Origin of the sequence: Tissierella sp. (assembly GCF_031460495.1) — a bacterium.
Taxonomy (GTDB): domain Bacteria; phylum Bacillota; class Clostridia; order Tissierellales; family Tissierellaceae; genus JAVKTS01.
Genome location: NZ_JAVKTS010000002.1, coordinates 401,912 through 517,254 on the forward strand (window position 1 = coordinate 401,912; position 115,343 = coordinate 517,254).

Annotated in this window: 131 protein-coding genes (1 of these 131 cut by a window edge); 87 read left to right on the top strand and 44 right to left on the bottom strand. The window is 29.7% G+C overall.

Going from position 1 to position 115,343, the window contains the following annotated elements; translation table 11 throughout:
- Positions 1-22: 22 nt before the first annotated feature.
- The 7 genes from RIN63_RS05855 to RIN63_RS05885 all read left to right on the top strand — a co-directional run bounded on the left by RIN63_RS05855 (position 23) and on the right by RIN63_RS05885 (position 2,986).
- Positions 23-271, top strand: coding sequence for a hypothetical protein (locus RIN63_RS05855; protein WP_310443765.1), 249 nt, complete (start codon positions 23-25; stop codon positions 269-271).
- A 14-nt stretch (positions 272-285) separates the two neighbouring features.
- A complete protein-coding gene (locus RIN63_RS05860; RefSeq protein ID WP_310443766.1) occupies positions 286-543 on the top strand; it encodes a hypothetical protein in 258 nt (85 codons plus the stop codon).
- 101 nt (positions 544-644) lie between these two features.
- The gene (locus RIN63_RS05865; protein ID WP_310443767.1) at positions 645-833 is read left to right on the top strand and encodes a hypothetical protein; all 189 of its coding nucleotides are present in this window, start codon (positions 645-647) and stop codon (positions 831-833) included.
- 26 nt (positions 834-859) lie between these two features.
- On the top strand, positions 860-1,030 hold the full coding sequence (locus tag RIN63_RS05870; protein ID WP_310443768.1) for a hypothetical protein: 171 nt from the start codon (positions 860-862) through the stop codon (positions 1,028-1,030).
- Positions 1,031-1,044: 14 nt separating this feature from the next.
- Positions 1,045-1,332 (top strand): hypothetical protein, encoded by a 288-nt coding sequence (locus RIN63_RS05875; protein ID WP_310443769.1) that lies wholly within the window; start codon positions 1,045-1,047, stop codon positions 1,330-1,332.
- Between the two features lie 116 nt (positions 1,333-1,448).
- A complete protein-coding gene (locus RIN63_RS05880) occupies positions 1,449-2,039 on the top strand; it encodes a tyrosine-type recombinase/integrase (RefSeq protein ID WP_310443770.1) in 591 nt (196 codons plus the stop codon).
- A 59-nt stretch (positions 2,040-2,098) separates the two neighbouring features.
- Positions 2,099-2,986 carry an FRG domain-containing protein gene (locus tag RIN63_RS05885; protein ID WP_310443771.1) on the top strand — a complete coding sequence of 296 codons (888 nt, stop codon included), beginning with the start codon at positions 2,099-2,101 and terminating at the stop codon, positions 2,984-2,986.
- Positions 2,987-3,024: 38 nt separating this feature from the next.
- Here the strand turns inward: RIN63_RS05885 and RIN63_RS15380 are convergent, their stop codons facing one another.
- The gene (locus RIN63_RS15380) at positions 3,025-3,273 is read right to left on the bottom strand and encodes a helix-turn-helix domain-containing protein (RefSeq protein WP_399324547.1); all 249 of its coding nucleotides are present in this window, start codon (positions 3,271-3,273) and stop codon (positions 3,025-3,027) included.
- Between the two features lie 9 nt (positions 3,274-3,282).
- Between RIN63_RS15380 and RIN63_RS05890 the strand changes: the two genes are divergently transcribed.
- The 79 genes from RIN63_RS05890 (at position 3,283) to RIN63_RS06280 (ending at position 72,211) form a co-directional block, all read left to right on the top strand.
- Positions 3,283-4,014, top strand: coding sequence for a GspE/PulE family protein (locus tag RIN63_RS05890; protein WP_310444103.1), 732 nt, complete (start codon positions 3,283-3,285; stop codon positions 4,012-4,014).
- A gap of 10 nt (positions 4,015-4,024) precedes the next feature.
- Entirely contained in the window at positions 4,025-5,077 is a 1,053-nt protein-coding gene (locus RIN63_RS05895) for a type IV pilus twitching motility protein PilT (protein ID WP_310443772.1), read from the top strand.
- A 14-nt stretch (positions 5,078-5,091) separates the two neighbouring features.
- The gene (locus RIN63_RS05900) at positions 5,092-6,291 is read left to right on the top strand and encodes a type II secretion system F family protein (RefSeq protein ID WP_310443773.1); all 1,200 of its coding nucleotides are present in this window, start codon (positions 5,092-5,094) and stop codon (positions 6,289-6,291) included.
- Positions 6,292-6,390: 99 nt separating this feature from the next.
- On the top strand, positions 6,391-6,780 hold the full coding sequence (locus tag RIN63_RS05905) for a type II secretion system protein (RefSeq protein WP_310443774.1): 390 nt from the start codon (positions 6,391-6,393) through the stop codon (positions 6,778-6,780).
- A gap of 50 nt (positions 6,781-6,830) precedes the next feature.
- Positions 6,831-7,586 carry a prepilin peptidase gene (locus RIN63_RS05910; RefSeq protein WP_310443775.1) on the top strand — a complete coding sequence of 252 codons (756 nt, stop codon included), beginning with the start codon at positions 6,831-6,833 and terminating at the stop codon, positions 7,584-7,586.
- A gap of 49 nt (positions 7,587-7,635) precedes the next feature.
- Complete coding sequence (gene pilM / locus RIN63_RS05915) at positions 7,636-8,706, top strand: type IV pilus assembly protein PilM (RefSeq protein ID WP_310443776.1); 1,071 nt, start codon at positions 7,636-7,638, stop codon at positions 8,704-8,706.
- Positions 8,703-9,287: a PilN domain-containing protein gene (locus RIN63_RS05920; protein WP_310443777.1), complete on the top strand. Its 585-nt coding sequence runs from the start codon at positions 8,703-8,705 to the stop codon at positions 9,285-9,287. Before pilM ends, RIN63_RS05920 begins: the two co-directional genes overlap by 4 nt.
- Complete coding sequence (locus RIN63_RS05925; RefSeq protein ID WP_310443778.1) at positions 9,253-10,647, top strand: LysM domain-containing protein; 1,395 nt, start codon at positions 9,253-9,255, stop codon at positions 10,645-10,647. Before RIN63_RS05920 ends, RIN63_RS05925 begins: the two co-directional genes overlap by 35 nt.
- 11 nt (positions 10,648-10,658) lie before the next feature.
- Positions 10,659-12,668, top strand: a complete 2,010-nt coding sequence (locus RIN63_RS05930) for an S-layer homology domain-containing protein (RefSeq protein ID WP_310443779.1) — start codon at positions 10,659-10,661, stop codon at positions 12,666-12,668.
- On the top strand, positions 12,656-13,117 hold the full coding sequence (locus RIN63_RS05935) for a GspH/FimT family pseudopilin (RefSeq protein ID WP_310443780.1): 462 nt from the start codon (positions 12,656-12,658) through the stop codon (positions 13,115-13,117). The genes RIN63_RS05930 and RIN63_RS05935 overlap by 13 nt, the downstream gene beginning before the upstream one ends.
- A 20-nt stretch (positions 13,118-13,137) precedes the next feature.
- On the top strand, positions 13,138-13,560 hold the full coding sequence (locus tag RIN63_RS05940) for a prepilin-type N-terminal cleavage/methylation domain-containing protein (protein ID WP_310443781.1): 423 nt from the start codon (positions 13,138-13,140) through the stop codon (positions 13,558-13,560).
- Positions 13,496-14,086, top strand: coding sequence for a prepilin-type N-terminal cleavage/methylation domain-containing protein (locus RIN63_RS05945; protein WP_310443782.1), 591 nt, complete (start codon positions 13,496-13,498; stop codon positions 14,084-14,086). Before RIN63_RS05940 ends, RIN63_RS05945 begins: the two co-directional genes overlap by 65 nt.
- Positions 14,087-14,098: 12 nt before the next feature.
- A complete protein-coding gene (locus RIN63_RS05950; RefSeq protein ID WP_310443783.1) occupies positions 14,099-15,124 on the top strand; it encodes a hypothetical protein in 1,026 nt (341 codons plus the stop codon).
- Between the two features lie 17 nt (positions 15,125-15,141).
- Positions 15,142-15,411, top strand: coding sequence for a late competence development ComFB family protein (locus RIN63_RS05955; RefSeq protein WP_310443784.1), 270 nt, complete (start codon positions 15,142-15,144; stop codon positions 15,409-15,411).
- A gap of 9 nt (positions 15,412-15,420) precedes the next feature.
- The gene (locus RIN63_RS05960) at positions 15,421-15,942 is read left to right on the top strand and encodes a shikimate kinase (protein ID WP_310443785.1); all 522 of its coding nucleotides are present in this window, start codon (positions 15,421-15,423) and stop codon (positions 15,940-15,942) included.
- Between the two features lie 52 nt (positions 15,943-15,994).
- Complete coding sequence (aroQ, locus tag RIN63_RS05965; RefSeq protein ID WP_310443786.1) at positions 15,995-16,429, top strand: type II 3-dehydroquinate dehydratase; 435 nt, start codon at positions 15,995-15,997, stop codon at positions 16,427-16,429.
- 19 nt (positions 16,430-16,448) lie between these two features.
- A complete protein-coding gene (efp, locus tag RIN63_RS05970; protein WP_310443787.1) occupies positions 16,449-17,006 on the top strand; it encodes an elongation factor P in 558 nt (185 codons plus the stop codon).
- A 38-nt stretch (positions 17,007-17,044) separates the two neighbouring features.
- Positions 17,045-17,380: a CD1247 N-terminal domain-containing protein gene (locus RIN63_RS05975; protein WP_310443788.1), complete on the top strand. Its 336-nt coding sequence runs from the start codon at positions 17,045-17,047 to the stop codon at positions 17,378-17,380.
- 205 nt (positions 17,381-17,585) lie between these two features.
- Entirely contained in the window at positions 17,586-18,572 is a 987-nt protein-coding gene (spoIIIAA, locus tag RIN63_RS05980) for a stage III sporulation protein AA (RefSeq protein WP_310443789.1), read from the top strand.
- Between the two features lies 1 nt (position 18,573).
- Positions 18,574-19,098 (top strand): stage III sporulation protein AB, encoded by a 525-nt coding sequence (locus RIN63_RS05985; protein WP_310443790.1) that lies wholly within the window; start codon positions 18,574-18,576, stop codon positions 19,096-19,098.
- Positions 19,099-19,110: 12 nt separating this feature from the next.
- Entirely contained in the window at positions 19,111-19,305 is a 195-nt protein-coding gene (gene spoIIIAC / locus RIN63_RS05990) for a stage III sporulation protein AC (protein WP_310443791.1), read from the top strand.
- Between the two features lie 15 nt (positions 19,306-19,320).
- Positions 19,321-19,707, top strand: a complete 387-nt coding sequence (spoIIIAD, locus tag RIN63_RS05995; RefSeq protein WP_310443792.1) for a stage III sporulation protein AD — start codon at positions 19,321-19,323, stop codon at positions 19,705-19,707.
- A gap of 11 nt (positions 19,708-19,718) precedes the next feature.
- The gene (spoIIIAE, locus tag RIN63_RS06000; RefSeq protein ID WP_310443793.1) at positions 19,719-20,876 is read left to right on the top strand and encodes a stage III sporulation protein AE; all 1,158 of its coding nucleotides are present in this window, start codon (positions 19,719-19,721) and stop codon (positions 20,874-20,876) included.
- A gap of 8 nt (positions 20,877-20,884) precedes the next feature.
- The gene (gene spoIIIAF / locus RIN63_RS06005) at positions 20,885-21,511 is read left to right on the top strand and encodes a stage III sporulation protein AF (RefSeq protein ID WP_310443794.1); all 627 of its coding nucleotides are present in this window, start codon (positions 20,885-20,887) and stop codon (positions 21,509-21,511) included.
- Positions 21,504-22,088 carry a sporulation stage III protein AG gene (locus RIN63_RS06010; protein WP_310443795.1) on the top strand — a complete coding sequence of 195 codons (585 nt, stop codon included), beginning with the start codon at positions 21,504-21,506 and terminating at the stop codon, positions 22,086-22,088. Before spoIIIAF ends, RIN63_RS06010 begins: the two co-directional genes overlap by 8 nt.
- A 12-nt stretch (positions 22,089-22,100) precedes the next feature.
- Entirely contained in the window at positions 22,101-22,745 is a 645-nt protein-coding gene (locus RIN63_RS06015) for a SpoIIIAH-like family protein (RefSeq protein WP_310443796.1), read from the top strand.
- A 72-nt stretch (positions 22,746-22,817) separates the two neighbouring features.
- Complete coding sequence (locus tag RIN63_RS06020) at positions 22,818-23,213, top strand: Asp23/Gls24 family envelope stress response protein (protein WP_310443797.1); 396 nt, start codon at positions 22,818-22,820, stop codon at positions 23,211-23,213.
- A 59-nt stretch (positions 23,214-23,272) separates the two neighbouring features.
- On the top strand, positions 23,273-23,818 hold the full coding sequence (gene amaP / locus RIN63_RS06025; protein WP_310443798.1) for an alkaline shock response membrane anchor protein AmaP: 546 nt from the start codon (positions 23,273-23,275) through the stop codon (positions 23,816-23,818).
- 45 nt (positions 23,819-23,863) lie between these two features.
- Positions 23,864-24,271, top strand: coding sequence for a transcription antitermination factor NusB (nusB, locus tag RIN63_RS06030; protein WP_310443799.1), 408 nt, complete (start codon positions 23,864-23,866; stop codon positions 24,269-24,271).
- 20 nt (positions 24,272-24,291) lie between these two features.
- Positions 24,292-25,515, top strand: a complete 1,224-nt coding sequence (xseA, locus tag RIN63_RS06035) for an exodeoxyribonuclease VII large subunit (RefSeq protein ID WP_310443800.1) — start codon at positions 24,292-24,294, stop codon at positions 25,513-25,515.
- A complete protein-coding gene (xseB, locus tag RIN63_RS06040) occupies positions 25,505-25,738 on the top strand; it encodes an exodeoxyribonuclease VII small subunit (protein ID WP_310443801.1) in 234 nt (77 codons plus the stop codon). Before xseA ends, xseB begins: the two co-directional genes overlap by 11 nt.
- Before the next feature lie 2 nt (positions 25,739-25,740).
- Positions 25,741-26,610: a polyprenyl synthetase family protein gene (locus tag RIN63_RS06045; protein ID WP_310443802.1), complete on the top strand. Its 870-nt coding sequence runs from the start codon at positions 25,741-25,743 to the stop codon at positions 26,608-26,610.
- A 34-nt stretch (positions 26,611-26,644) separates the two neighbouring features.
- Positions 26,645-27,442: a TlyA family RNA methyltransferase gene (locus RIN63_RS06050; protein WP_310443803.1), complete on the top strand. Its 798-nt coding sequence runs from the start codon at positions 26,645-26,647 to the stop codon at positions 27,440-27,442.
- A gap of 29 nt (positions 27,443-27,471) precedes the next feature.
- Complete coding sequence (gene recN / locus RIN63_RS06055) at positions 27,472-29,172, top strand: DNA repair protein RecN (protein WP_310443804.1); 1,701 nt, start codon at positions 27,472-27,474, stop codon at positions 29,170-29,172.
- Between the two features lie 171 nt (positions 29,173-29,343).
- Complete coding sequence (gene spoIVB, locus RIN63_RS06060) at positions 29,344-30,615, top strand: SpoIVB peptidase (protein ID WP_310443805.1); 1,272 nt, start codon at positions 29,344-29,346, stop codon at positions 30,613-30,615.
- Between the two features lie 114 nt (positions 30,616-30,729).
- Positions 30,730-31,581 carry a sporulation transcription factor Spo0A gene (gene spo0A / locus RIN63_RS06065; protein WP_310443806.1) on the top strand — a complete coding sequence of 284 codons (852 nt, stop codon included), beginning with the start codon at positions 30,730-30,732 and terminating at the stop codon, positions 31,579-31,581.
- A 123-nt stretch (positions 31,582-31,704) separates the two neighbouring features.
- On the top strand, positions 31,705-32,826 hold the full coding sequence (gene steA / locus RIN63_RS06070; protein ID WP_310443807.1) for a putative cytokinetic ring protein SteA: 1,122 nt from the start codon (positions 31,705-31,707) through the stop codon (positions 32,824-32,826).
- Positions 32,827-32,837: 11 nt separating this feature from the next.
- Entirely contained in the window at positions 32,838-33,716 is an 879-nt protein-coding gene (locus RIN63_RS06075; RefSeq protein WP_310443808.1) for a copper transporter, read from the top strand.
- A 15-nt stretch (positions 33,717-33,731) separates the two neighbouring features.
- Complete coding sequence (locus RIN63_RS06080) at positions 33,732-34,424, top strand: glycosyltransferase family 2 protein (RefSeq protein WP_310443809.1); 693 nt, start codon at positions 33,732-33,734, stop codon at positions 34,422-34,424.
- Between the two features lie 4 nt (positions 34,425-34,428).
- Positions 34,429-35,244 carry a phospho-N-acetylmuramoyl-pentapeptide-transferase gene (locus RIN63_RS06085; RefSeq protein ID WP_310443810.1) on the top strand — a complete coding sequence of 272 codons (816 nt, stop codon included), beginning with the start codon at positions 34,429-34,431 and terminating at the stop codon, positions 35,242-35,244.
- Between the two features lie 8 nt (positions 35,245-35,252).
- Positions 35,253-36,323, top strand: a complete 1,071-nt coding sequence (locus tag RIN63_RS06090) for a DUF3866 family protein (protein WP_310443811.1) — start codon at positions 35,253-35,255, stop codon at positions 36,321-36,323.
- 15 nt (positions 36,324-36,338) lie between these two features.
- Positions 36,339-36,881, top strand: coding sequence for an NUDIX hydrolase (locus RIN63_RS06095; protein WP_310443812.1), 543 nt, complete (start codon positions 36,339-36,341; stop codon positions 36,879-36,881).
- Positions 36,882-36,945: 64 nt separating this feature from the next.
- Positions 36,946-37,572 carry a stage II sporulation protein M gene (gene spoIIM, locus RIN63_RS06100; RefSeq protein ID WP_310443813.1) on the top strand — a complete coding sequence of 209 codons (627 nt, stop codon included), beginning with the start codon at positions 36,946-36,948 and terminating at the stop codon, positions 37,570-37,572.
- Positions 37,573-37,601: 29 nt separating this feature from the next.
- Complete coding sequence (gene xerD / locus RIN63_RS06105; protein WP_310443814.1) at positions 37,602-38,480, top strand: site-specific tyrosine recombinase XerD; 879 nt, start codon at positions 37,602-37,604, stop codon at positions 38,478-38,480.
- A 12-nt stretch (positions 38,481-38,492) separates the two neighbouring features.
- Complete coding sequence (locus tag RIN63_RS06110; protein ID WP_310443815.1) at positions 38,493-39,311, top strand: purine-nucleoside phosphorylase; 819 nt, start codon at positions 38,493-38,495, stop codon at positions 39,309-39,311.
- 14 nt (positions 39,312-39,325) lie between these two features.
- Positions 39,326-40,636 carry a pyrimidine-nucleoside phosphorylase gene (locus RIN63_RS06115; RefSeq protein ID WP_310443816.1) on the top strand — a complete coding sequence of 437 codons (1,311 nt, stop codon included), beginning with the start codon at positions 39,326-39,328 and terminating at the stop codon, positions 40,634-40,636.
- Positions 40,637-40,722: 86 nt separating this feature from the next.
- Positions 40,723-41,880 carry a D-alanyl-D-alanine carboxypeptidase family protein gene (locus tag RIN63_RS06120; protein WP_310443817.1) on the top strand — a complete coding sequence of 386 codons (1,158 nt, stop codon included), beginning with the start codon at positions 40,723-40,725 and terminating at the stop codon, positions 41,878-41,880.
- Between the two features lie 57 nt (positions 41,881-41,937).
- Positions 41,938-42,564 (top strand): site-2 protease family protein, encoded by a 627-nt coding sequence (locus tag RIN63_RS06125; protein WP_310443818.1) that lies wholly within the window; start codon positions 41,938-41,940, stop codon positions 42,562-42,564.
- 17 nt (positions 42,565-42,581) lie between these two features.
- A complete protein-coding gene (locus tag RIN63_RS06130) occupies positions 42,582-43,328 on the top strand; it encodes a segregation/condensation protein A (RefSeq protein WP_310443819.1) in 747 nt (248 codons plus the stop codon).
- Positions 43,329-43,331: 3 nt separating this feature from the next.
- Entirely contained in the window at positions 43,332-43,877 is a 546-nt protein-coding gene (scpB, locus tag RIN63_RS06135; protein WP_310443820.1) for an SMC-Scp complex subunit ScpB, read from the top strand.
- 69 nt (positions 43,878-43,946) lie between these two features.
- Positions 43,947-44,522, top strand: coding sequence for a DUF2953 domain-containing protein (locus RIN63_RS06140; RefSeq protein ID WP_310443821.1), 576 nt, complete (start codon positions 43,947-43,949; stop codon positions 44,520-44,522).
- Positions 44,476-44,907 (top strand): GerW family sporulation protein, encoded by a 432-nt coding sequence (ytfJ, locus tag RIN63_RS06145; RefSeq protein ID WP_310443822.1) that lies wholly within the window; start codon positions 44,476-44,478, stop codon positions 44,905-44,907. The genes RIN63_RS06140 and ytfJ overlap by 47 nt, the downstream gene beginning before the upstream one ends.
- 73 nt (positions 44,908-44,980) lie before the next feature.
- Positions 44,981-46,084 (top strand): D-alanyl-D-alanine carboxypeptidase family protein, encoded by a 1,104-nt coding sequence (locus RIN63_RS06150; protein WP_310443824.1) that lies wholly within the window; start codon positions 44,981-44,983, stop codon positions 46,082-46,084.
- A 77-nt stretch (positions 46,085-46,161) separates the two neighbouring features.
- Complete coding sequence (locus tag RIN63_RS06155) at positions 46,162-46,869, top strand: pseudouridine synthase (protein WP_310443825.1); 708 nt, start codon at positions 46,162-46,164, stop codon at positions 46,867-46,869.
- A 17-nt stretch (positions 46,870-46,886) separates the two neighbouring features.
- Positions 46,887-47,291, top strand: coding sequence for a GNAT family N-acetyltransferase (locus tag RIN63_RS06160; protein ID WP_310443826.1), 405 nt, complete (start codon positions 46,887-46,889; stop codon positions 47,289-47,291).
- The gene (locus RIN63_RS06165) at positions 47,281-47,862 is read left to right on the top strand and encodes a class I SAM-dependent methyltransferase (RefSeq protein WP_310443827.1); all 582 of its coding nucleotides are present in this window, start codon (positions 47,281-47,283) and stop codon (positions 47,860-47,862) included. The genes RIN63_RS06160 and RIN63_RS06165 overlap by 11 nt, the downstream gene beginning before the upstream one ends.
- A gap of 4 nt (positions 47,863-47,866) precedes the next feature.
- Complete coding sequence (locus tag RIN63_RS06170; RefSeq protein WP_310443828.1) at positions 47,867-49,267, top strand: oxaloacetate decarboxylase subunit alpha; 1,401 nt, start codon at positions 47,867-47,869, stop codon at positions 49,265-49,267.
- A gap of 149 nt (positions 49,268-49,416) precedes the next feature.
- Entirely contained in the window at positions 49,417-49,617 is a 201-nt protein-coding gene (locus RIN63_RS06175; RefSeq protein ID WP_310443830.1) for a 4Fe-4S binding protein, read from the top strand.
- Between the two features lies 1 nt (position 49,618).
- Positions 49,619-50,755 (top strand): 2-oxoacid:acceptor oxidoreductase subunit alpha, encoded by a 1,137-nt coding sequence (locus RIN63_RS06180; RefSeq protein ID WP_310443831.1) that lies wholly within the window; start codon positions 49,619-49,621, stop codon positions 50,753-50,755.
- A gap of 1 nt (position 50,756) precedes the next feature.
- Positions 50,757-51,578: a 2-oxoacid:ferredoxin oxidoreductase subunit beta gene (locus RIN63_RS06185; protein ID WP_310443832.1), complete on the top strand. Its 822-nt coding sequence runs from the start codon at positions 50,757-50,759 to the stop codon at positions 51,576-51,578.
- Between the two features lies 1 nt (position 51,579).
- Positions 51,580-52,143 (top strand): 2-oxoacid:acceptor oxidoreductase family protein, encoded by a 564-nt coding sequence (locus tag RIN63_RS06190; protein ID WP_310443833.1) that lies wholly within the window; start codon positions 51,580-51,582, stop codon positions 52,141-52,143.
- A complete protein-coding gene (locus tag RIN63_RS06195) occupies positions 52,127-52,993 on the top strand; it encodes a MurR/RpiR family transcriptional regulator (protein WP_310443834.1) in 867 nt (288 codons plus the stop codon). The genes RIN63_RS06190 and RIN63_RS06195 overlap by 17 nt, the downstream gene beginning before the upstream one ends.
- Positions 52,994-53,143: 150 nt before the next feature.
- The gene (locus RIN63_RS06200) at positions 53,144-53,755 is read left to right on the top strand and encodes a histidine phosphatase family protein (protein WP_310443835.1); all 612 of its coding nucleotides are present in this window, start codon (positions 53,144-53,146) and stop codon (positions 53,753-53,755) included.
- 2 nt (positions 53,756-53,757) lie between these two features.
- Positions 53,758-54,978, top strand: coding sequence for an NAD(P)/FAD-dependent oxidoreductase (locus RIN63_RS06205; RefSeq protein ID WP_310443836.1), 1,221 nt, complete (start codon positions 53,758-53,760; stop codon positions 54,976-54,978).
- Positions 54,979-55,065: 87 nt separating this feature from the next.
- Positions 55,066-55,452 carry a chorismate mutase gene (gene aroH, locus RIN63_RS06210; protein ID WP_310443837.1) on the top strand — a complete coding sequence of 129 codons (387 nt, stop codon included), beginning with the start codon at positions 55,066-55,068 and terminating at the stop codon, positions 55,450-55,452.
- A gap of 26 nt (positions 55,453-55,478) precedes the next feature.
- Positions 55,479-56,141: a (d)CMP kinase gene (cmk, locus tag RIN63_RS06215; protein WP_310443838.1), complete on the top strand. Its 663-nt coding sequence runs from the start codon at positions 55,479-55,481 to the stop codon at positions 56,139-56,141.
- Between the two features lie 4 nt (positions 56,142-56,145).
- Positions 56,146-56,742 (top strand): lysophospholipid acyltransferase family protein, encoded by a 597-nt coding sequence (locus RIN63_RS06220; RefSeq protein ID WP_310443839.1) that lies wholly within the window; start codon positions 56,146-56,148, stop codon positions 56,740-56,742.
- Positions 56,742-58,709 carry a bifunctional 4-hydroxy-3-methylbut-2-enyl diphosphate reductase/30S ribosomal protein S1 gene (locus RIN63_RS06225; protein ID WP_310443840.1) on the top strand — a complete coding sequence of 656 codons (1,968 nt, stop codon included), beginning with the start codon at positions 56,742-56,744 and terminating at the stop codon, positions 58,707-58,709. Before RIN63_RS06220 ends, RIN63_RS06225 begins: the two co-directional genes overlap by 1 nt.
- 88 nt (positions 58,710-58,797) lie before the next feature.
- On the top strand, positions 58,798-59,574 hold the full coding sequence (locus RIN63_RS06230; protein ID WP_310443841.1) for a protein-glutamate O-methyltransferase CheR: 777 nt from the start codon (positions 58,798-58,800) through the stop codon (positions 59,572-59,574).
- A gap of 231 nt (positions 59,575-59,805) precedes the next feature.
- Positions 59,806-60,861, top strand: coding sequence for a M42 family metallopeptidase (locus tag RIN63_RS06235; protein ID WP_310443842.1), 1,056 nt, complete (start codon positions 59,806-59,808; stop codon positions 60,859-60,861).
- Positions 60,852-61,871 carry a M42 family metallopeptidase gene (locus RIN63_RS06240; protein ID WP_310443843.1) on the top strand — a complete coding sequence of 340 codons (1,020 nt, stop codon included), beginning with the start codon at positions 60,852-60,854 and terminating at the stop codon, positions 61,869-61,871. The genes RIN63_RS06235 and RIN63_RS06240 overlap by 10 nt, the downstream gene beginning before the upstream one ends.
- On the top strand, positions 61,871-62,869 hold the full coding sequence (locus RIN63_RS06245) for a M42 family metallopeptidase (protein ID WP_310443844.1): 999 nt from the start codon (positions 61,871-61,873) through the stop codon (positions 62,867-62,869). The genes RIN63_RS06240 and RIN63_RS06245 overlap by 1 nt, the downstream gene beginning before the upstream one ends.
- A gap of 176 nt (positions 62,870-63,045) precedes the next feature.
- Positions 63,046-63,636 carry a MerR family transcriptional regulator gene (locus RIN63_RS06250; RefSeq protein WP_310443845.1) on the top strand — a complete coding sequence of 197 codons (591 nt, stop codon included), beginning with the start codon at positions 63,046-63,048 and terminating at the stop codon, positions 63,634-63,636.
- A 150-nt stretch (positions 63,637-63,786) separates the two neighbouring features.
- Positions 63,787-65,121 (top strand): tRNA (N6-isopentenyl adenosine(37)-C2)-methylthiotransferase MiaB, encoded by a 1,335-nt coding sequence (gene miaB, locus RIN63_RS06255; RefSeq protein WP_310443846.1) that lies wholly within the window; start codon positions 63,787-63,789, stop codon positions 65,119-65,121.
- 27 nt (positions 65,122-65,148) lie between these two features.
- Complete coding sequence (gene mutS / locus RIN63_RS06260) at positions 65,149-67,770, top strand: DNA mismatch repair protein MutS (protein WP_310443847.1); 2,622 nt, start codon at positions 65,149-65,151, stop codon at positions 67,768-67,770.
- Positions 67,763-69,625 carry a DNA mismatch repair endonuclease MutL gene (gene mutL / locus RIN63_RS06265; protein ID WP_310443848.1) on the top strand — a complete coding sequence of 621 codons (1,863 nt, stop codon included), beginning with the start codon at positions 67,763-67,765 and terminating at the stop codon, positions 69,623-69,625. The genes mutS and mutL overlap by 8 nt, the downstream gene beginning before the upstream one ends.
- Before the next feature lie 11 nt (positions 69,626-69,636).
- Entirely contained in the window at positions 69,637-70,578 is a 942-nt protein-coding gene (miaA, locus tag RIN63_RS06270; RefSeq protein ID WP_310443849.1) for a tRNA (adenosine(37)-N6)-dimethylallyltransferase MiaA, read from the top strand.
- 19 nt (positions 70,579-70,597) lie between these two features.
- Positions 70,598-70,819: an RNA chaperone Hfq gene (hfq, locus tag RIN63_RS06275; protein WP_310443850.1), complete on the top strand. Its 222-nt coding sequence runs from the start codon at positions 70,598-70,600 to the stop codon at positions 70,817-70,819.
- An 87-nt stretch (positions 70,820-70,906) separates the two neighbouring features.
- On the top strand, positions 70,907-72,211 hold the full coding sequence (locus RIN63_RS06280; protein ID WP_310443851.1) for a methionine gamma-lyase family protein: 1,305 nt from the start codon (positions 70,907-70,909) through the stop codon (positions 72,209-72,211).
- A gap of 36 nt (positions 72,212-72,247) precedes the next feature.
- On the opposite strand, the gene lexA is transcribed toward RIN63_RS06280, so the two are convergent.
- Positions 72,248-72,865: a transcriptional repressor LexA gene (lexA, locus tag RIN63_RS06285; RefSeq protein ID WP_310443852.1), complete on the bottom strand. Its 618-nt coding sequence runs from the start codon at positions 72,863-72,865 to the stop codon at positions 72,248-72,250.
- A 179-nt stretch (positions 72,866-73,044) separates the two neighbouring features.
- Between lexA and RIN63_RS06290 the strand changes: the two genes are divergently transcribed.
- The gene (locus RIN63_RS06290; protein WP_310443853.1) at positions 73,045-73,353 is read left to right on the top strand and encodes a LysM peptidoglycan-binding domain-containing protein; all 309 of its coding nucleotides are present in this window, start codon (positions 73,045-73,047) and stop codon (positions 73,351-73,353) included.
- A 14-nt stretch (positions 73,354-73,367) separates the two neighbouring features.
- Here the strand turns inward: RIN63_RS06290 and RIN63_RS06295 are convergent, their stop codons facing one another.
- The 42 genes from RIN63_RS06295 to RIN63_RS06500 all read right to left on the bottom strand — a co-directional run.
- Entirely contained in the window at positions 73,368-74,345 is a 978-nt protein-coding gene (locus RIN63_RS06295) for a tyrosine recombinase XerC (protein WP_310443854.1), read from the bottom strand.
- Positions 74,346-74,944: 599 nt separating this feature from the next.
- On the bottom strand, positions 74,945-76,138 hold the full coding sequence (locus RIN63_RS06300; RefSeq protein ID WP_310443855.1) for a pyridoxal phosphate-dependent aminotransferase: 1,194 nt from the start codon (positions 76,136-76,138) through the stop codon (positions 74,945-74,947).
- Positions 76,139-76,163: 25 nt separating this feature from the next.
- A complete protein-coding gene (locus tag RIN63_RS06305) occupies positions 76,164-76,547 on the bottom strand; it encodes a PadR family transcriptional regulator (RefSeq protein WP_310443856.1) in 384 nt (127 codons plus the stop codon).
- Positions 76,548-77,363: a PHP domain-containing protein gene (locus RIN63_RS06310; RefSeq protein ID WP_310443857.1), complete on the bottom strand. Its 816-nt coding sequence runs from the start codon at positions 77,361-77,363 to the stop codon at positions 76,548-76,550. It lies immediately after the preceding gene.
- A gap of 90 nt (positions 77,364-77,453) precedes the next feature.
- Entirely contained in the window at positions 77,454-77,714 is a 261-nt protein-coding gene (locus tag RIN63_RS06315) for a stage V sporulation protein S (RefSeq protein WP_310443858.1), read from the bottom strand.
- Between the two features lie 76 nt (positions 77,715-77,790).
- Complete coding sequence (rny, locus tag RIN63_RS06320) at positions 77,791-79,347, bottom strand: ribonuclease Y (protein WP_310444104.1); 1,557 nt, start codon at positions 79,345-79,347, stop codon at positions 77,791-77,793.
- A 140-nt stretch (positions 79,348-79,487) separates the two neighbouring features.
- Positions 79,488-80,141 carry an ATPase gene (locus RIN63_RS06325; protein WP_310443859.1) on the bottom strand — a complete coding sequence of 218 codons (654 nt, stop codon included), beginning with the start codon at positions 80,139-80,141 and terminating at the stop codon, positions 79,488-79,490.
- Positions 80,142-80,145: 4 nt separating this feature from the next.
- Entirely contained in the window at positions 80,146-80,394 is a 249-nt protein-coding gene (locus RIN63_RS06330; RefSeq protein WP_310443860.1) for a hypothetical protein, read from the bottom strand.
- Positions 80,395-80,405: 11 nt separating this feature from the next.
- A complete protein-coding gene (locus RIN63_RS06335; RefSeq protein WP_310444105.1) occupies positions 80,406-81,848 on the bottom strand; it encodes an AAA family ATPase in 1,443 nt (480 codons plus the stop codon).
- 1 nt (position 81,849) lies between these two features.
- Positions 81,850-82,842: a metallophosphoesterase gene (locus tag RIN63_RS06340; RefSeq protein ID WP_310443861.1), complete on the bottom strand. Its 993-nt coding sequence runs from the start codon at positions 82,840-82,842 to the stop codon at positions 81,850-81,852.
- Between the two features lie 39 nt (positions 82,843-82,881).
- Positions 82,882-83,931, bottom strand: coding sequence for a recombinase RecA (gene recA / locus RIN63_RS06345; protein ID WP_310443862.1), 1,050 nt, complete (start codon positions 83,929-83,931; stop codon positions 82,882-82,884).
- A gap of 88 nt (positions 83,932-84,019) precedes the next feature.
- Positions 84,020-84,490 carry a CinA family protein gene (locus tag RIN63_RS06350; RefSeq protein WP_310443863.1) on the bottom strand — a complete coding sequence of 157 codons (471 nt, stop codon included), beginning with the start codon at positions 84,488-84,490 and terminating at the stop codon, positions 84,020-84,022.
- Positions 84,491-84,504: 14 nt separating this feature from the next.
- Positions 84,505-85,050 (bottom strand): CDP-diacylglycerol--glycerol-3-phosphate 3-phosphatidyltransferase, encoded by a 546-nt coding sequence (gene pgsA, locus RIN63_RS06355; RefSeq protein WP_310443864.1) that lies wholly within the window; start codon positions 85,048-85,050, stop codon positions 84,505-84,507.
- Entirely contained in the window at positions 85,047-86,375 is a 1,329-nt protein-coding gene (rimO, locus tag RIN63_RS06360) for a 30S ribosomal protein S12 methylthiotransferase RimO (RefSeq protein WP_310443865.1), read from the bottom strand. The genes pgsA and rimO overlap by 4 nt, the downstream gene beginning before the upstream one ends.
- Before the next feature lies 1 nt (position 86,376).
- Complete coding sequence (locus RIN63_RS06365) at positions 86,377-88,560, bottom strand: DNA translocase FtsK (RefSeq protein ID WP_310443867.1); 2,184 nt, start codon at positions 88,558-88,560, stop codon at positions 86,377-86,379.
- Positions 88,561-88,699: 139 nt separating this feature from the next.
- Positions 88,700-89,428, bottom strand: a complete 729-nt coding sequence (locus RIN63_RS06370) for an ATP-dependent Clp protease proteolytic subunit (protein ID WP_310443868.1) — start codon at positions 89,426-89,428, stop codon at positions 88,700-88,702.
- 117 nt (positions 89,429-89,545) lie between these two features.
- On the bottom strand, positions 89,546-89,788 hold the full coding sequence (locus RIN63_RS06375; protein WP_310443869.1) for a YlmC/YmxH family sporulation protein: 243 nt from the start codon (positions 89,786-89,788) through the stop codon (positions 89,546-89,548).
- Between the two features lie 93 nt (positions 89,789-89,881).
- Positions 89,882-90,313, bottom strand: coding sequence for a dUTP diphosphatase (gene dut, locus RIN63_RS06380; protein ID WP_310443870.1), 432 nt, complete (start codon positions 90,311-90,313; stop codon positions 89,882-89,884).
- An 11-nt stretch (positions 90,314-90,324) separates the two neighbouring features.
- Complete coding sequence (locus RIN63_RS06385; protein WP_310443871.1) at positions 90,325-91,605, bottom strand: pitrilysin family protein; 1,281 nt, start codon at positions 91,603-91,605, stop codon at positions 90,325-90,327.
- A gap of 21 nt (positions 91,606-91,626) precedes the next feature.
- On the bottom strand, positions 91,627-92,340 hold the full coding sequence (locus tag RIN63_RS06390; RefSeq protein ID WP_310443872.1) for a polysaccharide deacetylase family protein: 714 nt from the start codon (positions 92,338-92,340) through the stop codon (positions 91,627-91,629).
- A gap of 109 nt (positions 92,341-92,449) precedes the next feature.
- Positions 92,450-94,546, bottom strand: coding sequence for a polyribonucleotide nucleotidyltransferase (locus RIN63_RS06395; protein ID WP_310443873.1), 2,097 nt, complete (start codon positions 94,544-94,546; stop codon positions 92,450-92,452).
- Positions 94,547-94,686: 140 nt separating this feature from the next.
- The gene (rpsO, locus tag RIN63_RS06400) at positions 94,687-94,953 is read right to left on the bottom strand and encodes a 30S ribosomal protein S15 (protein ID WP_310443874.1); all 267 of its coding nucleotides are present in this window, start codon (positions 94,951-94,953) and stop codon (positions 94,687-94,689) included.
- A gap of 127 nt (positions 94,954-95,080) precedes the next feature.
- Positions 95,081-95,995: a bifunctional riboflavin kinase/FAD synthetase gene (locus tag RIN63_RS06405; RefSeq protein WP_310443875.1), complete on the bottom strand. Its 915-nt coding sequence runs from the start codon at positions 95,993-95,995 to the stop codon at positions 95,081-95,083.
- A gap of 10 nt (positions 95,996-96,005) precedes the next feature.
- On the bottom strand, positions 96,006-96,896 hold the full coding sequence (gene truB / locus RIN63_RS06410; protein ID WP_310443876.1) for a tRNA pseudouridine(55) synthase TruB: 891 nt from the start codon (positions 96,894-96,896) through the stop codon (positions 96,006-96,008).
- A gap of 8 nt (positions 96,897-96,904) precedes the next feature.
- Entirely contained in the window at positions 96,905-97,876 is a 972-nt protein-coding gene (locus tag RIN63_RS06415; RefSeq protein ID WP_310443877.1) for a bifunctional oligoribonuclease/PAP phosphatase NrnA, read from the bottom strand.
- Entirely contained in the window at positions 97,869-98,246 is a 378-nt protein-coding gene (rbfA, locus tag RIN63_RS06420) for a 30S ribosome-binding factor RbfA (RefSeq protein ID WP_310443878.1), read from the bottom strand. Before rbfA ends, RIN63_RS06415 begins: the two co-directional genes overlap by 8 nt.
- Positions 98,247-98,256: 10 nt before the next feature.
- Positions 98,257-100,392, bottom strand: a complete 2,136-nt coding sequence (gene infB, locus RIN63_RS06425; protein ID WP_310443879.1) for a translation initiation factor IF-2 — start codon at positions 100,390-100,392, stop codon at positions 98,257-98,259.
- A gap of 36 nt (positions 100,393-100,428) precedes the next feature.
- Entirely contained in the window at positions 100,429-100,704 is a 276-nt protein-coding gene (gene rnpM, locus RIN63_RS06430) for an RNase P modulator RnpM (RefSeq protein ID WP_310443880.1), read from the bottom strand.
- Positions 100,705-100,719: 15 nt separating this feature from the next.
- Entirely contained in the window at positions 100,720-101,763 is a 1,044-nt protein-coding gene (gene nusA, locus RIN63_RS06435; protein ID WP_310443881.1) for a transcription termination factor NusA, read from the bottom strand.
- Between the two features lie 13 nt (positions 101,764-101,776).
- Positions 101,777-102,241 carry a ribosome maturation factor RimP gene (gene rimP / locus RIN63_RS06440; RefSeq protein ID WP_310443882.1) on the bottom strand — a complete coding sequence of 155 codons (465 nt, stop codon included), beginning with the start codon at positions 102,239-102,241 and terminating at the stop codon, positions 101,777-101,779.
- A gap of 140 nt (positions 102,242-102,381) precedes the next feature.
- Positions 102,382-106,644, bottom strand: a complete 4,263-nt coding sequence (locus RIN63_RS06445; RefSeq protein WP_310443883.1) for a PolC-type DNA polymerase III — start codon at positions 106,642-106,644, stop codon at positions 102,382-102,384.
- Positions 106,645-106,684: 40 nt separating this feature from the next.
- Entirely contained in the window at positions 106,685-107,734 is a 1,050-nt protein-coding gene (gene ispG / locus RIN63_RS06450) for a flavodoxin-dependent (E)-4-hydroxy-3-methylbut-2-enyl-diphosphate synthase (RefSeq protein WP_310443884.1), read from the bottom strand.
- Positions 107,735-107,745: 11 nt separating this feature from the next.
- Positions 107,746-108,750 carry an RIP metalloprotease RseP gene (gene rseP / locus RIN63_RS06455; protein WP_310443886.1) on the bottom strand — a complete coding sequence of 335 codons (1,005 nt, stop codon included), beginning with the start codon at positions 108,748-108,750 and terminating at the stop codon, positions 107,746-107,748.
- 18 nt (positions 108,751-108,768) lie between these two features.
- Positions 108,769-109,545: a phosphatidate cytidylyltransferase gene (locus RIN63_RS06460; protein WP_310443887.1), complete on the bottom strand. Its 777-nt coding sequence runs from the start codon at positions 109,543-109,545 to the stop codon at positions 108,769-108,771.
- Positions 109,546-110,295 (bottom strand): isoprenyl transferase, encoded by a 750-nt coding sequence (locus tag RIN63_RS06465; protein WP_310443888.1) that lies wholly within the window; start codon positions 110,293-110,295, stop codon positions 109,546-109,548.
- 48 nt (positions 110,296-110,343) lie between these two features.
- Entirely contained in the window at positions 110,344-110,901 is a 558-nt protein-coding gene (frr, locus tag RIN63_RS06470) for a ribosome recycling factor (protein ID WP_310443889.1), read from the bottom strand.
- 2 nt (positions 110,902-110,903) lie between these two features.
- Positions 110,904-111,617, bottom strand: a complete 714-nt coding sequence (gene pyrH, locus RIN63_RS06475; protein WP_310443890.1) for a UMP kinase — start codon at positions 111,615-111,617, stop codon at positions 110,904-110,906.
- Between the two features lie 68 nt (positions 111,618-111,685).
- The gene (gene tsf, locus RIN63_RS06480) at positions 111,686-112,333 is read right to left on the bottom strand and encodes a translation elongation factor Ts (RefSeq protein ID WP_310443891.1); all 648 of its coding nucleotides are present in this window, start codon (positions 112,331-112,333) and stop codon (positions 111,686-111,688) included.
- Between the two features lie 76 nt (positions 112,334-112,409).
- The gene (gene rpsB, locus RIN63_RS06485) at positions 112,410-113,117 is read right to left on the bottom strand and encodes a 30S ribosomal protein S2 (RefSeq protein WP_310443892.1); all 708 of its coding nucleotides are present in this window, start codon (positions 113,115-113,117) and stop codon (positions 112,410-112,412) included.
- Between the two features lie 130 nt (positions 113,118-113,247).
- Positions 113,248-113,715 carry a DUF6115 domain-containing protein gene (locus RIN63_RS06490; protein WP_310443893.1) on the bottom strand — a complete coding sequence of 156 codons (468 nt, stop codon included), beginning with the start codon at positions 113,713-113,715 and terminating at the stop codon, positions 113,248-113,250.
- Positions 113,716-113,727: 12 nt separating this feature from the next.
- Positions 113,728-114,039, bottom strand: a complete 312-nt coding sequence (locus RIN63_RS06495) for a hypothetical protein (protein ID WP_310443894.1) — start codon at positions 114,037-114,039, stop codon at positions 113,728-113,730.
- Between the two features lie 11 nt (positions 114,040-114,050).
- Positions 114,051-115,343, bottom strand: partial view of a FapA family protein gene (locus tag RIN63_RS06500; RefSeq protein WP_310443895.1) — the 3' portion only. It continues 84 nt past the right edge of the window; 1,293 of the gene's 1,377 nt are visible here — the last part of the coding sequence; its start codon lies beyond the right edge, outside the window — the gene reads right to left on this strand; the stop codon is at positions 114,051-114,053.

Here is a 115,343-nt window from a genome sequence, read left to right on the forward strand (position 1 = left end):
AAATAAATAAGGAGCTGGCGAAATGAAAAGAAAAGAAATCATCGAAACTAGAACAGGGCTACAACTTAAAGAACTATCCAAAGGAGCAAAACATGAAGTAGGTAAAACTTACTACTGCGGATACTGGAGACAGACATATGAGGTTATAGATCTAAAAAACAATACAGGCGATTGGAGAGATTTGTCGGTAACTTGTAAGTGGCAAGATGGACATACAAACTCACATTGTACGGCATTAGACATTAAGCAAGATTTTGAAGTAATCAGATAAAAGGAGGGATTAAGATGGGAGCGAGAAGCACACGAAACAGGCATAAAGATAATTGCTTTATGAGTAAGGACATCGAAACTACTATAAAGAAGGCAAAAACATACCATTCAGGAGAAAGAGAGTTTTATATATTTAGAATCAAATCTAGTAACGACAATGACACCTTCTATGCAGATGGCACTAAATTATTTAACAAAAACCCAATTAAACACTTCATAAACACATCAAAATATGGAGATCGATCAAAGTGGTTAGAGGTGGCAGTAGAATAGATGTAAAAGCAGGGCAAGGGTCAACGCTGGTGAAATCCCAGGGGAAGGGAAACCTTCCACCGCTCAACCTGAAAAGGTAATAAAAAATTGGAGGGGTCAAGATGATGGATAAAAAAATAAAAGCATATAACGATAATAGGCTAGTATCTGAAGGACTTCTAAGTGCATTTCTGAAAGATAATGAGGATTCAGATGAATATATACAAGATGAACTTAAAAAGTTTTACACTCAAGACACGGTCGAGTTTGAATGTTTTCATAGTGGAAATTGGAGAATTGAAACAGTATAAAAAATAAATCTAATAGAGGGGTTAAGATGTTGACTTTACAACTTGAAAATGGAATCACTTACAAATCAATAAATACACCAATCATTAAAAAGGTCATGGCATATGTAAACCTTGGCGGTGGTCAATCAGTTTGTAGTGGAGAGTATAACAAAGAAATCAATACATTTGCAGAAGAGAACGAAAAGAATTTTAATTAATGGGAGGGGTTAGAATGAAATATGAAATAGGACAAAAAATTTATAATAGGGGAGACATGGCAAATCGCTCAGGATGGTTCGAAATTGTAAGATATGATAGCAACTGGGGAACTTATGACCTAGAAGAAATTGGCGGAGATAGGAAAATTGGTGGATTATTTGAATGTAGTATATCAGAAGTTGACAAAGGACATAGCGGGACCAGATTTGTAACTGAAAAAGCCTACAAGGAATTAAGAGAAAAGCAGTTAAAGGTCTTAGAAGAATCATTTGCAAAATACAGGAAACCTCAAACAGTATAGGGCAGAAATGCCCTTCCCAATGCAATTACTTCTAGGTAGTGGTCCAAAGTCCGAATTAATGCAGATGGGGAAGAGGGTTTATTAGTTATAAAATTAATCTATAGGAGGGGCTATTAATGGCTAGAAAATTACCTAAGTTTATAAATACAAATCAAGCAGTGGCGATGCTCAACCAAATAAATCAAAGCTGTGCGACAGGAGCAAGAAATCATGCTATTTTGATGATTATGTATAGGGCAGGACTGAGAGTCTCAGAGGTAGCGAACTTGACTGTACCAGACATGAATTTTGAAACTGGATTAATCTATGTGCAAGATGGTAAGGGTGACAAGGACAGATATATTCCTATGGATAGTGACATAATTTTATCTTGTCAAAATTGGCTAAGATTTAGACCAGAATCGGAATTATTCTTCTGTACCCTTAAAGGTGGAATCTTAGATACTAGATATATTCGTGAAATGTGCTATAGGATTTCAGAGAAGGCCGGGGTATTCATACAAGATGGCCGTGAAAAGAAAAAAGTTAATCCCCATGCATTACGCCATGGATTTGCAACGGAAGCACTAAGGAATGATGAGTTCAATATAAGAGAGCTGCAGGAGTTGCTTGGACATAGTAGCGTATCAACTACACAGGTCTATACAAGTGTCGTCCTTGATGATTTGGCAAAAAAGTTTAAACAGAGGAAAAGTATCATGAAATAGAGGGGAACTATTCCCCTTTTTCTTTTTTTACTGGTATAATTGTATAAAGGGGTGGAGATATGGCTGAACAAAGAGAGATCAAAGGAAAAGAGATTCACGGTATTCAAGATTATATTTCAATTTTAGATAAATTAATTTATCAGTTTACTCGAACTAAAATGGGAGGGGAACTTTCATTTAGAGGTATAAGTAATAGCAATTATAAATTAATTCCTAATATTTATCGTAAAAAGATAGAGCAATTTAATGGAATTGAAAACAATGTTTATTGGGAGCCAGAAAATGAAATATTAAGTCATTTTATTAAAGAAGCTAGTTGCTATGTTAATGGTATAGATACAAAGGATTATTTGTCTTGGTTAGAATATGCTCAGCATTTTGGTGCTCCGACAAGACTACTAGATTTTACTTCTAATTCTTTAGTAGCGTTATACTTTTGTTGTAAAGAAAACCAAGAACTAGATGGAACTGTTTGGATATTACATGAATCAAATTATAGAAATTTTGTCAATAAAAATTCAAGATATTCAGTTAATAACGGACCATTGTCAAGAATACAAATATTAGATGATATAATAAAAAACATAGAAGATAGCAATCACTCGTGTATAGAGTATCCTTGTAGTTATATACCTCGTTACATAGACATTCGTATGTCAGCTCAAGAAAGCAGGTTTTTAATTTGGGGAAGTAAGACAGAGTCTTTAGAAGATTTAATAGAATCAAAGAATTTTATGACTGTAAACGAACAAGGGGGGATTGCTAAAGATGAAATGTTTATATATAAAATCAGAGTACCAAGTACTCATAAACCTAAAATAATTAAACAACTCAACCTTTGTGGAGTTAATGAAAAAAGACTATTTCCAGGATTAGATGGAGTGGGTAAATATATTTCTAATTATTATAGTATGAGTTATGATGATTATGTCCGAACTTTTAATTAAAAAACTAAGACTCTTGGATAATCCAGAGTCTTTTTTACTTAATTACTTTCAAAATAATTAGCATCTACGCCTAGTGAATTAATTATTCGATTTAATAAATCATTGCTAGGCTTGGCAATATTTGATTCATATGCATATATACTATTTTTTGCACATCCACATAGTTTCCCAAGTTCTTCTGCAGTATATCCTTTGATATTTCTTTGTTTCCTAATCTTTTCACCTAGATTATTTTCTGGATAATCAATATATTTATTACTAGTGTTTAACTTTTCATATAAAAGTATCCCATTACTATCCCGCTTGCAACAGGATCTGGAAAAACTACTACATTATATACTGTACTTCAAGAATTAAATAAAATTGAAAAAAATATCATAACCATAGAAGATCCAGTTGAATATAAATTAAATGGTATAAATCAAGTTCAAATAAATACAAAGGCAGGGTTTACTTTTGCATCTGGACTAAGGTCTATATTAAGGCAAGATCCTGATATAATAATGTTAGGAGAAATAAGAGATAATGAGACTGCAGAGATAGCCATAAGAGCAGCTATAACAGGGCACCTTGTGCTTTCAACACTCCATACAAATGACAGCCCGTCATCAGTGGCAAGACTTGTTGATATGGGAATAGAACCGTATCTTGTTTCTTCAGCAGTAATAGGAGTAGTGTCTCAGAGACTAGTAAAATTATTATGTCCAAAATGTAAGATGCAGTATGAAGCTAGTTTATTAGAAAAGAAAGTATTGGGAATTGATGTAGATGAAAAAATAATACTGAATAAGGCAGTCGGTTGCAGTTCTTGTAATAAAGGATACAAAGGAAGAACTGCAATTCATGAACTAATGACTATTAATGAAAATATTAGATTACTCATAGATAAAGGTGTTAATATTGATGAATTAAGAAAAAGGGCTATTGAAGATGGAATGATCACTTTACTTCAATCAGCTGCAGCTGTAGCGATTAATGGTGACACATCATATAATGAAGTCTTAAGAGTAGGATTTACTCTGGGATAGGAGGATATAAATGAAATTGTTGGAATTAATTAATGTAGCAACTTCAAGAAAAGCATCAGATATACATTTAACAGTTGGATTACCACCAGTGCTTCGAATAGATGGGCAACTAATAATCTTAGATAGTGAAAAATTAACGGCTAACGATACAAAAATGTTAGTATATGAATCCCTAAACGATAATTTAATCAATATACTTGAAAAAAAAGGGGAGGTTGACTCATCCTTTTCTAGCCCAAGAGTAGGTAGGTATAGAATTAATGCATATAAGCAAAGAGGCTCTTTTGGAATGGCGTTAAGGATAATTCCACTAGATATACCTACTGTGGAAGAACTAGGATTACCTTTAGTAGTAAGAGATTTAGCAAGATTACCAAGGGGACTTGTTCTAGTAACGGGACCTACTGGTAGTGGTAAATCCACTACATTAGCATCTATGATAAATCAAATTAACTCTGAAAGAACATGCCATATACTTACCTTGGAAGACCCAATTGAATATTTACATAAACATAACAAAAGTATAGTTAACCAAAGAGAAATAGGCACTGACTCCTTGTCTTTTGCCAATGGACTTAGATCAGCACTTCGGCAGGACCCAGATGTTATATTAGTCGGAGAGATGAGAGATTTAGAGACCATGTCAATAGCATTAACTGCTGCAGAAACTGGACACTTAGTATTCTCTACATTACATACCGTAGGAACTGCTAAGACTATTGATAGGGTAATAGATGTATTTCCGCCACATCAACAGCAACAGGTTCGTACTCAATTTGCTTCTGCAATACAAGCAATAGTATCTCAGCAACTTTTACCAAAGTCTAATGAATCTGGAAGAATAGCAGCATTTGAAATAATGATAGCAACAGCAGCTATTAGAAATTTAATTAGGGAAGAGAAAACACATCAAGTTGATACTGCAATCCAAACAGGCTCAAAATACCAAATGCAGACTATGGATAATTCAATACTAGAATTATATAAAAAAGGATTAATATCTAAAGAAACAGCATTGATGCAGGCAATAAATCAAGACAATATTAAAAAATATATTACTTAGGATGTGAGAAGCCTATGATATATAAATACAAAGCAATATCTCAAACAGGTGAAGTATTAGAAGGAGTTTTTGAAGGACAGGATGAATCAGATGTAATAACCATGTTAAAAGGAAACAAATATCTCCCAATTACTGTGGAAAAAGATCTTGGTGCTGAGGCTCAAATTGACATCTTTTCTTCCAAGGTAAAGAAAAAGGATCTTGCAGTCTTTTGTAGACAATTCTATACAATGTTAGATGTAGGTATTGATATAGTAGAATCTTTGGAAGTCATAGGAAAACAATCTGAGAATAAGACTTTAGTCAAAGCATTAGGTGCATTAAGTGAGAATGTTCAAAAGGGATTTACTTTATCTCAAGGGATGAAAAAACATCCTAAAGTATTTCCATCACTACTTATAAATATGGTGGAAGCCGGAGAAGTTAGTGGGAATTTAGATACTATAATAGAAAGAATGGCAGTGCATTTTGAAAAAGAATACAAGCTAGAGAACAAAGTAAAATCAGCTTTAATATATCCAATGATACTAGCAGTAGTATCAGTTGCAGTTATAATATTTATGCTTGTAGTAGTAATGCCAACATTTATAAGTATGTTTGAAAGTAGTGGACAAGCACTTCCAAATCTTACACAGTTTTTACTTAATCTAAGTAATTATTTGACCAAATACTGGTATATACATTTAGTTACATTGATTGGATTTGTCATTGGGTTTATGATATTCAAAAATAGTAATATTGGAATAATCATTATTGATACTTTAAAACTTAAGATTCCTATTGTTAAAGATACAAATGTGAAGATAATTACTGCAAGATTTTCAAGAACTCTATCCACCTTAATATCAAGTGGAATATCTCTCTTAGTCGCAATAGAAGTAGTAGGGAAGGTTGTGGGGAATAAAGTAATTCAAGAAAGGCTAGAATTATCCTCAGGAAATGTAAGAAAAGGTATCTCACTATCTATATCAATCAGCGAGGTAGGCGTATTTCCTCCTATGGTAGATTCAATGATAAAAATAGGTGAAGAATCTGGAGCATTAGATGAACTATTATCTAAGACAGCTGATTTTTATGATGAAGAAGTAGATGTAGCTCTACAAAAAATGACCAGTCTAATGGAACCTTTAATGTTGGTTGTTATGGCAGCAGTCATAGGTTTTATTGTAATAGCAATGGCTCTACCAATGTTTGACATGGTAAGTACAATTTAAAATCAATGATAGTCCATAGTAGAAGAGACCTATAGTTAGGAAAGTGGTTATTAGTAACATATGTAATTATATTTTTAGGTTAATTCAGGGGGGAAATTAATGTTAAAAGAGATTATAAAAAGAAGGAATAAAAAAGGATTTACATTAGTAGAGTTGTTAGCAGTTATTGCAATACTGGGTATTTTAGCAGCTATAGCTGTGCCAAAATTTAATGATGTTACCGATAATGCCAAAAAAACAGCAGCAGTGGCTGAGCATAAAGTAATTGTTTCTGCTTTTCAGATGTTTCAAGCTGCAAGCCCTAGCGGCTCCTTACCTGCAAAAAAGGCAGATTTAGTAGGTTATTTAGATATAGAAGATAGTACTGACACTGATGAGAATTTATATACAACAAAAAATGCTACTCATGAAATTAATTGGAGTAACGGAATGATAAAAACTAAATTAATTGGCAAAACAGATGTTTTAAAATCAAGTACACTGAAATAATTAATTACAGAGCTGATAAAATTTATTAACTCATACAAAGGAGCATAGATATGCAACTACTTGTTTTCCTATATGGATTACTAATAGGATCATTTTTAAATGTATGTATTTACAGAATACCAAAGAAGGAAAGTATAGTAATACCTTCCTCCTGTTGTAAAAATTGTGGTACAAGTCTCAAATGGTGTGACTTAATACCATTATTTAGCTTTATAGTCCAAGGGGGAAAATGTAGATATTGTAAGGGGGAAATCTCTCCACAGTATCCAATTATTGAACTATTAAATGCTACGATATATTTAATTATCTATTTACGATTTGGGTTTTCTTTAGAATTGTTTTTCTATTCAATTATTTTTTCATTACTTATTATAATTTCAGTTATAGATTTACAAAATATGATAATTCCTGATATTTTAGTTGTTATTATATTTGGAACAGCTATTTTGTATAAACTTGTTTCATACTTATTATATAACATTTCACCGGAAGTATTAAATAGTATAGGAGGACTAGTTTTCTCTTCTTTACTCTTCATCTTAATAATTATAATCTCCAAAGGAGCCATGGGTGATGGAGATGTAACTTTAATCGGAATATTAGGGTTTATTGTAGGTATCAAGAAGATATTTCTTACTATACTGGCGTCTTTTATATTAGGTGCAATTATTTCAATTTTCTTATTAATTAAAAAAATCAAAGGAAGGAAAGATCCAATACCCTTTGGACCATTTATTATATTAGGTTTTTTCATAACAATATTCTGGGGAGATGAATTGCTTAACTGGTATATAATGATGTTTTAAAAAAACTGTTATTCATGTTTTAAAAGAAGTATAGAAAGGTGGAATAACTTTGAAATTACCATTAATCAGCAAAAAAATCTTATCCCTTGACTTTGGTTCCCATGAAATAAAAGTAATAGAAGGACGAGTTTTAAAAGGGGAAAGTAATATTTCAAAAGCTTTCACTATACAGCTACCTAAAGGTGCGTATTTAGATGGTGAAATCTTCAATCAAACTATGATATCTACTACAATAAAAAATGCTTTAAAAGACAACAAAGTTTCAACAGATTTAGCCTATGGGGTAATAAACAGTTCTTCTATTATTACTAGAGAGATTGTTATTCCAAAGGTTATGGAAAAAGAAATATCATCTGTTATTAATTATCAATTAAATGATTATCTACCAATTAATCTAGATGATTATGTTATCAAGTATATTATCTTAGGAACCAGCATTGAAGGAAATAATGAAAAGCTTAATATATTATTAATCGGAATACTAAAAAAGATGGTAACTGAACATCTAAGTTTAATGAAAGATGCAGGGCTAAAGCCACAAATATTAGATTTTCAAGGGAATGCAATTGCTAAACTACTTCAATTCAATGCTTTAATAAACGAACAATATAATACTAGAGATGTAGTTATTGCTTCAGTAGATATAGGATATATAAATTCTAAGCTTACTGTAATAAGAAACGGAGTTATTGAAGTATCACGAGTTATAGAAGTGGGAGCAAAGGAATTATATGAAAACGTAGGATTGATATTTGATTGTTCTGTAGAGGATTGTGAAAGAAAGATATTTGAAGTGAGGAATCTAAATACTATTCAGGAAGATTTTACTGATTATTATAGACTAGTAAATGTTATAAAATCTATCTTAAATAATCTTTTGGAAAAAATTGAAATAGTATTTAAATATTACATTAGTAGGGGATCTAAAAGTGATATTAATTATATTTTGCTTCAAGGAGGTCTTTCAAATTTAAATGGTGTAGATAATATTTTTTCTAATTATTTCAATATACCGTCTGTTAAACTAATTTCTTTAGATAAAATTAAATTTGATGGTGATTTATCTCAGTATTCAAATGCTATTGGAGGGCTAATTCGGATGGATGAGGTGCAAAAATGAGAGATATAAACTTTTTTGAACCTTATATAGGTAAAAAGGGTTCAAAATTAGATAATAAAATTATTACTTTTACTTTATCTACTTTTATTATTTTACTTATCATTGCTTATATAGTTTACAATGCAGTTATAATTAAACAAGAGTCGGAAATAGTAGAAATTCTAAGAGAGATGTCCGAAAATCCAATGACAATGGAAAAAGTTGAATTTATTAAAACCAAAGAAACTAAGGTGTCTGAATTTAGAGATTATGTAGTAAAAATCAAACAACTAGATAGTATAATTGAGAGGAAAGATGTCGTAGATGAAAGCTTTTTAGATATAATTACATCTAAAGTTCCAAAGAATTTATTTCTCACTTCTATTAGTATAAAGGGTGGAGATATTCATTTAATAGGTATATCTAAGGATAAATGGGCAATTGCAGAATTACAAAAAGGATTAGAAGATTTAAGTCATATTGAGGAAATTTTCGTGTCAAATATTTCTTTCTCAGAGAATTATTATAATTTTAATGTCAATGTTAGATTAAAGGGTGTGGATACATATGGAGAAGAGTCTGCTGAAAAAGAAGAAAAATAAGTCTTTAGAATTTACAAGAAATGAAAAAGTTCTTTTGTATCTATTAGCTATTATTTTATTTTCTTGGTTAGTATATAAATTCATTATAAACCCTCAATCTGAGAAACTTCGGGCTCTAGCGATACAGAAGACAGAATATCTACAAAAGATTGGCGAAATTAATGATATACTCCGTAGAGAGGATCAAATCAATAAGGATTGGGATGTGTTGCATATAGGAAATAAAAAAATTGTGTCAAAATATTTTCCGAAATTAGATCAAGCGCAGATTATCTATTTACTTAATGGGTTGATTGAAAACGAAAATCTTTCCGTAGCGGATCTTAACTTCAATAGGCCAGTATACGAAGATATTGGGGATCTACAAGTAAAGAATATGGATATTTCTATACCTTATAGTGGAAGTTATTTTGGTGTTTTGGATATGATTAATGCTATAAAGAGCAGTCCAAGAAAGATATTAGTAGACAGCATGTCAATGGATATGGATACAGATGGAAAATTAAATGGGATTATGACATTAAAAGTCTATAGTTTAGATGGAATTGCAGAAGCTGATAGCAATATTATATATATTGACATTGCTAAAGAAGAAGACAAAAACACCCCTTTTATTCCCTATGAGGATTATAAATCTAGTGAAACAAACATTGTAGAAGAAATAGAAAAAGTAGTAGTGGTGAAACCTTATGTAGAAGAAACTCTATTAGATTTTGAAAATAAGAATTTCTATTTTCTACCCTCTCAGGAATTTGTAAAGGGTTATGTTAGTCAGTCTACTAAAGCTAAATCAAAGGATTATTCCTTAAGACTCGAGTATGATATCGTAGCTATAGAGGAAGAAAATCGTGGGTATATTGATATTTCTAAGAACAATATACAACTTAAATATCCTCCGAATACCGTTGGTCTTTGGATATATTCATATGATTATTCTCCTGCTACTGTTGGAATAGCTTTTCGAGGACAAATGGGAGAAGATATATGTATACCACTCACGGAAGGTATAGGCTGGACTGGATGGAAGTATGTTGAGGCTAATCCTCCAGATGATTTAATAATTTATCCACTTAATCTTGAAAAACTATATGTTGAAATTCCAAAGAATAGGGATAATTGTGGTGTGATTTTAATTGATAAGCTTGAGGCAGTTTATTCTAGAAATATTGATGAAAATGGAAAAGATGTAAGTATAGGTGATTGTATGTTTCATGTAGTTAATTCTGGAGATACTGCTGAAAAAATAAGTATGGAGTACTACGGTTCAAAAAAATATGTAAATGAGATATTAAAGCTTAATGAGATAAGTGGTTTAGATATAATTCCTGTTGGCAAAGTTCTTGTACTTAAAAAACGATAGAAGGTGATAAAATGAGAAGATGTAGGATATTTTCAATAGCTATTCTTGTAATATTATTACTAAATAATTCTATTGTACTTGCCAATACTGGTGACGAAATATACTTAATTGCTAAAAAAACTGCAGATACTCTAGGTTATTCTGAAGGTAAAATAGTAGGTTCACAGACTAGTTCAAAAGACAATATATCTACCCCATATGATTTAAGACCAAAATATAAAGATGTTATAAAAAAGTATTCTTATTATCTAACTAATAATGATAAGAATTTTGAAACTTACTTCATAACTGGATTCTATGAGGGATTTGACAGGGGATACTATGATGCTATATTTATAAGAACTGGAAATATCCTAGTGGAACCAAAATTTACTTATGCTGATGCATTTGGTCTTCTTTATGGAGAAATACACGCAGCACATGATTATCATAATGGATATGCTTCAAACTGGTCAAAAGCTATGCCCACGGATTCAACCATTACAGAATTATTTAGTTTAGGAATGGAAACCACTTCTTATAGGATTTATTTCTTAAAATTATTTAAAGAAAAGTTTAAGGAAGGTTATGTATCTGGATATGAAGTAAGTCTTCAAGAACCAAAGAATATTTCTTTGGAAACTGGTACTAGTGATGGAGAAGAACTAGGTTCTAAACTTGGTATAGTTTATGGTGCTAAGGATTATTATGATAAGAATTCAAATAATTATAATAGAAATATCCCATCAGATTCAGATATCCTAACATACTATTCTTTAAAGAAGGAATCTCCACTGTATAGGGAAGGATTTCTCATTGGATTTAAGAATAGTTATGAGGAAAGTTACAGTAAATCATTTAGAGAAGCAAATTTAAATTTAAAAATATTGGATGATGTTGATGGATTTGACAATGGTTACGATACTGGTTGGATAAAAGGAGAAATACAAGCTACTAAAGATTATACCTTAAAGAAAGCTAGCAATTGGAAAACTAATTCAATTACTAATTCAAATATAATTATAGAGCACTATTTGCTTCTTAAAACGGATAACTATAGGCAAGGATTTATTAGCGGCTATTGGAAAGGGTTTTCTGAATCTTATATAAATACTTATAATTTACTAAGGCAAAAAGACTCACTTACTAAGTCGACGATAGTAAACATATCTGCTATTGGTGGAAGGGGCTTCAGTGGAGATAATGGGTTGTTAGTTCAAGTAGACAAGGGAATATTCTATAATAATGTTGTATTAAACATCGATACTTTATCAGACAATAGCTATAAGTTAGAAAATAAATATATTAAAGCTTCTAACTATTACAGGATTGATATAACAAATGCTACTAATGATTATGATAATTCGATTCCTATTACTTTAGAATTTGAATATTTTGGAAAGCAAAATGGAGGAATATATAAATTAGTAAATGATAAATGGGCATATTTACCTTCTAGGATTAATGAAGGAAAGATCTCAGCCAATGTTGAGGCAAGAACGCTAAATTCTAAGAGCGGAACTTATGTAGTATTAGTGGATAATGAAGTTCCTATATTGTATGATATTAGAGGTCATTGGGCTAAGGAGGAGATAAATACATTTATTAGAAGAGGCATTGTCAATGGATATTCTGATAAGACTTTTAGACCAGACAGCAGTATTTCGAGAGTTGAGTTTTTAAGTATACTAAGCAGAGTTTATGAGTGGAAAATAACTAATGATACAGAAAACATAAAGATATTTAAAGATCTTGAAAAATTCCAGACTTATGAAAATGTTATTAGCTACGCATATCATAGAAAATATATAAATGGGTATAGTGATGGTACTTTTAGACCGGGTGATTATATTTCTTATAAAGAAGTTGAAATAATAATGCAAAGAGTTTTAGGCGATGAAAATTTCAACTGGTATAATATTGCTTCAAGAATATTAACTGATAAGATAATTCGTTGTTTCTCTTATGATAGCAATGAAAATAAAATAACTAGAGCAGAACTAATTTATATGCTCTATTCTCTAAACCAATGGAAGTATTAAAACTAAAACAAAATAAATATGGCTATACATTATTAGAGCTTATATTAGTATTAGCCTTATTTTCAATAATGTTATCATTAGTGATGCCAAGTTTAAGCAATATCTACAATACTAAGGAAAATAAAGAACTTATGGAATTTAAGAGGGACATTATTTTTGCTAGAAATAGTGCTGTTGTTGAAAATTGTATTTATGGAGTTTATATAGATTTAAGTAATAATAGTTATAAAATTGTTAAAGAAGATAAGATCACAACTATTATAAAAGATAAGCAATTTACACAGGGTATAACAATAAAAAGTAACAACTTTAAAAATTCTATTAATTTTTCTGCTACAGGAACTCCTAATCGCTCAGGTACAATCCTAGTTACAAATAGAAAAAATCAAAATATTGAAATTACTATTACTCCAGCTACTGGAAAAGTTAATCTTTATAACATAGAATAATGAAATGAGGTAAATTTATTATGAAAAAAGGCTTTACTTTAGTAGAAACACTAATAGGTCTATGTTTGTTAGGATTAATTGCAGTGACTGTATTGCCAATTATAAACTCATCTTTCTATAGGACAAGCATTCATAACACAAAAATTGAAATGATTTATTTAGGCGAGTTGGTAGTTGAGAAAATAAAAGCTTATGATATTGAAAAAGGTATAGATACATCTATATATGATACTAGAGTATTAGATATAATTAAGTTATTCCAAGTCAATGACAATGTTGAGATGATAATTCCGCAAAGTCAAATTAATGAGAAATACAATATTAAGATAATTAAAAAAGAAAAATCCGAAAGATTATGGGAGTTATCAGTTTTTGTATATGAAAACAAAGAAGGGAGCAAGGTTGATAATGTTCAATATAAAGCATATTTACCTTCAAAATAAGGGTTTTACTTTATTAGAAGTTTTGTTGACTCTAGGAATTAGCTCAATTATTATCCTATCATTATTTTGTATACTAGATTTTTCAATAGATGCTTGTACTTTAAGTGATGAGAAAGATGAGCTAATATTAAATGGTAGATATGCTATTGAATATATCAAGGATGATATTAAATCTGCGGATAAAATTATATCTTCAGATAAGATAGTAGGTCTAAATACTAAATTTCCAACCAATATAGGATTTGTAATGATAATAGATGAAGAAAATGGGAGTTATAGATATATCACCTACCATCTAAACAGCAATAAAATTGTAAGAATGGCATGCACTAGATTCAATGAAGAATACCCTTCTTCATATTATTTTGATGGATATAATGATTTATGTGAATATGTAGATGATATTTCAGATACAAAATTCATGACTGAATTAAATATAGTTTACTTGGATTTTAAGTTTAAGAAGAACAATTCTGAATTAAATTTAAAATCTAATGTTTTTATTAGATGTCCAATTGATTATTAATTTGGAGGCATTATGGAAAATAGAAAAGGTTATATCTCTGTTATTGCATTAATTATAATGTCTGTTTTGATGATTATGTCTTTATATTTGGGATATATCATCAAATTAGAACATTTCATACTAGAATCAACTACTGATAATATCCAAGCTTATTACTATTCAGAAGGTAAAATTCTTATGTCTCTACTAGAAGGAAAATACTATGATAATCAACTATGTCCTATGTTAGAAGAACATTTTAGGTCATTGCCATTTCCTACATTTACAAAAGATATAGTTATTGATGAAGAAGATTTAGAGCAAGGGGATGATATGAAAAAAGTGAAGGTTGTTATTACTGAGAAAGATGGTAAAAAAGTATTAAAGCTGATTTCCGATAGTAACATGAAAGGACTAAAGGCTAAAGTTACTTCTACTGTATCTCTTTTCAATGAACTTGTTGATAATGGAAAATCTCCTCTTTTGCCAAATTTAGTATTGGATTTTCAGAAAAAAGATTTTAATTTATTGTTGAATAAGATCATTAAAGATATTGATATTCATAATTGTAATAGGCCTAGTAATATTTATGGTATGGAATCCTCTATGTATAGTAGGATTGATTTATATAAAAAAGGTAGCAAATTTGTAATAGCAGCTTCTAGAGATAATATGCAAGAGCCATATATTGAAGAGTTCGCTGGAAAGGCTATGTTTTTAGTAGCAAAAAAATATGATGAAACTCCTGTTAATTTTTTTGTTGGTGACAGTAGCAACTTAGAGGTAGATATTTCAGGTGTATTATTTGTTGAAGGAAATTTAATTATAACTAGTAAATTCAAATTTAATGGTATAATAGTAGTAGTTAATGGGGGCATAATAATTGATACTTTAGAAAGACCTAGTATCAAAGGACTATTAATCTCTGATGAGTTATTAGATCATAATTATTTAAGCGAAAAAGCCGATATTGCTTATGATAGGTTTAGCATTTATAAATATGGAACTTTAGTGCCTGGATTTCTTGAACCAAAGATTAATTTAATGAAAAGTGACTAGCTTAAGGGGGGAATTTAATGGGTCTTCATAATTTAATAGAAGATGAAGTGTCAAAAGTATTACATAAGGTCCTACCACAAATGGATGTAAAATGTACTTGTGAAAAATGTCAAATGGATATTGCAGCAGTAGCATTGAATAATCTAACACCAAACTATGTGGTTACAGAACAAGGATATGCATATGCTAAGGCAAATAATTTGAATCAACAATTTAATGCTGATGTTTTGGCTGCTGTTACAAAAGCAATTGAGATTGTAGGGAATAACCCTAAACATGAACAATAGGTGGATGTGATGAAAAACATTGTATTAATTGGTATGAGTGGTGCAGGCAAGACCACTGTGGGAATGGAACTATCAAGAATTTTAAATAGAGAATTTTTTGATACTGATTATTTAATTGAAAAAGAGGAAAATTTGAGTATCGAAGATATATTTTCTACCTATGGAGAAAGTTGTTTTAGAAAATTAGAGTGTACCATTATTGATAAATTATCCCAATATGAAGATGTAATAATATCTACAGGTGGAGGTATAGTAGTAGATAATAAGAATATCTCAAATCTAAAAGAAAAAGGTATTATAGTGCTCTTAGAATCATCTGTAGATAATATAGTTAATAATTTAAAGAATTCACAAATTAAGAGACCTTTATTAGGTAGTGGGGAAGATATTTTTGCTAAGGTAAATTCTATGTATAATTCTAGAAAGGATATTTATATTGCAGCCTCCGATTTTACAATTTTAGTGGATAATAAATCAATTGAAGAAATTATCTATGAAATTTTGGAAAGATGTGTTAAAATAAACTCTTGAGGTAAATAATAGAGACTGATATAATAAATTGGAAAGGTAAGGGCATTTGCTAATGAAGATACTGATTATTCATGGTCCAAACTTAAATCTTTTAGAAAAGAGACACCAATCTATATATGGTGGAAAGTCTCTAAATGAAATTAATGAGCAACTAAAAACTAAGTCTACTGAATTAAACATTGATATTGAAATTTTTCAATCAAATCATGAAGGACAGATTGTGGACAAAATTCATAAATCCATAGAGTCGAATTATTCTGGGTTGATAATAAATCCTGCTGCATTTACTCATTATAGCATTGCTATTAGAGATGCTATTGAAATTCTTGATATACCAACGATTGAAGTTCACTTATCAAATATTTATGGAAGGGAAGATTTTAGGACAAAATCTGTTATAGCTCCTGTTTGTACAGGACAAATATGTGGATTAGGATCAAATAGCTATTTAATTGCTATGGAAGCCTTAAAACTACTGAATAAGTAAAGTTTAGGAGGGTAATAATATGATATCTGCTAATGAGTTTAGAAAAGGTTTGACATTTGAAATGGATGGAGATGTATATGTAGTAATCGATTTTCAACATGTAAAGCCAGGGAAAGGGGCAGCTTTTGTTAGAACAAAGATCAAATCAGTTATGTCTGGTGGTACTAAAGATATTACATTTAATCCAAGTGAAAAGTTTGAAAAGGCTGTTATTGAAACAAGAGAAATGCAGTACTTATACAATGATGGAGAATTGTTTTACTTTATGGACCCAGAGTCATATGAGCAACTTCCTCTTGATAAATCTTCAGTAGAGGAAGCTATAGTCTATCTAAAGGAAAATGATAGTGCGACTATTAAATTTTATCGTGGTAAGGCTTTTGAAGTATTGCCACCTAATTTTGTTGAACTAGAGGTTACAGCTACTGAACCAGGAATAAAAGGAGATACATCTTCTGGTGCTACTAAACCAGCAACTGTAGAAACAGGAGCAACTCTGAATGTTCCTTTGTTCGTAAATATGGGAGATATAATTAGGATTGACACAAGGACTGGGGAATATATGTCAAGAGTATAGGTAATAATGTTTTAAAATATAAATTTGGAGGGATAATGATGGAATATTTAATGCAAAAAGTATCTTATTTAAAGGGTTTAGCTGATGGCTTAGGTGTTGACGAAAGCACTAAAGAAGGCAAATTACTTCTTCATATAGTAGACATATTAGAAGAATTTGCTGATGTATTGGATGAAACTATCGACAATCAAGTAGAGTTAGAAGAGTATGTAAACTTCATCGATGAAGATTTGGCTGATGTTGAAGATGAGCTATATGGTACTGACGATGATTATGATGATGACGATGATTTTGACTTTGATGATTTTGATGATTGTTGTGATGATGAAGATTGTTGCTGTCATTGTGGAGACGATGATGAGGACGAGGAATAGACTTATAATATAAGACAAAAAAGCAATTGACTCCGATAGAATATCGGAGTCAATTGCTTTTTTGTCTTATACATAGCTCCTCTTAAGGTAGAAAAAATTTTAAATAGTCTACCTTAAGGGGAGCAAATTATTTTCTTATGGATTTTATATTTTTGGAATAAATGTATAGTAAAATCATAGAATTAATGTAAAGGAGGGACATGTTGTGGTAAGAGACTCTAGAATTTTTGATTTACTATTAGAAAACATATCTGAAGAGTTAAGAAGAATAATGATTCAAATTCCTTATAGCTTTAAAGAAAAATCTGAAGAAATTAGGCTTCGGAATGGTAAACCTTTATCCATTTCATGTGAAGGTGTAGATTATTTTATTACATTAGATGGTAGAGTAAAATCTAGTTCTTCAGGAGCAATTATTATTAATGAAGAGCATATCCAATCTACATTTCAAATAATCAGTAATTATTCAGTATATGCATATATGGAGGAAATTAGAAATGGATATATTACCATTAAGGGTGGTCATAGAGTAGGAATAGGTGGAAAAGTAGTTTACGGACCGAATGGAATTGAAACAATTAGAAATATTTCATCTTTAAATATTCGGATAGGAAGAGAAAAGATAGGAATATCTGAATTTATTACTCCTTATCTATTGGAAGATACAGGAATATTCTATAGTACTCTAATTATATCCCCTCCCCAATGTGGAAAAACAACTTTACTTCGGGATATTATAAGAAACTTAAGTGATGGTAATATATCATTAAATAGGAAGGGATTTAAGATAAGTGTAGTAGATGAAAGGTCGGAGATAGCAGGAGTATATAATAATATTCCACAGAACGAGGTAGGAATTAGGACAGATATTTTGGACGGCTGCCTAAAATCTGATGGTATCATGATGGCAATTAGATCCATGTCCCCAGATATTATAGCAGTGGATGAAATTGGTGGAAAAAAAGATATTGAAGCTATAAATGAGGCTTTGAGAGCGGGCATTAAGTTAATTGCAACTGTGCATGGTAGTAGTTTAAAAGAAGTAATGGAGAAGCGGAGCATGGATGAATTGTTTAAGGAAAATGTATTTGAAAGGTTCATAATACTTGATAGATCAAAAGGTGTAGGTACAATAAAAGAGTTAATAGATGGCTATAATTTTAAATCTATTGATTTAAAGAAGAGGGATTAAGATGGCATTAATCAAATTGCTTTTAGTATCATCAATATTCTTTACCTGCTCTATAATTGGCTACATTTATAGTAGAAAATTTTCATTAAGATTAGAAAACTTAATGTATTTGGAGCAATGTATTAAAATCTTGGAAACTGAGATTGTTTATGGAGCAACACCTTTACCAGAAGCATTATCAAATGTATACAATAAAGGGAATTCCAGAGTTTCCTTTATATTTAATGAGATAAAAGAGGATTTGCTTACTAATAAAAGGGGTCAAGTACATAATAGTTTTTTGTCCATAGAAGATAATTTATATAATAATCTTTATTTAAGGAAGGAGGATGTTGAAACATTTCTTTCTTTGGGCAGAGTTTTAGGAACATCAGATAGAATGGATCAACAGAAAAACTTTTTATTAATCTATAATCAAATAGCTGCTCTTATTTTAGAAGCGAAATTTGAAAGAAATAAAAATGAAAAACTATATAAGAGTTTAGGAATCATAACAGGGATAGGGATAATAATTATACTGATATAGGAGAGGAATAGTATGGAGATAGACTTAATTTTTAAAATAGCTGGATTGGGGATGCTTGTAGCAATCATACACACTTTATTAGATAAATCTGGAAAAGAAGAATATGGATTTATTGTAACTTTAGTGGGGCTAGTTATTGCCTTTGGAGTTGTAATTAGTTTAGTTAGTAAGCTATTTGAGAATATAAAAGTTCTATTTAGGCTTTAAAGAGGGGAATGTTATATGGAAATCATAAAAATAATTGGTATTGGAATGGTTGCCACCGTTCTTAGTGTCATTTTAAAGAGGACAAGACCAGAATTTGCTTTATTAATAAGTATATTAACTGGAATAATAATTTTTACAATGATTCTAGGAGAACTATCCTATGTAATTGAAACTCTGAATGACCTTTCTAGACGGGTTAATATTGAATTCACATATTTTTCTACTATCCTTAAGATAATTGGAATAGCATATTTAATTGAGTTCGGTGCTCAGGTTTCAAGGGATGCTGATGAAGATGGTATAGCAATGAAAATAGAACTGGGTGGTAAAGTTATTATTATAGTACTAGCTATTCCAATTTTGTTAGCTCTGATAGAATTAATAATAAAAATACTTCCTTAAAGGGGAAACTTATGAAAAAAATTTATATCATTATGTTTATGTATATTTTATTAGCTAGCAGTTTCGTTTATGCCGAAGATGAAAGCTTATCCATAATAGATAAGCAAATAAATTCTTTAAACATTCATGAGGTAGAGAAAATATTAGATGATACTATCAATGAAAGTGAAACCTTGTTAAAAATAGATACAAAGAATCTATTGCTTAACTTAATAAAAGGTGAGATTTCTTTAAGTTTTACTGATGTTTTGAAATCTATAAGCATGATATTTCTAAAAGAATTAAATGCATCACTAATATTACTGGCCAAGATTCTCGTAATTACTCTTATATCTTCAATACTAACAAATTTACAATCAACCTTTGAGAATGGATCTATTGCAGAACTGGGTAATTATATATCCTATGCGCTAATTGCATTATTAGTTATAAGCAGCTTTAATCAAGCTATGGAATTAGCTAAAGGAGCAATAGACAAAATGGTCGGATTTATGCAAGCAATTCTCCCAATTTTGCTTACTTTGCTTACAGCTGCATCTGGCCCGAATACTAGAATGTTATTTCACCCTATGATACTTATGACAGTAAATCTAATTGGATTTTTAGCAAAAACGATAATTATACCATTAATATATTTCTCTTTCATTATTAGCATAGTTTCAAATATATCTAATAGGTTAGAGTTTAGCAAATTATCCGAACTAGGCAGGCAATTAATTACTTTCATAATAACGGGAGCCCTAACATTATTTATCGGAATAATAACCATATACGGTTTAGGATCAAAAATAGACGGTCTTACAATTAGAACTGCAAAGTTTGCGGTAGACAAATTCATACCCATTGTAGGTGGATTCCTTTCTGATGCAGTTGAGGCCGTGGTTGGATGTTCTGCAATATTGAAGAATGGTCTTGGATTTATTGGATTACTGACTTTATTATTTATTTGCATTTTACCTGTTATCAAAATTCTCGTAATACTTTTAATGTATAAGGTAATTGCTGTTGTAATACAACCTATTGGATCAAGCAATTTAGTGGAATTCTTTAACCAAGTGGGAAAATCATTACTCCTTATACTTATTAGCCTTATTTCAACAGCGACAATGTTTTTTATCACTATAACTATAATTGTAGAAGCAGGAAACAATTTACTAATGCTAAGGTAGGTGAGTTTATGTCAATTATATCTTTTATTAGCTCTTGGCTAAAGGATATAGTGGTATTATTTATACTAATTTCCATTGTAGAACTTATTATGCCTAAAGGAAATATGAAAAGGTATATAAATCTTGTAATAGGACTACTGATTGTATATACAATAATAAATCCCTTTACTAAACTGTTGAAATTAGATTTTAGTCTAGATCAAGAAGTATTTAATTATTTTCAAGAAGAAGAGATATTAAGTAGTCATAATTTCTCTATACAACAAGATGAACTCATAGAAAATCTATATAAAGATAAGATAATCAAAGAACTAACAGAAGTAGTTGAAGATAATACAAATTATAGCATTATAGATATTTCAATAGGAATAAAAAACAGTAAAGAAGAATATGGAGAAATTGACTTCTTTAATCTTATAGTTAGTAAAAAGGATAAAAAAGATAATAATGATAAGAAAATTGCTATAAAGAAAATAGTACCTGTAGATGCAGGAAATAATTCGGAAATACAAAGTAAAGTAGAGAGTAATGAAGTTAATGAGCTAAAAGACTTTATATCAAGTAAGTATTCAATTGAGAAAGAAAAGATAGCTATAAGTTACTATGAAAAGGAGAAGAGTGATACAAATGAATGAAATATTGGAAAAAATAAAGAAATATCTTGATAAAGTAAATAATAAAAAATTTATTAACAATTTACTCATAATACTTATGGTATCAATCATACTTTTAATTGTAGCTAATAATTTAATGAGTTCTGAAAAAGAAAGTGATAAAGAGAATAGTGGTGATTATAGAATAGACTATAGTTATGATACGGAAAAGGACTATAGTAGTTATTTAGAAAAGAAATTGGTAGACATTCTAGAGAAATTTCAAGGGGTAAGTAAAGTAAGTGTTATGATTACCTTAGAAAATACCGAAGAGAAGATTACTGCTAACAATACGACTAAAACTACTGAAAATACAATTGAAAAAGATTCGGAAGGAGGTACTAGAGAAACTATTAGAGAAGATGTAAATATTCAAGTATTAACTAAAGGCAATGATGAAGAGCTTATGGTAATAAAAGAGATTAAGCCAAAAGTACAGGGAGTTATTGTCGTTGCAACAGGTGTAGACGATCCAGAAATAAAAGAAATGTTGTATGAAGCAGTTAAGACTGTATTGGGAATAAAGGGTAACAAGGTTCAAGTATATTCAAGTAAATAAGGGGGTATAATCATGTTTAAAATCAAAAGACCGGCAATTATTGGTATACTAGTGGTATTGTTAGTATTTACAGGATATTTGCAACATCAATTGACTCAACAGGCCCAACTAAAGTCCTCAAAGGACTATCAAAATCATGAAATGTTAGAATTGGTTAACAACGATAATGAATCAGATGATTTAGTGGAAGATACTGCTAAAGATAATCCTGTTGTTGATTCTGAGGAAATGATAGATATAATAGATTCAGCAAAGACTGATGAAACTCAGGCATTAGAAGCTATGCATACAGAAGCAAGTATGAGTACAAAAAATTACTTTGTAGAATATAGATTATCAAGAGACAAACTAAGAGCGTCTTTAGTTGATAGATTAGATGAGATTGTAAATAATGCGAATACTACAGAAGTAATTAGAACAGATGCCCAAAAGGAAATAATGAAAATTGGAAATAATTCTGAAGTAGAGCTTCAAATAGAAGGTTTAATAAAAGCTAAAGGATACGATGATGCAATAGTATTTCTTACAGATAAAGACATTAAAATTGTTGTATCTGCATTAGAACTTGGTGAACAAGATATGGTTAAGATCCTTGATATTGTTAAATCAGAGACTGAGTATAATACTAACAATATTAAAATAATGAAAAAACAATAGAAATGTTTGTAAATGATATTAGGCTTTGATATAATACACTTAAGAACTTACTGATGTATGGAGGTGTTTAATATGGATGAAATAATAAATAATGAAAATATGGAAAATGGAACAGTAAAGATTTCAAATGATGTAATTGCCATAATTGCAGGAGTTGCTGCTACTGAGATAACTGGAGTTGCAAGTATGAGTGGTGGCATTACAGGTGGCATTACAGAAAAGTTAGGTATGAAAAACTTATCAAAAGGTGTTAAGGTTGAGCTTCTAGAAGATGAAGCAACTATAGATTTATTTATTATTGTTGAATATGGTTCTAAAATTTCAGAACTAGGTGAAGAAATCCAAAAAAATGTTAAAAATACTATTGAAACTATGACAGGTTTAAAAGTAGCAGGAGTTAATGTCAATATTCAAGGTGTTAGTATTCAAAAGGAAAGCAAGACAGATACAGAAACAAGAGCAAAGTAAAAGCTTTACCCTCTGAGAATCAGAGGGTAATTTTAAATATAAAGAAAGGGGATATACCTGTGAAGATAATTCATAGACTAATTTTGACCTTATTTTCTTTGTTTTTTGCAGTATTTTCTTTATTTTTAGCATTAATTCCATTTAATTTTATTGGGATTTTTTCTGTCAACAATACTATGGCTTTAGTTGAGAATATGGAAAACAATTATTACTACACCTTGTTGGGAATAATTGTTTTTATAGCTAGTATCATTTTGTTACTTTATAGCTTAACTGGCAGTAAGAAAAATTTAGAAGGATCTTTTTTGGCTATGAGAAATGAATATGGAGAAATAATTATTTATTCTCATACCATTGTTGGGATTGTTCAAAATGTAGTAGATAAATTTTCAGGTATAAGTAATATTAAGACTTCTGTGACTTTAACTGAGGGAAAAATCATAGTGGAAATGAAAGGTGATGTTTCTGCAGAAATCAATATTCCAGAAGTCTCTAAGGAATTACAAGCTTTAGTAAAAGACCATATTGAAAAGGCCACTGGAGCAACTGTTAAGGAATTGAATATAAATATATACAATGTTACACCTATTAGAGCATTAAGATAAGAGTTAAGAACTATATTAACGCTTTAGAATTTTAGGGAGGAAAAAATGGGAAGAAAACAAGCAAGAGAAGGAACAATGAAATTACTTTACCAAATGGAAATTACTGAGGATTATTCAGAGGAAGCTATAGTTACTTATTTAGAGAACTTTTCTTTTGAAGATTTAGAAAAGGAATATTTATTAGATGCATTATCCAGAATAAAAGACAATCTTAAAGTTATTGATAATCATATCGAAGCAAATTTAGAAGGCTGGAATATAGGTAGGCTTGCAAAAGTAGATTTATCTGTTTTACGTATTGCTATTTATGAAATCCTATTCAGAGAAGATATTCCTGTAGAGGTATCGATTAATGAAGCCATTGAGACTGTGAAAAAATATAGTTCAGAGGATTCTTTTAAATTCATCAATGGTGTATTAGGAGGATTCGTTAGAACTCTTGATATTTTATAGATGTAATGAGGAGGTGACCTATGGATATTAGAGCTTTAAAGGTTAGTGAGTTGAACAATTATATAAAAAGAGTATTTTTAACAGATATGATTCTTTCAAATATAAGTGTTGAAGGTGAGGTATCTAACTTTAAATATCATTACAGCGGACATATGTATTTTAACTTAAAGGATGAAAAAGGTAAAATTAAAGCTGTTATGTTTAAAGGTGATGCAGAATCTTTAAATTTTAATATGGAGAATGGAAAGAAAGTTATAGCCACTGGGTATGTTTCAGTGTATGAAAAGGAAGGGGATTATCAGCTTTATGTTAGATATCTAAAGGAAAGTGGAATAGGTGACCTCTATAAGGCCTTTGAGCAATTGAAAAATAAGTTAGAAGAAGAAGGCTTATTTCTTGAATCTATTAAAAAGCCTATCCCTTATATGCCAAAGAAAATAGGGGTTGTAACTTCATCTACTGGAGCTGCAATTAAAGATATAATTACAGTTTTACATAGAAGATTTCCCCCATGCGATATACTCATATATCCCTCTCTTGTACAAGGAGAACAGGCACCGAAAGAGATTTGTCAGGGGCTTAGATATCTTGATAATAGAGAAGATGTAGAATTAATAATATTTGGGAGAGGTGGCGGTTCTATAGAAGAACTATATGCCTTCAATGATGAGGAAGTAGCTAGGACAATTTATGGATTAAATACTCCCGTGATTTCAGCAGTCGGTCATGAAACTGATTTTACTATTGCAGATTTTGTTGCTGATCTTAGGGCACCAACACCCTCAGCAGCAGCAGAGCTTGCTGTACCTGATATTAATCATTTAAGAAATGAAATTGAAAACAAGTATAATAGACTGGTTGAACTAATTAATAAAAATATGAAAGATTATAATATGAGATTAAAATATTTAAGTTCCAATCTAAAGTTCTATAATCCAATTAATCAAATTAAGGATAAAAAACAAGAAATGGATTCCATATTAAAAGAAGTAATTTATTATTTTGAAAGATATGTAGGTGATAATAAGTCTAAACTCATGGAGTTAAAAAACAGGCTAAACTTATTAAATCCATTAATTGGGTTGGACAATGGCCATTGTTTAATAATTAATGATGAAGGAAATCTTATCAAATCTGTCAACGAAGTAAAACTGGATGAAAAAATAAGTTTATTATTAAAAGATGGGAAAATAGTATCTTCAATAAATAAAATAGAGAAAGGGGAACTTATAAGTGGAGACTAATAGTTTAACATATGAGGAAGCTGTTTCTAAGCTTGAAAGTATATTAAAAGAATTAGAATCTGGAAATTGTTCAATTAATGATACAATAGAAAAGTTCAAAAATGGTGTTGAGTTATATAATTATAGTAATGATCTCCTTTTAAAAGCAGAAGGGGAAATTAAAATATTGTTAAAGGATGATGGAAGAAGCATGAAAGAAGTGTTATTCCCTACGGAGGGATAGAGATGGATTTTACTAGTGAATTAAATTCTTTAGGAATTGAAATTGATCATGGATTCAAACAAATCTTTTTGAATAAAAATAGTTTTCAATCCAGAGTATTTGAAGCCATTGATTATAGTCTATTCACAGGAGGGAAAAGGCTAAGACCAATAATTACTTTAAAATCTTGTGAGTTGTTTAATGGTGGCTACATGGATGCAATGCCTTATGCAATGGGGATTGAAATGATACACACATATTCTCTTATACACGATGATCTTCCAGCTATGGATGATGATGACCTCAGAAGAGGTAAGCCAACTAATCATAAAGTATTTGGTGAGGCAATGGCTATTCTATCTGGTGATGGACTATTAAATCATGCTTTTGAAACTATTATTAAAAATATAGTGGAGTCTTCTGATACAATTGATGATTATAAAAGAAAAACTAGAGCTCTTGAAGAGATTAGCAAATACTCTGGTGTATATGGCATGATCGGGGGTCAAGTGGTTGACTTGTTTTCTAGTCATGACTCTATGACAGAAGAAAAGCTATTATTTATGTACAAGACTAAAACTGCTGCTTTAATCCAAGCTTCTTTAGTTGCAGGTGCTATTATTGGAGGAGCTAATGATATAGAGATTGAAACAATGAGAGAGTTTGGATTAAATCTTGGATTGGCATATCAGATTAGGGATGATATATTGGATATGGAAGAAGATAATAGTATAAAGAAATTGACATACTTAACATTTCATGATATTGAAAAAGCAAAAAACGACCTGGTTGAATATAGCAGTAAGGCAATAGATAAACTTAAATCCTTAAATGGAAGAGATATTGATTTTTTTGTATGGCTTACTGAGAAACTAATTAAGCGTCATAGTTAAGAAAATATAAGTGTAAATTAATGGAGAGATAAGAGTGAAAAAAAGAGCAGATGTAATTTTATTTGAAAGAGGGTTAGTAGATTCACGGGAGAAAGGGAAGAGGGTTATAATGGAGGGTTCTGTTTTCATTGGGAATCTTCGAGTAGATAAACCAGGAGATAAATTAGATGAAGATGTGAATATTGTAATTAAGGAAAACCCTAATATTTATGTAAGTCGAGGAGGCTTTAAATTAGAAAAAGCTATAAATTATTTTGATTTATTGTTAGAAGATAAAACCTGTATGGATATAGGTGCTTCTACAGGTGGGTTTACAGACTGTATGTTAAGAAATGGAGCTTCTAAGGTTTTTGCTGTAGATGTTGGTTATGGGCAGTTAGACTGGAAATTGAGAAATGATCCAAGAGTCATTGTCATGGAAAGAACCAATATTAGAAATGTAAAATCTGAAGATATAGGGGAGAAAGTTGATTTTATATCTATAGATGTTTCATTTATTTCATTAAAATTAGTATTGCCAGTGGCAAAAAGTTTATTATCTGAGAATGGTCAAATTCTTGCTTTAATTAAGCCTCAGTTTGAAGCTGGAAAGAATAAGGTAGGTAAGAAAGGTATTGTCAAGGATAAGGATATTCATTTTGAAGTAAATAGAAATATATCTAACTTTTGTAATGAAATAGGTATAGGTATAAGTGGTCTAACTTATTCGCCTATAACTGGAGCTACTGGTAATATCGAATTTTTAATTTGCCTAAAAAACAATGTGATGGATACTATTAATGATGATTTCATTATTTCTATCGTTGAGGAAGCCCATAGCACTCTTAGTTAATATAATTTTACTAATTCGGGGGGGTTTATATGCTTATTGAGTTAAATATAAAAAACTTTGCTATTATTGAGAATTTAAAAGTAAATTTTACCGAAGGTTTAAATATTATTACGGGAGAAACTGGTGCTGGAAAATCTATTTTAATTGAAGCAATTGGCATAATTTTGGGATCTAGGTCTAATAGAGAGCTTATTCAATCAGGATATGAAAAAGCATATTTAGAGGGAATTTTTTACATAGAGGATGCAAAAAGTATAATGCCTTTATTAAAAGAGTATTCTATTGAGTTAGATGATGATAATATATTGATTATTAATAAAGAAATATATTTAAATGGTCCAAGCCTATCTAAGATTAATGGAAAGACCATTACTTTAAATATGTTAAAAGATATCACAAAAAAACTTGTAGATATATTTGGACAACATGAACATCAATCATTATTAGATTCATCAAATCATCAGATTATAATAGATTCTTTTGGAGATAGTGAATTATTTAAGTTGAAATCAAGTATAAAAAGTGATTATGAAGACTTAATGAAAGACAAACGATTATTGAAAAATCTAAATATAGATACTAAAGATAGAGAAAGAGAAATGGACATATTAAGATTTCATATTGAAGAAATCGATGATGCAAGACTTACTGAAGAGGATGAAATTGATATTGAAAATGAGTACAAGAAGCTTTCTAATGTAAATAGTATATCTCAATATATTACAGAGTCATTAAGTTATGTAAGCAATGAGGACTTTGGTTCTTCAAATATTATAGATTTAGTGGATAAAAGCACTTCACTTATTAATAATGCTAAAAAATTTGATGAGAATCTATTAGATATTCATAGCAGATTTGAAAGTATGGCATATGAATTAAGAGACTTAAATAGAGATTTGTTGAATTATTTGGATAGTATTGAAATTGACGAAGAAAGGTTAAACTTTCTTAATGATAGAATTAACTTAGTGCATAAATTAAAAAAGAAATATGGAGATACTATAATTAAAATAAACAATTTTAGAGATGAAGCAGAATATAAGCTTAATGAGTTAGTTAATTTCGAAACACAAATAGAGAATGTAAACAGAAGAATATCAAAATTAGAAGAAAGACTAAGTGTTAATTCTGAATCATTATCATCTAGGAGAAAAGAAATATCTAAAAACATTGAAAAGAACTTAAAATCTGAATTAATGGATCTAAATATGCCTCATGTAGATTTTAAAGTGAATTTTGAGAGAAATATGGAATTTACTGTTGAAGGTAAGGATAAAATAGAATTTCTTATATCAACTAATTATGGTGAAGATTTGAAACCGCTTTCAAAAATTGTATCAGGTGGAGAAATATCAAGAATTATGTTGGCATTTAAAAGCATTTTAGCTTTTTTTGATCAAATTCCAACTATGATATTTGATGAAATTGATACAGGAATATCCGGAAGAACAGCACAAATAGTAGGTGAAAAAATACAGCAAATTTCACAAGGACATCAAGTTATCTGTATCTCTCATTTACCTCAAATTGCTGCTTTAGCAGATAGTCATTATGTTATAAATAAAGTTATTACTAGTGATAGAACAAAGACAATAGTTACTAGATTATCAGATAAAGATAGGGTCGCAGAGTTGGCGCGTTTACTTGGTGGAGTGAATTTAACTGATACTACTTTACGACATGCTTCTGAAATGATTGAAATGTCAAAAAAATTAAAGACTAATATATAAATAAAAGAGTGTTTTGATATATCAAAACACTTTTTTTATTGGAAAAACTTAATTATATTTACAATTTAATTATTTTTTATGTAGAATAATAAAGCTATAATAGGGCTAAATTATATATGAATTCTTATTAGGAGGTGAGCATGACAAAGCTAATTAGGAGAGTGATAATACTTGGGTAAATTAAAATTTAGTGGCAAAATTTTAATTTTGTTTTCAATATTAATTGTATTAAGTTTATCTTTAGTTACCAATAAAGTTTTATTTTATCCTTCGAGTATCAATATTGTAAAAGGAGAGAATAAGAATTTAGATATATCATTCCCTTTTTTCCTGGATGTAAACGAAAAAGAGAATGTAATAGAGGCAAGTTATAATGATGAGGTTAACACAAAATTTAAAAAATCATATAACTTGAGTGGTTTAGATGCTGGTGAAGCAGAATTACAACTAAAATTATTAGGTTTAATTCCTATAAAAAACTATAATATAAATGTAATTAATAGACCAGAATTAATTCCTGGTGGAAATGCTATAGGAGTTAAATTAAATACTAAAGGTGTTTTAGTAGTAGCTGTTACAGATGTAATAGATATTAATGGACAAAGATCTAGTCCTGCTAAAGAAGCTGGTTTAAAAGTTGGAGATAGCATAATAGAAATTAATGGAATAAAGATATTAGATGCAGCACATGTTGTGAGTATCCTAAATGATATTAAAGAAACTAATATAAAAATTGTAGTACTAAGGAATAAAGCAGAATTCACTACTGAGGCTATTCCTGTAAAAAGTATTCAAGATAATTATTATAGACTTGGGATTTGGGTTAGAGATAAAACCTCAGGTATTGGAACATTAACTTATTTAGATCATATCAACAGCAGATTTGGAGCATTAGGTCACGGAATTGTTGATATAGATACTGGAGAGTTGTTAAATGTAGAGAAAGGTAAGATAATGCATGCGAAAGTCTCAAAGGTAGAACAAGGTAAGAAAGGTTCTCCTGGTGAAATAAGAGGAGTATTTTATGAAACTAATAGCGTACTAGGAGATATAGAATTTAACAGTTCTTATGGCATCTACGGAACTTTCAATATGGATGACATTAACTATCTAAATATTAAACCTATACCTATTGGTTTTAAAGAAGAAATAAAAGAAGGAAAAGCCTATATTTTAACAACAATAGAAGATAATAAAGTAGAAAAATTTGAAATCGAAATAATAAAAGTTCAACAACAATTAAAAGCAGATCAAAAAAGCATGGTAATAAGTGTAACAGATAAAAGATTATTAGACAAAACTGGTGGAATAGTACAGGGAATGAGTGGTAGTCCAATAATACAGGATAATAAGCTAATTGGTGCTATAACTCATGTTTTTGTAAATGATCCAACAAAGGGTTATGGTATATATATAGAATGGATGTTAAATCAAAAAAGGTAAGTCTTCGGACTTATCTTTTTAAATATTTTAAAAAAAAGAAGGAGTTTTCATTTATTTGTCGAATTTATATTATGTGAGCTGATAACAAATTTTAACAAAACAGGGGGATATCTGATGAAAAAAACAAGAGTAGTTATTGCAGATGATAATCGAGAGTTTTGTGATATTTTATCTCGATTTATAGTATCTTATGAAGAGTTTGAAGTTGTAGGAGTAGCAAGAGATGGTATTGAGGCATTAGAGATTGTAGGAGTAGCAAGAGATGGTATTGAGGCATTAGAGATTGTAGAAAGAGAAAAGCCTGACATATTGATACTTGACATTATTATGCCTCATCTTGATGGATTAGAGGTATTGGAAAGAATAAATAGTTTTAGTGAACAACTATTCACTAAGATAATTATTTTATCAGCTGTAGGGCAAGATGGAATTACTCAAAGGGCTATTGAATTAGGTGCTCATTACTTTGTATTGAAACCCTTTGATTTTCAAGTTTTTATGAAGAGATTACAACAAATTAGTGGAATCCAAATAGTTACTAATAGGGTAAGAGAACATGCTGAAGTCTATACACCAAAAAAAGCAATTTCTAATGAGAAAAACTTAGAGTCGAAAATTACAAAGATTATTCATGAAATAGGAATTCCTGCACATATAAAGGGTTACTTATATCTAAGGGAAGGAATTACTTTGGTTATTCAAGATATGGATTTCTTAGGAGCTATTACAAAAGAGTTGTATCCACATATAGCAATTAAATTTAATACAACTCCAAGCAGGGTGGAAAGAGCCATAAGACACGCTATAGAAGTTGCTTGGACTAGGGGAAAAGTTGATACTATAAACCAATTATTTGGATATACTGTAAGTAATAATAAAGGTAAGCCAACAAATAGTGAGTTTATTGCTCTAGTAGCGGATAAGTTGAGACTTGAACAGGATGAGCTAGTGGCTAAAAGTTCATAAGAAATATCCTCCCTTTGTATTGGGAGGATATTTAATTTTAAATCTTAGAAATTTTAAGTAGATTATATGATATAATATATAATATTTAGTTAATAATAAAACTATATAAGGTGGAGGTTGTTTGTGTATATCAAGGGTGTTGTTAAAAGAGATAAAAAAACAAAAAATTTGATAAATAGATTAGAGCAGAAAGATATAGCTATTATTTCACATAAAGACTTAGATGAAATTGCAGCAAGATCTTTGGTTGAAAAAAAAGTTTCATGTGTAATTAACACTGAATATACTATAAGTGGTAGATATCCAAATCTAGGGCCATCCATATTAATGGAAAATAATATACCTATTTTTGAAGTAAGGGATGTTCAAAGACTTGATAGCCTTATGGATGGAGATGTTATTGAAATTATTGATACTAATATAATGGCTAATGGTAAAAAGATAGCTGATTGTATTTACATTGATAATAGTATGATTGAGGAATTGTTAAAATTAGGTTATGATAATATAGAGAATCAGTTAGATATATTTATAGAAAATACTTTAGAATACGCAAGAAAAGAGAAGGGGTTAGTTACTGGGAAAATTACTATACCTACTATTGATACTGAAATATCAGGAAAACATGTACTTGTGGTTGTTAGAGGAAGTGATTATAAAAGGGATTTAATTACTATTAAATCTTATATTGATGAAGTCAAACCAATATTAATAGGTGTAGATGGTGGTGGTGATGCTTTATTGGAATTTGGATATGTACCTGATATTGTAATTGGTGATATGGACAGTGTTTCAGATAACTGTCTGTCAATCTCAAAGGAAGTAATTGTCCACGCCTATTCAGATGGTAGGGCACCAGGCTTAGAGAAAGTTAATAATCTAGGGATAAAGGCAAAAATTTTCCCATCACCTGGCACCAGTGAAGATGTAGCACTATTGCTAGCATTTGAAAAAGATGCCGATTTAATTGTTGCAGTTGGTAGTCATTCAAACATGATTGATTTCTTGGAAAAAGGAAGAGCAGGTATGTCAAGCACTTTTTTAGTAAGATTAAAAGTTGGTAGTAAGCTTGTAGATGCCAAGGGTGTAAATAAACTTTATAGCTCTTCATTTAAACCTAAGCATTTAGGTATAATTCTTGCAGCTGCATTTATTCCCATGATTATTTTAATTATTATAAATCCACTAACAAAGAATTTATTAACACTATTAAAAATAAAGATTAGACTACTATTTAGATTTTAAGGAGAAAAACTATGTTACCTAGTATGAGATTTTACATAATTTCAATTGTTTCAATTTTTGCAGCATTAGGAATTGGAATTTTTATTGGTTTTACCCTAAATACTCAGAGTTTTATTATTGAGCAAAATGATACTATCACTCAGGTTTTTGAATCCCAATTTGAAGTTATTATGGATGAAAATAAAAGTTTAAAAGCAAATGAAAAATTATTAGAACAAGAGAATAGTAATAAAGACGAATATATAGAATCTAGCTATAATTTTATTATTAACAATAGATTAAATGGACTAAATGTTGGAATAATTGAAACTACAGATGATTATATTACTTCTAGTATAGGTAGGGACTTGGAACTAGCAGGTGCTAAAGTTATCAATGTAACTACAATAAATAGTTCTATGACAAATAAGGAAGGATTAAGCAAGTTATATGAAGAGCTAAATATGGAAATTCCTCTAGATATTGTAGAAAATTCTGTTTCTTCTATTACAAAATCCATATTAACAGGGATACATGATCCCTTCTTAGAGGAGTTATACAAAAAAGGTTATATCAAGACTTCTGGAAATTATAATGAGAGCATTGATTATTTGATTATATGTGGAGGCAGCTTTACTGAATCAATAAGAAGGATTAATCTTGTAGATAAGCCAATAGTTGAAGTAGCAAAAGAATATAATATTCCTATACTAGGAGTTGAAAAATCAAATGTTAATTTTTCTTATATACCAAGATATAGGGATTTTGATATTTCAACTGTAGATAACATTGATATGATTATAGGAAAAGTATCAATGATATTATCAATGGAAGGGAACCCAGGAAATTATGGAATTAAAGATACTGCTGATGATGTAACACCTAATTTTCGTGGAATTATTCAAGACTAGATTGGGAGAGATATTATGAAAAATATGCAAAAAGTTGTATGTGTTGTACCAGTTTTTAATGAAGCTGATATAATAGTGGACACAATAGAAAATCTAAAGAAAATAAAGTATATAGATGAAATCGTAGTAGTTAACGATGGATCAAGCGATAACACTCTAGATGTAGTAAATAAATTAAATGTCAAAGTAATTGATCTAGGTAAGAATTTTGGAAAAGGCTTTGCAATGAAAACAGCTATAGATAATTTAGACTATGATATTATTATGTTTATCGATGGTGACTTAGGAGAGAGTAGTATTCAGGCTGAAAGTTTAATATTACCTATAATAAATGGTGATGCTGATGTATCCATTGCAAAATTTTCTAAGAGAAGTGACATGACAAATACAAAGGGTGGCTTTGGCATAGTAACGAAATTCTCTAAAAAGGGGGTCTATTTCTTTACAAAACAAGAAATAGATAGTTCTTTATCAGGTCAAAGAGTATATAAAAGAGAAGTAATTGATAAAATAAACTATATACCGGATAAGTTTGGTATTGAAGTTGCTATGACTATTCAAACATTAAATAATGGGTTTTCAATTATAGAGGTACCTGTTAGTATGAATCATAGATATAGTCAGAGAAATTTAAAAGGGTGGATACATAGAGGAAAGCAATTTTATGATATACTAAAGACATTCGTGATTATGTATTTTGGAAGGTGAAACCATGGACTATATAGGGCTGATATGTTTTTTTATTTCCTTAGTATTATCATATATTTGTTTACCTATGATAAAGGAAATGCTATTAAAATCTAATATTGTATGTGAGAACTTTAGAGATATTAAAATCCCTACATCCTTGGGATTAGTATTTGTTTTTGTGCAAGTTATAACTTTAGGTAGTGTAGAAATTATGTTTAATTTTAGTGATAACTTTAATTTAATATATCTATTAGGTTTTTCTTTCATCGGAATGTTAGGAATACTTGATGACTTAATAGGTGAAAAAAGAGTTAAGGGGCTTAGAGGGCATATTAAGGCTTTGTTTAGTGGAGTTCTGACAACTGGAGGCATAAAGGCTATTTTAGGTTTGTTCATATCAATTATTGTTAGCAATTATATATCTGTTACTTTCAAGGATTTTATTATTAACTCTTTGATTATAGGATTGTTTACTAATTTGATTAATATGTTTGATTTAAGGCCAGGTAGAGCTACTAAAGTTTTTGCTATTTTTGCACTACTATTTATACTAAGTGGTTTCATTAGAGAAAAATCATATATAATATATTCCTTGTTTGGCATACTAATTCCATATATAAGGTTAGATTTAAAGGCCATGGCTATGATGGGAGATGTAGGCTCAAATGTATTAGGATTTACTTTAGGGATATTAGCTGCTATAAGTTTTACTTTTGAATTTAGAATTATAATTTTAATTTTATTGATAGTATTTCATGTATTAGCTGAAAGAATTTCTTTCTCTAATATAATTGATAACAACAAAGTTCTAAAATATTTTGACAGTTTAGGAAGGTAGGGAAATCTATGATTAGTTATAGGAGTGGAATTGTATCTTCGATAGTGAATGAAAAAGGACATATTACTTGGATAGAAGTTAATATAAATGGACATATTTCTAAAGCAGTTAATTATAAGGATATTTCTGGTAATATATGCATAAATGATAAGGTAATCTTAAACACTACTGGAGTTGATTTAAATTTGGGAACTGGTGGATATCATTTTGTGATGTTTAATTTTTCTAATGAATCAAGAAACCTAGAAGGTCCAGGACACATAATGAAATTAAGATATACTCCATATCAAATGAAATGCTTAGTAGCTGAAGAAGAGGTAAGCCCTTATCATGAAGTATTTAATGAATTTAAGTCTTTGGAAAATCACATTTGTATTGTAGCTACACTACATAGCATGTTAGCACCAATTAGTGCCATGATTAAATATTTAAACTCCAATATTAATATAAATTATATTATGACCGATGGTGGAGCCTTACCTTTACATTTTAGTAATACGGTATCAGAACTAAAAGAAAAAGGTATTATCAACAATACAATTACCATTGGCCATGCATTTGGAGGAGATTTAGAATGTATTAATATTTATACAGGACTAATCGCAGCTAAAGAAATTTTAAAAGGTAATGTGACCATAATATCAATGGGACCAGGAATAGTAGGTTCAGGAACTAAATATGGCTTTACAGGTGTTGAACAAGGATCTATAATTGATGCTATAAATAATCTTGGTGGTAGAGCAGTTGCAGTGCCTAGAATTAGCTTTAGCGATAATAGGCATAGGCATAGAGGTATCAGTCATCATACAATGACAATATTATCTGAGATGACAAATACCAAGGCATACTGTGTATTTCCTTATTTAGAAGAGGCTAAGGTAAAGTTTATTACTGACCAAATTGAGTTATCAAATATAGGACAAAAACATAGTGTTGTATTCCAAGATGGGGAAGAAATCTTAGACGCTATGAATAAATATAACTTAAAAACTACCTCTATGGGTAGGACTATAGAAGATGATAAAGAATATTTTACTGCTTTAGGTGCAGTAGGAAAATTTGTAGTTAGTTTATTATAGAATGGAGGAGTAAAAATGATATTTGAAGAAAAAACTATGAAATCCGATAAATTATATGAGGGTAAAATACTTAATCTAAGGATTGACACAGTTGAGCTTCCAGATAAAAAGTATTCTAAGAGGGAGATAATTGAGCATCCTGGAGGAGTTGCGGTTGTACCCATAACGGATGATAATTGTATTATATTGGTTAAGCAATATAGAAAAGCAGTTGAACGATTTTTATTAGAGATACCTGCAGGTAAATTGGAATTGAATGAAGAGCCAAGAGAAACTGGAATTAGAGAATTAAAAGAAGAAACTGGTTTTTCTGCTGATAAGATGGAATACTTACTAGAATTCTATACTTCTCCAGGTTTTAGTAATGAAAAGATATATTTATTTCTAGCTACAGGTTTAATTGATGGAGAGGCTACTCCAGATTTAGGTGAATTTATACAAAGGGAAAAGTATAATATTGATGACTTAATAAAAATGATAGAACGTGGTGAAATCACTGATAGCAAGACCATTATAGGAATTAGCATGGCAAAAAAATATTTAGATAAAAATCAATAAAGTGATAATATCCTCCTTTTTAGCATAGTATTTTTTATAACTTGTTTACAAAGGGGGAAAAAAGTTGGTATCAAGAAAACTAAGTAATGCAACTAAAAGACATCTTCATAATAACTTTATACTATATTTTGCTTTGGCTGTGATTTTTATTACTGGAATAATAATCGGGTCTATAATATCAAGTAAACTAAATTTGGAACAAAGTATAAATATTAGTAATAGATTTAATTGGATATTTGGGTACATGAAAGATCAAGATATGAAATCTGTGGATGTGTTTTTATCTTCTTTACTGCCTAATATGACAATAATATTTATTATTTGGATATTAGGATTAGTAAGTATTGGTATTCCCGTAATACCTTTGCTGTTATGTTGGAAAGGTGTTAGAGTTGGTTTTACTGTTGGATTGTTAGTTGAATTATTTGGACTGAAGGGTTTTACATTTTCTTTATTAAGTTTATTACCACATTATCTAATTGAAATTCCTTGTTATTTGGGTATAGCTGCAGTGGGAACATCAAATTCTATTAACCTTTGGAGAAAAAGAAAAAGTAGAGTGAGTAACAGTAGTAATAGTGACTATTCAATGCTAATGCTATTATTATCTATTATCATTACTATAACTTGTTTACTTGATAGTATTTTAACTTCCTATATTCTCAAAATTACAGGATTGAATTTATTATAAATTAAATCTATCACAAAGGAGAAGTAATTATGACAATTATGATGAAATATTTGGATTACATGAAAAACGAAAAAAAATTGACAGAAAATACCCTTGAAGCATATATTCGGGATATACAACAATTTAAAGAATACTTAATCGAACATAAAATTAAAGACTACAATAATACAAACAAAACTGTCATTATTACATATTTAATGGATTTGCAGAGGAATGGCAAGGCTACTTCAACTATTTCAAGAAACCTAGCATCTCTTCGTTGCTTTTTTCAATATTTATTAAATAATAATTTTGTCAAAGAAGATCCAACATTAAATTTAAAATCACCTAAATCAGAAAAAAAAATTCCGGAAATTTTAACTGAAGATGAAGTAAATATTTTGTTGTCACAGCCATGTGCCAATGACTTTAAAGGCTCTAGGGACAAGGCTATGCTTGAATTATTATATGCAACGGGACTTAAGGTATCTGAAATAATATCCTTAGATATTGAGGCTATTGATTTAGATTTGGGTATACTTAAAGTGGCATCAAATGATAATAATTATAGAATTATACCTATTGGATCTGCTGCAATAAACGCTTTAGAAAATTATATTGCTACATATAGACCTGAGACTGATAAAAAAGAAGCTCTTTTTATTAATTACAGTGGGTGCAGATTAACTAGACAGGGATTTTGGAAGATTATTAAGCAATATACAAAAAAATCAAATATTAATAAGACTATAACCCCACATACTCTCAGACACTCATTCGCAGTTCATTTAATAGAGAATGGAGCAGATATAAAAACTGTTCAGGAAATGTTGGGGCATTCTGATGTATCGACTACACAAATTTATTCATTTGCATCAAAAGATAAAGAATTAAGAGATGTGTATTTTAGAGCACATCCAAGAGCATAGGGGGAGAAAATAATGAATTATATGATGAAAATTAGAGAGGCAGTTGATTATATTATTTCTAAGACAAATTATTTGCCTAAGATTGGTTTAATATTGGGATCAGGCTTAGGGAGTCTAGCTGAAAGGATTGAGGATCCAATTATTATTAAATATGTTGATATACCAAGCTTTCCAAAATCTACAGTTGAGGGACATGCTGGCCAATTAGTTATTGGTAAATTAGGCGGTAAAGTTGTTGTGGCAATGCAAGGAAGATTCCATTTTTATGAAGGTTATTCATTAAAAGATGTTACTTTTCCTATTAGAGTTATGATTGGCCTTGGTATAGAGAGTCTTATAGTAACTAATGCAGCTGGGGGAGCTAATACTCAATTTGTTCCTGGTGATTTGATGATTATATCTGATCACATTAATTTTACAGGCCAAAATCCTTTAATTGGGGAGAATCTAAATGAGCTAGGTCCAAGATTTGTAGATATGTCGAAGCCGTATAATAGAGATTTTATTCATTTGGCGAGGAAAACTGGAGAAAGGCTAGGCTTGAATTTAAAAGAAGGAATTTATATGTGGCTAACCGGTCCTACTTATGAAACACCAGCCGAAGTAAGATTGGCAAGGACTCTTGGGGCTGATGCAGTGGGTATGTCTACAGTTCCTGAAGTAATAGTGGCTAATCATCAAGGTATTAAAGTACTAGGAATTTCTTGTATAACGAATATGGCATCAGGAATTCTTGATCAACCACTTAATCATGAAGAGGTAATTGAAACATCCCTGAGAGTAAAGGATGACTTTGAAAGACTACTAGTAGAAATACTATATAATATTTAATAGGAGTGTAAGATATGAGAATGTATGATATTATCAAGAAAAAAAGAGATGGACATCCTCTTACATCGGAGGAAATTAACTACTTTATAAAGAATTATACTAAGGGAAGTATTCCAGACTATCAAGCATCAGCATTGTTGATGGCAATATATTTTAATAAAATGGATAAGAGAGAAACCCTAGATTTGACTAAAGCTATGATAAATTCTGGAGATCGTTTTGATTTATCAGATATTAACGGGATAAAAGTAGACAAACATTCAACTGGTGGTGTAGGTGATAGCGTAACTTTAATTTTAGGCCCAATGGTAGCTGCGTGCGGCGTACCTTTTGTTAAGATGTCTGGTAGGGGATTAGGTCATACTGGTGGCACTCTGGACAAATTAGAGTCTATTAAGGGGTTTAGAGTTGAATTAAGCAATGATGAGTTTGTGACAAATACAAATGATATTAATATTTGTATTTGTAGCCAAACAGGAAATATTACACCGGCAGATAAAAAACTATATTCATTAAGGGATGTAACTGCAACTGTAGAAAATACATCTTTGATTGCAGGTAGTATTATGAGCAAGAAACTAGCTATTGAATCAGATGCTATAATTTTAGATGTAAAAGTTGGTTCAGGAGCTTTTATGAAAAATATAGATGATGCTATTGCTTTAGCTAATGAAATGGTTTCTATTGGCAATTCATATGGTAGAAAAACTATTGCAGTTGTAAGCAATATGGATGAACCTTTAGGTAATGCAATTGGAAATACTTTAGAGGTAAAGGAAGCAATTGATACTTTAAAAGGTAGTGGACCAGAAGATTTGTTTCAATTATGTTTAGTGCTTGGTTCTAAGCTACTTGTACTAGCAAATAGGACAAAATCTGAATTAGAAGCAAGAGAATTGTTAATTGATGTTGTTAATTCGGGAAAGGCATTTGGAAAATTTCTTGAAATGGTAAAACATCAAGGTGGTGATATTTCTTATGTTGAAAATCCACACCTTTTCCCTAAAGCTAAATATATTGTTGAAGTAAAATCTCTAGATAATGGATATGTACAATCCATTAATGCTGAAGAAGTTGGTAAAGTAGCTTTATCTTTAGGAGCTGGAAGAGAAACCATGGAATCAGTTTTAGATTTATCTGTTGGTATTGTTTTAAATAAAAAGGTAGATGATAAAGTTGAGAAAGGCGAAATACTTGCATATATACATGCTAATGATATTGAGAAAGCAAAAATAGCAGAAAAATCTTTACCTCAGGTTTTTCTAATTGGTTCTAAGAATGCCACAAACAAGCAACTAATCTATAAAGAGATAGATCATATATAACCAATTATTGTAAAATTATTTTAGATTGCATAACTCAGGATTTTGTGGATAATATAAAAGCAAATACATGAAATGGAGGTATTAAGTTGAAAAGAAAACTTTTATCCATTATATTATTACTTTTGATTATTTTTCCAATATCCACAGAAGCTTATGCTGTTGAAGATTTAAAGATCAATGCTAAATCTGCTTTACTTATGGATGTTAATACTGGTGAGATTATCTATAGTTTAAACGAAAATGATAGATTGGCTCCTGCAAGTATTACTAAAATAATGACTTTATTATTAGCTATTGAAGCCGTGGATTCTGGTAGAATTTCCTTAAAGGATGAGGTAGTTATTAGCAAGCATGCCTCTGGAATGGGAGGGTCACAAGTATATCTAGAAGCTGGTGAAATTCAAATTGTAGAAGATTTATTCAAGGCTACCTCTATTAGGTCTGCTAATGATGCTGCAGTAGCATTAGCGGAATTTATAGCAGGATCTGAAGAAATTTTTGTAAATAAAATGAATGATAGAGCAAAGTCTTTAGGAATGAAAAACACATATTTTGTAAATGCTAGTGGATTGCCTAATGAAAACCATTATACATCTGCTTATGATGTAGCACTAATGTCTAGGGAGCTTTTGAAACATGATAAAGTTCATGATTGGCTCACTATTTATATGTATGATTTGGCTGTAGGTAAAACTAAATCTGGGATTCAAACAATGGTGAATACTAACAGGATGATTAAAGAATACGAGGGTACTACAGGTATTAAAACAGGTTCAACAAATGAAGCAGGTTACTGCTTATCATCTTCCGCTAAACGTGGCAATTTAGAGTTAATATCAGTAGTAATGGGGGCAGACAATTCTAAAAATAGATTTAACGAAGCAAAGAAAATGTTAGATTACGGTTTTGCAAACTACGACTCTGTATCTATTGGAAAAAAAGGAGATACCATCGCTACTTTACCCGTTGAAAAGGGAAAATTACAGGAAGTAGAGATTATATTGGAAAAAGATATCTATGTCTTATTACCAAAGGGAGAACAAGGAAACATTGAAAAAGAGATTATTTTACCAGATCAACTAGACGCTCCAATTATAGTAGGTGATGAAGCCGGAACCCTTGTACTTTTATTAAATGGCAAGGAAGTAGATAGGATAAAACTAGTTTCTAAATCTACCATTGAGAAGGCGAATTTAATTAATATTTTAGGAAGAACCATTAATGGTTACTTGAATGGTAGATAAATAAAATATAATCTAAAGTTTTTAATAACCTCGACTTTAAATTGTCGAGGTTGTATAATGTTATGTATAGGTTATTTTGAAAGAAGGTTGTTAGAAATGGATGTTATTTATAGATTACCAGGACTTTTTATTGCTATTGTATTTCATGAGCTTGCTCATGGTTTTACTGCATACAAGTTAGGTGATAATACAGCTAAAGATGCTGGAAGACTGACATTGAACCCTTTGAAACATATAGATTTAACTGGTTTTTTATTCTTGCTTTTATTTAAATTTGGGTGGGCCAAGCCTGTTCCAATAAATTCTTTTAATTTTAAAAATAGAAAAACCGGTATGATTTTGGTGTCAGTAGCAGGACCTTTAACTAATTTTATTTTGGCTATAATTTTCGGAAGCATTTTAACTTCAAACTTGATTACTAATGAAATATTATTTAATATAATATTAACTACAATGTGGTATAATATTATGCTAGGGGTGTTCAATTTACTACCATTTCCCCCATTAGATGGGTCGAAGATATTTGCATCTCTATTACCAAAGAAATTAGAATTTTACTTTTATATGTATGAGAAGTACTTATATATTATCTTAATTATCCTTATAGCTACCAATTCAATAGATAAAATAATGGGACCAATTATAGAAGCTGTATTAAACTTATTAATATTAATAATAGTATAGGTATGGGAGTTTTGTAAATGGATTATAAAATAATGATAGATGAATTTGAAGGGCCGATGGATTTGCTACTTCATTTAATTGATAAAGCAGAAATTGATATTTATGATATACCTATAAGTCACATAGCTGAACAATTTCTTGAATATATTCGTCATATGGATGATATTAATCTAGGTGTAACAGCAGATTTTCTTGTAATGGCAGCTACTTTATTAGAAATTAAATCAAAAATGTTACTTCCAAATAATAGCACCTCTGATGATTTACAAATGGAAATGGAAGAGATAGACCCTAGAGCAGAATTGGTTAGAAGATTAGTGGAGTATAAGAAATATAAAAAAGCTGCAGAAGAATTACGTTTGTTTGAAATATTACAATCTAAAGTTTATTATAAACCAAAAGAGGATTTAATAGATTATGAAGACTTTGAGATGGAACTTGAAGGATTGAATATAGAAGTTTTACTTAAATCCCTTAGTAATATTATTGTTAAAAGATCAAAAAGAGATAAAGTCTTAGATATTAGTGAAATACAAAGAGAAGAATATACATTAGAACAATGCATGGAAGATATTAAGTATAAACTGGGACTTTATAATAACATTAAATTTAGCGATTTACTTGATGAAGAAAGCACAAAAAAAGAGATAATTACTTTTTTTCTTTCTATCTTAGAATTGATTAGGATGAAATATATTAATGTAGAGCAAGAAAAAGATTTTTCTGATTTAATTATTATCAGAAAAATAAATGAGGAGAATTAGTTTATGGATATAAGAGAAATCAAATCTATTGTTGAAGCCCTATTATTTACATGGGGAGACCCCCTAGGAATTAAAGATATAGCTTCAATTCTAGAGATTGATGAAAAGGAGTTATCAAAAATAATTCATGAGATGATAGATGAATTTGATTTTAACATGAGAGGTCTTAGAATAATTAAAACTAATGATTCTTATCAGCTAGGCACAAGACCTGAACTTTTTGAGTGGATTAAGAAATTATCAACTACAAAAATTGCACGAAATCTATCAAATGCTGCATTGGAAACTTTATCTATAATCGCCTATAGGCAACCTATTATAAAATCGGATGTAGAAGCTATAAGAGGTGTTAGATGTGACAAATCAATTGAGACATTGATGGATCGGGGTTTGATTATAGAGCTTGGTCGTATGGACAGAGTGGGTAGACCAATATTATATGGAACTACGGATGTGTTTTTAAGAACTTTTGGGATAGAGAGTTTGGAAAAACTACCTCCATTAAAAGAGATAATTGATGATATGGAGAATGATGATATAGAGAAATAATACAAGTTATAGTATTATTTCTCTTTTTTTTGGAAATATATAGATATTGTTCATTTAGGGAGTGAGAGGATGATATATATCTATATATTTTTGCTAGTATGCCTAATACTAGTTTTTATACCTTTTAAAATTCAAACTTATTATGAATTTACTGAAATATCCAGGTATAAGATAACTATTACCTATTTGTTTGGATTACTAAAAAAAGAGTTTGAATCAGATAATAAAGAAATAACTATAGATAATAATAAAAATAACAAGCATCGGAAATACAAGATAAATTACTTAGATTTTACTCAGTATTTTATTGACAAAGGAAATATAAGTAAATTGTACTTTAGAACTAATATAGGATTTAAAGACCCAAATATACTTGGTATATCTATAGGAATTATTTGGTCATTAATAAATATTGTATTTGGATATTTCCTTAGGAACAATGATATAGATAAGATTAAGGAGAAGGATATTCAAGTAATACCATTGTTTAATCAAGATATTTTTGAAATATTTTTTTTATGCATAATAAAAGTAAATTTGGTTTATATTATTAAGGCATACATTAGGATTTCAAAGATAAGAAAAGGTGGTGATAGTATTGCCAGAACATCCAATAGAAGGATTAATGAAAACTACAATGAATAATCTAAAAGAAATGGTAGATGTAAATACTATTGTTGGTGACGCTGTTCATACGGCAGATGGATCAGTTATAATTCCAGTTTCCAAGATATCATTTGGATTTGCATCAGGGGGTAGTGAATTTAATAAAGTAAGAGATAAAAAAGATGGATTGACTGAAGAAAAATTTCCCTTTGGTGGGGGTAGTGGAGCTGGTGTTTCAGTATCTCCAGTTGGCTTTATTGTAGTTGGAAATGATCAGATAAAATTACTGACAGTTGATGAAGGGAGTAATGCATTGACAAATTTATTTGGATTTGTTGAAAAAATGGCAGATAACTTACAGCAATCATTTAGCAATAAAAATAGCAATTCAACTGAGAAAATGGATTATAATCAAATGCAATAGAATATTGAAGTTAACATCAAGATAGAAGCAGGATATTAATCTTGCTTCTTTTAAATTAATTTTGGAGGTAATTATGAAAAGGAAAATAATTATAATCTTATTATTGATAATAATGTTACTAAGTTATAGTATTGTTTATGGTGAAGACCTTAATTTATATGGTGAATCATATATCTTATTAGATAGTAATACAGGTAGAGTTTTATATGAGAAAAATGCGCATCAGAAAATGCCAATGGCAAGTACAACTAAGATTATGACAGCATTATTAGCATTGGAAAATGGAAAATTAGATGATAAAATTGTGATAAAAGATGAATCTGTTGGAATTGAGGGATCTAGTATTTATTTACGTGAGGGGGAAGTTATTAGCTTAAAAGATATGTTATATGGCTTGATGCTAAGATCAGGTAATGATTCAGCTGTTGCTATTGCTTTACATATTGGAAAATCTACAGATGAATTTGTAAATATGATGAATCAGAAAGCTAAATCAATTGGTGCTGAAAATACAAATTTTATCAACCCTCATGGGTTGCACGATGATTTGCACTATTCAACTGCATATGATATGGCCATTATTACAAAGGAAGCATTCAAATATAAAGAGTTTGCAAATATTGTGGGTTCTAAGTCATATACAGCAAACAGGGAAATCAATAATTATTATTACAATAAAAACAAAACTCTTTGGGAATATGAGGGAGGTGACGGAGTAAAAACAGGATATACGATGAAATCTGGGAGATGCTTAGTTTCTTCTGCAAATAAAAATGGGATGAGACTTATTGCAGTTTCCTTAAATGCTAGAGACTGGTTTAATGATAATTACAAATTACTTGATTATGGATTTGAGAATTATAAATCTACTCTGATATATTCTAGTGATCAATTTTTGAAAAAGACTAGTGTTATTAATGGAGATAAGGAATATGTAAATTTAGTAACAGAAAAATCTTATTTTTATCCTTTAAAAGAAGGTGAAAGAGAAAATATAAAAATTAGTTTTGAGATTCCTGATACTATTGAAGCGCCTATAGAGAAAGGTACTAAAATAGGATATATTTATACTTATTTAAATGGACAGTTAATTGACAAAAGTAATATAATTGCAAAGACTAATATAAAAGAAACTACAATTATAGAAAGAATGTTAAATAAATTGAGGAATAATTAAGATATCTTCACAATTTAATTTACATTCACAAAGAAACAGGGTAATATAGTAATACAAGATGTGAAAGGGGCTTTTATATGAGATTACAAAAGTATATAGCATTATGTGGTGTAGCGTCTAGAAGAAAGGCAGAAGAGTTAATATTAGAAGGTGTAGTAAAAGTCAACAACAAAGTTATTCAAGAACTAGGCGTCACTATAGACCCAGTTAAAGATATTGTAAAGGTAAATGATAAGCGTATTGTAGCAGAAAATAGAAAGGTTTACATTATGTTAAATAAACCAATAGGATTTGTAACTACTTTAAAAGATGAAAAAGATCGTAAAATAGTAACTGATTTGATTGAAGGAGTAAAAGAAAGAATTTATCCTGCGGGAAGGTTAGATGCTGACACTACTGGTTTATTAATTTTAACTAATGATGGAGATTTGGCTTATAAACTTACTCATCCAAGTAAAGAAGTAATGAAAAGATATATAGCTATTGTTGAAGGAGTACCTAACAAATGGGAACTAGAAAAGTTTAGACGTGGGCTTATTATAGATGGAAAGCCTACAGCTGAAGCTTTTATTAAGATAGCTAAAAGGTATGATGATGAATCAGTTCTTGATATTGCAATACATGAAGGTAGAAATAGGCAGGTCAAGAAGATGTGTGAGTCTATAAATCATCCTGTTAAAAAGTTAAAGAGGATATCAATTGGAGATTTAGAGCTTGGTGGATTGAATATAGGCAATTGGAGATATCTTGAGGAAGAGGAAATTCAATATTTAAAGAAATTATAATTGATGCGGAGGAAACCATGTTTATATTGCATGAGCATAATGAAGAAGACTCTAAAGAAATTAATCAGATATTAGTTGAAGAAAACATTGAAGATTTATCTGATGAAGGTCTAGTATATACCATAATAGAGGATGATAATATATGTGGGATAGCTAAAGCAGAGATAATAAATGAAGATTGGACTTTGAAGTATTTAGTTATTAAAAAAGCCAGTAGAGGAGAAAATCTAGGGGATGCTCTACTTAGGGCCTTGCTGAGCAAACTAGATAATCAAGGCATAAAAAAGATATTATATAAAGAAGCTAATTCCTATTTAGCTAAAAAAGGATTTGAGCTAAATAAGAATAATCGACTAGAACTTCATATTCCTGACATATTTAAAAAAGGCTGTAATAGTTGTGGAGGATGTAATGACTTATAATGAGATAGTTAATACTATAAAGATATCTAAAGATATTATTAATAAACATGTAAAAGAAGGACAAACAGTTTTAGATTGTACTGTGGGTAATGGCAATGATACATTACTTCTTGCACAATTAGTAGGAAATACAGGTAAAGTAATTGGTTTTGATATTCAAAAAGAAGCATTAGATATAACTTGGAAAAATTTAACTTGTGAAAATATAGACAATAGGGTAGAATTAATAGAAGACAGTCATGAAAATGTAGATTTATATATCAAAGAAAAAATAGATTTTGCTATTTACAATCTTGGGTACCTACCTAAAGGAAATAAAAATATCAAAACAACTAAAGAAACTACTCTTATAAGTTTAAAAAAAGTGATTGGACTTCTAAATGAAAATGCAATTATTCTGATTATCTGTTATATAGGCCATGATGGTGGACTTGATGAGAAGAATGGGGTTGAAGAATTTTTGAAAGATTTAGATCAGAAGGAATTCAATGCAATTAAATACGATTTTATTAACCAAAAGAATTTCCCGCCTATTTTATTTGGCGTAGAAAAATCTAAAACTAGGAGGTAGTATAATGACAGGTGTAAAGTTTACAGATACTATTTTAAGAGATGCTCATCAATCTTTGATAGCAACTAGAATGAAGCTTGAAGACATGCTTCCTATAGCAGAAAAACTTGATAATGTTGGATTTTATGCATTAGAAGTATGGGGAGGAGCTACATTTGATTCTTGCTTAAGATTTTTAAATGAAGATCCATGGGAAAGACTTAGATCTCTTCGTAGTGCTTTTAAAAAGACAAAGCTTCAAATGTTATTAAGAGGCCAAAACATATTAGGATATAGGCATTATCCAGATGATGTTTTAGAGGAATTTGTTAAGAAATCGATTGAAAATGGAATAGATATTATTAGAATATTTGATGCTTTAAATGATCTTAGAAATATTGAAAAATCAATAGAATTTACAAAGAAATATGGAGGACATGCTCAGGCTGCTATTTCATATACAACGAGTCCAATTCATAATACCAAATATTTCGTTGATTTAGCTAGAGATATGGAAAAGATTGGAGCTGATTCAATCTGTATAAAGGATATGTCTGGTATATTATTACCTTACCCTGCTGAAGAATTGGTTAAGGAAATGAAAAAGGTTATTTCTATTCCAATAGAAATACATTCGCATTTTACTAGTGGTATAGCTAATCAAACTTATATGAAAGCTATAGAAGCAGGAGCAGACATTATTGATACTGCAATTTCTCCTTTAGGGAATGGTACTTCTCAACCAGCTACTGAACCTATGATAGCGTCTCTTGAAGGATCACCTCATTATCCATCCGATATTAATATGGAATTGTTACTTGAGGTATCTGATTATTTTAAAGTATTAAGAGATAGGTATTTGGAAGAAGGATTACTTAATACTAAAGTATTAAATGTGGATGTAAATACATTAATATATCAAGTACCTGGTGGAATGCTTTCGAATTTAGTATCTCAATTAAGTAGTCAAGGTGCAGAAGACAAATTTGATGAAGTTTTAAAAGAAGTTCCTAGAGTAAGAGAAGACTTTGGATATCCACCTTTAGTAACCCCAATGAGTCAAATGGTTGGAACTCAAGCTGTATTTAATGTTGTATTAGGTGAGAGGTATAAAATGGTACCAAATGAGGCGAAAAATTATGTAAAGGGTCTATATGGTAAACCAACATTGCCGATTCCCGATGATATTAAAAAGAAGATTATTGGTGATGAAGAGGTATTTACTGGAAGACCAGCAGATTTAATGGAGCCTCAATTAAATCAATTTAGGGAAGAAATCAAACAATATATAGAACAGGATGAAGATGTTTTATCTTATGCATTGTTTCCTCAAATTGCATTAACTTTCTTTAAGCAAAGACAAGCAGAAAAATATAAGATTGATAGTGAATTATATAATGAAGAATTCAAAACATATCCAGTTTAAAACAAGCCATAATGGCTTGTTTTTTTAAGGGATATGAAACAAAACTTGCATAAATCAAATAATTTACAAAATAATGAAATAAATCTTGCAAATAGTATATTACTTTGCTATTATTGAATTAACAAATATTACATAAGGGGGAAATTGAATTGCCAACAAAGACAGAAAAATCTCTTACAGTTGATAAAAAATGGTGTAAAGGTTGTGGGATCTGTGTTGCATTTTGTCCTAAAAATGTACTTGAAATAAAAGATGGGAAGGTTAATATTAAAGATTTAGATGCATGCATTCAATGTGGACAATGTGAACTTAGATGTCCTGATTTTGCAATTTATTTAGGGGGTAAATAAGATGTCTGAAAAAACAATTAGATTGATGCAAGGGAATGAAGCCTGTGTTGAGGGTGCACTAGCTGCAGGTATGAAGTTTTATGCAGGATATCCTATTACACCATCTACTGAAATTGCAGAGATTTCGGCAGAGAGGTTACCAAAAATTGGTGGTAAGTTTATTCAAATGGAAGATGAAATCGCAGGTATTTCTGCAATTATTGGTGCTGCTTTATCTGGAGAAAAGGCTATGACTGCTACTAGTGGACCTGGTTTTTCTCTTAAACAAGAAGGAATTGGATACGCTATTATAACTGAAACACCATGTGTGATTGTAAATGTTCAAAGAGGTGGTCCGAGTACTGGGTTACCAACTGCACCTGCTCAGGGTGAAATAATGCAGGCTAGATGGGGAACTCATGGGGATCATTCAATTATTGCACTATATCCTTGGTCAGTAAAGGAAATTTATACTACAACAATTAAAGCATTTAATTTAGCAGAAAAGTATAGAACTCCTGTTATTCTTTTAATGGATGAAGTTATTGGACATATGAGAGAGAAAATTGATTTTTCAGAAGTAAATGATATTGAAATTGTAAATAGAAAGAAGCCAACATGTGCTCCGGAAGAATACAAAGCTTATAAAGTGCAAGAAGGAGATATAGTTCCAGAAATGGCTGGTTTTGGTGAAGGATATAGATTCCATGTAACTGGGTTAGTCCATGGAGAATCAGGATTTCCATCTGGAAATGAAAAAATTGCTGAATCATTAATAAATAGATTGATCGATAAAATTGAAGATAATGTAGATGATATAGTAGAAGTACAGGAATACTTAATAGATGATGCTGATGTTGCTATAGTAGCCTTTGGTTCGACGGCTCGATCTTCTAAATCAGCAGTAGATACTTTAAGATCAGAAGGTATTAAAGCTGGTTTATTTAGACCTATTACTATTTGGCCTTTAGCTGAAAAGCAGTTAATTAACTTATCTAAAAAAGTCAAACGCATAGTAGTTGTAGAAATGAATATGGGTCAGTACTTTTTAGAAGTAGATAGAGTTGCAGGTAAATACACTAAGGTAGAGAAATATAATCGTGTTAATGGAGAACTTATAACACCTGAAGAAATTATTTCTTTTGTTAAGGAGGTTTAATATGCCTAGTCAATTAGTTAATGAATATTTCAGAACGGCAAATCTACCACATATATGGTGTCCTGGTTGTGGTAATGGTATTGTTACAAGGGCTATAGTAAAGGCTATTGATAATTTAGGATTAAACAAAGATGATTGTTGTATAGTATCAGGTATCGGGTGTTCCTCAAGAGCTTCAGGATACTTAGATTTTAATACATTACACACTACTCACGGTAGAGCTCTGGCTTTTGCTACAGGTATTAAACTTGCTAATCCAAAGTTAAATGTAATTGTAATAACTGGAGATGGTGATTGCTCTGCTATCGGAGGAAATCATTTAATTCATGCTGCTAGGAGAAATATAGATATTACTACTATCGTATTTAATAATAATACTTACGGTATGACTGGTGGTCAATATTCGCCTACAACTCCAACAGGTGACAAAGGAACAACAGCACCTTATGGTAATATTGATATGAATTTTGACCTTTGTGAACTTGCAAAGGCTGCTGGTGCTACTTATGTAAGTAGAGGTACTATTTTTACAGCTAATATGTTAATTAAGCAAGTTGAAGAAGGCATTAAAAGCAAAGGATTCTCTTTCATTGAAGCTATGACAATATGTCCTACTTATTATGGAAGAAAAAACAAAAAAGGCGAAGCTGTAGATATGATGACTTATTTGAAAGAAAATGCTATTAATATAGCAGCTTATGATAAATTAACAGATGAACAAAGAGCGGGTAAATTTGTTGTTGGAGAGTTATATAAGAATACTAGACCAGAATACACAGAAGAATACCAAAAGATTATAGATTCTTTTTCAAAGGAGAGATAATATGTCACGTCAAGAATTAAGATTAACAGGTTCTGGAGGTCAAGGACTTATATTAGCCGGAATTATATTAGCTGAAGCAGCATTATATGATGGATTGAATGTAGTTCAGTCTCAATCCTATGGTCCTGAAGCTAGAGGAGGAGCTAGTAAAGCAGAAGTAATAATAAGTAAAGATAAAATTAATTACCCAAAAGTCAATGAATGTGATATTATGCTTGCACTTACACAAGATGCATGTGGCAAATATATAAATTCATTGAAATCAGGTGGCATATTAATAATTGATAAATCATTAGCTGAAAAACCTAAAAGAGATGATATTAAAATATTTTCTGTGCCAATTATTGAGACTGCTATGGATAAGTTAGGAAAACCAATGGTTGCGAATATTGTAGCTTTGGGAAGTATATATGAGCTTACGAAAGTAGTTAGCAAGGAATCCCTTGAGAAAGCAGTGTGTGATAGAGTTCCAAGAGGTACTGAAGAGCTTAATAAAAAAGCACTAGAGGAAGGATTTATGTTAATTAAAAACCATAAGGAAGATTGTTATGGAGATGTATGTTGATTTAATAAAGAACATTCAAAATAACTTTAATTCTTTAAGTAAAGGGCAGAAGCAAATTGCAGAATTTATCATAAATCACTATGATAAAGCAGCATTTATGACTGCATCTATCCTCGGTCAAACTGTTGATGTTAGCGAATCTACTGTTGTTAGATTCGCTAATACTTTAGGATATGATGGTTATAGGGATCTTCAAAAAGAATTACATGAGCTAGTAAAAAATAAACTTACAACTGTGCAAAGGCTTTCTATGTCTAGCGAGTATACAAATAAGGGAAATGCTTTGAAGAAAGCAATGAGAAAAGATGTTGAGAACATAGAGAAAACCATAAATGAAATTGATCTTAACACATTTCAAGAATCTATAAATTTAATATTGAAAGCTGAGAATGTATATATTTTAGGGTTAAGATCATCATCATTTTTAGCAGGTTACCTAGGTTTTTATCTTAGCTTTATATTAAAAAATGTAAAGGTTATTATTTCAGGGCCAAATGATGTATTCGAGCAACTATTCAGAGCAGATTCTAAGGACTTAATTATTGGAATATCTTATCCTAGGTATTCCAAGAGAACTTTAGAAGCATTAGATTTTTGCCGTGAAAAAGGATGTAAAATTATTAGTATAACAGACAGTTTAATATCTCCAGCATCAAAGGATTCAGATATTTCTTTAATCGCAAGTAGTGATATGCTTTCCTTTGTAGATTCCTTAGTTGCACCTATGAGTTTAATCAACGCTTTAATCGTATCTATAGGTATGGAGAAAAAGGAGGATATTACCTCTTCCTTTGAAGATTTAGAGTATATTTGGAATAAATATAATGTATATGACGAAAATAGTAAGTAACAAATAAATCGATATTATAATAAATATCGATTTATTTGTCTACATTTATATCATAATAAATGTTATCATAAATGATAATGTTTGTTATATGATTTTTCTGTTATAATATAATTAAATATAATTTTAAAAATGCATATGGAGGTATTTGAATTGACGAAAATATATTTAATTAGACACGGTCAATCTGAATGGAATAAATTAAACAAAATTCAAGGGCAAAGAGACACACTTTTAACTGAATTAGGCAAGAATCAAGCTTTACTCTTAGGAGATAGACTCGCTAATGAAAATATTGATATGATTTATACTAGTGATTTAACTAGGGCTTATGATACTGCAAAAGCAATCTCAAATAGAATAAATAAACCTTTATTTGTCAGTGATTCAATTAGAGAAATTAATTTTAATTTATGGGAAGGCTTAACTAATGAAGAAGTACAAGAAAAATACAAAGATGAATACTCGATTTGGTTAAGAGAACCACACAAATTGAATATTCAAGGAGTGGAAACTTTGAATTCCTTGCAAGAGAGAGCAATGAAATATATAAATAAAATTATAAAAGAAAATAATAATAAAAGTATCGCTATTGTATCCCATGGCGCAATTCTAAAAACAATAATCTTAGGACTATTAGATATTGAAATCTCTCATTATAAAAATATTTCATTATCGAATGTTTCCTTAAGTATAATCGAATGTAGAGATTTTAATAATGTATTAAAATTATTAAATGATACATCTCATTTAAAGGAGCTGTAAATATGAGTGAAAAAATATGTGTTGTTGGTGCTGGACCATCTGGAATGATGGCAGCCGGTATAGCTGGATCTAAGGGAAAAGATGTAACATTAATTGAAAAAAATGAAAGGATTGGGAAGAAGCTATTCATTACTGGTAAAGGAAGATGTAATATAACTAATAATGCTCCAATAGAAGATTTTTTTGACAATGTTATGAGAAACAAGAACTTTCTTTATAGTAGTTTTTATACATTTAACAATTTAGACATTATAAATTTACTCGAATCTTATGGCTTAAAGACTAAGGTAGAGAGAGGAAACAGAGTATTCCCTCATAGTGATAAATCATCTGATGTTATTAAAGCTTTTGAAAAGTTTCTTTTGTCCAATAATGTTAAGTTATTGTTAAATAATAATGTTGAATCAATTGATGTAAAGGAAGGAAAATTTATTTTAAAAACAAAAAATGGTGAAATGACATTTGATAAATTAATAATATCAACAGGAGGAAAATCATATCCTTCTACAGGATCCACTGGTGATGGATATAAATTTGCTTATAAATTGGGACATGAAATTGTTGAAATTAAACCTTCGTTGGTACCTATAGAAATTAAAGAGAATTGGATTAAGGACTTACAAGGACTATCTTTAAAAAATGTTTCATTATCTGCTAGCTCTAGAAAAAAGATTATATATGAAGAATTTGGTGAGATGATTTTTACGCACTATGGTATTTCAGGACCTATAGTACTTTCAATGAGTAACTATTTACATAGTAAATCCAATGATAATATTAATTTATTTATTGATTTCAAGCCAGCATTAGATGATCATAAACTAGATACTAGAATATTAAGAGATTTTGAATTATATAATAATAAACAAATTAAAAATTCATTGAATGATTTATTACCTCAAAAATTGATACCAGTTATAATCAATTTATCTGAAATAGACCCAGATAAAACAGTTAATCAGATTACAAAAGAAGAAAGAAGCAGGTTACAAAACACTATAAAGAAATTTCCAATTACTTTTAAATCTTTTAGACCTATAGAGGAAGCAATAGTAACATCAGGAGGGATTTCTATAAAGAACATTAATCCTTCAACAATGGAATCAAAGATACTGCCTAATTTATATTTTACAGGTGAGATAATAGATGTGGACGCTTTAACTGGTGGTTTTAATTTGCAAATTGCTTATTCTACAGGATATTTAGCTGGAATTAGTGTTTAATATTTGGTTATAAATATTAGTTACAATAAGAACAAATAGCTTGTTTACTAAAAGAATTTAATATATAATTAGTAAGGGAGTGTTACTATGAGTATTTTAAGCATAAGGGGAGCTACAACTGTTCCCGAAAATTCGGTTTCTGCCATTCTAGATAGTACTAAGGAATTATTAATTGAAATTGAGAAAGCAAATAATATAAATAAAGATAAAGTTATTAGTATTATCTTTTCATGTACTTCAGATTTGGATAAGGTTTATCCTGCTAAAGCTGCACGAGAATTAGGTTATATACATGCTGGATTAATGTGCTTTAATGAAATGTTTGTTGAAAATAGTCTCAATATGTGTATTAGAATAATGATCCTTTGTGATTTAAATATTGAACAAAAAGACATTGAACATATTTATTTAAAAGAGGCAATGATATTAAGGCCTGATCTAATAAATAAAAATTTTAAATATAATTTATTGTAAGAACTGTTTTATTAGGAGGAAATAATGTGATTAGTAAAAATATTGCCTTAGCAATTGATGGTCCTGCAGGAGCAGGGAAAAGCACTATTGCAAAGAAAACAGCAGAAATACTATCGTTGGAATATATTGATACTGGTGCTATGTATAGAGCGTTAACACTTAAGATTTTAAAAGAAAATTTAGACCCTCAGTCTGAAGATGATGTTGTAAATATCATGAAACATACTTCTATTGATTTTATAAATAATCATATTTATTTAGATGGGATTCAAGTAGATAAGGAAATTAGAAATAATATTATAAATAGGAATGTTTCTTATATTGCTAGATTTGAGGAAGTAAGAAGCGGTATGGTTGAAATTCAGAGAAAGCTAGCATTAACAAAATCAGTTATTATGGATGGCAGAGATATAACAACGGTGGTTCTTCCTAATGCCGATTATAAGTTTTTTGTTACAGCTAGCGTAGATGAGAGAGCTAGAAGAAGATATAAGGAATTATTGGAAAAAGGTGAAAAGCAAATATCCTTTGAACAAATAAAAGAAGAAATTATAAATAGAGATAAACTAGATAGTACTAGAGAAATTTCTCCATTGAGACAAAGTGAAGACTCCTATGTATTAGATACTACTAATAAAACTATAGATGAATGTGTTGATGAAATAATTTCTATAGTAAATGGGAGGTAGTCTTATGCACCTATATTTTTTCATAAAAAGGGTAGCTAATGTTTTGTTTAGGCTAATATTTAGGATTGAAGTTTTTGGAAAGGATAATATTACAAAAGAAGGAAGAGTAATATTATGTTCAAATCACATAAATAATTTAGATCCTTTTTTATTATCTATTATTTTTCCTAGACAAATTTTTTGGATGGCAAAGCGACAGCTTTTTAAATTTAAATTAATTGCTTATCTTTTAAATAAATTGGGAGTATTTCCAGTGGACCGAGATGAAGCTGACTTATCTGCAATTAAAAATTCTTTAAAAGTTCTTAAGAAAGAAAATGTTTTAGGAATTTTCCCTGAAGGAACAAGGGTAAAAGAAATTAATTTAGAAAATGCTAAACCAGGTATAGCACTAATAAGTATAAAAGCTCAGGCGCCTATTTTGCCTGTATATATAGATGGAAATTATAGACTATTTAGTAAAATTAGAGTTTATATTGGTGAATCAATTGATTTTTCTAATAGCTATGGTAAAAAATTAACTACAGAAGATTACAAGTCATATAGCAAAGATATATTAAAGGCTATATATTCTATTAAATATAAAGAGGGTGAAGTATAGTGAAAATAATTATAGCTGATAATGCTGGATTTTGTTTTGGCGTGAAAAGGGCTGTGGATATGACAACTAGTGAACTTTCGAACTCTACTAATGATGTTTACTCCTTAGGACCTTTAATCCATAATGCTCAAGCAGTTAAGAGATTTGAAGAAAATGGTCTTAAAACAGTTGAAGATATAGAAGGGATTAAAGATAGTAAAATTATTATTAGATCTCATGGAGTCACTAAATCTACCATAGACAAAATAAATGATATGAAATTAGATATAGTAGATAGTACTTGTCCATATGTTAAATCGGTACATAAGAGGGTTGAAGATTTTTATAATAGGGGGTATAATATTGTAATAATCGGAGATGCTACTCATCCAGAAGTCATGGGAGTAAATGGCTGGTGCAATGATGAGGCATTTATTGTTAGCTCTACTGATGAAGCAATAAATTTACCTAAAATGGATAAGATTTGTGTAGTTTCTCAAACTACTAATACTCAAGATAAATTTCATGATTTATCAAGTATTATTAAAGAAAAAGGTAATGAAGTTGATATATTTAACACAATTTGTAATGCTACAAACCAACGTCAAGAATCATGTAGAGAAGTAGCTAGTAAGGTTGATGCGATGGTTGTAATAGGCGGATTTCATAGCTCAAACACAAACAAGCTGGTAGAAATAAGCAGAAGATATTGTAGCAATGTTTTTCATATTGAAACTGTAAAAGAATTACCTTTACAAATAATATCAAAATTTAATACAATAGGAATAACCGCAGGTGCTTCCACACCTGATTGGATAATTAAGGAGGTAGTTGAAACAATGGACAATATAAATCATAATGAAATGATGGAGGCAATTGAAAATTCTTTTACTAGAATCCATAGAGGAGATATACTAAAGGGTGAAGTAATTTTTGTTACTAACAATGAAGTAATGGTTAACATTAATTATAAATCTGATGGTATTGTTAATAGAGAAGAGTTATCTAATGATCCTGATGTTAAACCAAGAGACCTATATAAACAAGGAGATGCAATTGAAGTTTATGTAGTTAAATTGGATGATGGTGAAGGCAATGTGGTTCTTTCTGCAAAAAGGGCAGACGACAATAAAAATTGGGATATTGTTGAAAAAGCTTTCATTGAAAAAGAAAGAGTAGAATGTAAAGTAATTAATAGTGTAAAAGGCGGATTAACTGTTTTGGTATATGGAATAAGCGCTTTTATGCCTGCATCTCAAGTATCTATTAACTATGTTACTGATTTAAATGTATATAAAGGAAAGACTTTAATCGCTAAGATTATTGATTTTGATAAAGAAAAAAGAAGAGTAATCTTATCTAGAAAAGAAATAGAAAGAGAAGAACTAAATAACAAGCGAAAAGAGTTATGGACTAATATTGAAGTAGATCAAATAGTGGAAGGAACTGTACAAAGATTAACTGATTTTGGAGCATTTGTTGACATTGGAGGACTTGACGGGTTAGTTCATATATCTGATTTATCTTGGAATAGGGTTAAAAATCCTTCTGAGATAGTAAAAGTTGGGCAAAGTGTTAAGGTTAGGATATTAGGACTAGATAAAGATAAGAATAGAATTTCATTAGGATTAAAGCAAACTATTGAAGAACCTTGGAAGGCTTTTTCTAATAATGTTAATATAGGTGATGTAGTAGAAGGAACTGTAGTTAACTTAATGGATTTTGGTGCCTTTGTTAGACTTAATGAAGGAGTAGATGGGTTATTACATGTTTCACAAATATCGAAAGAACATGTTAACAAACCATCAGATGTCTTGAAAATAGGTAACAAGATAAATGTAAAAATTATAGATATAAATGGAGAAGATAAAAAAATTAGTCTATCTTTAAAGGATGCTATAGAACCAAATGAAACAGAAACAGACTATGAAACTCATACAAAAGAAGATACAGATTTGACTATTGGAGATATTATTGATAACAATTAATGTAATTCAATCATTAAGGGTTTTGATGTAAATGAATTACATCGAAACCCTGTATTGTATTTTTGAATAGTCATATTAGGAGGTAATAATGGACAAGTATGAAATATTTAAAAAAGATATTAATGGTTTAATTAATGTGGATTTAAATTATTATAAAGAAAAACAAATGAGGAGGAGGATTTCATCACTATTGTCAAGAAATAATTATAAAGATTTTGATGATTATTTTATTGGATTAAAAAGCAATAAGGATCTCCTCGAACAATTTATAAATTATTTAACTATAAATGTATCTGAATTCTATAGAAATCCTTCACAATGGGAAGTACTAGAAAAAGATATAATCCCCATTATAATGGAAAACAATAAAGGACCATTAAAAATATGGAGTTCAGCTTGTTCTACAGGCGAAGAGCCATACTCTTTAGTTATGATGTTGTCAAAGTTTTTTCCTCTAAAGGATATAAAAGTACTTGCATCTGATATAGATGAGGAAGCTATGCATAAAGCCAAACTTGGTCTATATAGTGAAAAATCATTAGCAAATTTACCCAAAGGATTTAAGGAAAAGTTTTTTAGTAAAATTCAAAATTCATATAATATATCTACCGATATAAAACAATGTGTAGAATTTAAGAAAATGGATTTATTAAAGGATAAATTTCCTACAAATGTGGACTTAGTGACATGCCGCAATGTAATGATCTATTTTACTGAAGAAGCAAAAGAACTTTTATACTCTAAGTTTTATAATTCATTAAGTACTAATGGAGTATTATTCGTTGGAAGTACTGAGCAAATTATAATGCCTGAAAAACATAAACTTAAGCCTGCTAGAACCTTTTTTTATAAGAAGAGCGTCTAAAGAACCGTTAAGGTAGCTCTTCTTGAAACTCATATAGATTAAAACAAGTTCTATATATAAAAAGATCAAAAGAGTAGAACTTTCCTATTCGTTATAATAAAAGTAAATAACTGAGCATTAGAAAAAGCTTTTTTGTGAGCTTGTTGATATCAATTCTTTAATTAAAAGATATTGAAGTCGAGTTTTTTATTAGCAATATAAAATTTATTTTCAAAAAAGGAGGGTATAAAATTGGAGACAAAAGTTCTTTTAGAATTATTATGTAATAGCCAAGGTATATCTGGCAATGAATATCCCTTAAATGACATAATAATATCAGCCTTTAAGGAATATACTGATGATATTATTATTGATAATCTAGGTAATATTATTGCTTTCAAAAAGGGATTATCAATTAATAATAATGTTAAAATAATGATAGCTGCCCACATGGATGAAATAGGTTTAATGGTGAAAGATATTGAAGATAATGGTTTCCTTAGATTTACAAATATAGGCGGATTTGATCCAAGAACTATATTAGGTCAAGAAGTAATTGTCCATGGGAAAAAGGATTTATTTGGTGTAATAGGTTCTAAACCACCTCACCTTCAAGACGAATCTGAACATGATAAGGCAATTAAAATGGAGGACATGACCATTGATATTGGATACTCTAAAGATGAAGTTGAAAAGCTAGTGAGTATTGGTGATGTAATTACTATTAGAAGGACATTGATGAACTTACAAGGTAGTAGGATTGCTGCAAAAGCATTAGATGATAGGGCTGGTATTGCAGTTGTCTACGAGTGCGTTAAAGAATTAAACAAGCTAAACCACGAAGCTGATGTGTATTTCGTGTCTACGGTTCAAGAAGAGGTAAGTATGTCTGGAGCATTAGTTAGTACATATAAAATTAATCCAGATATAGGTATTGCAGTAGATGTTGGATTTGGCACAACTCCAGAGATTTCTAAGTCTAATTCAATTGAGCTAGGTAAAGGACCAGGAATTACTTTAGGTGGTAATATTCATCCCGGTTTGAGAAAAAAACTTACTGAAATTGCAGGAGAATATAATATACCTTACCAAATGGAGATATCTCCAGGACCAACTGGTACTGATGCGAGAGCTATGCAAATAACAAGAGAAGGAATTCCTTCCCTTGTACTATCTGTACCCTTAAGATATATGCATACATCTGTTGAAGTTATTGATATTGTTGATATAAAGCATACTGCTAAAATATTAGCATTCTTTATTGCTTCTATTTCTAATGAGAATTTGGAGGGATTATTATGCTATTAAAACAACTCACAGAAGCATCAGGAATATCTGGTAACGAAAAGGAAGTTAGAGATTTAATAATTTCAGAGATAAAGTCCTATGTCGATACTATCAAGGTGGATAGAATAGGAAATATAATTGCATATAAGAAAGGTAAAGATACAAGTAAAAGGTTGATGATTACAGCCCATATGGATGAAGTGGGGTTATTAGTTAAAGAAATTGATACAATGGGGTTACTTAAATTCACGACAGTAGGTGGAGTAGATAAAAGGATCTTAGTTTCAAAACCTGTCTTAATTGGAAAAGATAAAATTCCAGGTGTAATAGGGGCAAAACCAATTCACCTTCAAAAAAGAGCAGAATGGACAAGAGCTTTGAACTTAGATGAACTGTATATTGATATTGGTGCAAGTTCAAAGGAAGAAGCTGAAAAAATTGTTAATATAGGTGATTATGTAACTTTTGCATCAGATTATGTAGAATTTGGCGATGATTTAATAAAGGGGAAAGCATTGGATAATAGAGTAGGGTGTTCTCTTTTGATTGAATTAGTAAAGGAGATAAAAGATATAAGTTTTTATGCAGTTTTTACTGTAATGGAAGAAATTGGTTTAGTAGGATCAGGTCCAGCTGCATATGAAGTAAATCCTGATATTTCCTTAGTTTTGGAAGGAACACTATGTTATGATATGCCTAAACTTGATACACATTTAGTTCCTACTTATCTTAATAGGGGGCCAGCTATTTCTTTAATAGATAGATCTACTATCTATAGTCCTACATTTAGAGAAAAGATTGCTAAAATTGCAGAAAAGAACAATATACCTTATCAATATAGAAAAACTGCTATGGGAGGGAATGACTCTGGGAAGATTCATACTTCAAGGGAAGGTTCTATCACTACTACAATATCAGTACCATGCAGATATATACATTCACCAGCGTCTGTAATGAGCAAAAATGACTATAAGAATACTTATGCACTACTTAAAGCAATCTTATCTGAGTTTGAAAGGGAGGAATTATAATGAATATAAACTTTGACCTATTAAAAGACTTAGTTGGAATTTATGGTCCAACAAGCAATGAAGGAATTGTAAGAGAATATATTTCTAAAGAGATTAAAGATTTTGTAGATGAAATTGAGGTAGATGCATTAGGTAATTTAATAGCTAGAAAAAAAGGTAATGGAAAGAAAGTTATGATTTCTGCGCATATGGATCAGATAGGACTAATGGTAATAGATATCGATGAAAAGGGATTTTTAAGGTTTACAAATGTTGGAGGAATATCTCCTTTTATTTCTATTAGCCAGCAAGTTGTATTTGAAAATGGTACAAGAGGAGTTGTATATTCAGAGCCAATAGATGATATATCTAAGTTGAAATTAGAAAACATGTATATAGATATAGGTGTTTTTAGCAAAGAAGAAGCGGAGAAAAAGGTAAGCATAGGAGACATCTGCATTTATATATCAGAATATGGTGATAATGAAAATGTTGTATTTACTAGATATTTAGATGATCGTGTAGGATGTTTTATTGCAATAGAAGCTATAAAATCAATTCAGAATCCAATAAATGACTTATATTTCGTATTCTCAGTTCAAGAAGAAGTAGGGTTAAGAGGAGCTAAAACAGCAGCATATAGAGTTGACCCAGACATTGGTATTGCTTTAGATGTAACGAGCAATGGTGACACTCCCAAGGCCAAGAGGTTTGCTATTGGATTGAATAAAGGTGCAGCAATAAAAGTAAAAGATAATTCTATCATCAGTCATCCTAAGATAAGAGAATTACTAGTTAGATTAGCTAAAGAAAACAAAATTCCTTATCAAATGGAAGTATTGGAGTTTGGTGGCACAGATTCAGGTGCTATTCATGTTAACAAAGAAGGGGTTCCTTCAGGGGTAATTTCTATCCCTACTAGATATGTTCACTCAACTATAGAAATGGCTTCAAAAGAGGATATTATTAACTGTACAAAACTATTAATAAGGTTTTTAGAAGACAACTTAGATATTTAATTTCGCAAAGAGCTGATAATTCAGCTCTTTATTTATATTTTTGCATCTCAATAAAAATGCTAAAAAAATGAAATATTTTGGAGTAATTTGTATGAAATTATTTTTTAAAAATTGAAGGATTTATGATTTCTTTGGAGAATTATATAATAGTAGATTGTATTTGAGGAGGAATTAAGATGTTGGATTTAAATCATGAATATACTATATCGGAAGTATCAGAAATTACTGGATATGCGGCACATGTTCTTAGATACTATGAAAAGGAGTTTGAAATTGATGTTCCTAGAAATAACTCTAATCATAGATATTTTACATATAAGGAAGTGGAACTAATACAATATATTAAAACCCTTCAAGATAAGGGTTTTAGCAACAAGCAGATTAAACTCATTATAGCTTCTCCGGAAGTTTTAATGAATGTACATGAAGATGCAGGATTAGTTGCAGTAAATGATAATGGATATTTTGATACTTATCAGATAGCTAAAGAGATTAGTGTAACTTTAGAAGAGGAATTCTTTGATAAATTACTGAATTCTATTAACCTAGGTACAGAAAATAATACCAAAATTATTGAAGAGTTAAAGGATGAGGTAATTAGTCTGAGGAATGAAATTAATTCTAAAGAAAGAGATGTATTGATTTGTGAGAATGCAAAGCTTAAAATGAAAATAAAAGAAAAAACTTTTGAAAATATCGAACTAAAAGATAAGTTGAAAAAATTTCAAGAAAAAAATGTTGGATTTTTAAAGAAAATTTTTAAATAATACTATAATGAATAGGGGTGGGAATTCCATCCTATTTTTTATTACTTAGTCCTGGTTAAGTTTTAAGGTTACCTATTTGTTTAATTGATTTTAAATAATATATAATTATGATATAATATATTAAATATGAAAAAACAACGAGGTGTAAAAATGAACGATAACAAAGGAAAAAAGACCTATTATATCAAAACTTATGGATGTCAGATGAACGAACATGATTCCGAGAAAATTTCTTGGGTTCTAGAAACTATGAATTATACTGAGACAAAAGATATAAAAACAGCTGATTTTATTATATATAACACCTGCCTAGTTAGGGAGAATGCTGAATTAAAAGTATATGGAAAATTAGGATCATTAAAAGAATTGAAAAGAGAGAAGCCAGATTTAATGATTGCTGTTTGTGGATGTATGATGCAAAGAGAAGATGTTAGAAAAGTTATTACATCAAAGCATAAGCATGTAGATATAATATTTGGTACTAATAATATTCATAAGCTGCCGCAATTAATAAATAGCAATTTACAAACAGGTAATACTGTTATAGATATTGTTGAAGATAATAGAGAAATAATTGAAAATATTAATTCAAATAGGACTTATTCCTATAAAGCTTATATAAATATTATGAATGGATGTAATAATTTTTGTACCTATTGTATAGTTCCTTATACAAGGGGTAGAGAGATAAGTAGAGAGCCTGAGAATATAATTAAGGAAATAGAAGAATTAGCTAAAGATGGATGTAAAGAAATAACTTTATTAGGTCAGAATGTGAATTCTTATGGAAAGACTTTAGAATATGATTATAGTTTTTCTACTCTATTAAAGAATATAAATAAAATAAATGGAATAGAAAGAATTAGATTTATGACATCTCATCCAAAGGACTTATCTGATGATTTGATAGAGTGTTATGCTACATTAGACAAATTATGTAAGCACTTGCATTTACCTGTGCAATCAGGTAGTAATAAGGTCTTAAAAGAAATGAATCGAAAATATACAAGAGAAGACTATCTTTCAATTATATATAAGTTAAAAAAACTTGTACCTGATATTTCATTTACTACTGATATAATCGTAGGATTTCCAGGGGAGACAGAAGAGGATTTTAATGAAACCTTGGAATTAATTAAAGAAGTTAGATTTGATTCAGCATATACTTTCCTATATTCCATTAGAGAGGGTACATTAGCTGCAAAGATGGATAATCAAATTGATTATAAGGTAAAACATAATCGATTCCAAAGATTATCTGATGCTTTAAATGAAATTTCGCTAGAGAAAAATCAGAAATTACTTGGAAAAACAGAAGAAGTATTAGTGGAAGAAGTAAGTAAGAACAATCCAGACATTTTAACAGGTAGAACAAGGAGTAGTAAACTAGTACATTTCAAAGGAAGTACAGAACTTATAGGGTCGCTGGTAGATATTAAGATTGAAAATGTTAAGACATTTTCATTAGAAGGAAGTTTAGTATAATTTTCCTTACTTAAAGGAGGATAAATTTTGGAAAATTTAACACCTATGATGAAACAATATGTAAGTATAAAAAGGCAATATGAGGATTGTATTCTTTTTTTTAGATTAGGAGATTTTTATGAAATCTTTTTTGATGATGCTATAACTGCATCAAAGGAATTAGAAATTACTCTAACTCAACGTGATTGTGGAATGAAAGAAAAAGCTCCTATGTGTGGGGTTCCTCATCATGTTGTTGATGGGTATATATCTAGATTAGTTGAAAAAGGATATAAGGTTGCTATATGTGATCAAGTAGAGGATCCTGCTGAAGCAAAAGGAATTGTAAAAAGAGAAGTAATTAGAGTTGTTACACCTGGCACTATTATGGATCAAGCAGTATTAGATGAAAAATCCAATAATTATTTAGCTTCGATATACTTGGATAATATTGGTGTTGGACTTGCATATGTTGATAATTCAACAGGAGAAATGTATACAACTGAGTTTATTGGTGAGAAAGATGAAATTAGTTCATTCATAATAGATGAATTTGGTAAGATATTTCCTTCTGAAATTATATGCAACGAAGGATTTATCTTAAATAATAAACTAATAAAGATTATAAGAAATACGATAAACCCATATATTAATAATTACAAAGATACAGATGTTGAAATTACTAACTTGCAATCTATAATTACAGATCATTTTAGTTCTTTATCTTTAAAGCAATTGGATCTAGACAATAAAGTATACTCGATTATAGCATCTGGAAAACTCCTTGAATATTTGTATACAACACAGAAATCTTCTCTTGAACATATTAATAATGTATATTATTATAAACCTAATAATTATATGGTATTAGATATAAATACAAGAGCAAACTTAGAAATTCATGAAACTATTATTAAAAGGGAAAGAAAAGGTGCGCTAATTGGACTTTTAGATAAAACATCTACATCTATGGGAGGAAGACTCCTAAAAAAATGGTTAGAACAGCCTTTATTAAATATTGATGAAATTAATAACCGCAATAATGCTGTAGAATATTTCGTCAATAATATTGTAACTATGGATGATGTAAAATCAATATTAAAAGGGATATATGATATAGAGCGTTTATCTTCTAAATTATCCAATGGTAATTGTAATGCTAGAGATTTAATATCTATAAAAAACTCTATAACTATGTTACCACAATTTAAGGAAATATTGGTTAAGTCAGACAATGATATGTTAAATAATTTGGGAGTTGATTTTGATACATTAGATGACCTCTATTTGTTGCTTGAGAAGTCAATTAATGATAATCCGCCTATTACATTAAAGGATGGTGGATTGATAAAGGAAGGCTATAATAAAGACTTAGATGAAATTAAAGAGATTTGTCTTAGTGGGAAAGAATGGCTAGCTTCTTTAGAGGCATCGGAAAAGCAAAAAACAGGTATAAGGAATTTAAAGATTGGTTTCAATAGAATATATGGTTACTATTTTGAAGTTACCAAGTCAAATCTTCCATTAGTTCCAGATTATTATATTAGGAAGCAAACATTAACAAATGCAGAAAGATATTATACTTCTGAGTTAAAAAACATGGAAGATAAAATAATTGGTGCTGAAGAAAAATCATTAGATATTGAGTATAAAGTTTTTGATGAAATAAGGAATGAGATAAAGAAGAATATTGATAGAATTCAAAGATCATCAAAGATAATTTCAATAGTTGATGTTTTGAATTCATTTGGACAAGTAGCTTATAAATTAAATTTTGTTAAACCTAAATTTAATAATAATGGTATAATTCATATTGTTGATGGTAGACATCCAGTAGTTGAAAATAATATTGAAAATAATTTATTCATACCTAATGATACTTATTTAGATACTAAAGCTAATATGGTGCAAATTATTACTGGCCCTAATATGGCTGGTAAGTCCACTTATATGCGTCAAGTAGCTATTATTACCCTCTTGGCACATATTGGTTCTTTTGTACCTGCTAGTAGTGCGGATATATCTTTAGTTGATCAGATTTTCACTAGAATAGGTGCTTCTGATAATCTTTCTCAAGGTGAAAGTACATTTATGGTTGAAATGAATGAGGTATCTAATATTATGAGATCTGCTACTAAAAATAGTTTAATTATACTAGATGAAGTAGGTAGAGGTACTAGTACTTATGATGGTTTGAGTATTGCTTGGGCAGTAGTTGAACATATTTTAAATAATATTAAAGCAAAGACTTTGTTTGCTACACACTATCATGAATTAACCCAATTGCAAGAGAACAATAAGGGGATTAAAAACTTAACAATTGTTGTTGAAGAAAAATCTGATCAAATTGTATTCTTGAGAAAAATAATAGAGGGTAGTACTAATAAGTCCTATGGAATAGAAGTAGCAAAATTAGCTGGAATTGAAAAGGATATTACAGATAGAGCTAATGAAATATTGTTATCAATTGAAAATAATCACCAAATAAATTTAAATGCAAAACCTAAGAAGGAAGTCAAACAATTAAATCTATTAGATTATAAAAAAGATTATTATATTGAAAAAATACTTAATATAAATTTAGATGAAGTAACTCCTAGGGAGTCCTTGGAAATACTTTACAATTTAATTGATGATGCCAAAAGCTTAAGGAGAAATGATAATGGGTAAAATTATATTATTAGATAATAATACCATACAAAAAATAGCTGCTGGCGAAGTAGTAGAAAGGCCAGCATCTATAATAAAGGAATTAGTTGAAAATTCTCTTGATGCTAATTCGACTAATATTACTATAGAAATTAAAAATGGTGGAAAATCCTATATTAGAGTTACTGATGATGGAGATGGTATAGCTAGTGAAGATTTAGACTTGGCTTTTGAAAGACATTCAACTTCTAAAATATTGACTGTAGAGGACTTACATAAGATAAGGTCTTTAGGGTTTAGAGGGGAAGCTTTAGCTAGTATTTCACATGTAGCTAAGGTAGAAGTGATGACAAAAACAGAAAATGTTTTGGCTGGTATTCATGGAATTGTTGAGGAAGGAAAGGTTATATCTAAGGAAACAGTCGGATGTCCTAAAGGAACTACAATGATAATAAAGGAATTATTTTATAATGTTCCTGTAAGAAGAGAATTCTTGAAGTCTGATTTGATTGAATCAAATCAAATATCTGATATAGTATATAGAATTGCAATTGGAAATTTAAAAACCTCTTTTAAGTTCATTAAAGATGATAAAATTATCTTAAAAACATCTAAAAATAATGATATGAAATCACATATATACAGCATTTTAGGGAAGGAATTCTCAAATAATTTAACTGAAGTAGACCTTGAAGAAGATGGTGTAAAAATTAAGGGATATATTTCTAACAACAATCTTTATAGAAGTAATAGAAATCATCAATATATTTTTATTAATGGTAGATATATAAATAGTAACAGTATTGCTAATATTATTGAGTCCCATTATAAATCTATAATTCCATTAAATAGATTTCCTATTTTTATTATTTTTATTGAAGTTGACCCAGCTACAATTGATGTAAACATTCATCCTACAAAGCAGGAAATAAAGTTTTCAAATCAATCTAGTATATTATCTTTAATTGAAAAAATTATTAAAGATACTCTTTTTCCTTCATTATTGATACCTAAGGTAAGCTTTAATAAGAAAAATGAGAATTCAATGGAAGATAAGTTACCACTGTTATTTAATTCATCACATAAAGATATAGCAGAAAATATTATCATTAAAGATTTTACTAATGAATCTCCATATATTAAGCACAATAAGGATTTGGGCATTCAAAATAATATACAAATGAATGATAAATTGCTTAAAAATGAAACTATGGAATATGTAGGTAATCAAAGTTACTCTTCTAATGATATATTAATTGATGATAGGGATAATACTAAAGATGCTATAGATATTCTTTCTACTATTGAACCTTTGGGTGTAATTTTTAATACTTATATTTTAGCGGAGGATAGAGTAAATGAAAGGATTTATTTCATTGATCAGCATGCTGCACATGAAAGAGTGATGTATGAAAAATACTTAAAAGAATACAAATCTGAAAATGTTATATCTCAACAGTTAATAGCTCCAGAAATTTATGAATTAACGAATTTTGAGATGAGTAATTTATTGGAGAATATAAAGGTTTTTAGAGGTTTAGGCTTTGATATTGAAGAGTTTGGTAACAATAGTGTAGCGATAAGGGCTGTGCCTTTAATATTTGGTATCCCTAATATACGAGACCTTTTTTATGATTTATTAGATAATATTAATAAAAATATTAAAAATAGTTATGAAACTAAGCTTGAAAAGGTAATGAAATTAGCGTGTGTAAAGGCAGTGAAAAGTGGCGATCATATGAGTAAGATTGAAATAGCTAGTTTGTTAGAACAATTGAAGAAATGTAATAATCCACATAGCTGTCCTCATGGAAGACCTACTATTTTAGAAATGAGTAAAAATGATATTGAAAAAGCATTTTTAAGAATTACTTAAAGGATGATGAGATGAAAGATAATTTATTTATATTAATAGGCCCTACAGCTATTGGGAAAACAGCCTTATCTATTAAATTAGCAGAAAAACTGAATGGTGAAATAATTTCAGCTGATTCAATGCAAATATATAAGCATATGGATATAGGGTCAGCTAAGATAACTAAAGCAGAAATGAAACAAGTAGCGCATTATTTAATTGATATAGTAGCACCAGATCAAGAGTTTACTGTGGCTAATTTTAGAGATAATGCAAAAATCTTAATTAAAGATATCAATAATAGAGGAAAGTTGCCAATTATTGCTGGAGGGACAGGGTTGTATATTAATTCCTTAGTTTATGATTTGAAATTTACTGAAGTATCCCCAGATGAAAATATCAGGGAAAGATTAGAGTCTCTAGCAAATAAATATGGAAATGAATACTTACATCAAGAATTGGAAAAGATAGATGTCCCTAGCGCTGAGAAAATTAGTATCAACGATAGGAAAAGGCTAATCAGAGCTATTGAGATATATGAAGTAACTAATAAGCCAATGTCAGAGCATAATAAAAATTTTAGAAATCCTATCGAAGATTATAATTTAGTAATGATTGGATTAAATATGGATAGAGCTGAGTTATATAATAGAATTAATCAGAGGGTTGATATTATGATTAATGAGGGATTAATTGGAGAAGTTGAAAAGCTTATATCAGTAGGATATAATAAAGACCTTGTATCTATGCAAGGAATTGGGTATAAAGAGATTATTATGTACTTAGAAGGAAACATATCACTTGATAAAGCAATAGAACTAATTAAGCAGGGTACTAGAAATTATGCAAAAAGACAATTGACATGGTTTAAAAAAGATAATAGAATTAAATGGTTTAATATAGATAATTATCTTGATTTAAATAATTTAAGCCAGGATATAATTAATTATTCTAAAAAACAGATTACAATTTAATTATAAGGGAGGACTAGAGATGAGACAAAATATAAATCTGCAAGATGTTTTTTTAAACAGAGCACGAAAAGATAATATTGGAATAACGGTTTTTTTGGTTAATGGATATCAGATAAAAGGTATAGTTAAAGGATTTGATAATTATACAATTGTTTTAGAAAGTGATGAGAAACAACAATTGATTTATAAACATGCAATTTCCACAATAATACCTATGAAGCAAATAGATTTAGATAACTAATGAATAATTTAAAGATTTATTTTTATAAATGTCTCTGAATTTAACAGAGACATTTATATTTAGATAATAGTAGAAAGGTGATAGAAAATGAATGAGTTAACAGTAAAAGCATTATGTAAACAATTTAATCTAAATAATGAAATTATAAGTTTTGTTAATAACAAAGAAGAAATTATTTTAAATAAGTTTGGTAGAATAAATGAAATTAAAGAATATAACCAATATAAAGTTATTAATGCAATGCAAGAAAACAGATTGTCATCAACAGATTTTAATTGGTCAACTGGATATGGATATGGAGATATAGGTAGAGATAAAGTAGAAAAAATATATGCCCATGTATTTAATACTGAGGATGCCTTAGTTAGACCATCTATTGCGTCAGGAACCCATGCTATTTCTTTAACTCTCTCTGGTATCTTAAGACCTGGAGATGAGCTTATAGCCATAACAGGCGCCCCCTATGATACATTACAAAAGGTAATAGGTGTAAAGGATAATTTACCTGGAACTTTAATTGATTATGGAGTTAAGTATAAAGAAATCCCATTATTAGAAAATACTATAAATACCAACAAAGTTATTAGTAGCATTAGTAAAGAGACTAAAATGTTAATGATTCAAAGATCTACAGGATATAGTGATAGGAGAGCATTAACAATTAGTGAAATTGAGGAAGCAATTAAGTCTATTAGAGAATATAATAAGGATATTATAATTATGGTTGATAACTGTTATGGTGAGTTTCTAGAATATAATGAACCAACAGATGTGGGTGCTGATATTATGGCGGGATCTTTAATAAAAAATCCTGGTGGTGGAATAGCTTTATCTGGCGGATATGTAGTAGGAAAGTCGTATTTAGTTGACCAAGTAGCAAATAGACTAACTGCACCGGGGCTTGGAAAGGACTGCGGACTTACATTTGGAACGACACGGAGTACATTGCAAGGATTATTTCTTGCACCTCATATCGTATCAGAAGCAGTTAAAGGAGCATTACTAGTGGCAATTGCATATAAAGAATTAGGCTTTAATGTAATTCCTGATGTTGATGATAATAGGTCAGACATAATTCAAGCAGTGCAATTAAATAGTCCTGAGAGGGTAGTTGAATTTTGTAGAGGAATACAAGCAGCATCTGCAGTAGACTCATATGTAATTCCTGAGGCTTGGGATATGCCAGGATACGAGGATAAGGTTATAATGGCAGCAGGTGGGTTTATTGAAGGATCATCTATTGAATTAAGTGCTGATGGGCCAATAAGGGAACCTTATTTTGCATATTATCAAGGAGGATTAACTTATGAGCATTGTAAATTAGGAGTTATGAAATCCCTAGATAATCTTTATAAGGCTAATCTTATAGACAATAATAAAATAAAAATATAAATATAAAGATAGCAGGATATATTAATCCTGCTATCTTTATATTTTTCTATACAATCCAATAACTTTACCTAATATAGATATGTTATTAGGGTAGATTGGATCCATAAATTGATTTTCGGGTTGTAACCTAATTCTATCTTTTTCTTTAAAGAATCTTTTTACAGTTGCTTCTTCCTCTAATAAGGCTACTACAATATCACCATTTGTTGCATTTTTTTGCTCCTGAACTAAAACTAAATCCCCATCTAAAATCCCAGCATCAATCATGCTTTCGCCTTGAATTTTTAACATAAAAACATCATGACCTTCAACAAGTTCTACTGGAACAGGATAAGTATCTTCAATATTTTCTACTGCTAAAATTGGGGCTCCTGCAGTTACTCTACCAAGAATAGGTATATCAACTGTCTTTTTTTGAGTTAAAAGAAAATCGTCATTTTTGTCTAGAATTTCTATAGCTCTTGGTTTGGTAGGATCTTTTCTTATATAACCTTTAGATTCTAATTTTTCTAAATGACTATGAACAGTGGAAGTAGACTTTAAATTAACACCCTTGCATATTTCACGGACAGCTGGCGGATATCCCTGTCTTTGAACCTCAGACTTTATATATAATAATATTTCTATCTGCTTCTGATTTAAGTCTTCGTACATGTTATACACCTCTCATATAATGATAAATTTATAAATCTTTATTTTAATTCATTATATCATAATAAAATTATAAATTCAAACAAAGGTTCGATTTTATTAAAAATACTGTTGACAAAGAACCTATGTTTGTGTAGAATGAATATAGAACTATTGTTCAGAACTAATGTGCGAGGTGCTATATGAAAAGAAGATTTAGAATAGTAAATAAAAAAAGATTCTACTTATTTATTACATCTTTATTTGCAGTCATAGCTATAATAGTATTATCTTTATTTACAGATAATATGGTTCACAGCTCAGTATATGAGGTTAAGTACGAAGAAGTGAAGGTAGTTGAAGGGGATACACTATGGAATATCACTAGTAAATATCTTTCTGAAGACACTGATATTAGAAAAATGATCTACGACATAAAAAAATTCAATAACATGGATACTAGCTATATTTATCCTGGAGATATAATAAAAATTCCTATATTAAATAAGTAAAATAACAAAAAGAGCTAATAGCTCTTTTTGTTATTTCTAGTTGATAAAGGATTGCTTTTTACAGCTTCTCTAAGTCTTTCATTATCAATATGGGTATATATTTGAGTCGTTGATACTGAAGTATGTCCTAGAATCTCCTGTAAGGCCCTGATATCTACATTACCATATTTATACATAAGCGTTGCTGCGGTATGTCTTAATTTATGAGTAGAATAGATTGAAGTATCAAGTCCAGCTTTTTCCAAAGATCTATCAATCATGTGTTGTATTGCACGATTACTCATCCTGTTTTTTCTTTTACTGATAAACATTGCTTTTGTATCCGATGTATTCTTAGGCCTAACAGTTAAGTAGTCCTTAATTGCTAAGATACATGCATCATTTATAAATATGGTTCTTTCTTTATTTCCCTTACCAATTACTGATAAAACATCATTATCCTTTATACTATCTATATCTATACTAGACAATTCAGATAATCTCAGACCACAATTTAAAAACAACATTATTATAGCGTAATCTCTTTTTCTATATTCATCACTAGGATTTTCTAATACGGTATCTAGTAATAATTGAGACTGATCTAGGGTCAAATATACTGGATGTCTGTTTTCTTTCTTGGGGAATTCTAAAGCTTCAGCAGGGTTTTTTTCAATTAAATTAACTTTTAAGTATAAGTACTCAAAAAACGATCTGAGGGAGGCTACTTTCCTAGATTTTGTAAAATTATTATTATCTCTTTTTTTATCTGCGTAAGAAATATATGCGTGCAAATCCTGAATTGTTAATTTTTTTATTAATTCTAAATTTACATCAGAAATATCTATTTCCTCAAAGATTGAAGCATCTTTTACGAGCTTATATCTAAGCTTAATAAATCTAAAAAAAGTTCTTAGGTCAAATAGATATTCTTTTACAGTATTAGAGGAGGATCCTTTTATTGTTTCCATATAATTTAAGTAATCTTCAAGAATAATTGGTATGCCTTTCATTATATCCCTCTTTCCTTAGTTATTAGTCACAAAATACTTATTTTGTGACTAATAATAGTATAGCATATAAGTTATACTAAGACAAGATACTTATGTAATTAGTTTTAGGATTCATATAATTTGTATATTTCGTATGTTTTAAATGTTTTATATTTTTTCATGTTTTATATGATTTTTATGTTTTCTATAATCTTAATATTTTTAGACTTTAACTTTGTTATTGAAAAAATAGAAAAACTCATGAATTGTTTCTTTCTTCTTACAAAAGAACAAAACATCTAAAAAAATGGATATTTTAGCTCTGAAATAGTTCTAAGATAACAGAACTGCTCATCTAAAGTCCCTACCCCTCCAATTAAGCTAAAGGAAGGATTGTGCAATATTTAATATGGCTAATCCATGTTTCAAAGCTTAAAATCGAAAATACAGCTCCAAAGTTTCTTCAACAAATGAAAACCTTTCTATGAAAACACAAAAGTAGACATAATGATATTATGTCTACTTTTGTTCTAAATCTAGTTACATATAAATAAAGAGTCTACATAATATTGTTATGTAGACTCTTTATAAAATTTTAAATTATAATGTTCGGAAATATTTTATTCTTCTACTATTTGTTTTATTCTATCTAGACCTTTTTTAATATTATCCAAGGAAGTTGCATATGATAATCTTATATATTTATCATCACCAAAAGCAATCCCCGGAACAACTGCTACATTTCCTTCTTCTAGTAATAAACTTGCAAAATCTAATGATGAATTAATAACTCTACCTCTAATTGTTTTACCAAGTAGTTTAGTAAAGTTTACCATTATATAAAAAGCTCCTTGCGGCTTTCTACAGCTTAAACCCTTAATTGAGTTTATGGTTTCTTCCATATAGTTCCTTCTCTCTATAAAATGCTTTTTCATTTCTTGGACACTACTTTGATCACCAATTAGTCCTTCTACGCTGGCATATTGAGAAATTGAACAAGGATTAGAAGTAGCATGACTTTGAATATTACTCATGACTTTTATTATATCTTCATGAGCAGCAGCATATCCTATTCTCCATCCAGTCATAGCATATGCTTTTGACATTCCATTAACAACTATACTGAGATTTTTAATATCATCATTAAAGGAAGCGATACTAATATGTTTATGACCATCGTATACCAACTCTTCATAAATCTCATCAGAAATAACAAATATATTATTTTTTACAGCCCAATTAGCAATTGCTTTTAATTCTTCTTCAGTATATATTGCCCCCGTTGGATTGCTAGGACTATTTAATATAATAGCTTTTGTTTTAGATGTTAAAGCATTGTTTAAATCACCTACATTAAATTTGAAACCATTTTCTTCTTGTGTTTGTATGTATACAGGAACACCATCAGCTAAATTCACAAGTTCAGCATAGCTTACCCAATAAGGAACCCCAAATATTACTTCATCTCCTGGATTTAATATTGCCATCAATGCATTGTGTAAAGAATGCTTTGCACCAGATGATATTATAATATTACTAGGCTTATACTCAAGTCCATTATCCTTCTTAAATTTATCGCAAACAGCTTTTTTAAGCTCAATAATTCCAGAAGCTGGAGTATACCTAGTTAATCCTTCTTTAATAGCTCTGATACCTTCGTTTTGAATATTCTCCGGAGTATTGAAATCTGGTTCACCAGCTCCAAAGCTAATTACATCGATTCCAGAGTCCTTCATTGCTTTTGCTTTTGCAGTTATTTCGAGTGTTACTGAAGGAGCAATTCTTAGTCCTTTTTTTGATAGATTAAAATTCATAGATAATCATACCTCCACAATATAGTTATATTTTTTGTCCATATATATCTTTTAACACATTTTTAACAATAAGTAAAGAGTCTTCAAAAGCAGGCTTATTTTGTAGTAATAATAGTTTATAATGTTTAATACCATTATCAGTAATCCTGTATCTTTTAATAGACCTTTTATTTGGTTCATCCCACCACCCTACTATATACCCTTCAGTTTCCATCTCTTGAAGTAAAGGATAAATCATACCAGGGCTTGGTTCCCATTTATTATCAAGCCTTTTTTTGATTTCATCTTTAATCTCGTTGCCGTAATAGCTCTTTTCATTTATAAGATGAAGAATGTATAATTTAACAAATGAAGTCGTACTTACTTTAGTAGGAAATTGTCTTTGTCTTTCTCCCTTATAAATAGTCATCTACATCCTCTCCTTCATCTCTAAAATATTTTGAAGATTAATAAAGTACTTTCCAAGAATTATTTCGCCATTTATTAGATCACCATGAAAATCGGATCCTCCTGTTATAATTAAATTATTGGCTCTTGCTATAATTGATAAGTTTTCTACGACTGATTTACTATGTTTTGAGTGAATACATTCTAAACCATCTATTCCAAGAGATATGCAATAATCTATTATATTTTTGTCTTTTAATAAACCAGGATGAGCTAGGACAGCAATCCCTCCTGCATTTTTAATTAGGGAAATTGTCTCCTTTATGCTAATTTTATATCTTTCAACATAAGCAGGTTTACCTCTATCTAAGTATTTATTGAATGCATCTTGAATATCAGTTACATAGTCTTTTTTAACCATTACTCTTGCAATATGAGGACGTCCTATATATTCTTCACCAGAAAATTCCTTAACCTCCTCCAATGAAATATCAAGTCCTAATTGATTAATTTTATTTACAATTTCAATCCCACGAGTCAATCTAGATGACTTTAATTTATTTGTAATTGTAATAATATCTTTGTTATTATAATCTATAAAATATCCTAAAATATGAACCTCATTATCATTATAAACACAACTAATTTCAATGCCAGGTATTACCTCAAAATTTTTATATCTTTTACTATGATTAATAGCAAATTCAATACCTGTAGTTGTATCATGATCAGTAATTGCTATTCCATTTAAATTTTGATCAACAGCTAGATCTACAATTTTCTCTGGAGAAAATAGACCATCAGAATGATTTGTATGTACATGAAGATCAAATTTCATCGTATCCCTCCTTCCCTAGTATAATAATTTACTCACTACAAAGGGCTAGCTTATTATAAAAGCCTGCCAATTTTGGCAGGCTTTATAAGATTATCTTGGTTCAATAATTAATTTTATAGCTGTTCTTTCTTCACCATCTATTATTATATCTGTGAAGGCTGGTATACAAATAAGATCGATTCCACTTGGAGCAACAAAGCCTCGTGCAATAGCTACTGCCTTTACTGATTGATTCAAAGCCCCTGCACCAATTGCTTGGATTTCTGCGGTGCCTTTTTCTCTCAATACTCCTGCTAGTGCCCCTGCAACAGAATTTGGATTTGACTTTGCTGATACTTTTAATACATCCATTAAAATAGCCCCCTCTTACTTAATTTTTTAAATATATTTTATTATAATATTAATTCCATAGTTATTTAAAAAATTGTTATTTAGCGTATTCGATAGCTCTTGTTTCACGGATAACATTTACTTTAATTTGTCCCGGATAATCTAATTCAGATTCAATTTTCTTCACAATCTCTCTTGCTGTATGCGTAATTTGATTTTCAGTAATCTCATCTGGTTTAACTAATATCCTAATTTCACGACCAGCTTGAATTGCATAAGATCTTTCTATTCCTTCAAAGGAGTTTGCAATCTCCTCTAATTTTTGTAATCTCTTAATATATGCTTCAAGTGTTTCTCTTCTTGCACCTGGTCTTGCAGCAGAAATAGCATCTGCAGCCTGTACTAAAACAGCTTCTACAGTCTGAGGTTCACAATCACCATGATGTGCAGCAATACCATGTATAACTTCTTTAGATTCCTTATATCTTCTTGCCAAGTCTACACCGATATCAACATGAGGTCCTTCTACTTCATGATCTACAGCTTTTCCTAAATCATGCAATAACCCGGCTCTCTTAGCAATCTTTACATCAGCACCTAATTCTGCAGCCATAATACCAGCTAAATGTGACACTTCAATAGAATGTTTTAGTACATTTTGACCATAACTTGTTCTATATTTAAGTCTACCTAAAAGTTTGATTAATTCAGGATGAATTCCATGAACACCTGTGTCGAAAGCAGCTTGTTCACCTTCTTCACGTATTATGTTATCAACTTCTTTTTTGGCTTTGTCTACCATTTCCTCTATTCTGGCAGGATGTATTCTTCCATCTACAATAAGTTTTTCTAATGCTATTCTAGCTACTTCTCTTCTAACAGGATCAAATCCTGATAATACAACAGCTTCAGGAGTATCATCGATAATTAAATCTATTCCGGTTAAAGTTTCTAGAGTTCTTATATTTCTACCTTCTCTACCTATAATTCTACCCTTCATTTCGTCATTTGGTAGTGCTACAACTGTTACAGTAGTTTCTGTTACATGATCAGCAGCATATTTTTGTATAGCAATAGTAATAATTTCTCTAGCTTTCTTTTCTGCTTCTTCTTTAGCTTTGCTTTCCATTTCTTTAATCATAATAGCTGATTCATGGACTATTTCTTTTCTAATTTCATCTAATAATAGTTCCTTTGCTTCATCAGAAGATAAACCAGAAAGTCTTTCCAATTCTAAAACTTGGCTTTTATAGATATCATCAATCTGACTCTCTTTATCCTCTACTTCCTTAAGCTTTTTAGCTAAATGTTCTTCTTTTCTTTCGATTGAATCACTTTTTTTGTCAATACTTTCTTCTTTGTTAAGAAGTCGTCTTTCCAATTTTTGTAATTCACTTCTTCGCTCACGATTTTCTCTCTCAGATTCATTTCTTAATCTGTGGATTTCTTCTTTTGCTTCCAATAAGAGTTCCTTTTTACGAGCTTCACCTTGTTTTTCAGCTTCATCAATTGTTCTTTTAGCTAACTCTTCAGCATTATTTATTTTACCTTCTCCAATAGTTTTTCTTATAAAATAACCAACGAGAATTCCAATAATTGCTCCAAGAATTGCGAATAAAATTTCAATAACTAAACACCTCCATTTGTATAAAATTTTCAAGTTTCGCGCTGCATTTCAATTTGCATTAACTAACTATAACTACCGTTATAGGAGTAAAAAAGCATTACTAATTACATGTATTAAGTACATATAGTTTAATTTTATTACTTTTATAGATTAATGTCAAGATGTAATTAAGATGTTACCTTCATTACAGTACTTTCTGAACCATTTAATTCTACTCTATAAGAGTTATTTCCTATAGCTGCTAGATGATGATTGTGAGTTACCATTATAATTTGTCTATTAAAGAGCTCAGCAGTTTGCATTAAAAAATTTGCTACATTATAAATATATTCATCGCTCACATGCTTAGCTGGTTCATCTAGTATAAGTGGCCCTTCAATATAGGGCTTATGTGTTTGTAAAAAAGCGATTCTAAGAGCTAAAGAAATAATATCTACTACACCGCCACCTCTAGATAATTCAGGTTTAGTTTTAATTATAATATCTTCTATTTCATTAACTACATAGAATTCAGCACTTGATTTACCCCTTAACTCTTCAATTTCAATTAAAAATTCAATTTTAGATTCAAAAATAAATTGTAAACATTTTGTAACTAATGATTCAACTTGATTTTTGGCTTGTTCTCTAGCAAATTCAGAAGTTTTTTGCAATAAAACATTTACTTTGTTTAACAGATCTATTTGCAGCTCAATTTTACCAAGTGTTTCTTCATAAGAGTTTAATTGCTGAATAATTTTGTCTCTTTTACCTAATTCTCTAGACAAATATTCTTTTGATTGAGATAAATAATAGTCTAAGTCCTGTATACTATTAATCATATAATCACTTCTTTTCTAATAAGTCTTTTGGCAATAACTCATTGGCTTCTACAAATAATCTATTAATTTCTGCTGTTAGCTTTGAAATTTCGCTCTCTAATTCATTAGGCGCTATACCAAGTTCTTTTAATTCCTTTACAATCTCTTCTTCCTGCTTATTTAGTTGCTCTAGTCTAGCTTCAGCTTTATATTTCAAGCTTTTTGCTTTTTCTAGGTTTTCTTTTAAATCATTAAGTTCTTTTTCATAGTTCATTTTTAGACCTCCTACATATAATGACTCAAAATATGAGTAATTTTATCATCATCAATATTATTAAAACAAAATGGACAAGTACCTTGCTTTAGTAAAATATCCTTATAACTAACTAATTTTTTCTCTAAAATTCCATTATACTCTTCAATTAAATTTATAGATATTCTTGTTTCCTGTTGATTTTGCTTATATAGTTTGCACAAATCTTGTAGTCTATTTATAAAGAGTATATTTTGTTGTAAATGTGTCTGTATATTTGATATTATATATATATTCTTAAGTTTTTCGATATATTTATCTCCTATAACGATGCTTTTTTGCAACGAAATTAATTTGTCATTCAATACATTAAATTTGCTTAGATTTAGAATCATGCTATCTATTATTTTAATGTTTTTAGAGACTAAATTTAATGAGATTAATTTATCTGTTAATTTACTTAAATCATTAATTTCTTTAGAATAATGCTCTAATTTTGATTTAAACTCAGTAAATTGTAGAATTGAGTTATATCTTATATTTGATTCAGCTACTATTTTATCAGCACGATTAATATCTCTTAATCTATTAATAATATTCGTGTCCTCATATATATCTATTGATAACTTCTTAATAAGAATATGTTTCTTCTCATAATAATTAAGTTTATTAATTCCTACAGAAATATCCTTTAATTTATCTTCTAATAATTTTGTTCCTCTAAGTTTATCTATATAATATTTGACCTCTTGTTTTTCTAGAAAAACAGAAAGTGACTTTTCATGTAACAGCTTATATTTAGATAGAATATTGGTCTTATATATTATTTGGTCTCTAATGATTTGTACGGAATCAACCTTTCCCTTCAAGGCTTCTAGGTAGTCATATTCTAATAATTCATCCTTTAGCTTTACTATGTTGTCATCTATAATTTTTTGATTAGTAGATAGAGTACGATTATCTTTTAGGGTTTCTCTTAAAGCATCATCAATAATATTAACTCCTACTAATATACCTATAGAGTTTGCTCTTGTTGAACCTCGTTCAGATAATAAAAAGGCTCCTTCTAATTGATCGCTTATATTAATAGCAGTAGATAAATCCTTATCTAAAGGTATCTTCTTAATTCCTGTTTTATCAATGATTTCTTGAGGTACAGATGTACCAAAGCCTTCAAATTTTGATTCATTATTATCTGAATCATAAAGGATATAGGCGTTTTTACTCTTGTTTCTAAATCTCTTTATTTTAGTTTTATCATTAAAAACAATTGTTACACTGCATTCATTTTCGCCTTCTCTAATAAAATAATCTCCAGAGGGTTCGTTATATAAAGCCCACCTTATTCCCCTTAAAATTGCAGTTTTTCCACTATCAGATGGGCCTACAATTACATTTAATTGATTATTGAATTCCATAACAGTATATTTATGAGACTGAAAGTTTTCCAGTATTACTTTTTCAATATATTTCATATCACTCACCACTTAAACCTTTCATTTGGATAAGTGCAATTCTTCTTAATGCTTCAATTTTTACATCATCACTTACACCTTCAGCACTAGATACTTCAATTAAGATTTCATTAATATCCATTTTTTCAAAGTCTAAAGATTCATCTATGGTTTGTTTGAATTCTAGCATTCTTTCGCTCTTAAAAATGTTTTTTTCAATTTCTTTTTTATCAAGTACTTCTTCTCCAGGTAATGCAGAAACTAGAGGAATTTCCTTTATATTAATTTGATCTGATAACTCAATTAAAATGACTTTTGGTATTCTATTTATTTCATTTAAACTATTTGTTATTCTTACTAGACTACCAGGATTAATAAAATATTTTCCATCAACTTCTATTGTTTTAAATCCTGCATGATAATGACCTGTTAGAGTAATATCAGCTAAAGTGTTTTTTATATCATCTACAAGAGTGTAAGGAATGCCTTTTACAAATGGCTTATCTAATAACATACCATGTACCATATGAATAGAGAAATTTATGTCTTTAGGCACTTCACTTAATAAATAGTAGTCTATGTTATTTGGTGAATCAATATCATAAACATATGGTTGACCTGTTAATTGAACCTTAATACCATCTTTTTCAAGAATAGCTTTTTCTCCACTATTAATTAACTTAATAACTCCTAATACATCCATCAAGCCCAACATAGTTCTCTTCACAGTATCAGGATTATGTCCATATATATCGTGATTTCCACTTATTAAATAAATAGGAACATTAATATCATTTAGTATACTTGCAAATCTACTAACTATAGATATTGAAATATCAGGTCTATCAAACAAATCTCCACCATGTAGGACAAAGTCCACATTGTTTTGTTTAATTATACTAGATATTTCTGTAAATTTTTTCTCAACTGTATCAATAAAAGAATCTTTCCTATTTTTAGGTGAGATTCCTTTAATATGTGTATCAGTAAAAAACAAAAGCTTCAAGATAATCACCTCACATACAAAACCTCCTTTAAAAGGAGGTTAAATTAATTATTCATTCTTTTTATTAGATTCTTCTATCACTTCTACAGAATTTTGCTCTTCTCCTAATGAACTAATTTTTTGACGAATTCTGTTTTCAATCTCTAACATTATTTCAGGATTATCTCTTAAGAAGTCTTTAGAGTTTTCTCTACCTTGCCCAAGTTTATTGTCATTATAGCTATACCAAGATCCAGATTTATTAACTATATCAGTTGTTACACCAGCATCAAGTATGCTACCTTCTTTTGATATTCCTAATCCGTACATTATATCAAATTCTGCTAGTTTAAAAGGTGGAGCAACTTTGTTTTTTACAACTTTTACTCTTGTTCTATTTCCAACTATCTCATCACCTTGTTTAAGAGAGTCAATTCTTCTAACATCTAGCCTTACACTAGCATAGAATTTCAATGCTCTACCTCCTGTTGTTGTTTCAGGATTACCAAACATTACACCTATTTTTTCCCTAAGTTGATTAATAAATATTACAGTTGTATTAGATTTATTTATGGCTCCAGCTAACTTTCTAAGTGCTTGTGACATAAGTCTAGCTTGAAGTCCCATATGACTATCACCCATCTCACCTTCAATTTCAGCTTTAGGTACTAAGGCTGCTACTGAGTCTACAACAACAATATCTACTGCTCCTGATCTTACTAAAGCTTCAGTTATTTCCAACCCTTGCTCACCAGTATCAGGTTGTGATATAACTAATTCTTCAACATCTACACCTAATTTTTTTGCGTAAGAAGGATCTAAAGCATGTTCAGCATCTATAAATGCGGCTATTCCTCCAAGTTTTTGTGCTTCCGCTACTACATGAAGTGAAACTGTAGTTTTCCCTGAAGATTCTGGACCATAAATTTCTATAATTCTACCTCTTGGTATTCCCCCTATACCTAATGCAATATCTAAGTCCATACATCCCGTAGGGATTACATCAATATTCATTTTTGTTTTTTCCCCTAATTTCATGATAGAACCTTTGCCAAATTGCTTTTCTATCTGACTAAGAGCTAAATCTAAAGCTTTTTTCTTTTCAATATTATCACTCATATGCATTCCAGTTAAACTGGATTCACCCCTTTCTCTTTACGAACTCTAGTTCTATTTATATATTACTATATATTTAAGACTAAGTCAATTAAATATTTAATAAAAATTTTCTCAATTCTGAAAATGCTCTAGTGGATACTTTTTCTTGTATAGACTTTCTATTTCCATCAAAATTACATTTAATAACTTTTGATGAAGTTCTAGTAGAAATACATAAATACACTAAACCCACAGGTTTTTCTTTTGTTCCACCACTTGGCCCTGCAACTCCGGTTACAGATAAAACTATATCCAAACTATTTGACTTATTCAATAGACCTTTAGCCATTTCCAAAGCAGTTTCTTCGCTTACTGCACCATGTTCTTCCAAAGTAGTTTGATTTACTCCAACTTCTTCTACTTTTGAAAGATTACTATAAGTAATTATACTTCTATCAAATACTTCAGATACACCAGGAATTTGGCTAAAACGGCTACTTATTAGACCACCAGTACAGGATTCACAAAAGCCTATTTTATGTTTTCTTTTCATTAAAATTTCAAATATTTCAGTTTCCATATTATTATCCCCTATTATTTTTGTCCTAATTTTAAAACTGATTTATTTTTATAAATATATTCTATGCCAGAAAGCACTGTAAAAAACAAGGAAATATATAACATAATTATGTCAAAAGGAATATCCAATATATTAAATGGATAGTTGTTTATCAATAATAAAATTACAGCAACTAATTGTGTAATAGTCTTTACCTTACCTAATGAGCTGGCAGCTATAGTAATCCCAGCAGAAGCAGCTATTACTCTAAAACCAGTTATTGTAAATTCACGAGCAATAATTATAACAACAACCCACCCAGGGACTTTACCTAATTCAACTAAAGATATCAAAGCAGCTGAAACTAAAACCTTATCAGCTAAAGGATCTATGAATTTTCCAAAGTCAGTAATCATATTTCTACTTCTAGCAATATATCCATCTAAAGTATCTGTTAATGATGCAAATATAAATATTCCAGCAGCTACATAAGTACTATATGGTATATTAGAATATAATACTACCATAAACAAAGGAACTAAAAAGACTCTAAAAATAGTAATTTTATTTGCTAAATTCATTTAATTTCCTCCCCAATTATATCGTATTCCATTGAATCAGTAACTTTTACTTTTATAAAAGTACCTATTTCAATATTATCTGAACTATGAACATAAACAACTCCATCAATATCAGGGCTATCCATATAAGATCTTCCAATGTAAATATTTTCTTCGCTTAATTCTTCAATAAGAACAATATATTCTTCTCCTACTTTAGAGCTCATTATATTTTCAGAAATACATAATTGAAGTTCCATAATTTTATCTTGTCTTATTTCTTTTATCTCTTTATCAATTTGATTAGGAAGACTAAAAGCAGGAGTATCTTCTTCTTGTGAATAGGTAAATACACCTAACCTATCAAATTTGGTTTCATCAACAAAATCATAGAGCTCATTAAACTCATTTTCTGTTTCACCTGGAAACCCTACGATAAAAGTTGTTCTAATAATGATATTTGGTATTTCTTTTCTAAGCTTGTTGATAAGTAGCTTTATGTCTTCTTTACTAGTTCTTCTATTCATTCTCTTTAATACATTATTATTAACATGCTGTAAAGGTATATCTACATATTTTACGACTTTATTGTTTTCACCAATAGATACAATTAATTCATCAGTGAAATTATCGGGATATAAATACAATACTCTAATCCATACAATTCCATCTATAGTATTTAATTTATCAAGCAATTTAGACAAAGAATATTCATTATATAAATCAATTCCATAGTCTGATGTATTTTGTCCAATTAAAATAACTTCCTTAACTCCATTTTGCGCTAGGTATTCAACTTCTTCAATTATATCTTCCATTTTTCTACTTCTATGTTTCCCCCTTAGCTTAGGAATGATACAATATGTGCAAAAATTATCGCACCCTTCAGAGATACGAACATATTCAGTTGTATTAAAATTAATCCTTTTAACATCTTCTAAATAATTAATATTAATATTATCAATTCTTTCAACTCGTGTATTATTTTGATTTAATTCACTGATTATAGTAGAAATTTCTTTAATATTTCCAGTACCTAAAATTGCATCTATATCAGGGATTTCATTCATTAATTCTTTAGAATATCTTTGAGCTAAACAACCTGACAATATTATATATTTACAATTGCCCTCAGATTTATATCTACACATTTCCCATATGGTCTCTATAGATTCCTCTTTAGCTTTTTCTATAAAACCACATGTATTAACTATAATAATATCAGCATCTTCTAGTGCATTTGCAACTATATAATCATCATTTTTTAAGATACTTAACATCAATTCTGAATCTATTTCATTTTTAGAACATCCTAAAGTTACTACAAAAACCTTCATAGCATTCATTTTATCTCTCCTTAGACATCGACTCTAACTCTTCTTGTGAGACTAGTACCTTTCTAGGCTTACTACCCTCATAACCACCAATAATACCTCTTTCTTCCATTTCATCTACAATTCTTGCTGCTCTTGCATAGCCTATCTTTAACCTTCTTTGCAATAGGGATATGGATGCCTGTCCCTCTTCTACTACTAAAGTAATAGCAGTTGGTAATAGATCATCACTATCATCTAATAATATTTCTTTTGGGTTTTGAACTATCTCAATAATATCCTCATCATATACAGTTATATCTTGTTCCTTCAAAGAATTAACTACCATCTCAACTTCCACATCTGATATAAAAGCTCCCTGTATCCTAGAAGGTTTTGAATAAAACGATGGATAAAAAAGCATATCTCCTTTTCCTAATAATTTTTCAGCACCAGCCATATCTAATATGGTCCTAGAATCCACTTGAGAAGATACAGCAAAGGAAATCCTTGAAGGAATATTGGCTTTTATTGTGCCAGTGATAACATCTACTGATGGCCTTTGTGTAGCTACTATTAAGTACATGCCTGCTGCTCTGGCCATTTGAGCCAATCTACAAATATAATCCTCTATCTCTTGAGCTGCCACCATCATTAAGTCTGCTAATTCATCTATTATAATAACAATATTAGGTAGCTTATTTTCTTGATTATCTTTGATCTTACTATTATAGGAAGCAATATCTCTTACATTATTTTTAGCAAATAATTTGTATCTCTTTTCCATTTCTTCAACTGCCCAATTAAGCGCAAATGCAGCTTTTTTAGCATCAGTGACAACTGGAATTAGTAGATGAGGTATCCCATTATATATGCTTAGCTCTACAACTTTTGGATCTATTAGTAGCAACTTTACATCATCAGGAGATGATTTATATAGGATATTCATAATAATGGTATTAATACATACAGATTTACCAGATCCTGTAGCTCCAGCAATAAGTAAATGTGGCATTTTGTCGATTGATGAAACAATAACTTTTCCAGATACATCCTTACCTAAAGCTAGAGGTATATTTGAATCAATATTTTCATATTCTTCTGATGTTATTATCTCCTTCAACAATACACTACTTTTCGTTTTATTAGGGACTTCAATTCCAACAGCTGCCTTACCAGGTATTGGTGCTTCAATCCTTATATCAGTAGAAGCTAAGCTTAAAGATATATTGTCAGATAAGGAAACGATTTTACTTAGTTTTATTCCTGGAGAAGGTTGTAACTCATAGCAAGTAATGGTAGGACCTTTATTTATTTGAACAATGGTTGCATCTATACCAAAGTTTCTCATAGTCTCTTCAATAATTTTTGCATTATTCAATATGTCTTTTTTATCATCAGAATCAGTATTATGAGCAGGTGATTTAAGTAAAGAAAGAGATGGTTTAATATATGTACTTGCAGTAGACTTATTTTGATTTAATTTTATCTCACTATCAATACTTTCTATTTCTTGCTTCACATTAGTTTCTTTCAAAGAATCTTTTTGCACATTTTTAGTATAGTCCAAAATTCTAATATCTTCTTTATTAGGCTCTATATGCTTATCATTAGTAATTTTGGGCTTAGATTTATTATCAGATTTTACTATTTTGTTAGGTTTAATAAACTTTGCTGACCTGTTAGATAATAAAATGATAATGTCTTTAACTCTAATTTCAGTTATTAATAAAAGATTAATTGCAATTATAACTCCTAAAACTAAATAAGAACCAATTATACCAAATAAATTATAGAAAAAGAAACCAAAAAATCCGCCTATTATTCCACCACCTTTTACTTCTTTACTAAGTTCAATAGAACTCTTCATTCGATCTATAAAACTAGAATCAAAAGGATTTGTTGAATCTAAAATAACCAAAATACAGAAAAATACAATTACCATGGATAAAATAGTTTTTGCCTCTTTAGAATTAAACTTATCTTTAATAAATATTATTCCCCCACCAATAATAGCAATAGGAAATATATAACCTCCTATGCCCATTAAAAAAAATGAAATTCCTCTAATCATAGAACCAATTAATCCCATCTTTGAACTAAATAAACTAAGAGAAGACAATAAACCAACTGAGATTATAATAATACCTATTATATCCTTATTTATGTTCTGTTTTTCTTGAGCTTTATTAGAACCTTTACTTTTACCTTTAGCCAATTAATTCACCTCAAATTCTTTAAACAATAAAATAGTATTATTGTTAATTACTTTATAAGTACTACTATATTAAAAATTATATAAGTAAAGTGAGTACCCCCTTTAAGTACATGCACTTATTATAGCATATTTTGGTATGCTATTCTATTTCTTTTTTACTATCTATCATTTCCTTTAGTTTATTTAAAGCATCTGAAAAACCACCAACATAATCTATCAAATTATAATCTACCGCTTCCTCTCCAACTAATATAGTACCAACATCATTTGCTATTTCATCTGTTGAATACATTAATTTTGATAAAGTTTCCATTTCAATTTTAGAAGTTCTTATTATAAAGTTATTAATTCTTTGTTGCATTTTCTGAAAATATCTAAAGGTCTGTGGTACTCCTATTACTAGCCCCGTAGTTCTAATTGGATGTAATGTCATAGTTGCCGTAGGTACAATAAAGGAATAATCTGCTGATGTAGCTAATGGCACTCCAATGCTATGACCTCCTCCTAACACTAAAGATACTTTCGGTTTATCTACAGAGTTAATTAATTCTGAAAGGGCTAAGCCTGCTTCTACATCGCCCCCAACAGTATTCAATATAATAAATAAACCTTGAATCTTTGGATCCTGTTGAGCTGCTATAAGCAAAGGAATAATATGTTCATATTTAGTTGCCTTTCTATCACTAGCTGCTATTGTATGTCCTTCGATTTCTCCTATAATTGATATAAATTGAATGTTATTTTTTGTTTCTGGAACATTTGCAATACCAATTTCTTTAATGTTATCTAAATTGTCCTTTTGATCATTGGAGTTGTTTCCATTATCTTTGTCTTTTTCATTGTCTTTACTACTAGATTTAAATTCCATATATTCCTCCTAAAATAATTAATAATAATATCATTTACTTATAAACCTAATAATATTCCACAATAAAAACAGCATACATCATAAGATATATGCTGAAAATTCTATACTATATAAGTACTATGAATCTAATTCAATTATTATCATATCATAACCAATCTTTCTAATGGCGTTCCAAGGGATTTCAGTACCATTGTTTTCTAAACCAAAAATTCTTAGGCTAAATTTTCTTTCAGGAACTAATAAAGATATGATTTTGCCCGTATTTTCATCAATCAAAAAGTCACTATCAGCTATTAGTCCAAGCCGTCCACCATTATTTAGATTTACTATTTCTTTATCCCCTAACTCTGTTAATCTCATAATATCTCCTCCTATCAAATTAATTATATCTAATATTATGAGATATAATCCAAGAATATGCATTATCAATTATGATAACATTATTTATGATAACTAATATCCAGAATGACCAAATCCGCCTTTTCCTCTTTCTGTATTATCTAAATCATCAACTTCTATAAGTTCTACTTTTTCATATTTTATAAATACCATTTGGGCGATTCTATCAGCTCTATTTATAATATATGGTTCATTGCTGAGATTGACAAGAATTACTCCTATTTCCCCTCTATAATCGCTATCAATTGTTCCTATACCATTTGCTAATGTTATTCCATGCTTTAATGCAAGTCCAGATCTTCCTCTTATTTGAACCTCATATCCTTCCGGTATTGAAATATAAAGACCAGTTGGAACCAATACCCTTTCTAAAGATTTTAACTCAATAGGAGCCTGTATATCTGCTTTTAAATCTAATCCTGCAGAACCATTTGTCTTATACTCTGGTAATTCCATTTGGCTCTTGTTGATAATATTTATTTTCATCATTACCCTCCTTAAAATAGTATATTTTTAATTTTTTCTTCAGTAGAATCTTTCTCAGGAAGTTCACCAACATAAGCAATATTTACTTTTTCTTTATTAAAAACAATATTAACTAGATTATATATATCTTCGATATTCACCTTTTCAATTTTTTCTAATACTTCAGCAGGTGATTCTACAATATTATATATTGATAATGATTTACCAATTTCATACATTCTACTAAATGTTCCTTCCATTCCTAGTACATAGCTACCTTTTAGCTGCTCTTTGGATTTAGCTAATTCTTCTTTTGTAATTAGATTTTTCTTAATATCATTAATTTCCATAGCAATATAATCTAATGTCTTAAGTATCTGAGTAGAATCTAACCCTACATACATATTAAAAACACCTATGTCTTTAAAAGGAGAAGGAAAGGACTCGATTATATAAGCGATAGCTAATTCTTCACGGATTTTTTGAAACAGTCTAGAACTCATACTACCACCGACAACATTGTTTAATACTAATAAAGCTTCCATTTGATTAGATAAATAAGATACACCTTCCATTCCTATACATAAATTTAATTGTTCTGTATCTTTATAAATTCCTTTTAGTTTATTAGTAAAACTGTATGAATTATTAATAATAATATTTTGATTATGCAATTTATTAGTATTATTAAGTCTTCCAAAATAATAATTTAATTCTTTTAAAATTTCCTTTGTGTTTAGTTTTCCAGCTACTGAAATAACAATGTTTTCTGGTATATAATTTGTATGAAAATATTCAACAATTTTATCTCTATTTATATCTTTAATACTATTTTCTGTACCCAGTATTGGATGACCTAAAGAAGTGTTATTAAACATTAACTCATTTAATGTCTCACTAGCTAAATCTTCTGGTAAGTCTAAATACATATTTATTTCCTCTAATATAACCGATTTTTCTTTTTCGATTTCCTCTTCGGCAAAAACTGAGTTGCAGAGCATATCTGATAATACATCTAGCGCTATATCGTAATGATTATATAGCACCTTAGCATAAAAACAAGTACTCTCTTTTCCTGTAAAGGCGTTTAACTGCCCCCCTATATTATCTATTGATTCGGCAATATTCTTTGCAGTTCTCTTATTTGTTCCTTTAAATAACATATGTTCAATGAAATGTGATATTCCATAATTTAGCTTGTCCTCTTTTATTGAACCTGTATCAATAATAACTCCAATGGATACAGAATTCACATAAGGAATATCTTCCATTACAACCCTTATGCCATTATCTAATTTATCTATTAAATACATAGTTTCCTCCAGTACTACTTATTATTTTTTCATTACATCACTTATTGTACCAATTTTATAACCATTTTCATATAGATAATTTATAATTTCTGGAAGAGCTTTTATAGTTTCTTCTGTAGGATGCATTAAAACAATAGCTGCATTATGAGCCTTTTCTGTAACTCTTCTCACAATAATGTCTTTATAACTATCCTTTCTCCAATCTATTGTATCAATGCTCCATAATATAAGATTGTAGTCTAATTCACTACATGCTTTTATTGTATTTTCACTAAAGGCTCCTGAAGGAGGAGCAAAATATTTAGAATCTATATTTAAAATTGATTTAATTACATCATGTGTTTTTAGTATCTCTTCTCTGTTTTTTTCATAAGTTAATTTGTCATAATCTGCATGATTATACCCATGATTTCCAATCTCATGTTTTTCATTATAAATCATTTTTAATAGTTCTTCATTTTTTTCAGCCCATTTTCCAGTTACAAAATATGTAATCTTAATATCATTATCTTTAAAAATCTCTAACATTGGTGGAATATAATCATTTCCCCAGTCTACATTACATGCAAATGCAATTGTCTTTTCATCTATATTACCCTTATAGTATACATCTGGATTAAAAATTTCTTCTGTTTTGTTGTTGTAAATATATGTTGCTAGTATCAGCAATAATGATATAAATAAAATAATTGAAATAGTGAACAAAGTCTTTTTGTTTATAATTATTAGTCTCATTTAATTACCCCCAAGATATTATATATAATGTATATTCAAGGGAATAATAAAATATACTAAATTATACTAAAATAAAAACATGAACCTTTTTGGTTCATGCATTAATTATTTACTCTATAGTTTTAGGTTCTTCTGGCAATAGTACTTTCCTTGACAGGTTTACCCTGCCTTGATTATCTATTTCCATAACTTTTACTAATATTTCATCTCCTATAGCTAAAACATCTTCAACTTTATTGACTCTTTCTCTAGCAATATTGGATATATGAACTAGCCCTTCTTTACCATTCAGTACATCAACAAAAGCACCAAAATTAGTTATTCTAGTAACTTTTCCAAGATATATTTCCCCAACTTCTATCTCCTTAACTATGTTATTAATTAATTCCATAGCTCTTTCTCCACCTTCTGAAGAAACAGAACCGATAAAAATCTTTCCATCATCATTTATGTCAATCTTAACTCCAGTTTCATCTATTATCTTATTGATGATTTTTCCGCCTGGCCCAATGATGTCTCTTATTTTATCAGGATTAATTTGCATAGTATATATTTTTGGAGCATAAGCTGACAGATCTTCTCTTGGACTTGAAATAGTTTCATTCATTTTGCCAAGTATATGAAGTCGTCCAATCCTTGCTTTTTCTAAAGCTTCTTCTAGAATAGGTTTGTCTATTCCAGATATTTTAATATCCATTTGGATAGCAGTAATCCCGTCCTTGGTGCCTGCTACTTTAAAGTCCATATCTCCTAAATGATCTTCCATACCTTGTATGTCTGATAATATTGATACTCTATTATTCTCTTTTATCAATCCCATTGCGATACCAGCTACTGGTGCTTTAATTGGTACACCTGCATCAAGCAAAGCTAAAGTACTACCACATACACTAGCTTGTGAAGAAGATCCGTTTGAACTAAGAACTTCTGAAACTAGTCTTATAGTATATGGGAAGTCCTCTTCTGAAGGTATAACTGGTTCCAATGCTCTTTCTGCCAAAGCACCATGACCTATTTCTCTTCTACCTGGCCCTCTAACAGGTCTAGTATCTCCAACTGAATATGGTGGAAAATTATAATGATGCATATATCTCTTGGATTCTTCTTCTCCAAGTCCATCAATTATCTGGGCATCACTTATTGCACCTAAGGTAGCAATAGTTAAAACTTGAGTCTGTCCTCTTGTAAACAATCCAGAACCATGAGTTCTTGGCAATAAACCTACTTCAGAAGAAATTGGACGAATTTCATCTAATTTTCTACTATCAGGTCTCATTCCCTCTTCTAGAATAAGTCTTCTTACTTCATCCCTCAACATATTCTCAATAATTTCTGCTATATCTTTTTCAAACTCAGGATAGTCTATTAAAAATACTTCCTTTAATTCTTTACTAACATTGTCTATGTTTTCTAATCTTTCTTGCTTATCAAAAGTACTTATTGCACTAACCATTTTTTCTCTTCCATAAGCGATTAACTTTTCTTGAATTTCTTCACTAGGTTTAGATATAGTATATTCTTTCTTTTTCTTTCCTACTTCTTGCTTGATACTTTCAATAAAGTCACATATCTTTGCAATTTCAGAATGTCCTGCTAGAATACCATTAAGCATAGTTTCTTCACTTACTTCATTAGCTCCTGCTTCAACCATCATAATAGCATCTTTTGTACCTGATACAACTAAATGAATATCAGACTTTTCTCTTTCTACACTTGTTGGATTTATTATGAATTTTCCATCAATTAAACCTACAAGTACTGATCCAGTTGGTCCATTAAAAGGAATATCTGAAACAGATAAGGCAATTGAAGATCCAATCATAGCTACAATTTCTGGTGAATGATCTTGATCTACTGATAATACTGTAGTTATAACTTGTACATCGTTCCTATATCCTTCTGGAAATAAAGGTCTAATGGGTCTGTCTATTAACCTTGATGAAAGAATCGCTTTTTCACTTGGTCTACCTTCTCTTTTAATAAAACCACCTGGTATCTTACCAACTGAGTATAGCTTTTCTTCATAGTCAACACTAAGTGGAAAAAAGTCTATACCATCTCTAGGCTGTTTAGAAGCAGTGGCATTTGCTAGGACGACTGTATCCCCGTATTGCACCAAACAAGCTCCCCCAGCCTGTTCAGCAACCTTACCTATAGAAACATGTAGGTCTCTTCCTGCTAATTTAAATTGAAATTTCTTTTCCATGCAATACCTCCTTATTAAATAATATTTTTATTATATCCCTATTACTTAGAAATATCTATTATAAGAAAAGCTCTTATAAAATATTAAAGAAATATATCCTATTCATTATAAATCAATAGAGCGGGAATATCCCGCTCTTATTAACCTCTGATGCCTAATTTTTCAATTAAAGAACGATATCTCTCAATATCATTGTTTTGTAGATATCTTAGAAGATTTCTTCTCTGACCTACCATCTTAAGTAAACCTCTTCTTGAATGGTGATCTTTTTTATGAGCCTTTAAATGCTCATTTAGTAAATTGATTCTGTAAGTTAAGATTGCAATTTGAACTTCAGGTGAACCAGTATCACCTTCATGCAATTTGTAATCATTAATTATTTGGTCCTTAATTTCTTTAGTTAACATATTAATACACCTCCAAATTTTTAAATACTCCAATAGCTATGTAAAACGCCGAGGATACGATAGACATTGCTAAAGGAAATTTTTTAATATACTATAATAGTATCATAATAAATATAAAATGTAAATATTAATGTCTATTTTTAATTAATTTGATATCTTCTTCCATTTGCTCAATCAAAGCTTCTTTATTTGCAAACTTAATATCATCTCTCATAAAATCAATAAACTCTATTTCTAATGATTTGTCATATAAATCTCCATTAAAATCTAAAATATAAGTTTCAATTTTTAATATATTTTCATTAAACGTTGGATTCAATCCAATATTAGTAGCTGAAATATACCTTTTATTATCTATTATTGTATTTGTAAAATATACTCCATTTTTAGGTATTATATAATTATCCACGGGCTTAATATTTGCAGTTGGAAAACCTAGTTTATTTCCTCTATTTTTACCATGTATAACGGTTCCAATGATGCAATATGGTCTACCTAACAATTTTGATACATCATACATCTTACCTAAAGAAATCATTTCTCTTATGGTAGTACTACTGACAACTTCTTCATTATTAAATACAGGATCAACTATGATAAGATCAAATTTGTGTTTTTCACTTAGCTCCAATAAATAATTAGTATCTCCAGACGCTTTATGACCGAATCTATAGTCAAATCCCACAATAACAAGCTTACCATTCATTTTATCTTTTATAATATCCTTAACAAATTCTTCTGGAGATAAATTCATTAATTCACTATTAAAATCTATAAGGTATACAATATCTACGCCTAACTCTTTAGCAATTCTATATTTTTGATAGTTATTTGTAATCATATATGGTTTGCTGTTGTCTATTATAGCTTTTGTATGTTCTTTAAATAATAATAGAGAAGATTTTATACCAAGCTCTTTGGATTTTGCCACAACAATTTTTATTAATTCTTGATGTCCTAGATGAATTCCATCAAAGTTTCCAAGTGCTATTGCTGTTTCAAATCTTTTTTCGTTATAATTTAATAGCTCAATTATTTCCATTCATACCATCCTATATAATTAATACTTTGTCCATTTTTAAAATTATATCTGAATTACTATTTATTGGTCTTCCTAATCCTATAAAAGTATCATTACAATAAACCTTATATAATTTATTAACTATATACTCTTTTTCTGGATCTATTGGTAAAGTAACTCCATTTATCAGTTTCGGATACAGCTCTTTTTCAATAACAATATTATCAAAATGGTCTAGAGCTTTATCCATTGGAGTTATGATTTTTGATATTTCTTCTATATTTAATGACTTAATATAATCAATACTATAGGAGTTTTCAATTTTAAATGGTCCAACTCCAACTCTTAGTAGATATGACATATATCCATAGGTGCCAAGTTCAATACCTATATCATCACATAGCGTTCTAATGTAAGTTCCTCTAGAGCATCGAGTGTAAAAAAGTATTTTCCTATTATCATCTATATATAATATATTATTCTCGTATATTTTTATATTTCTAGGTTTTCTTTCAATTTCTATTCCTTCACGAGCAAGTTCATATAATTTTCTACCTTTATGTTTTAAGGCAGAATACATTGGCGGAATTTGGCTGATTTCGCCAGTGTATTTTGACATTACAGCAATTATTTCATTTTGACTTACCTTTTTTTCTGATGAAGCTATTATTTTACCATCTTGGTCTTGAGTATCTGTTCGAAGGCCAAGGGTTAATTCACCTATATATTCTTTATCTATATCAAGAAGATATTCTGCAATTCTTGTACCCTTGCCTACACATAGAGGCAATACCCCAGATGCATTTGGATCTAGTGTTCCAGTATGCCCGATTTTTTTAGTTTTCAGAGCTTTTCTTAGTAAATTAACTGCATCATGGGAAGTCATGCCTTTTGGTTTATAAAAATTAATTACACCATTCATAAAGCCACCTATATTACTTTCTTGATTTCATTTAATATTAATTCCTCTGCATTATCTATTGATGAGTTAATAGTAGCACCAGCTGCTCTTATGTGTCCACCACCACCAAAACTAGCACAAATTTCAGCAACATCCACAAATCTTTTACTTCTCATACTGATTTTTATTTCTTCACTATTAAATTCTTTAAGCAGAATAGCAATTTCTACAGGTGCAATTTCTCTCATAAAAGAAACTATACCTTCAGTATCATTCATTTGTGTACCTGCATCTTTAAGCATGTTTTGGGTCACTTTTACTATAGCAACTTTGTTATCAAAATATAATTTTAATGTTTCAACAGCCTTGATAAACAACATAGTTCTTTCAATACTTCTATTTTGATAAAGATTAATATTAATACTACTTTTGTCTATACCTACCTTTATTAGCTCAGAAATGATCACATGGGTTTCAGAAGTTGTATTATCATACATAAAACTGCCCGTATCTGAACTAATTGCAGTATATAAACATGTTGCTATATCCTTATCAATAAGTATATTCATTTTTTTAATTATTCTATATACTAATTCACCTGTAGCAGATGCAATACTATCTACAATGTTAATATCACCAAAATTGTTATTACTAATATGATGGTCTATGTTGATAGTAGTTTTTGCCTTATTAATTAGAGAAGCATTTTTACCTAGTCTGTTTTCATCACTTGCATCTAATGCAATAAATAGATCAACTTCATCCTTGTCATTAAATTCTTCTATAGTATTAACATAAGGTAAAAATAAATAATCTAAAGGTATATCATCAGTTTTTAAAATATACACTTTCTCATTAATACTTCTTAAAGCAATGGCTAGCGCTAGAATAGAACCAATATTATCACCATCAGGTTGGACATGGGAAGCAATAAAAATATTTTTGCTATTCAAAATTTTTTCTATTGCCAAGTCAATTTGATTTTCAATAATATTAGTCATTTCTTTCTTCCTTTTGGTCACTATTATTTTGATTTAAGTTTTCAATTAATTTTGTCATGTAAATCCCTTGTTCTATAGATTCATCTAGATAAAAAATTGGTTCCGGAGCATATCTTAAGTCAATCCTACTGCCTATTTCCTTTCTAATAAATCCCTTGGCACTTTCTAAACCTATAATAGTATTATCCTTATCTTCTTTATTTCCAAAAACAGAAATATAAATATTTGCAAATCTTAAATCTCTTGTTACTTCAACGTTTGTGACTGTAGTCATAGAATTAACTCTTGGATCCTTAAGACCATTATATATCAATTCTGAAACTACCCTTTTTACTTCTTCAGAAATTCGATTCAGTCTTTTATTATTCATTTAGTCACCTCTATCTTTCTACTTCTTTTAGGACAAAAGCCTCTAGTAAATCTCCTTCTTTTACATCATTATAATTCTCCAAACCCAAACCTGCTTCAAATCCAGTTAATACTTCTTTAGCGTCATCTTTAAATCTCTTTAATGAAGAAACTCCACCTTCAAAAATAACAATGTCGTTTCTAAGTAATTTAACTTTAGCATTTCTTGCAATCTTACCATTCAAAACATAAATACCTGCTATTGCATTTCCATTTGGAAGTCTAAAGGTGGCTCTAACTTCTGCCCTTCCAATTATCTCTTCAACAATTTTTGGAGCATGCATTCCCTTAATTGCAGACTGTATATCTTCTATAGCCTCATATATTACTCTATAAGTTCTAACATCAACCTTCTCTCTTTTAGCTACCTCAATAGCATTCAAATTAGGTCTGACATTAAAGCCTACAACTATTGCATTAGAAGCTGATGCAAGAATTATATCAGATTCAGTAATTCCACCAACACCACCATGTATGATATTAGTTTTAACTTCTTCAGTATCAAGTTTATCAAGTGATTGCCTTAGAGCCTCTAAAGAACCTCTAACATCAGCTTTAATAATAATATTTAAATCTTTAATTTCACCTAATTTAATTCTTTCAAACAAGTCATCCAAGGACACTTTTGGATCTGATTTCATATTCTCTGCTCTTTCAACATCTCTATGTCCTTCCGAAAGAGCTCTAGCTGTTTTTTCATCATCAACTACATATAACAAATCACCTGCATTAGGTACTTCTGATAACCCAAGGATAACAACTGGGATAGATGGACCCGCTTTCTTAACTCTTTTACCTTTATCATCAAACATTGCTCTTACTCTACCGCTTGCAGCTCCAGAAACTACTAAATCACCTACTTGTAATGTTCCTTTTTGAACAAGTACAGTAGCTAAAGGACCTTTACCCTTATCAAGTTGAGCTTCAACTATAGTACCAATTGCATTTCTATTAGGATTAGCTTTTAACTCTGACATTTCAGCAACAAGTAGTATCATTTCTAATAATTCTTCAATACCTTCACGATTTTTTGCAGATACAGGTACTGTAATCGTATCCCCTCCCCAATCCTCAGGAATTAAAGCATTTTCCACTAATTCTTGCTTAATTCTATCAATGTTTGCCTCAGGTTTATCCATTTTATTGATAGCTACAATAATAGGAACTTTTGCTGCTCTTGCATGATTTATAGCTTCTATTGTTTGAGGCATGACTCCATCATCAGCTGCAACTACTAATATGGCAATATCAGTTACTTGTGCCCCTCTTGCTCGCATAGATGTAAATGCTTCATGACCAGGTGTATCTAAGAAAGATATTTTCTTATTGTTAATATTTACAGCATAAGCACCAATATGTTGAGTGATTCCACCTGCTTCAGACTTAGTTACATGAGTTTCTTTTATTGCATCTAATAGAGAGGTTTTACCATGATCTACATGACCCATTACTGTTACAATTGGTGGTCTTGGCTTTAAATCTTTTATATCATCTTCATAGTTTAGATCAAAAGCATCTTCTAATACATCTTCATTAATGTTTTCTGTTTTTTCATTTACAGTAAGTTCAATTCCAAACTCTTCGGCTACTATTATTGCTATATCCGAGTCGATAGCTTGGTTTTGATTAACCATAACACCTAATCCTATTAATTTTGCAATTACTTGTGATGGACTAACATTAATTTTATCTGCTAAATCTTTTACAATTATATTATTTTCAATTTCTATAACAATCTCATTCCCTTCTGTGCTAGCTATATTCTTCGCTTTATTTGAACTAGAATTTTTGCTTTTATTTTTTTTGTTTCTAACCTTTTTATTTTTGGGTTTTTCTTCAACCACAGTTATTTCTTCTTTACTTTCTTCCTTATATTCAGTATTCTTTTCATTTTTAACTTTTTTATCATGAATTTTTAAATTGCTTTGAGATAAATTTTTTTCAGTTTTTTCATTAACTAGTAATGACTTGATTTTTTGGATCTGATCAATTTCTAATGTACCCATATGACTAGTTACAGATATACCGATTGTAGCAATCTTTTCAATTAGTTCCTTGCTACTAACTCCTATTTCCTTGGCTAATTCATATACTCTCATCTTCTTCATTATATACCCCCCTTTAATCTTTGAAGGTGATATTTCTTATACATCCAATTTCATTTCAATAGCTTTTTCCAATTTTTCATATATATCACTAGGAATTTCTACTTCAAGAGTTCTAGATAATTTCTTGGATTTTTGTGCTAATTTAACACAATTAATATCAATACATAAATAAGCTCCTCTTCCATTTGTTTTACCTGCCATATCTATTGATACTTCATTTTCGTTATTTCTAACAACTCTTATTAGCTCTTTTTTGGGTTTCCCTTCTCCACAAGCAATGCATTTTCTCAGAGGAATCTTTTTTGTTTTCAAATAATCACCTCTTGACTAATTTTCTTGTTTAAACTGTGTTTCAGATTTAATGTCTATTCTCCAATTTGTAAGTTTAGCAGCTAATCTGGCATTTTGACCTTCTTTACCTATGGCCAAAGATAGTTGGTAATCTGGGACTATTACAATTGCAGACTTTTCCTTTTCGTTTACAATCACGTCAATTACCTTTGAAGGGCTTAAACTATTTGCTATGAATTCACTTATATTTTTACTCCATATTACAATATCAATTTTTTCATCCATTAGTTCATTGACTATAACCTTTACTCTACTGCCCTTGAATCCAACACAAGCTCCAAGTGGATCAACATTAGGATCTTTTGAAAATACTGCAATTTTTGTTCTAGAGCCTGCTTCTCTTGATATAGAGTATATCTCTACTATTCCTTCATTAATTTCAGGAACTTCTAATTCAAATAGCCTCTTTACAAGACCAGGATGAGATCTAGACAGTACAATTTGAGGTCCTTTAGTAGTTTTTTTAACCTCAAGAATAATTAATTTCAATCTATCACCTTGGTTATATTCTTCCCCTTCTATTTGCTCTGCAGGTGGTAAGACTCCTTCTGTTTTCCCAAGGTCAATATATACATGATTTTTACTCACTCTTTGTACTAGTCCTGTTATTATTTCATTTTCTCTACTAATAAACTCATCATATATTACATCTCGTTCTGCATCACGAATCCTTTGAATAACAACTTGTTTTGCAGTTTGAGCAGCTATTCTTCCGAAATCTCTAGGTGTAATTTCTAACTTTAATATATCACCAATTTCATATTTTGAATCAATATTTTTTGCATCATCTAGAGCTATTTCTAAATACTCATTCTCAACTATTTCTGTTACTTCTTTAAGTACAACTACTTTCACTTTTCCTGTTTCTCTATCCATTACAATTTCAACATTTTGTGATGCCCCGAAATTCTTTTTGTAACTAGAGATAAGTGCAGATTCTAGAGCATCAAATATAACATCTTTAGAAATACCCTTCTCCTTCTCTATCTCATGAAGAGCATCTATAAAATCTCCATTCATTTAGTAACCTCCCTTAAAATTTTACTGCTAATTTTATTACTGCTATAGATTTCCTAGATATGTTCATAGCCTCATCATATTCAGTTTTTATTAAAATATCGTCTTCATTATAACTTTCTAAAATACCTTCTAATATCTTTTTACCATCTAAAGATTCATATAATTTAATTTCAACTTCTTTTCCTATATTTCTCCTTAAATCTTTATCGATTTTAAGAGGTCGATCTAGTCCAGGAGATGAAACTTCTAAATAGTAGGCCACAGAGATAGGATCTTTTTCATCTAATTTATCGCTTAATGTTTGACTCATTAGTTGACAATCATCTAAAGTTATTCCTCCAGGTTTATCTAAGTACACTCTAAGAAAATAGCTGGAACCTTCTTTCAAAAACTCTATATCTACTAATTCATATCCTAATTCTTCTACTATAGGCTCACTTATCTTTTTTATTGCTTCAATAATTTGTTTTTTATTCAAATTGATTCACCCCCAATTAGATGTAAATTTAAAAGTAGAACTTTCCTATTCATTATAAAAAATCAAGAGTGGGTTAACCCACTCTTTGCCAGAAAAAACTTATTTTTGTCAAATTAATTATATCACAATTTGAGTAAAAATCAAATATTAAAAAGACTTATTTGATTATTTAATGGTAAATCTCCCAAACAACCATGATTAGTTAGGACTTCCAATACAGGCTTGCTTACTTTGCCTCTATTAACTAGATCCTCTCTTGATATAAATCTAGACATATTTCTTTCTTCTACAATCTTTCTAGCAACATTTTCACCAAGTCCTTCTAGACTTTTAAGTGGTGGTAAAATTCCATTATCATCAATAATAAATTTATCACTATCCGATCTATAAAGATCAACTTTTTGAATTTTGTAACCTCTTGCAAACATTTCCAATACAACTTCTAATACTGTTAATAAATTTTTTTCTTTTGCAGTTATATCATTAAAATTCTTTTCAAGCTCTTCAATTTTATTTTTAACAAATTCACTACCCTTTATAATTAAATCAGCATCAAAGTCATTTGCCTTAATTGTGAAATATGTTGAATAAAATGCTTCTGGATAATAGACTTTAAAGTAAGCAATTCTAAAGGACATCATTACATAAGCTGCAGCATGAGCTTTCGGAAACATATACTTAATTTTATTACAAGAATCTATGTACCACTGAGGCACACCTAATTCTTCCATAGCTTCTTCATCTTCCTTAGATAATCCCTTACCTTTACGTACATTTTCCATAATCTTAAATGACTTTTTCTTATCTAAACCAGCGTTAATTAGAAAAAGCATAATATCTTCCCTTGTTGAGATAACTTTACTTAATGGTGCAATATCATTCTTAACAAGTTCTTGTGCGTTGTTTATCCATACATCAGTGCCATGAGATAAACCACTTATTCTTACTAATTCAGAAAAGGTACTAGGCATAGTATCCATTAACATTTGTCTAACAAACTTCGTACCGAACTCTGGAATTCCTAAAGTTCCAACAGGACAATTAATATCTTCTTTAGTAATCCCTAATGACTCTGTACTAGTGAATAATTTCATAGTCTTTGGTTCATCAAGTGGAATTGATGTGGGATCTACACCAGTCAGATCAAAAAGCATACGAATAATAGTTGGTACATCGTGTCCAAGTATATCTAGCTTTAATATTCTACCACTAATAGCATTATAGTCAAAGTGAGTAGTCAAAACACCTGATTTTTTGTCGTTTGCAGGATATTGAATAGGTGTAAAATCCAAAATTTCTTTATATTTTGGAACTATCATTACTCCTCCAGGATGTTGCCCAGTGGTTCTTTTGATGCCTGTGCATCCTTGTACCAACCTATTAATTTCAGCTGCACTAACACTTAAATCTCTCTCTTCAAAATATTTTTTTACAAATCCATAAGCAGTTTTATCTGCTATTGTTCCTATAGTCCCTGCTCTAAAAACATATCCTTCTCCAAAGAGTTCTTCTGTATATTTATGAGCTACTGATTGATACTCACCAGCAAAATTTAAATCAATATCTGGCTCCTTATCCCCTTCAAACCCAAGAAAAACTTCAAAAGGTATATTATGACCATCTTTAATCATTGTAGTATTACATTTTGGACATTCCTTATTAGGCAAGTCTACACCAGAAGCTATAGAGCCATCATCAAAAAACTCACTATATTTACATGCTGGACACACATAATGTGGTTCTAATGGATTAACCTCTGTTATACCACTCATAGTTGCAACAAATGATGAGCCTACAGATCCTCTTGAGCCAACTAAATATCCATCTTCTAAAGATTTCCATACTAATTTTTGTGCAATTATATACATTACAGCATATCCATTTTTAATAATTGAAGTAAGCTCTCTTTCTAATCGTTTCTCTACAATATCAGGTAAAGGATTACCGTAAACTTGGATTGCTTTTTCATAAGTTATTTTTTTTAATTCTTCTTCTGCTCCCTCAATTACTGGAGGAAAGGTTCCCTCTGGAATAGGAATTATTTCATCAATTGAATCACTAATAAGATTAGTATTATCCACAACTACTTCTCTAGCAATGTCTTGACCTAAATATGAGAATTCATCTAGCATTTCATCCGTGGATTTAAAATATAGCGGTGGTTGTAAGTCTGCATCTTGGAATTTCTGTCCAGACATTAACATTCTACGATATACTTCATCTTCAGGATCCAGAAAATGTACATCTCCTGTAGCTACAACAAGTTTATTATTACTCTTTCCCAGATTATATATTCTCTTATTAATGCTTTTTAGCTGTTCTTCATCTTTTAATTTACCATCCCTAATAAGAAAAGCATTGTTTTGCAATGGTTGAATTTCAAGAAAATCGTAAAATCGTACAATTTCATTAATTTCATTACTACTTTTACTATTCAAAATAGCTCTATATAACTCACCTGATTCGCAGGCTGATCCAATTATTAATCCTTCCCTATTAGCTGATATCATTGACTTCGGAATTCTAGGTCTTCTATGAAAATAATTAACATGTGATTCAGATACTAACTTATACAGATTTTTTAGCCCTATCAAATTTTTTGCTAATATTACTATGTGATAACTTACATCCTTAGATAAATCCTTGCTTTGGTTTAATGTATTGATTTGTTTAAAACTACTGATATTATTTTCGCATAGCATGTTCAATATTTTTATTAAAATTTCAGCAGTTGCAGTTGCATCATCTACAGCTCTATGGTGGTTTACTAAACTAACATTTAGATGTTTTGCTATATTATTTAATTTATGGTTTTTTAATTCAGGAAATACTGCCCTAGATAATTCTAAAGTATCTAAAACCGGGTTATCTAATTCTAAATTATTCAGTTTCATGTTTTGTCTTATGAAACCTACATCAAAAGAAGCATTATGAGCCACCAAAACATCATCTTTAATAAATTCTTTAAAGTCTAAAATAACTTCATGTATACTGGGCTTATCCCTTACCATTTCATCTGTAATCCCAGTTAACTCTGTAATCTTAGTAGGAATTGGTCTATTAGGATTTATTAATTGACTATAAACATCAATAACCTTTCCATCTTTAATCCTTACTGCACCAATTTCTGTTATCATATCATTAATAGCAGAAAGTCCAGTTGTTTCAATGTCAAAAACTACATAAGTTGAATAATCCACATTCTCATTAAAATTAGTTACAATTTGCTTTTTATCATTAACTAAATACCCTTCCATTCCATATATCATTTTAATACCTAATGATTTACTCAATTCCATTGCTTCAGGAAATCCTTGTACTACTCCATGGTCCGTAATGGCTAAAGCTTTGTGACCCCATTCTTTAGCCCTAGTAGCTAGTTTTTTGAGTGATGTTACACCATCCATAGAGCTCATCTTCGTGTGAAGATGAAGTTCTACTCTTTTTTCTATGGAATTATCTTTCCTTACTTCTTTATCAACCTTGTTTAAGGACTTTAGCATAATAACAGTAGTTCTAGAGTAACTATCATAAGTTACATCACCTGTAATTTTAACATAGGTATCATCTATAACATTCGTAAGAAATTCAGCAGATTGTTCTTCAGACAAAAAGACCTTAACTGTTATAGAATCACTTAAATCAGAAATATAAAAGGTGACGAGGGTTTTATTGTTTTTGATTTGTCTAGTTTCTAATTGAAATATTTGACCTTCTACTGTGCAAGTACCAGTTTGCATATTTATTTCATTAACTTTAATTGGCGAGTCCTTAATTTGTTTTCCATACATATAATATTTACTTGATTTATTTGTATTGGTTGTTTTAGTCTTTGTTTCAATGGAATTAAGTGTTTTTACTGCGATTTCTTTTTCTTCTAAATCCTTTAGATTTAAATAATCATTATTAATCAAAAAACCAGAATCGGATACTGTTATTTCTATATTAATCCCTAATTCTTCATAAACTTTATCTTTAATACGATCTTCTAGTCCATTTTTCGTCATGGAATAATATGCTATTTGATTAGGCGGAATAATTATAAGAGACTTATCTTTGATTTCCCATTTCATATCTTCTATCCAAGACTTACTAGACTGTATTTGGGATTCGATAAATTCCAATAGACTATCTTTATAAAAAATTAACTTTTCTTCATAACTTCCTGAAACATTATACTTAAATTTCACCAATATCTTGAACTCATTAAAATAGTCACTAAAAAGATTGTTTATTCTTATAATCATTTCCTCATTTATTAAGCTAATTGATTCCAAATATATTATTAATTCCATTGTATCTTTCATTATCTCAACTTTTTTAATTAGGATTTCTAAGCTTTTTATATCATTATCTTCTTCACTAGTAATTAACTGTGAAAGATACAATTGATTAGTATTCATCTGTAAATTATACCCCCTTACTTATACTGGGATACTACTATTATAGTTTTTCCATTTCTACTAACAACTCTTCTAATAAATCTTCTTCGGGAACTTTCCTGATAATTTCACCTTTTATAAAAATTAAACCCTCGCCATTTCCTCCTGCTATTCCAATATCTGCTTCTCTGGCTTCACCAGGTCCATTTACAGCACATCCCATGATTGCTACTTTAATATTTTTATTTATGCCTTCCAATCTTTTTTCAGCTTCTTCTACAATCTTTATTAAATCAATTTTAGTACGGCCACATGTAGGGCAAGAAATAATTTCTATTCCTTCTTTTAATAAATCAAGAGACTTAAGTATTTCTCTTCCCACTTTTACTTCTTCAACGGGATCACCAGTTAAAGATATTCTTATAGTATCCCCTATGCCCATAGATAATAATGTTCCTATACCTACGGAAGACTTTATTGATCCTCTCCAAATAGGACCAGCTTCAGTTATGCCTAAATGTAGAGGATAATTTACTAAGCTTGATATCTTCTCATATGCTTTAACAGTCAAATTCACATTACTAGCTTTTAATGAAATCTTTATATCATCAAAACCCATATCTTCTAATAATCGTATTTGTTCTAAAGCGCTATAAACCATAGAATCTTCATTTACACCATTATACTGATCTAAAAATTCTTGTTTCAAAGAACCAGCATTTACTCCTACCCTAATTGAAATTCCACTATCCTTACAAGCCTTTACAACTTCCTTTACTTTATCTAAAGAACCTATATTACCAGGATTAAGTCTTAAGCCATCAATGCCATATTTAATTGATTCTAAGGCTAATCTATAATCATATTGGATATCTGCAATTATAGGTATATTTATATCTTTTTTAATAGTACTTATAGCTTTAGCATCATCAATATCAGTAATTGCAGATCTGATAATGTTACATCCAGCTTCTTCTAATCTTTTTATCTGACTGATAGTTGAAATAACATCCTTTGTTATAGTATTTGTCATAGACTGAACTGATATAGGATTTAATCCACCTATTTGTACATTTCCAACATTTATAATTTTAGTTTTTTTTCTATTCAATATATCACCCTCTAAAAAATATTAAATTTGATTATATCTTTATAAGTTACTATCAACATTAGAGATATCAATAAAACAAATCCTATAAAATGTATAAAACCCTCTTTATTTGTATCTATTGGTTTACCTCTTACTAATTCTATTAATAAAAAAATTATTCTACTTCCATCTAAAGCAGGAATAGGTAATAAATTAAAGAATCCTAAATTAACACTAATAAACCCTAAAATATAGAGTAAATTATATATACCCATTTTAGCTGCTACTCCTACTTCATTAATAACACCAATAGGCCCTGACAAATGATCTAATCCTATCTTACCTTTGAATACCATACCTATAAAGTCAAACATCAATCCTAAAAAGGTTAATGTTTTTTCAAATCCACCCTGTATAGCAGATAATATTGACTTTTCGTATGCTGGCGCTATTCCTATCATATATCTTCCTTCACTAAGAGTAGGAGTAATTGAAAAGTTCTTAGTTTCTCCATCTCTTATTACTTCTATATCTATTTCTTGATTTGGAGTAGAATTACTTATAGCCTCTGATATATCTTCCCAGCTATTTATATTAGTATCATCTATCTTAACAACAATATCTCCTGACATTAAACCAATTTGCTGAGCAGGAGAATCTTCAAGAGTACTATCTATAACATTAGTTGGCATACCTATGCCATAAGAAACAATTCCAAATATTATAATGGCTAACAAGAAATTCATAACAGCTCCTGCTACAACAACTGCAATTCTAGAAGCTACAGGAACTTTGTTAAAGCTTCTTGGGTCATCTGAATTTTCGTCTTCGCCTTCCATTTTTACATAACCACCAATTGGTAATGCTCTCAAAGTATATTCTGTTTCACCCTTCTTCTTTTGAAACAATTTTGGACCCATACCTATTGAAAATTCATTCACTTTAATTCCTACCATTTTGGCTACAGAAAAATGGCCAAATTCATGTACTAATATAACCATAAGAAATACAAATACTGCTGATATTGCGGTTAACATTTAAACACCACCTATATATTAATTTAAAAAGATGCTAGTATAATAGTATATTACTGGAGCAGTAAATATTATACTATCAAATCTATCCAATATACCTCCATGACCTGGCATAATGGAACCATAATCTTTGATGCCACTTATTCTCTTTATCTTCGAAGCCACTAAATCACCTAATTGAGCTATCACTGAGCAAACAATAGAAAGCACAATAATCTTCCATATAGGATTTATATTAAAATACATTGCGTATGCAATAAGCAAAATGCAAGACCCAAATATACCGCCTACAAATCCTTCTATTGTTTTATTAGGACTAACTTTAGGACATAATTTTCTTTTTCCAAATAAGTTTCCTGTTAAATATGCAAATGTGTCTGTACCAAAAGCTATAATGAAAATCAACCAAATATACTTAGTATTATCTAAATATATAATATGAAAAAGTAAAAAGGGAATATATAATATACCCATAATAGTTAGTGATACATCTTCTATTGATGTGTTTTTATTAATAACAACTGAAATAAGTAAGGTAATAACAATAATAGTAAATATCAGACCTAAATATTCCTTTTGTAACAAAATACTTATAAACAGTCCTGTTGCACCTAAATAGCCTATTGAGTATATTGGAGTAATATTAAGGTTTTCTATGGCTTTATAAAATTCTTTTAAACCAATAATTGAAACTATATAAACAGCAAAAGACAATAAATATCCTCCATTTGAGACAACTAAAATTAATAGAATTAATCCAATAAATCCACTGAAAAATCTCTTGCTTAAATCTTTCACTTATATTCCTCCAAATCTTCTATTTCTTTTTTGATAATCTATAATAGATAATAATAAATGCATTTCTTTAAAATCTGGCCATAATATATCATAAAAACAAAACTCAGTATATGCAATTTGGTATAGCATGAAATTACTAAGTCTAAATTCTCCGCTTGGCCTAATTAGTAAGTCTGGATCTGGCTGATCTTTAGTATAAAGATAATTAGAAAAGCTAGTTTCATTTAAATCATCAATATTAGTTTTACCCATTTTTATATCATTTAAAAGATTTTTAATCCCAAAGATTATTTCATCTCTTCCACCATAATTTAAACCAATATTTAAGATCATTCCAGTATTATTAGATGTTGTTTCTATGGATTTTACTACTTCCTTTTTTGCAAAGACGGGCAATTTATCAATATCACCCATAACCTTCACTTTAATATTATTTTTATGTAATTTATCTAGCTCTTGTCTTATATATTGCACTAAAATTTTCATCAAACCTTGAACTTCATCCATAGGTCTTTTCCAATTTTCAGTGGAAAAAGCATAAAGTGATAAATGTTTTATTCCTAAATTAGACGCAGCGCTAACGATTTCTACTACTCTCTCCATTCCCTCTTTGTGTCCAAAGTTTCTAGGAAGAAATCTCTTTTTTGCCCATCTACCATTACCATCCATGATTATAGCAATATGTTTGGGTAGGCTTAAGATATCTATTTGTTTTTTTAATTGTTCTACATCTTGATTGATATCTAACATATGAATCACCTCTTTATTAAAAACCCCTTCATTTAAGAAGGGGTTTTGTTATATTTCCATTAGCTCTTCTTCTTTTTTCTTTGTTACTGCATCTAAATCTTCAATAAACTTATCAGTTATTTTTTGAATTTTGTCTTCTGCAAGTCTCTTATCATCTTCACTAATATCTTTGCTTTTTTCCAACTTCTTCAGTTGTTCATTAAAATCTCTTCTAATATTTCTAATTGCAACTTTTGCATTTTCACCATTCTTTTTTACTACTTTTGTTAATTCTTTTCTTCTTTCTTCTGTTAATACTGGAATTATAAGCCTTATTACTTTACCATCATTTGAAGGATTCAATCCTAAGTCTGATTTCAAAATTTCCTTTTCAATTATAGGAATCAGTTTTGAATCCCATGGCTGAACAACAATTAATCTTGGCTCTGGAGCTGAAACACTTCCCACCTGCTTTAATGGTGTAATTTGACCATAATAGTCTACTGTAATCTTATCTAATATGCCCGGATTAGCTCTTCCTGCCCTTATGGATTGTAGCTCCTCTTGGTAAACTGAAATGGTCTTTTTCATTTTCTCTTCTGCTTCATTGTAAAGTTCTAAATACATAATTAATCCTCCTTTACATGTGTTCCTATTTTTTTTCCTAAAACAACATTAATAATATTATATGGTTCATCTATACCAAAAACAATTAAAGGAATTTTGTTATCCATACATAAAGAAGTTGCAGTAGAATCCATAATTCCAAGACCTAAATTTAGTATATCTATATATTTCAAAGTATCAAATCTCTTCGCCTTACTATTTACCTTTGGATCAGAATCATATACTCCGTCTACACCTTTTTTTGCCAAAAGTATTACATCTGCTTCAATTTCAGCTGCTCTTAAAGCTGCAGCTGTATCTGTAGAAAAATATGGATTTCCAGATCCAGCAGCAAAAATAACTACTCTTCCTTTTTCTAAGTGCCTAACTGCTTTCCTTCTAATATATGGTTCAGCAATTTGTCTCATCTCTATTGCTGATTGAACTCTGGTATTAACACCAAGATTTTCAAGTGAATCCTGGAGTGCAAGAGCATTCATTACAGTTCCTAACATTCCCATATAATCAGATGTAGTCCTATCCATGTCTTTACTTGTTCTTCCACGCCAGAAGTTTCCTCCTCCTACAACAATGGATACTTGCACACCTAGATTATGTAACTCCTTTACCTCTGTTGAAATTTGATTAATGGTAACTACATCAATTCCAGTACCTTTAGTACCTGCTAATGCTTCACCACTTATCTTTAGTACTACCCTTTTAAATATTGGGTCCATTGAACTCACTCCTAATGTTAAGTATAGTATTATTCAAATGGAGAACAAGTAACTGTTCTCCATTTGAATTACATACCCATTTGCTTTGCAACTTCCTCAGCAAAATTCTCTTCCTTTTTCTCAATGCCTTCTCCAACTTCAAATCGTGCAAATCTTCTAATCTTTAAATTTTCTCCAATTTTAGAGATTTTTTCATTTAGCAAAACTCCAATTTTTATACTTGGGTCTTTAATAAAGTTTTGATCCAATAAACATATTTGCTCAAAAAACTTCTCTATTCTTCCTTCAACCATTTTAGCTGCTACATGTTCAGGTTTTCCTTCGTTCATAGCTTGTAAAGTTAATACTTCTCTTTCCCTAGCAATTTCTTCTTCACTTACTTCTTCTCTTGAAACATATTTTGGATTAGAAGCTGCTATTTGCATTGCTATGTCTTTAACAAATTGTTTGAATTCATCAGTTTTAGCTACGAAGTCAGTTTCTGAATTAACTTCTACTATAACTCCAATTCTACCACCATGTATATATGATTCTACTAAACCTTCAGATGCTATTCTACCTGATTTTTTTGCTGCTTTTGCTAATCCTTTTTCTCTTAGCAAATCAATAGCTTTTTCTATGTCTCCATTTGTCTCTACTAATGCATTTTTACAGTCTAACATTCCAGCTGCTGTTCTTTCTCTTAATTCTTTCACTGTTGAAGCGCTTATATTCATAAAATCCCTCCTATATTGTTAAAAATGGTAAGAGTATAAGGGACAAACCCTTTCTAACCCTTACCCTTAATTGTTTTTACTCTTCTGAAATTTCTGTTTGCTCGCCTTGTTTGCCTTCTAGAACTGCATTAGACATAGTTTCTGTTAATAATTTTACGGCTCTAATGGCATCATCATTACCAGGTATTACATAATCAACTTCATCTGGATCACAGTTTGTATCTACTATGGCAACTACAGGTATTCCAAGAATTTGAGCCTCTTTAACAGCAATTCTCTCTTTTCTAGGATCCACTACAAATAGAGCGTCTGGTATTCTATTCATATTTTTAATTCCACCAAGGAATTTTTCTAGTCTTTCTGCCTCATGTTTTAACTTAATAACTTCTTTTTTTGGTAGAACATCAAAAATTCCATCTTCTTCCATTTTACCTAATTCATGTAATCTATCCACTCTATTTCTAATAGTCTTGTAGTTTGTTAACATACCACCTAACCATCTTTGATTAATAAAGTGCATATTACATCTTTTAGCCTCATTCTCAATTGCTTCTTGAGCTTGCTTTTTTGTTCCAACAAATAGTACTTCTCCACCATCTTCGACTACTTGCCTGATAAAAGCATAAGCATCTTCTACCTTTTTAACTGTTTTTTGTAAGTCAATAATGTAGATTCCATTTCTCTCAGTAAAAATATACTGTGCCATTTTAGGATTCCATCTTCTAGTTTGATGTCCAAAATGAACTCCTGCTTCTAATAAACCTTTCATTGTAATTACTGACATACTATTCACCTCCAAGTTTTTTTTCCTCCATTCTCTTCATTCATTAAAGAAACCAATTGGCACCCTCTTTAATGTCAAAGAATGTGTGTAATCACTTAAGTAGTATAACACACGATTTAATCTAAATCAATTACTTTTGTGTTTTTTTATCAATATTTTTAATACTGTACATTTTAAGTACAATTTCTATCTCATAAACTCCTTTATTTAACTTTTTAGCAATTTCTTCAACAGTTAATCCAATGGAACTTAACTCGATAATTTTTTTATGAAAAGGATTATCTTGAATTATTTCTGAATTCAAAGTGTTAAATAGACCAATATTAGTATTTGTCTCAATGTAGGTTGATGGATTGTTATTGATTTGAACATTATTATTGCTAATTATACTATTGTTCAACCTATCAAGTTTTGTATCAACTATTTCATCAAAATTATCTACAATGTCTTCTGTCAAGTTATAATATTCTTTTACTTTATCTTCAATTAAATTAAAGTCATCAATCTTATTTTTTTCTTTTTGTAAATCTTTTCTAATAATATAAATCGAAATTATAATTAATACTATACCGATAATATTTATAATCAAATTTAACATTTTACACCTCAATTATATGCGAATATCAATAGTATTTCCTTTATCCATAGAAATAGTCTCTTCAGTCAGTTCCTTGTTTGTCTTATTTGATTTATTCTTTTTTGACTGTTGATTACCTTTGTTGCTTCCTTGATCATTAATTTTTGCATTGCTGCTTTTTTCAGTATCTCTAACTCTACTTTTATCCTTAATAGTTTTCTTTTCTTGTTGAATAAATCCACTATCTATTATATTTCTATTTTTCATATTTTCAATATGCTTGTTACTAGATACTTCTTGGGTTTTCGGTATCATTACATTATGATCTATAGGTTTAATAGACATATTACCACTCCTTAATATGGACCTACTCTTATATCTGCACCATCCCTATAAAAAGTGCATCTTTTCATTTCATCTCTTATGTATAAAAGACTATTTCCAATAATAATTTTAACACCTGGATATATAGTATCTGAAACCTTGATTTGACCCTTAGAAATATCTTTCATCTGTTTATTCAATTCAACTAATTCATTTTCTATTTCAATAATTTCTTGACTTAATGTAGCTTGCGCTCTAGTTAAATTATTATATAATTCTGCTTTATTATTATCTAACTTATTAGATCTCTTTAGCATTTCCAGTACCTTTAATGATTGATTAACTTTTCTTAGATTCTCATTAGCTAATTCTAGTTTTCCACCTAATTCTTCATTTTTTGTTATACTATCAGGATCATTTCCTACTTCTAAAACTGTAGTAGTGGCCATAGTAGATCCAATAACCCTAGCTCTTATTTCATACTTAGCTCTACATGTTCCTCCTACTATTAGACCTTTTTTCCCAAGTACAAGAATGTTAGATTTAGATGAAACATTACTATGCATAACTGCTTCAGCAGTTACATTTTCTCCTACATTAACAACAGAATTTTCAATAAATTTTGCTGACAAATTACCTTTAGTATTAATTATTAACCTATTATACCCTTGTATACCTTGTCTAATTAATATATCTCCGTCACTTTCAATATATCCACCCTCTACTGCCCCTTTAACTTCAACTGATCCACCTGCTATTAATGAAAATCCATTAAGTACATCTTTTTTTACTATTACATTTCCAGCAAAATTTATATTCCCAACGCTATTATCAACATTATCTAATGATAAGACTGTTGATACATCTACTTTCCCATTTTTAAACTCTACTAATCCATCTATCTCTGATATTAATAACATACCATCAGATGATAAGTAAACATTTTTCCCATATCTAAACTTAGGAGTTCGTCCTTTAAGGCTAGGAATCATTGTGCCATTAACCATCATTCCATTAACTCCATCTGTAGCAGGAATAATTTCTGCAAGTTTATCATCTTTTTTTACAGAGTTAATTGAATCTAATTCTTTGTAATCAACAGTACCATCCATATTTATCTTTGGCAATAAAGGTTTTTCCATTGCAAAAAAATATTTTATATCTCCATCCTTACCAGCTTCAGGTTTCTTACCTTCTGCTATGCAAATCTTTTCACCTGTTTGCTTTTTTTCTAGAATTCTAATTAATCGCTCAGTATCTAAACCATATTTAATAAAGTTTTTAATTTCATTAATTATGGAAGTAGTTCCTGACTCATTATTGTA

Excerpts from the sequence above, each read along its gene's own strand:
- RIN63_RS05855 (WP_310443765.1), top strand. The coding sequence starts at position 23 with ATGAAAAGAAAAGAAATCATCGAAACTAGAACAGGGCTACAACTTAAA.
- RIN63_RS05860 (WP_310443766.1), top strand. The coding sequence starts at position 286 with ATGGGAGCGAGAAGCACACGAAACAGGCATAAAGATAATTGCTTTATG.
- RIN63_RS05865 (WP_310443767.1), top strand. The coding sequence starts at position 645 with ATGATGGATAAAAAAATAAAAGCATATAACGATAATAGGCTAGTATCT.
- RIN63_RS05870 (WP_310443768.1), top strand. The coding sequence starts at position 860 with ATGTTGACTTTACAACTTGAAAATGGAATCACTTACAAATCAATAAAT.
- RIN63_RS05875 (WP_310443769.1), top strand. The coding sequence starts at position 1,045 with ATGAAATATGAAATAGGACAAAAAATTTATAATAGGGGAGACATGGCA.
- RIN63_RS05880 (WP_310443770.1), top strand. The coding sequence starts at position 1,449 with ATGGCTAGAAAATTACCTAAGTTTATAAATACAAATCAAGCAGTGGCG.
- RIN63_RS05885 (WP_310443771.1), top strand. The coding sequence starts at position 2,099 with ATGGCTGAACAAAGAGAGATCAAAGGAAAAGAGATTCACGGTATTCAA.
- RIN63_RS05895 (WP_310443772.1), top strand. The coding sequence starts at position 4,025 with ATGAAATTGTTGGAATTAATTAATGTAGCAACTTCAAGAAAAGCATCA.
- RIN63_RS05900 (WP_310443773.1), top strand. The coding sequence starts at position 5,092 with ATGATATATAAATACAAAGCAATATCTCAAACAGGTGAAGTATTAGAA.
- RIN63_RS05905 (WP_310443774.1), top strand. The coding sequence starts at position 6,391 with ATGTTAAAAGAGATTATAAAAAGAAGGAATAAAAAAGGATTTACATTA.
- RIN63_RS05910 (WP_310443775.1), top strand. The coding sequence starts at position 6,831 with ATGCAACTACTTGTTTTCCTATATGGATTACTAATAGGATCATTTTTA.
- RIN63_RS05920 (WP_310443777.1), top strand. The coding sequence starts at position 8,703 with ATGAGAGATATAAACTTTTTTGAACCTTATATAGGTAAAAAGGGTTCA.
- RIN63_RS05925 (WP_310443778.1), top strand. The coding sequence starts at position 9,253 with ATGGAGAAGAGTCTGCTGAAAAAGAAGAAAAATAAGTCTTTAGAATTT.
- RIN63_RS05930 (WP_310443779.1), top strand. The coding sequence starts at position 10,659 with ATGAGAAGATGTAGGATATTTTCAATAGCTATTCTTGTAATATTATTA.
- RIN63_RS05935 (WP_310443780.1), top strand. The coding sequence starts at position 12,656 with ATGGAAGTATTAAAACTAAAACAAAATAAATATGGCTATACATTATTA.
- RIN63_RS05940 (WP_310443781.1), top strand. The coding sequence starts at position 13,138 with ATGAAAAAAGGCTTTACTTTAGTAGAAACACTAATAGGTCTATGTTTG.
- RIN63_RS05945 (WP_310443782.1), top strand. The coding sequence starts at position 13,496 with ATGAAAACAAAGAAGGGAGCAAGGTTGATAATGTTCAATATAAAGCAT.
- RIN63_RS05950 (WP_310443783.1), top strand. The coding sequence starts at position 14,099 with ATGGAAAATAGAAAAGGTTATATCTCTGTTATTGCATTAATTATAATG.
- RIN63_RS05955 (WP_310443784.1), top strand. The coding sequence starts at position 15,142 with ATGGGTCTTCATAATTTAATAGAAGATGAAGTGTCAAAAGTATTACAT.
- RIN63_RS05960 (WP_310443785.1), top strand. The coding sequence starts at position 15,421 with ATGAAAAACATTGTATTAATTGGTATGAGTGGTGCAGGCAAGACCACT.
- aroQ (WP_310443786.1), top strand. The coding sequence starts at position 15,995 with ATGAAGATACTGATTATTCATGGTCCAAACTTAAATCTTTTAGAAAAG.
- efp (WP_310443787.1), top strand. The coding sequence starts at position 16,449 with ATGATATCTGCTAATGAGTTTAGAAAAGGTTTGACATTTGAAATGGAT.
- RIN63_RS05975 (WP_310443788.1), top strand. The coding sequence starts at position 17,045 with ATGGAATATTTAATGCAAAAAGTATCTTATTTAAAGGGTTTAGCTGAT.
- RIN63_RS05985 (WP_310443790.1), top strand. The coding sequence starts at position 18,574 with ATGGCATTAATCAAATTGCTTTTAGTATCATCAATATTCTTTACCTGC.
- spoIIIAC (WP_310443791.1), top strand. The coding sequence starts at position 19,111 with ATGGAGATAGACTTAATTTTTAAAATAGCTGGATTGGGGATGCTTGTA.
- spoIIIAD (WP_310443792.1), top strand. The coding sequence starts at position 19,321 with ATGGAAATCATAAAAATAATTGGTATTGGAATGGTTGCCACCGTTCTT.
- spoIIIAE (WP_310443793.1), top strand. The coding sequence starts at position 19,719 with ATGAAAAAAATTTATATCATTATGTTTATGTATATTTTATTAGCTAGC.
- spoIIIAF (WP_310443794.1), top strand. The coding sequence starts at position 20,885 with ATGTCAATTATATCTTTTATTAGCTCTTGGCTAAAGGATATAGTGGTA.
- RIN63_RS06010 (WP_310443795.1), top strand. The coding sequence starts at position 21,504 with ATGAATGAAATATTGGAAAAAATAAAGAAATATCTTGATAAAGTAAAT.
- RIN63_RS06015 (WP_310443796.1), top strand. The coding sequence starts at position 22,101 with ATGTTTAAAATCAAAAGACCGGCAATTATTGGTATACTAGTGGTATTG.
- RIN63_RS06020 (WP_310443797.1), top strand. The coding sequence starts at position 22,818 with ATGGATGAAATAATAAATAATGAAAATATGGAAAATGGAACAGTAAAG.
- nusB (WP_310443799.1), top strand. The coding sequence starts at position 23,864 with ATGGGAAGAAAACAAGCAAGAGAAGGAACAATGAAATTACTTTACCAA.
- xseA (WP_310443800.1), top strand. The coding sequence starts at position 24,292 with ATGGATATTAGAGCTTTAAAGGTTAGTGAGTTGAACAATTATATAAAA.
- RIN63_RS06045 (WP_310443802.1), top strand. The coding sequence starts at position 25,741 with ATGGATTTTACTAGTGAATTAAATTCTTTAGGAATTGAAATTGATCAT.
- recN (WP_310443804.1), top strand. The coding sequence starts at position 27,472 with ATGCTTATTGAGTTAAATATAAAAAACTTTGCTATTATTGAGAATTTA.
- spo0A (WP_310443806.1), top strand. The coding sequence starts at position 30,730 with ATGAAAAAAACAAGAGTAGTTATTGCAGATGATAATCGAGAGTTTTGT.
- RIN63_RS06075 (WP_310443808.1), top strand. The coding sequence starts at position 32,838 with ATGTTACCTAGTATGAGATTTTACATAATTTCAATTGTTTCAATTTTT.
- RIN63_RS06080 (WP_310443809.1), top strand. The coding sequence starts at position 33,732 with ATGAAAAATATGCAAAAAGTTGTATGTGTTGTACCAGTTTTTAATGAA.
- RIN63_RS06085 (WP_310443810.1), top strand. The coding sequence starts at position 34,429 with ATGGACTATATAGGGCTGATATGTTTTTTTATTTCCTTAGTATTATCA.
- RIN63_RS06090 (WP_310443811.1), top strand. The coding sequence starts at position 35,253 with ATGATTAGTTATAGGAGTGGAATTGTATCTTCGATAGTGAATGAAAAA.
- RIN63_RS06095 (WP_310443812.1), top strand. The coding sequence starts at position 36,339 with ATGATATTTGAAGAAAAAACTATGAAATCCGATAAATTATATGAGGGT.
- xerD (WP_310443814.1), top strand. The coding sequence starts at position 37,602 with ATGACAATTATGATGAAATATTTGGATTACATGAAAAACGAAAAAAAA.
- RIN63_RS06110 (WP_310443815.1), top strand. The coding sequence starts at position 38,493 with ATGAATTATATGATGAAAATTAGAGAGGCAGTTGATTATATTATTTCT.
- RIN63_RS06115 (WP_310443816.1), top strand. The coding sequence starts at position 39,326 with ATGAGAATGTATGATATTATCAAGAAAAAAAGAGATGGACATCCTCTT.
- RIN63_RS06125 (WP_310443818.1), top strand. The coding sequence starts at position 41,938 with ATGTTATGTATAGGTTATTTTGAAAGAAGGTTGTTAGAAATGGATGTT.
- RIN63_RS06130 (WP_310443819.1), top strand. The coding sequence starts at position 42,582 with ATGGATTATAAAATAATGATAGATGAATTTGAAGGGCCGATGGATTTG.
- scpB (WP_310443820.1), top strand. The coding sequence starts at position 43,332 with ATGGATATAAGAGAAATCAAATCTATTGTTGAAGCCCTATTATTTACA.
- RIN63_RS06140 (WP_310443821.1), top strand. The coding sequence starts at position 43,947 with ATGATATATATCTATATATTTTTGCTAGTATGCCTAATACTAGTTTTT.
- RIN63_RS06150 (WP_310443824.1), top strand. The coding sequence starts at position 44,981 with ATGAAAAGGAAAATAATTATAATCTTATTATTGATAATAATGTTACTA.
- RIN63_RS06155 (WP_310443825.1), top strand. The coding sequence starts at position 46,162 with ATGAGATTACAAAAGTATATAGCATTATGTGGTGTAGCGTCTAGAAGA.
- RIN63_RS06160 (WP_310443826.1), top strand. The coding sequence starts at position 46,887 with ATGTTTATATTGCATGAGCATAATGAAGAAGACTCTAAAGAAATTAAT.
- RIN63_RS06165 (WP_310443827.1), top strand. The coding sequence starts at position 47,281 with ATGACTTATAATGAGATAGTTAATACTATAAAGATATCTAAAGATATT.
- RIN63_RS06170 (WP_310443828.1), top strand. The coding sequence starts at position 47,867 with ATGACAGGTGTAAAGTTTACAGATACTATTTTAAGAGATGCTCATCAA.
- RIN63_RS06180 (WP_310443831.1), top strand. The coding sequence starts at position 49,619 with ATGTCTGAAAAAACAATTAGATTGATGCAAGGGAATGAAGCCTGTGTT.
- RIN63_RS06185 (WP_310443832.1), top strand. The coding sequence starts at position 50,757 with ATGCCTAGTCAATTAGTTAATGAATATTTCAGAACGGCAAATCTACCA.
- RIN63_RS06190 (WP_310443833.1), top strand. The coding sequence starts at position 51,580 with ATGTCACGTCAAGAATTAAGATTAACAGGTTCTGGAGGTCAAGGACTT.
- RIN63_RS06195 (WP_310443834.1), top strand. The coding sequence starts at position 52,127 with ATGGAGATGTATGTTGATTTAATAAAGAACATTCAAAATAACTTTAAT.
- RIN63_RS06205 (WP_310443836.1), top strand. The coding sequence starts at position 53,758 with ATGAGTGAAAAAATATGTGTTGTTGGTGCTGGACCATCTGGAATGATG.
- aroH (WP_310443837.1), top strand. The coding sequence starts at position 55,066 with ATGAGTATTTTAAGCATAAGGGGAGCTACAACTGTTCCCGAAAATTCG.
- RIN63_RS06220 (WP_310443839.1), top strand. The coding sequence starts at position 56,146 with ATGCACCTATATTTTTTCATAAAAAGGGTAGCTAATGTTTTGTTTAGG.
- RIN63_RS06230 (WP_310443841.1), top strand. The coding sequence starts at position 58,798 with ATGGACAAGTATGAAATATTTAAAAAAGATATTAATGGTTTAATTAAT.
- RIN63_RS06240 (WP_310443843.1), top strand. The coding sequence starts at position 60,852 with ATGCTATTAAAACAACTCACAGAAGCATCAGGAATATCTGGTAACGAA.
- RIN63_RS06245 (WP_310443844.1), top strand. The coding sequence starts at position 61,871 with ATGAATATAAACTTTGACCTATTAAAAGACTTAGTTGGAATTTATGGT.
- RIN63_RS06250 (WP_310443845.1), top strand. The coding sequence starts at position 63,046 with ATGTTGGATTTAAATCATGAATATACTATATCGGAAGTATCAGAAATT.
- miaB (WP_310443846.1), top strand. The coding sequence starts at position 63,787 with ATGAACGATAACAAAGGAAAAAAGACCTATTATATCAAAACTTATGGA.
- mutL (WP_310443848.1), top strand. The coding sequence starts at position 67,763 with ATGGGTAAAATTATATTATTAGATAATAATACCATACAAAAAATAGCT.
- miaA (WP_310443849.1), top strand. The coding sequence starts at position 69,637 with ATGAAAGATAATTTATTTATATTAATAGGCCCTACAGCTATTGGGAAA.
- hfq (WP_310443850.1), top strand. The coding sequence starts at position 70,598 with ATGAGACAAAATATAAATCTGCAAGATGTTTTTTTAAACAGAGCACGA.
- RIN63_RS06280 (WP_310443851.1), top strand. The coding sequence starts at position 70,907 with ATGAATGAGTTAACAGTAAAAGCATTATGTAAACAATTTAATCTAAAT.
- lexA (WP_310443852.1), bottom strand. The coding sequence starts at position 72,865 with ATGTACGAAGACTTAAATCAGAAGCAGATAGAAATATTATTATATATA.
- RIN63_RS06290 (WP_310443853.1), top strand. The coding sequence starts at position 73,045 with ATGAAAAGAAGATTTAGAATAGTAAATAAAAAAAGATTCTACTTATTT.
- RIN63_RS06295 (WP_310443854.1), bottom strand. The coding sequence starts at position 74,345 with ATGAAAGGCATACCAATTATTCTTGAAGATTACTTAAATTATATGGAA.
- RIN63_RS06300 (WP_310443855.1), bottom strand. The coding sequence starts at position 76,138 with ATGAATTTTAATCTATCAAAAAAAGGACTAAGAATTGCTCCTTCAGTA.
- RIN63_RS06305 (WP_310443856.1), bottom strand. The coding sequence starts at position 76,547 with ATGACTATTTATAAGGGAGAAAGACAAAGACAATTTCCTACTAAAGTA.
- RIN63_RS06310 (WP_310443857.1), bottom strand. The coding sequence starts at position 77,363 with ATGAAATTTGATCTTCATGTACATACAAATCATTCTGATGGTCTATTT.
- RIN63_RS06315 (WP_310443858.1), bottom strand. The coding sequence starts at position 77,714 with ATGGATGTATTAAAAGTATCAGCAAAGTCAAATCCAAATTCTGTTGCA.
- RIN63_RS06325 (WP_310443859.1), bottom strand. The coding sequence starts at position 80,141 with ATGATTAATAGTATACAGGACTTAGACTATTATTTATCTCAATCAAAA.
- RIN63_RS06330 (WP_310443860.1), bottom strand. The coding sequence starts at position 80,394 with ATGAACTATGAAAAAGAACTTAATGATTTAAAAGAAAACCTAGAAAAA.
- RIN63_RS06335 (WP_310444105.1), bottom strand. The coding sequence starts at position 81,848 with ATGAAATATATTGAAAAAGTAATACTGGAAAACTTTCAGTCTCATAAA.
- recA (WP_310443862.1), bottom strand. The coding sequence starts at position 83,931 with ATGAGTGATAATATTGAAAAGAAAAAAGCTTTAGATTTAGCTCTTAGT.
- RIN63_RS06350 (WP_310443863.1), bottom strand. The coding sequence starts at position 84,490 with ATGGAAACTGAAATATTTGAAATTTTAATGAAAAGAAAACATAAAATA.
- pgsA (WP_310443864.1), bottom strand. The coding sequence starts at position 85,050 with ATGAATTTAGCAAATAAAATTACTATTTTTAGAGTCTTTTTAGTTCCT.
- rimO (WP_310443865.1), bottom strand. The coding sequence starts at position 86,375 with ATGAATGCTATGAAGGTTTTTGTAGTAACTTTAGGATGTTCTAAAAAT.
- RIN63_RS06370 (WP_310443868.1), bottom strand. The coding sequence starts at position 89,428 with ATGGAATTTAAATCTAGTAGTAAAGACAATGAAAAAGACAAAGATAAT.
- RIN63_RS06375 (WP_310443869.1), bottom strand. The coding sequence starts at position 89,788 with ATGAGATTAACAGAGTTAGGGGATAAAGAAATAGTAAATCTAAATAAT.
- dut (WP_310443870.1), bottom strand. The coding sequence starts at position 90,313 with ATGAAAATAAATATTATCAACAAGAGCCAAATGGAATTACCAGAGTAT.
- RIN63_RS06385 (WP_310443871.1), bottom strand. The coding sequence starts at position 91,605 with ATGTATTTAATAGATAAATTAGATAATGGCATAAGGGTTGTAATGGAA.
- RIN63_RS06390 (WP_310443872.1), bottom strand. The coding sequence starts at position 92,340 with ATGAGACTAATAATTATAAACAAAAAGACTTTGTTCACTATTTCAATT.
- RIN63_RS06395 (WP_310443873.1), bottom strand. The coding sequence starts at position 94,546 with ATGGAAAAGAAATTTCAATTTAAATTAGCAGGAAGAGACCTACATGTT.
- rpsO (WP_310443874.1), bottom strand. The coding sequence starts at position 94,953 with ATGTTAACTAAAGAAATTAAGGACCAAATAATTAATGATTACAAATTG.
- RIN63_RS06405 (WP_310443875.1), bottom strand. The coding sequence starts at position 95,995 with ATGGAAATAATTGAGCTATTAAATTATAACGAAAAAAGATTTGAAACA.
- truB (WP_310443876.1), bottom strand. The coding sequence starts at position 96,896 with ATGAATGGTGTAATTAATTTTTATAAACCAAAAGGCATGACTTCCCAT.
- RIN63_RS06415 (WP_310443877.1), bottom strand. The coding sequence starts at position 97,876 with ATGACTAATATTATTGAAAATCAAATTGACTTGGCAATAGAAAAAATT.
- rbfA (WP_310443878.1), bottom strand. The coding sequence starts at position 98,246 with ATGAATAATAAAAGACTGAATCGAATTTCTGAAGAAGTAAAAAGGGTA.
- infB (WP_310443879.1), bottom strand. The coding sequence starts at position 100,392 with ATGAAGAAGATGAGAGTATATGAATTAGCCAAGGAAATAGGAGTTAGT.
- nusA (WP_310443881.1), bottom strand. The coding sequence starts at position 101,763 with ATGAATGGAGATTTTATAGATGCTCTTCATGAGATAGAGAAGGAGAAG.
- RIN63_RS06445 (WP_310443883.1), bottom strand. The coding sequence starts at position 106,644 with ATGAATACTAATCAATTGTATCTTTCACAGTTAATTACTAGTGAAGAA.
- rseP (WP_310443886.1), bottom strand. The coding sequence starts at position 108,750 with ATGTTAACCGCAATATCAGCAGTATTTGTATTTCTTATGGTTATATTA.
- RIN63_RS06465 (WP_310443888.1), bottom strand. The coding sequence starts at position 110,295 with ATGTTAGATATCAATCAAGATGTAGAACAATTAAAAAAACAAATAGAT.
- frr (WP_310443889.1), bottom strand. The coding sequence starts at position 110,901 with ATGTATTTAGAACTTTACAATGAAGCAGAAGAGAAAATGAAAAAGACC.
- pyrH (WP_310443890.1), bottom strand. The coding sequence starts at position 111,617 with ATGGACCCAATATTTAAAAGGGTAGTACTAAAGATAAGTGGTGAAGCA.
- tsf (WP_310443891.1), bottom strand. The coding sequence starts at position 112,333 with ATGAATATAAGCGCTTCAACAGTGAAAGAATTAAGAGAAAGAACAGCA.
- rpsB (WP_310443892.1), bottom strand. The coding sequence starts at position 113,117 with ATGTCAGTAATTACAATGAAAGGTTTATTAGAAGCAGGAGTTCATTTT.
- RIN63_RS06490 (WP_310443893.1), bottom strand. The coding sequence starts at position 113,715 with ATGTTAAATTTGATTATAAATATTATCGGTATAGTATTAATTATAATT.
- RIN63_RS06495 (WP_310443894.1), bottom strand. The coding sequence starts at position 114,039 with ATGTCTATTAAACCTATAGATCATAATGTAATGATACCGAAAACCCAA.